Annotated in this window: 103 protein-coding genes, 2 tRNA genes and 1 other annotated feature (1 of these 106 only partly in view); of the genes, 63 read left to right on the top strand and 42 right to left on the bottom strand. The window is 63.0% G+C overall.

Features of this window, described 5'->3' with window-relative positions:
• The 3 genes from dcd to apbC all read right to left on the bottom strand — a co-directional run.
• Positions 1–464, bottom strand: the 5' portion of a protein-coding gene (dcd, locus tag ACVDHI_RS14815) for a dCTP deaminase (RefSeq protein WP_010674732.1). The gene continues 118 nt to the left of window position 1, outside the view; only the first 464 of its 582 coding nucleotides appear in the window; the start codon lies at positions 462–464; the stop codon falls past the left edge of the window.
• A 63-nt stretch (positions 465–527) separates the two neighbouring features.
• Positions 528–1,172 (bottom strand): uridine kinase, encoded by a 645-nt coding sequence (gene udk, locus ACVDHI_RS14810; RefSeq protein ID WP_042017635.1) that lies wholly within the window; start codon positions 1,170–1,172, stop codon positions 528–530.
• A 108-nt stretch (positions 1,173–1,280) separates the two neighbouring features.
• Positions 1,281–2,363, bottom strand: coding sequence for an iron-sulfur cluster carrier protein ApbC (gene apbC / locus ACVDHI_RS14805; protein ID WP_323918898.1), 1,083 nt, complete (start codon positions 2,361–2,363; stop codon positions 1,281–1,283).
• A gap of 185 nt (positions 2,364–2,548) precedes the next feature.
• On the opposite strand from apbC, the gene metG reads away from it, so the two are divergent.
• The gene (gene metG / locus ACVDHI_RS14800) at positions 2,549–4,582 is read left to right on the top strand and encodes a methionine--tRNA ligase (RefSeq protein WP_041215171.1); all 2,034 of its coding nucleotides are present in this window, start codon (positions 2,549–2,551) and stop codon (positions 4,580–4,582) included.
• A gap of 195 nt (positions 4,583–4,777) precedes the next feature.
• Positions 4,778–5,413 carry a glutathione S-transferase family protein gene (locus ACVDHI_RS14795; protein WP_447212215.1) on the top strand — a complete coding sequence of 212 codons (636 nt, stop codon included), beginning with the start codon at positions 4,778–4,780 and terminating at the stop codon, positions 5,411–5,413.
• Between the two features lie 83 nt (positions 5,414–5,496).
• Here ACVDHI_RS14795 and ACVDHI_RS14790 read toward each other — a convergent pair whose 3' ends face one another.
• Positions 5,497–5,769, bottom strand: coding sequence for an acylphosphatase (locus ACVDHI_RS14790; protein WP_042017631.1), 273 nt, complete (start codon positions 5,767–5,769; stop codon positions 5,497–5,499).
• Positions 5,770–5,854: 85 nt separating this feature from the next.
• Between ACVDHI_RS14790 and ACVDHI_RS14785 the strand changes: the two genes are divergently transcribed.
• Both ACVDHI_RS14785 and ACVDHI_RS14780 read left to right on the top strand, forming a co-directional pair.
• Positions 5,855–7,285: a methyl-accepting chemotaxis protein gene (locus ACVDHI_RS14785; RefSeq protein WP_010674726.1), complete on the top strand. Its 1,431-nt coding sequence runs from the start codon at positions 5,855–5,857 to the stop codon at positions 7,283–7,285.
• A gap of 183 nt (positions 7,286–7,468) precedes the next feature.
• The gene (locus ACVDHI_RS14780) at positions 7,469–8,662 is read left to right on the top strand and encodes a class I SAM-dependent methyltransferase (RefSeq protein WP_039039155.1); all 1,194 of its coding nucleotides are present in this window, start codon (positions 7,469–7,471) and stop codon (positions 8,660–8,662) included.
• 469 nt (positions 8,663–9,131) lie between these two features.
• Here ACVDHI_RS14780 and ACVDHI_RS14775 read toward each other — a convergent pair whose 3' ends face one another.
• Positions 9,132–9,776: a glutathione S-transferase family protein gene (locus tag ACVDHI_RS14775; protein WP_447212214.1), complete on the bottom strand. Its 645-nt coding sequence runs from the start codon at positions 9,774–9,776 to the stop codon at positions 9,132–9,134.
• A gap of 259 nt (positions 9,777–10,035) precedes the next feature.
• On the opposite strand from ACVDHI_RS14775, the gene ACVDHI_RS14770 reads away from it, so the two are divergent.
• The 4 genes from ACVDHI_RS14770 to ACVDHI_RS14755 all read left to right on the top strand — a co-directional run bounded on the left by ACVDHI_RS14770 (position 10,036) and on the right by ACVDHI_RS14755 (position 14,371).
• Positions 10,036–11,220: an acyltransferase family protein gene (locus tag ACVDHI_RS14770; protein ID WP_167825596.1), complete on the top strand. Its 1,185-nt coding sequence runs from the start codon at positions 10,036–10,038 to the stop codon at positions 11,218–11,220.
• Between the two features lie 348 nt (positions 11,221–11,568).
• The gene (gene selD / locus ACVDHI_RS14765) at positions 11,569–12,606 is read left to right on the top strand and encodes a selenide, water dikinase SelD (RefSeq protein WP_447212213.1); all 1,038 of its coding nucleotides are present in this window, start codon (positions 11,569–11,571) and stop codon (positions 12,604–12,606) included.
• Positions 12,603–13,733, top strand: a complete 1,131-nt coding sequence (gene mnmH / locus ACVDHI_RS14760; protein WP_041211414.1) for a tRNA 2-selenouridine(34) synthase MnmH — start codon at positions 12,603–12,605, stop codon at positions 13,731–13,733. Before selD ends, mnmH begins: the two co-directional genes overlap by 4 nt.
• Complete coding sequence (locus ACVDHI_RS14755) at positions 13,727–14,371, top strand: MBL fold metallo-hydrolase (protein WP_041215178.1); 645 nt, start codon at positions 13,727–13,729, stop codon at positions 14,369–14,371. Before mnmH ends, ACVDHI_RS14755 begins: the two co-directional genes overlap by 7 nt.
• Here ACVDHI_RS14755 and ACVDHI_RS14750 read toward each other — a convergent pair.
• From ACVDHI_RS14750 to ACVDHI_RS14720, 7 genes are all read right to left on the bottom strand, one after another.
• Positions 14,347–15,363 (bottom strand): response regulator, encoded by a 1,017-nt coding sequence (locus ACVDHI_RS14750; protein WP_041215179.1) that lies wholly within the window; start codon positions 15,361–15,363, stop codon positions 14,347–14,349. The genes ACVDHI_RS14755 and ACVDHI_RS14750 overlap by 25 nt on opposite strands.
• Entirely contained in the window at positions 15,360–18,530 is a 3,171-nt protein-coding gene (locus tag ACVDHI_RS14745) for a response regulator (RefSeq protein ID WP_447212212.1), read from the bottom strand. Before ACVDHI_RS14745 ends, ACVDHI_RS14750 begins: the two co-directional genes overlap by 4 nt.
• 204 nt (positions 18,531–18,734) lie before the next feature.
• The gene (rplY, locus tag ACVDHI_RS14740) at positions 18,735–19,022 is read right to left on the bottom strand and encodes a 50S ribosomal protein L25 (RefSeq protein WP_010674717.1); all 288 of its coding nucleotides are present in this window, start codon (positions 19,020–19,022) and stop codon (positions 18,735–18,737) included.
• Positions 19,023–19,185: 163 nt separating this feature from the next.
• Positions 19,186–20,019, bottom strand: coding sequence for a hypothetical protein (locus tag ACVDHI_RS14735; RefSeq protein WP_226044238.1), 834 nt, complete (start codon positions 20,017–20,019; stop codon positions 19,186–19,188).
• A gap of 71 nt (positions 20,020–20,090) precedes the next feature.
• Positions 20,091–23,990: an ATP-dependent RNA helicase HrpA gene (gene hrpA / locus ACVDHI_RS14730; protein WP_447212211.1), complete on the bottom strand. Its 3,900-nt coding sequence runs from the start codon at positions 23,988–23,990 to the stop codon at positions 20,091–20,093.
• A gap of 189 nt (positions 23,991–24,179) precedes the next feature.
• On the bottom strand, positions 24,180–24,602 hold the full coding sequence (locus ACVDHI_RS14725; protein ID WP_010674714.1) for a CBS domain-containing protein: 423 nt from the start codon (positions 24,600–24,602) through the stop codon (positions 24,180–24,182).
• An 83-nt stretch (positions 24,603–24,685) separates the two neighbouring features.
• A complete protein-coding gene (locus tag ACVDHI_RS14720) occupies positions 24,686–25,756 on the bottom strand; it encodes a helix-turn-helix transcriptional regulator (RefSeq protein ID WP_041215183.1) in 1,071 nt (356 codons plus the stop codon).
• A 406-nt stretch (positions 25,757–26,162) separates the two neighbouring features.
• Between ACVDHI_RS14720 and ACVDHI_RS14715 the strand changes: the two genes are divergently transcribed.
• The gene (locus ACVDHI_RS14715; RefSeq protein ID WP_010674712.1) at positions 26,163–27,485 is read left to right on the top strand and encodes a YjiH family protein; all 1,323 of its coding nucleotides are present in this window, start codon (positions 26,163–26,165) and stop codon (positions 27,483–27,485) included.
• A gap of 57 nt (positions 27,486–27,542) precedes the next feature.
• Here ACVDHI_RS14715 and ACVDHI_RS14710 read toward each other — a convergent pair whose 3' ends face one another.
• Entirely contained in the window at positions 27,543–28,424 is an 882-nt protein-coding gene (locus ACVDHI_RS14710) for a pirin family protein (RefSeq protein WP_134997138.1), read from the bottom strand.
• Positions 28,425–28,542: 118 nt separating this feature from the next.
• On the opposite strand from ACVDHI_RS14710, the gene ACVDHI_RS14705 reads away from it, so the two are divergent.
• On the top strand, positions 28,543–29,469 hold the full coding sequence (locus tag ACVDHI_RS14705; protein ID WP_324061609.1) for a LysR family transcriptional regulator: 927 nt from the start codon (positions 28,543–28,545) through the stop codon (positions 29,467–29,469).
• 111 nt (positions 29,470–29,580) lie between these two features.
• Here the strand turns inward: ACVDHI_RS14705 and ACVDHI_RS14700 are convergent, their stop codons facing one another.
• The 4 genes from ACVDHI_RS14700 to ACVDHI_RS14685 all read right to left on the bottom strand — a co-directional run bounded on the left by ACVDHI_RS14700 (position 29,581) and on the right by ACVDHI_RS14685 (position 33,748).
• On the bottom strand, positions 29,581–29,910 hold the full coding sequence (locus tag ACVDHI_RS14700) for a YbaB/EbfC family nucleoid-associated protein (RefSeq protein WP_005301028.1): 330 nt from the start codon (positions 29,908–29,910) through the stop codon (positions 29,581–29,583).
• A 124-nt stretch (positions 29,911–30,034) separates the two neighbouring features.
• A complete protein-coding gene (dnaX, locus tag ACVDHI_RS14695; RefSeq protein ID WP_447212210.1) occupies positions 30,035–32,515 on the bottom strand; it encodes a DNA polymerase III subunit gamma/tau in 2,481 nt (826 codons plus the stop codon).
• Positions 32,516–32,692: 177 nt separating this feature from the next.
• The gene (gene apt, locus ACVDHI_RS14690; RefSeq protein ID WP_010674707.1) at positions 32,693–33,238 is read right to left on the bottom strand and encodes an adenine phosphoribosyltransferase; all 546 of its coding nucleotides are present in this window, start codon (positions 33,236–33,238) and stop codon (positions 32,693–32,695) included.
• A gap of 132 nt (positions 33,239–33,370) precedes the next feature.
• Complete coding sequence (locus ACVDHI_RS14685) at positions 33,371–33,748, bottom strand: YbaN family protein (protein ID WP_039039141.1); 378 nt, start codon at positions 33,746–33,748, stop codon at positions 33,371–33,373.
• Between the two features lie 177 nt (positions 33,749–33,925).
• On the opposite strand from ACVDHI_RS14685, the gene dusC reads away from it, so the two are divergent.
• The 4 genes from dusC to ACVDHI_RS14665 all read left to right on the top strand — a co-directional run bounded on the left by dusC (position 33,926) and on the right by ACVDHI_RS14665 (position 37,244).
• Positions 33,926–34,870, top strand: a complete 945-nt coding sequence (dusC, locus tag ACVDHI_RS14680) for a tRNA dihydrouridine(16) synthase DusC (RefSeq protein WP_103243143.1) — start codon at positions 33,926–33,928, stop codon at positions 34,868–34,870.
• A gap of 56 nt (positions 34,871–34,926) precedes the next feature.
• A complete protein-coding gene (locus ACVDHI_RS14675; protein ID WP_324061613.1) occupies positions 34,927–35,754 on the top strand; it encodes an AraC family transcriptional regulator in 828 nt (275 codons plus the stop codon).
• A 74-nt stretch (positions 35,755–35,828) separates the two neighbouring features.
• Complete coding sequence (locus ACVDHI_RS14670; RefSeq protein ID WP_324061615.1) at positions 35,829–36,794, top strand: DMT family transporter; 966 nt, start codon at positions 35,829–35,831, stop codon at positions 36,792–36,794.
• Positions 36,795–36,875: 81 nt separating this feature from the next.
• A complete protein-coding gene (locus ACVDHI_RS14665; RefSeq protein ID WP_039039175.1) occupies positions 36,876–37,244 on the top strand; it encodes a TraR/DksA family transcriptional regulator in 369 nt (122 codons plus the stop codon).
• Positions 37,245–37,403: 159 nt separating this feature from the next.
• Here the strand turns inward: ACVDHI_RS14665 and rnd are convergent, their stop codons facing one another.
• The 7 genes from rnd to ACVDHI_RS14630 all read right to left on the bottom strand — a co-directional run bounded on the left by rnd (position 37,404) and on the right by ACVDHI_RS14630 (position 44,940).
• Complete coding sequence (gene rnd / locus ACVDHI_RS14660) at positions 37,404–38,516, bottom strand: ribonuclease D (protein WP_039039174.1); 1,113 nt, start codon at positions 38,514–38,516, stop codon at positions 37,404–37,406.
• Positions 38,517–38,614: 98 nt separating this feature from the next.
• Complete coding sequence (gene fadD, locus ACVDHI_RS14655) at positions 38,615–40,291, bottom strand: long-chain-fatty-acid--CoA ligase FadD (RefSeq protein WP_010674700.1); 1,677 nt, start codon at positions 40,289–40,291, stop codon at positions 38,615–38,617.
• Between the two features lie 196 nt (positions 40,292–40,487).
• On the bottom strand, positions 40,488–41,339 hold the full coding sequence (locus ACVDHI_RS14650) for an alpha/beta fold hydrolase (RefSeq protein WP_042863844.1): 852 nt from the start codon (positions 41,337–41,339) through the stop codon (positions 40,488–40,490).
• A gap of 9 nt (positions 41,340–41,348) precedes the next feature.
• The gene (locus ACVDHI_RS14645; RefSeq protein WP_039039136.1) at positions 41,349–41,864 is read right to left on the bottom strand and encodes a Slp family lipoprotein; all 516 of its coding nucleotides are present in this window, start codon (positions 41,862–41,864) and stop codon (positions 41,349–41,351) included.
• 50 nt (positions 41,865–41,914) lie between these two features.
• The gene (gene tsaB / locus ACVDHI_RS14640; RefSeq protein WP_323881463.1) at positions 41,915–42,616 is read right to left on the bottom strand and encodes a tRNA (adenosine(37)-N6)-threonylcarbamoyltransferase complex dimerization subunit type 1 TsaB; all 702 of its coding nucleotides are present in this window, start codon (positions 42,614–42,616) and stop codon (positions 41,915–41,917) included.
• A gap of 97 nt (positions 42,617–42,713) precedes the next feature.
• Positions 42,714–44,633: an ATP-dependent DNA helicase gene (locus ACVDHI_RS14635; protein ID WP_042017607.1), complete on the bottom strand. Its 1,920-nt coding sequence runs from the start codon at positions 44,631–44,633 to the stop codon at positions 42,714–42,716.
• A 61-nt stretch (positions 44,634–44,694) separates the two neighbouring features.
• Positions 44,695–44,940 carry a hypothetical protein gene (locus ACVDHI_RS14630; RefSeq protein WP_447212209.1) on the bottom strand — a complete coding sequence of 82 codons (246 nt, stop codon included), beginning with the start codon at positions 44,938–44,940 and terminating at the stop codon, positions 44,695–44,697.
• Positions 44,941–45,130: 190 nt separating this feature from the next.
• Positions 45,131–45,259: a sequence feature (His leader region), on the top strand.
• A gap of 24 nt (positions 45,260–45,283) precedes the next feature.
• Here ACVDHI_RS14630 and hisG point away from each other — a divergent pair.
• The 11 genes from hisG (at position 45,284) to hisIE (ending at position 60,067) form a co-directional block, all read left to right on the top strand.
• Positions 45,284–46,180, top strand: a complete 897-nt coding sequence (gene hisG, locus ACVDHI_RS14625; RefSeq protein WP_010674694.1) for an ATP phosphoribosyltransferase — start codon at positions 45,284–45,286, stop codon at positions 46,178–46,180.
• Between the two features lie 30 nt (positions 46,181–46,210).
• A complete protein-coding gene (gene hisD / locus ACVDHI_RS14620; RefSeq protein WP_041211399.1) occupies positions 46,211–47,536 on the top strand; it encodes a histidinol dehydrogenase in 1,326 nt (441 codons plus the stop codon).
• On the top strand, positions 47,533–48,603 hold the full coding sequence (gene hisC / locus ACVDHI_RS14615; RefSeq protein WP_104455914.1) for a histidinol-phosphate transaminase: 1,071 nt from the start codon (positions 47,533–47,535) through the stop codon (positions 48,601–48,603). Before hisD ends, hisC begins: the two co-directional genes overlap by 4 nt.
• Before the next feature lie 19 nt (positions 48,604–48,622).
• Positions 48,623–49,756, top strand: a complete 1,134-nt coding sequence (hisB, locus tag ACVDHI_RS14610; RefSeq protein WP_447212208.1) for a bifunctional histidinol-phosphatase/imidazoleglycerol-phosphate dehydratase HisB — start codon at positions 48,623–48,625, stop codon at positions 49,754–49,756.
• Positions 49,756–50,379 carry an imidazole glycerol phosphate synthase subunit HisH gene (hisH, locus tag ACVDHI_RS14605; RefSeq protein WP_039039129.1) on the top strand — a complete coding sequence of 208 codons (624 nt, stop codon included), beginning with the start codon at positions 49,756–49,758 and terminating at the stop codon, positions 50,377–50,379. The genes hisB and hisH overlap by 1 nt, the downstream gene beginning before the upstream one ends.
• Positions 50,380–50,384: 5 nt before the next feature.
• Complete coding sequence (hisA, locus tag ACVDHI_RS14600; protein ID WP_010674689.1) at positions 50,385–51,131, top strand: 1-(5-phosphoribosyl)-5-[(5-phosphoribosylamino)methylideneamino]imidazole-4-carboxamide isomerase; 747 nt, start codon at positions 50,385–50,387, stop codon at positions 51,129–51,131.
• A gap of 132 nt (positions 51,132–51,263) precedes the next feature.
• Positions 51,264–52,373 carry a response regulator gene (locus tag ACVDHI_RS14595; RefSeq protein ID WP_010674688.1) on the top strand — a complete coding sequence of 370 codons (1,110 nt, stop codon included), beginning with the start codon at positions 51,264–51,266 and terminating at the stop codon, positions 52,371–52,373.
• Entirely contained in the window at positions 52,366–54,519 is a 2,154-nt protein-coding gene (locus ACVDHI_RS14590) for a PAS domain-containing protein (protein WP_447212207.1), read from the top strand. Before ACVDHI_RS14595 ends, ACVDHI_RS14590 begins: the two co-directional genes overlap by 8 nt.
• Positions 54,516–58,487 (top strand): PAS domain S-box protein, encoded by a 3,972-nt coding sequence (locus tag ACVDHI_RS14585; protein WP_447212206.1) that lies wholly within the window; start codon positions 54,516–54,518, stop codon positions 58,485–58,487. The genes ACVDHI_RS14590 and ACVDHI_RS14585 overlap by 4 nt, the downstream gene beginning before the upstream one ends.
• 178 nt (positions 58,488–58,665) lie before the next feature.
• Positions 58,666–59,439: an imidazole glycerol phosphate synthase subunit HisF gene (gene hisF / locus ACVDHI_RS14580; RefSeq protein WP_010674684.1), complete on the top strand. Its 774-nt coding sequence runs from the start codon at positions 58,666–58,668 to the stop codon at positions 59,437–59,439.
• Positions 59,432–60,067, top strand: coding sequence for a bifunctional phosphoribosyl-AMP cyclohydrolase/phosphoribosyl-ATP diphosphatase HisIE (gene hisIE / locus ACVDHI_RS14575; RefSeq protein ID WP_029314506.1), 636 nt, complete (start codon positions 59,432–59,434; stop codon positions 60,065–60,067). Before hisF ends, hisIE begins: the two co-directional genes overlap by 8 nt.
• Positions 60,068–60,159: 92 nt before the next feature.
• Here hisIE and ACVDHI_RS14570 read toward each other — a convergent pair whose 3' ends face one another.
• The 3 genes from ACVDHI_RS14570 to ACVDHI_RS14560 form a co-directional block, all read right to left on the bottom strand.
• Positions 60,160–60,480, bottom strand: a complete 321-nt coding sequence (locus ACVDHI_RS14570; RefSeq protein WP_041215199.1) for a hypothetical protein — start codon at positions 60,478–60,480, stop codon at positions 60,160–60,162.
• A gap of 66 nt (positions 60,481–60,546) precedes the next feature.
• Positions 60,547–61,245, bottom strand: a complete 699-nt coding sequence (locus tag ACVDHI_RS14565) for a helix-turn-helix transcriptional regulator (RefSeq protein ID WP_447212231.1) — start codon at positions 61,243–61,245, stop codon at positions 60,547–60,549.
• A gap of 190 nt (positions 61,246–61,435) precedes the next feature.
• Positions 61,436–63,058, bottom strand: coding sequence for an acyl-CoA synthetase (locus ACVDHI_RS14560; protein ID WP_447212205.1), 1,623 nt, complete (start codon positions 63,056–63,058; stop codon positions 61,436–61,438).
• A gap of 323 nt (positions 63,059–63,381) precedes the next feature.
• Here ACVDHI_RS14560 and ACVDHI_RS14555 point away from each other — a divergent pair, with 323 nt between their 5' ends.
• Positions 63,382–63,921, top strand: a complete 540-nt coding sequence (locus ACVDHI_RS14555; protein WP_010674678.1) for a glycine zipper 2TM domain-containing protein — start codon at positions 63,382–63,384, stop codon at positions 63,919–63,921.
• 156 nt (positions 63,922–64,077) lie between these two features.
• On the opposite strand, the gene ACVDHI_RS14550 is transcribed toward ACVDHI_RS14555, so the two are convergent.
• Positions 64,078–67,296, bottom strand: coding sequence for an ExeM/NucH family extracellular endonuclease (locus tag ACVDHI_RS14550; RefSeq protein WP_235713191.1), 3,219 nt, complete (start codon positions 67,294–67,296; stop codon positions 64,078–64,080).
• A gap of 599 nt (positions 67,297–67,895) precedes the next feature.
• Between ACVDHI_RS14550 and ACVDHI_RS14545 the strand changes: the two genes are divergently transcribed.
• The 4 genes from ACVDHI_RS14545 to ACVDHI_RS14530 all read left to right on the top strand — a co-directional run bounded on the left by ACVDHI_RS14545 (position 67,896) and on the right by ACVDHI_RS14530 (position 72,219).
• On the top strand, positions 67,896–69,017 hold the full coding sequence (locus ACVDHI_RS14545) for an ABC transporter substrate-binding protein (RefSeq protein WP_447212204.1): 1,122 nt from the start codon (positions 67,896–67,898) through the stop codon (positions 69,015–69,017).
• A 101-nt stretch (positions 69,018–69,118) separates the two neighbouring features.
• Positions 69,119–70,171 (top strand): FecCD family ABC transporter permease, encoded by a 1,053-nt coding sequence (locus ACVDHI_RS14540; RefSeq protein ID WP_010674675.1) that lies wholly within the window; start codon positions 69,119–69,121, stop codon positions 70,169–70,171.
• On the top strand, positions 70,164–70,934 hold the full coding sequence (locus tag ACVDHI_RS14535) for an ABC transporter ATP-binding protein (RefSeq protein WP_202014719.1): 771 nt from the start codon (positions 70,164–70,166) through the stop codon (positions 70,932–70,934). Before ACVDHI_RS14540 ends, ACVDHI_RS14535 begins: the two co-directional genes overlap by 8 nt.
• A gap of 55 nt (positions 70,935–70,989) precedes the next feature.
• Positions 70,990–72,219: an MFS transporter gene (locus ACVDHI_RS14530; protein WP_447212203.1), complete on the top strand. Its 1,230-nt coding sequence runs from the start codon at positions 70,990–70,992 to the stop codon at positions 72,217–72,219.
• Between the two features lie 200 nt (positions 72,220–72,419).
• Here the strand turns inward: ACVDHI_RS14530 and ACVDHI_RS14525 are convergent, their stop codons facing one another.
• From ACVDHI_RS14525 to fadI, 5 genes are all read right to left on the bottom strand, one after another.
• Positions 72,420–73,304: an AEC family transporter gene (locus ACVDHI_RS14525; RefSeq protein WP_447212202.1), complete on the bottom strand. Its 885-nt coding sequence runs from the start codon at positions 73,302–73,304 to the stop codon at positions 72,420–72,422.
• Between the two features lie 11 nt (positions 73,305–73,315).
• On the bottom strand, positions 73,316–73,873 hold the full coding sequence (locus ACVDHI_RS14520; protein ID WP_010674671.1) for a YaeQ family protein: 558 nt from the start codon (positions 73,871–73,873) through the stop codon (positions 73,316–73,318).
• 187 nt (positions 73,874–74,060) lie between these two features.
• Entirely contained in the window at positions 74,061–74,201 is a 141-nt protein-coding gene (locus ACVDHI_RS14515) for a TIGR02808 family protein (protein WP_010674670.1), read from the bottom strand.
• 262 nt (positions 74,202–74,463) lie between these two features.
• Entirely contained in the window at positions 74,464–76,611 is a 2,148-nt protein-coding gene (gene fadJ / locus ACVDHI_RS14510; RefSeq protein WP_447212201.1) for a fatty acid oxidation complex subunit alpha FadJ, read from the bottom strand.
• The gene (fadI, locus tag ACVDHI_RS14505) at positions 76,611–77,921 is read right to left on the bottom strand and encodes an acetyl-CoA C-acyltransferase FadI (protein ID WP_039039117.1); all 1,311 of its coding nucleotides are present in this window, start codon (positions 77,919–77,921) and stop codon (positions 76,611–76,613) included. The genes fadJ and fadI overlap by 1 nt, the downstream gene beginning before the upstream one ends.
• A 183-nt stretch (positions 77,922–78,104) precedes the next feature.
• On the opposite strand from fadI, the gene ACVDHI_RS14500 reads away from it, so the two are divergent.
• The 11 genes from ACVDHI_RS14500 to ACVDHI_RS14450 all read left to right on the top strand — a co-directional run bounded on the left by ACVDHI_RS14500 (position 78,105) and on the right by ACVDHI_RS14450 (position 90,402).
• A complete protein-coding gene (locus tag ACVDHI_RS14500) occupies positions 78,105–79,055 on the top strand; it encodes an AAA family ATPase (RefSeq protein ID WP_151027840.1) in 951 nt (316 codons plus the stop codon).
• A 28-nt stretch (positions 79,056–79,083) separates the two neighbouring features.
• The gene (locus ACVDHI_RS14495) at positions 79,084–79,974 is read left to right on the top strand and encodes a DUF58 domain-containing protein (protein ID WP_447212200.1); all 891 of its coding nucleotides are present in this window, start codon (positions 79,084–79,086) and stop codon (positions 79,972–79,974) included.
• Positions 79,959–80,516 carry a DUF4381 family protein gene (locus tag ACVDHI_RS14490; protein WP_447212199.1) on the top strand — a complete coding sequence of 186 codons (558 nt, stop codon included), beginning with the start codon at positions 79,959–79,961 and terminating at the stop codon, positions 80,514–80,516. The genes ACVDHI_RS14495 and ACVDHI_RS14490 overlap by 16 nt, the downstream gene beginning before the upstream one ends.
• On the top strand, positions 80,513–81,475 hold the full coding sequence (locus ACVDHI_RS14485) for a VWA domain-containing protein (protein WP_045524821.1): 963 nt from the start codon (positions 80,513–80,515) through the stop codon (positions 81,473–81,475). The genes ACVDHI_RS14490 and ACVDHI_RS14485 overlap by 4 nt, the downstream gene beginning before the upstream one ends.
• Positions 81,476–81,496: 21 nt before the next feature.
• Positions 81,497–82,957: a vWA domain-containing protein gene (locus tag ACVDHI_RS14480; protein ID WP_447212198.1), complete on the top strand. Its 1,461-nt coding sequence runs from the start codon at positions 81,497–81,499 to the stop codon at positions 82,955–82,957.
• 5 nt (positions 82,958–82,962) lie between these two features.
• On the top strand, positions 82,963–84,498 hold the full coding sequence (locus ACVDHI_RS14475; protein WP_447212230.1) for a hypothetical protein: 1,536 nt from the start codon (positions 82,963–82,965) through the stop codon (positions 84,496–84,498).
• A 30-nt stretch (positions 84,499–84,528) separates the two neighbouring features.
• A complete protein-coding gene (locus ACVDHI_RS14470) occupies positions 84,529–85,119 on the top strand; it encodes a sigma-70 family RNA polymerase sigma factor (RefSeq protein WP_447212197.1) in 591 nt (196 codons plus the stop codon).
• Positions 85,112–85,855 (top strand): DUF3379 domain-containing protein, encoded by a 744-nt coding sequence (locus tag ACVDHI_RS14465; protein ID WP_045524819.1) that lies wholly within the window; start codon positions 85,112–85,114, stop codon positions 85,853–85,855. Before ACVDHI_RS14470 ends, ACVDHI_RS14465 begins: the two co-directional genes overlap by 8 nt.
• A 408-nt stretch (positions 85,856–86,263) precedes the next feature.
• Complete coding sequence (locus ACVDHI_RS14460) at positions 86,264–87,535, top strand: outer membrane protein transport protein (protein ID WP_039039109.1); 1,272 nt, start codon at positions 86,264–86,266, stop codon at positions 87,533–87,535.
• A gap of 252 nt (positions 87,536–87,787) precedes the next feature.
• Positions 87,788–89,044 (top strand): outer membrane protein transport protein, encoded by a 1,257-nt coding sequence (locus ACVDHI_RS14455; RefSeq protein ID WP_447212196.1) that lies wholly within the window; start codon positions 87,788–87,790, stop codon positions 89,042–89,044.
• Positions 89,045–89,160: 116 nt separating this feature from the next.
• A complete protein-coding gene (locus ACVDHI_RS14450; protein ID WP_323881491.1) occupies positions 89,161–90,402 on the top strand; it encodes an EAL and HDOD domain-containing protein in 1,242 nt (413 codons plus the stop codon).
• Between the two features lie 61 nt (positions 90,403–90,463).
• Here ACVDHI_RS14450 and ACVDHI_RS14445 read toward each other — a convergent pair whose 3' ends face one another.
• Entirely contained in the window at positions 90,464–91,627 is a 1,164-nt protein-coding gene (locus ACVDHI_RS14445) for a thiolase family protein (protein ID WP_323881493.1), read from the bottom strand.
• Between the two features lie 132 nt (positions 91,628–91,759).
• Between ACVDHI_RS14445 and ACVDHI_RS14440 the strand changes: the two genes are divergently transcribed.
• Complete coding sequence (locus tag ACVDHI_RS14440; RefSeq protein ID WP_010674655.1) at positions 91,760–92,158, top strand: MerR family transcriptional regulator; 399 nt, start codon at positions 91,760–91,762, stop codon at positions 92,156–92,158.
• Between the two features lie 108 nt (positions 92,159–92,266).
• Here the strand turns inward: ACVDHI_RS14440 and ACVDHI_RS14435 are convergent, their stop codons facing one another.
• Positions 92,267–93,511, bottom strand: coding sequence for a dicarboxylate/amino acid:cation symporter (locus ACVDHI_RS14435; protein ID WP_039039105.1), 1,245 nt, complete (start codon positions 93,509–93,511; stop codon positions 92,267–92,269).
• Between the two features lie 268 nt (positions 93,512–93,779).
• Here ACVDHI_RS14435 and ppnP point away from each other — a divergent pair, with 268 nt between their 5' ends.
• The 3 genes from ppnP (at position 93,780) to ACVDHI_RS14420 (ending at position 97,258) form a co-directional block, all read left to right on the top strand.
• A complete protein-coding gene (gene ppnP, locus ACVDHI_RS14430) occupies positions 93,780–94,064 on the top strand; it encodes a pyrimidine/purine nucleoside phosphorylase (protein WP_010674653.1) in 285 nt (94 codons plus the stop codon).
• Positions 94,065–94,220: 156 nt separating this feature from the next.
• Positions 94,221–95,603: an L-serine ammonia-lyase gene (locus ACVDHI_RS14425; RefSeq protein ID WP_010674652.1), complete on the top strand. Its 1,383-nt coding sequence runs from the start codon at positions 94,221–94,223 to the stop codon at positions 95,601–95,603.
• 284 nt (positions 95,604–95,887) lie between these two features.
• A complete protein-coding gene (locus ACVDHI_RS14420; RefSeq protein WP_039039104.1) occupies positions 95,888–97,258 on the top strand; it encodes an L-serine ammonia-lyase in 1,371 nt (456 codons plus the stop codon).
• A gap of 161 nt (positions 97,259–97,419) precedes the next feature.
• On the opposite strand, the gene ACVDHI_RS14415 is transcribed toward ACVDHI_RS14420, so the two are convergent.
• Together ACVDHI_RS14415 and ACVDHI_RS14410 are read right to left on the bottom strand one after the other, a co-directional pair.
• Positions 97,420–98,382, bottom strand: a complete 963-nt coding sequence (locus ACVDHI_RS14415) for a lytic murein transglycosylase (RefSeq protein ID WP_447212195.1) — start codon at positions 98,380–98,382, stop codon at positions 97,420–97,422.
• Positions 98,379–98,657: a YcgL domain-containing protein gene (locus tag ACVDHI_RS14410; protein ID WP_052816493.1), complete on the bottom strand. Its 279-nt coding sequence runs from the start codon at positions 98,655–98,657 to the stop codon at positions 98,379–98,381. Before ACVDHI_RS14410 ends, ACVDHI_RS14415 begins: the two co-directional genes overlap by 4 nt.
• Positions 98,658–98,763: 106 nt before the next feature.
• On the opposite strand from ACVDHI_RS14410, the gene minC reads away from it, so the two are divergent.
• From minC to ACVDHI_RS14380, 6 genes are all read left to right on the top strand, one after another.
• The gene (gene minC, locus ACVDHI_RS14405; RefSeq protein WP_039039101.1) at positions 98,764–99,489 is read left to right on the top strand and encodes a septum site-determining protein MinC; all 726 of its coding nucleotides are present in this window, start codon (positions 98,764–98,766) and stop codon (positions 99,487–99,489) included.
• A gap of 18 nt (positions 99,490–99,507) precedes the next feature.
• Positions 99,508–100,320 (top strand): septum site-determining protein MinD, encoded by an 813-nt coding sequence (gene minD, locus ACVDHI_RS14400; RefSeq protein WP_010674647.1) that lies wholly within the window; start codon positions 99,508–99,510, stop codon positions 100,318–100,320.
• A gap of 2 nt (positions 100,321–100,322) precedes the next feature.
• Positions 100,323–100,592: a cell division topological specificity factor MinE gene (gene minE, locus ACVDHI_RS14395; RefSeq protein ID WP_010674646.1), complete on the top strand. Its 270-nt coding sequence runs from the start codon at positions 100,323–100,325 to the stop codon at positions 100,590–100,592.
• Positions 100,593–100,771: 179 nt separating this feature from the next.
• The gene (locus ACVDHI_RS14390) at positions 100,772–101,098 is read left to right on the top strand and encodes an HI1450 family dsDNA-mimic protein (RefSeq protein WP_162540643.1); all 327 of its coding nucleotides are present in this window, start codon (positions 100,772–100,774) and stop codon (positions 101,096–101,098) included.
• Positions 101,099–101,151: 53 nt separating this feature from the next.
• Positions 101,152–101,859, top strand: coding sequence for a monofunctional biosynthetic peptidoglycan transglycosylase (mtgA, locus tag ACVDHI_RS14385; RefSeq protein ID WP_080767838.1), 708 nt, complete (start codon positions 101,152–101,154; stop codon positions 101,857–101,859).
• 284 nt (positions 101,860–102,143) lie between these two features.
• On the top strand, positions 102,144–102,467 hold the full coding sequence (locus tag ACVDHI_RS14380; RefSeq protein ID WP_010674643.1) for an HI1450 family dsDNA-mimic protein: 324 nt from the start codon (positions 102,144–102,146) through the stop codon (positions 102,465–102,467).
• A 45-nt stretch (positions 102,468–102,512) separates the two neighbouring features.
• Here ACVDHI_RS14380 and ACVDHI_RS14375 read toward each other — a convergent pair whose 3' ends face one another.
• Positions 102,513–102,824, bottom strand: coding sequence for a DUF1289 domain-containing protein (locus ACVDHI_RS14375; RefSeq protein WP_447212194.1), 312 nt, complete (start codon positions 102,822–102,824; stop codon positions 102,513–102,515).
• A 1-nt stretch (position 102,825) separates the two neighbouring features.
• A complete protein-coding gene (locus tag ACVDHI_RS14370; protein ID WP_010674641.1) occupies positions 102,826–103,695 on the bottom strand; it encodes a CvfB family protein in 870 nt (289 codons plus the stop codon).
• Between the two features lie 271 nt (positions 103,696–103,966).
• On the opposite strand from ACVDHI_RS14370, the gene ACVDHI_RS14365 reads away from it, so the two are divergent.
• The 4 genes from ACVDHI_RS14365 to ACVDHI_RS14350 all read left to right on the top strand — a co-directional run bounded on the left by ACVDHI_RS14365 (position 103,967) and on the right by ACVDHI_RS14350 (position 106,346).
• The gene (locus tag ACVDHI_RS14365; RefSeq protein ID WP_447212193.1) at positions 103,967–105,199 is read left to right on the top strand and encodes a UPF0149 family protein; all 1,233 of its coding nucleotides are present in this window, start codon (positions 103,967–103,969) and stop codon (positions 105,197–105,199) included.
• A gap of 150 nt (positions 105,200–105,349) precedes the next feature.
• A complete protein-coding gene (locus tag ACVDHI_RS14360) occupies positions 105,350–105,820 on the top strand; it encodes a MarR family winged helix-turn-helix transcriptional regulator (protein WP_010674639.1) in 471 nt (156 codons plus the stop codon).
• Positions 105,817–106,005 (top strand): DUF4250 domain-containing protein, encoded by a 189-nt coding sequence (locus ACVDHI_RS14355; RefSeq protein WP_043155974.1) that lies wholly within the window; start codon positions 105,817–105,819, stop codon positions 106,003–106,005. Before ACVDHI_RS14360 ends, ACVDHI_RS14355 begins: the two co-directional genes overlap by 4 nt.
• A 161-nt stretch (positions 106,006–106,166) precedes the next feature.
• Positions 106,167–106,346 (top strand): hypothetical protein, encoded by a 180-nt coding sequence (locus ACVDHI_RS14350; RefSeq protein ID WP_041215220.1) that lies wholly within the window; start codon positions 106,167–106,169, stop codon positions 106,344–106,346.
• A 95-nt stretch (positions 106,347–106,441) separates the two neighbouring features.
• Here ACVDHI_RS14350 and ACVDHI_RS14345 read toward each other — a convergent pair whose 3' ends face one another.
• Entirely contained in the window at positions 106,442–107,029 is a 588-nt protein-coding gene (locus ACVDHI_RS14345; protein WP_039039094.1) for an FMN-dependent NADH-azoreductase, read from the bottom strand.
• Between the two features lie 226 nt (positions 107,030–107,255).
• Here ACVDHI_RS14345 and ACVDHI_RS14340 point away from each other — a divergent pair, with 226 nt between their 5' ends.
• The 4 genes from ACVDHI_RS14340 to ACVDHI_RS14325 all read left to right on the top strand — a co-directional run bounded on the left by ACVDHI_RS14340 (position 107,256) and on the right by ACVDHI_RS14325 (position 110,520).
• Positions 107,256–108,146 (top strand): DMT family transporter, encoded by an 891-nt coding sequence (locus tag ACVDHI_RS14340; protein ID WP_134996752.1) that lies wholly within the window; start codon positions 107,256–107,258, stop codon positions 108,144–108,146.
• A 73-nt stretch (positions 108,147–108,219) separates the two neighbouring features.
• Positions 108,220–109,398 carry a formate-dependent phosphoribosylglycinamide formyltransferase gene (purT, locus tag ACVDHI_RS14335; RefSeq protein ID WP_183148460.1) on the top strand — a complete coding sequence of 393 codons (1,179 nt, stop codon included), beginning with the start codon at positions 108,220–108,222 and terminating at the stop codon, positions 109,396–109,398.
• A 128-nt stretch (positions 109,399–109,526) separates the two neighbouring features.
• Complete coding sequence (hxpB, locus tag ACVDHI_RS14330) at positions 109,527–110,186, top strand: hexitol phosphatase HxpB (RefSeq protein ID WP_010674632.1); 660 nt, start codon at positions 109,527–109,529, stop codon at positions 110,184–110,186.
• A 130-nt stretch (positions 110,187–110,316) separates the two neighbouring features.
• Complete coding sequence (locus ACVDHI_RS14325) at positions 110,317–110,520, top strand: CPXCG motif-containing cysteine-rich protein (protein ID WP_005336871.1); 204 nt, start codon at positions 110,317–110,319, stop codon at positions 110,518–110,520.
• Between the two features lie 78 nt (positions 110,521–110,598).
• Here ACVDHI_RS14325 and ACVDHI_RS14320 read toward each other — a convergent pair whose 3' ends face one another.
• Together ACVDHI_RS14320 and ACVDHI_RS14315 are read right to left on the bottom strand one after the other, a co-directional pair.
• Positions 110,599–110,889: a YciI family protein gene (locus ACVDHI_RS14320; RefSeq protein ID WP_042865290.1), complete on the bottom strand. Its 291-nt coding sequence runs from the start codon at positions 110,887–110,889 to the stop codon at positions 110,599–110,601.
• A gap of 102 nt (positions 110,890–110,991) precedes the next feature.
• Complete coding sequence (locus ACVDHI_RS14315; RefSeq protein WP_134996754.1) at positions 110,992–111,603, bottom strand: riboflavin synthase subunit alpha; 612 nt, start codon at positions 111,601–111,603, stop codon at positions 110,992–110,994.
• A 132-nt stretch (positions 111,604–111,735) separates the two neighbouring features.
• On the opposite strand from ACVDHI_RS14315, the gene ACVDHI_RS14310 reads away from it, so the two are divergent.
• The 4 genes from ACVDHI_RS14310 to ACVDHI_RS14295 all read left to right on the top strand — a co-directional run bounded on the left by ACVDHI_RS14310 (position 111,736) and on the right by ACVDHI_RS14295 (position 113,857).
• Entirely contained in the window at positions 111,736–111,942 is a 207-nt protein-coding gene (locus tag ACVDHI_RS14310) for a YaeP family protein (protein ID WP_010674629.1), read from the top strand.
• A 151-nt stretch (positions 111,943–112,093) separates the two neighbouring features.
• The gene (locus ACVDHI_RS14305) at positions 112,094–113,473 is read left to right on the top strand and encodes an MATE family efflux transporter (RefSeq protein ID WP_201894058.1); all 1,380 of its coding nucleotides are present in this window, start codon (positions 112,094–112,096) and stop codon (positions 113,471–113,473) included.
• Between the two features lie 194 nt (positions 113,474–113,667).
• Positions 113,668–113,744 (top strand) — tRNA-Val (locus ACVDHI_RS14300).
• A gap of 39 nt (positions 113,745–113,783) precedes the next feature.
• A tRNA-Val gene (locus ACVDHI_RS14295) sits at positions 113,784–113,857 on the top strand.
• Positions 113,858–113,859 lie beyond the last annotated feature (2 nt).

Here is a 113,859-nt window from a genome sequence, read left to right as displayed (position 1 = left end):
ATCTTCATCTTGGGACGCAGGGCCAGAGGCAACTTGCCGCCGTTGTAAAACTCCAGCACGATGCGACCGGACCAGCCCGGATCGATGCGGTGGGCGGTGACGTGCACCATGAGGCCCAGGCGCGCCAGGGAGGAGCGACCATCCAGCCAGCCGACGATATCGGCGGGCAAGGTAACCGATTCATAGGTCACCGCCAGCGCCAGCTGACCCGGGTGCAGATAGAAGGCTTCGCCGTCCGGCACGTGGATCTCCTCGCTCATCACCCGCTCGATGGCATCGGCCATCTCGGCACTGGTACCGCCAAGGTCGATATAAGGCGCGGTATGATCGCGAAACACCCGAAACTCGTTGCCCAGCAGCACATCGACGCTGACGCCGCTGATCCGCTCAACACCGGGCCGCGGCTCGATGACGATCTTGCCTTCATCCAGGTGCCGTTCGATATCGGTATCACAAAGACGCATTCTGCGACTCTCCTGACAAAAGATTCATTAAAAAAAGCCGGGCATCACCCGGCTTGTTTTCTCTCAACCAATCAACATATGGCGGATACGCGCCTTGAGCATGTCGATGGCGATGCGGTTCTTGCCGCCACGGGGCACGATCACGTCGGCATACTGCTTGGACGGGTCGATGAACTGCATGAACATGGGACGCACAGTCTTCTGATACTGCTTGAGTACGGAGTCCATGGTACGACCGCGCTCCTGCACATCGCGCACCAGACGGCGCAGCAAACAGATGTCGAGCGGGGTATCCATGAAGATGGAGGCGTCCATCAGTTCGCGCAGGCGGCTGTCGGTCAACAGCAGTATCCCTTCGAGGATGATGACACGGCGCGGTGCAAAGGTGGTGACCTCGCTCATGCGCGTGTGCTCGGTATAGGAGTACTGGGGGATGTTGACCGCCTCCCCTTGCGTCAGCTGGGTCAGATGCTGCACCAGCAGATCGTGATCCAGGGCATTGGGGTGGTCATAGTTGGTCTTGACCCGCTCTTCCATGGTCAGGTGGGTCTGATCACGGTAGTAGCAATCCTCGGTGATCACACCAATCTGACCCGCTCCCAGCTCGGCCACCAGCTCTTCATAGATGGTTTGGGCGATAAGACTCTTGCCGGACGCGGATGCACCAGCAATACCGATGATCACGCAGGAATGTTGAGTATCAGACATTGAAAATACCTAAAGAGAAGAGCACTGGGGATTGTTTAAACCGATCCATTATATGAAAAAGGGGTGGCCATGCCCACCCCAAATCCGTCCCTCTTGGCCGAACGCCGATTATTCGTCCAGCGCCACCGTGTAGAGCGGGGTCGCAATCGGTTTTGCGCTGAAATAGAGCTCGGCCCCTACCCGGCGAGCCAGTTTCAGGTAAGTCTGTGACAGCTCGCCATCCGGCGCACCGAACACGGTGGGGCAGCCGTCATCCATGTGCTGGCGAATGTCGATATGCAGCGGCAACTGACCAAGCAGCGCCACGTGATACTGCTCCGCCATCTTCTGGCCACCGCCGGTACCGAACAACGGCTCGTGATGCCCGCAGGCACTGCAGACGTGGTAACTCATGTTCTCGACGATGCCAAGCACAGGCACATTGACCTTGTTGAACATGGCAATCCCCTTGCGGGCATCTGCCAGCGCCACATCCTGGGGCGTCGTGACGATCACCGCCGCCGTGGTGGGCACCTGCTGGGCCAGCGTCAGCTGGATATCGCCGGTGCCCGGTGGCATGTCCACCACCAGGTAGTCCACCTCGCCCCAGCGGGTCTCGTGCAGGATCTGCCCGAGTGCCTTGCTCGCCATGGGACCGCGCCAGATGGTGGCATCCTGCTCGGCCACCAGATAACCGATGCTGTTGCTCTTGATGCCGCAGGCCATCACCGGCTCCATCAGCTTGCCATCAAAGCTGACAGGGCGCTCCTTGAGGGTCCCCGTCATGGTCGGGATGGAGGGGCCATAGATGTCCGCATCCAGTAGGGCGACCCGCGCCCCCTCTTTTTGCAACGCCAACGCCAGGTTGACCGCGGTAGTGGACTTGCCCACCCCTCCCTTGCCGGAGGCAACCACCAGGATATTGCGGATCCCCTGCACCGCCGCCAGTTGCTGCGCGCGGGGCATGCTGGCCACGTCTATCTCCCCCGTCCAGTCGATGCGGGTCGCACCGGTGACGCTGCGCAGCCGGGAATCGAACTCCTCTTTGATCTGTTCAAACAGGGACTGGCCGGCAAAGGGCAGCACCAGCGTGATAGCCAGGGTCTGTTCGTGCCGCTCGACGGTACGCACAAAACCGGCCGCGACCAGATCCTTGCCCCATCCTGCCGGCTTAAATTCGGCCAGGATCTGTTTTACTGAATCAATCACCATTAACTCCCCATTATGTTGTCGTTATGCTGAGGTGAACGGTTACCGCACATAAATCAGTGGCTTGCCGACGTCATCGTGATGCCGCCAGTCAGGGCACCGGGGGCCACAACCCTAGGCAGGCCGCCCCCAATTCGGGTAACATGCACGGCACTGTATCATCCCAACAGGCACATAAAGAACGTATTATGGCAACTGATCCTCGTAGAATGCTGGTAACCTGCGCCCTCCCCTATGCCAACGGCTCCATCCATCTCGGCCACATGCTGGAACACATCCAGGCCGATATCTGGGTTCGTTATCAGCGAATGCGTGGCCATCAGGTGCATTTCGTCTGTGCCGACGATGCCCACGGTACGCCCATCATGCTCAAGGCACAGCAGATGGGGATCTCGCCGGAAGAGATGATTGCCGCCGTCTCCCAGGAGCACCAGGGGGATTTTGCCGGTTTCAACATCAGCTTCGACAACTACCACTCCACCCACAGCGACGAGAACCGCGAGCTGGCGGGCGTGATCTATGGCCGCCTGAAAGAGTCCGGCAAAATCAAGATCCGTACCATCTCCCAACTGTTCGATCCGGAAAAATCCATGTTCCTGCCGGATCGCTTCGTCAAGGGCACCTGCCCCAAGTGCAAGTCCCCCGATCAGTACGGTGACAACTGCGACGCTTGCGGCGCCACCTACAGCCCGACCGAGCTGATTGATCCGAAATCCGCCGTCTCCGGTGCGACCCCGGTGATGAAGGACTCCGAGCACTACTTCTTCGACCTGCCTCAGTTCGAAGCCTGGCTCGCCGACTGGGTACGCGGCTCCGGCGCCATCCAGGAAGAGATGGCCAACAAGATGCAAGAGTGGTTCGAAAGCGGCCTGCAGCAGTGGGACATCACCCGTGATGCCCCCTACTTCGGCTTCGAAATTCCCGGTGCCCCCGGCAAGTACTTCTATGTCTGGCTGGACGCCCCCATCGGCTACATGGCGTCGTTCAAGAACCTGTGCAACAAGCGCGGCGACATCGACTTCGACAGCTACTGGAAAGCGGACTCCGACGCCGAGCTCTATCACTTCATCGGCAAGGACATCGCCTACTTCCACTGCCTGTTCTGGCCGGCCATGCTGGAAGGCGCGAACTTCCGCAAGCCGACCAAGGTCAACGTACACGGCTATGTGACCGTCAACGGCGCCAAGATGTCCAAGTCCAAGGGCACCTTCATCAAGGCGTCCACCTATCTCAAGCACCTGGATCCGGAGTGCCTGCGTTACTACTACGCCGCCAAGCTCAACAGCCGCATCGACGATCTGGACTTGAACCTCGAAGACTTCGTCTCCCGCGTCAACGCCGACGTGGTCAACAAGCTGGTCAACCTGGCCTCTCGCAACGCCGGCTTTATCGCCAAGCGTTTTGACGGCAAGCTGGCCGCCACCTGCGCCGAGCCCGCACTCTACGCCGAGTTTGCCAACGCCAGCGCCAGCATCGCCGAAGCCTATGAAGCGCGCGAATTCAGCCGCGCCATCCGCGAGATCATGGCCCTGGCCGACAAGGCCAACCGCTATGTGGACGACAAGGCTCCCTGGGTCATCGCCAAGCAGGAAGGGGCGGATGCCGAGCTGCAAGCCGTCTGCTCCGTCGGCATCAACCTGTTCCGCGTGCTGATGGCCTACTTGAAGCCCGTCATGCCGCAACTGGCCGAGCGCGCCGAAGCCTTCCTTGGCGAGACCCTGACCTGGGACGGCATCGCCGCCCCTCTGGTCGACCACGGCGTCGCCCCCTTCAAGGCGCTCTTCTCCCGCATCGAGTCCGCCAAGGTGGATGCCATGGTGGAAGCGTCCAAGGAAGACCTCGCCAAGGAGCAGAGCAAGAAGCCGGCAGGCCCCCTGGTGGACGATCCCATCAGCGAGACCATCACCTACGACGACTTTGCCAAGATTGACCTGCGGGTGGCGCTGATCAAGAAAGCCGAAGCGGTGCCGGAAGCCGAGAAGCTGCTGAAGTTGCAGCTGGACATCGGCGGCGAAACCCGTCAGGTCTTTGCCGGTATCAAGTCCGCCTACAACCCGGAAGATCTGGAAGGCAAGCTGACCGTGATGGTGGCCAACCTGGCCCCGCGCAAGATGCGCTTTGGCATGTCCGAAGGCATGGTGCTGGCGGCAGGTCCGGGTGGCAAGGATCTCTGGATCCTGGAGCCCCAGGAAGGTGCCCAGCCGGGCATGCGCGTGAAGTAAGCGCTGCCGCAGCCGTTAGCAACGAGGGAGGCCTCTGGCCTCCCTTTTATTTTCTCTCTTTCCTCCTCTTCTCCTGCTGATTGCGCCGTTTTGTGCTTTTCATCCCCCCTTGGGCGCTTGTTGCTCTCGATCAATTTACCTAGACTGGCGATTCACTTCGGGCCAATGGCCCCATTCATCAGGCAAGGAGCAAGCATGATCACCTTATACGGCACCCCCATCAGCCGTGCCCTGCGCGTATCCTGGTTACTGGAAGAGCTGAACGTGGCATGGCAGTTCCAGTTTCTCGACTTCGCCAAGGGCGAGAACCGCAGCGACTGGTTCTTGACCCTCAACCCGAGCGGCAAGATGCCGGTGCTCAAGGACGGGGAGTACGTGTTGACCGAGTCCGCCGCCATCATGCAGTACCTGGCCGAGGTGTATGGCCCGAACTGGCTGCCGGCCAGAGGGACCCAGGCCTCGGCGCTGCACGCCCAGTGGATCAGTTTCATCACCTGTGAGCTGGAGCAGCCACTGTGGACCATCGGCAAGCACCGCTTCGCCCTGCCCGAGGCCCAGCGTCTGCCGGCCATCTTCCCCACCGCCAAGTGGGAGTTCGACAAGGCAGCGGCCATCGCCGAATCCTGGGTACCCGAGCAGGGTTACCTGCTGGGTGAGCAGGTCACCATCGCGGATCTGCTGCTGGCTCATACCCTGATGTGGGCCACCCGCTTCGAGCAGAGCATTCCTCCCAAACTCGCCGCCTATCGGGATCGCCTAGCCAAACGCCCAGCCCTGCAAACAGTGCTCGCCAAGACCCAGGCCATCGCCGACGCCGCCCAGGCAGGCTGACCCGCAGACAAGAGATCATCAATGCAAACGGGAGCCCGCAATGCTCCCGTTATTGTGTGCAGGCGATGACCCTTGCCGCCTCCTCAGTTGGTGTGAAAACCGCTCCCCTTGGGCGGTAGCGCCACCTCATATTCCATTCGGGTCACCTCGGCGGTACGCGGGCCGTGCTCAAGCCAGCCCAGCATCATCTGTACCTTCTGTTCGGGACCGGCAATCAGGATCTCCACCGAGCCATCTTCCAGGTTGTAGGCATGCCCCCGAAGCCCCAGTTGCAGCGCCCGCTCCCGGGTGAAGTAGCGAAACCCCACCCCCTGAACCTGACCCCACACCCGCACGACAAACGATTGCTCTCCCATTTATCACACCTTTCCCTTAAGTAATTTTTCCCCGGGGCGATAATGAGCGCGACACTCTCTTCCCCTTGCAGGACGCAATACCATTATGAAAGAAGTAAAGTTTCGGTGGGTTGACCGTTATCTCATTCACCTCACGATCAGCGAGAAATTTCTTATCACCTTCTGGTGCCCCCTGGTGTTCATCGCCTTCCTCACCTGGTATCTGCTGGCCGACGGCCATGATCAGGCGATGCAGCTCAGAGTGGATCAGCTAAAAGGGCGGGTCGAGACCACGGCCCAGCTGGTGAGCCAGCAGCCGACCCTTACCCTGCCCGCGGATCTCGTACTCACGCCTGGCGCCGCCACCGGCCTTAGCCAGCAGGGAGACATCTATCGCTATGGCGCCAGCGCAGGTCAGGCGGGCGTCGTCTCCGGCACCCTGGATACGAGTCACTACGCCCTCTGGGATGGCCAGGGCACTACCCTGACCATCATCGCGGTGCTGGCCGCCCTGCTGGCCCTCATCACCCACTATCTGATGACCTTTGTCTCGGGGGCCCTCTACTCCACCAACAAGGCATTGCAGACGGTGGCGAACGGCGATCTCACCTTCCGGCTCAACTTCTTCCCGGTACGGGATGAGTTCTCCATTCTGGCGGGCAGCATCGACACCTTCACCGACCGCCAGCACAAGATAGTGCAACTGGTGGAAGAGTCCGCCGATGCCCTTACCCTGGCCGCAGACGAATTTCGCGAGCATGCCAGCGACGGCGAGCAGCTTGCCCGCGCCCAGCGACAGCACATGGACTCCCTGGCCGCCGCCATGGAGCAGATGTCCGCCGCCATCCGGGAAGTGGCCCGCAACGCCAATGACACCCTGCTGCAAACCCGCCAGTCCAGCGACGAGGCGACTCACGGGGCACAGCGGGTGGCACGTACCATTACCGCCATCCGCACCCTGGCGGACGAGATTGGCAATGCCTCGGGCGCGGTCGAGCGGCTGACTCACAACGCCAATCGCATCAACGAAGTGGTCAACGTCATCAACGCCATCTCCCAGCAAACCAACCTGCTGGCCCTCAACGCCGCCATCGAGGCGGCCCGGGCTGGTGAACAGGGACGCGGCTTTGCGGTGGTGGCCGACGAGGTGCGCACCCTCGCCAGCCGCACCCAGCAGGCGACCGTGGAGATCCAGCAGATGATCGAGGAGCTCCAGGCCGGTACCGGGGCGCTGAACGACATCATGGAGAAGACGGTGGGGCGCGCGGCCGACAGCCAGCAGCTCATCACCGAAGTGGGCATGGACATCGAGCGGCTCAGCAACCACAGCGATGCGGTGCTGGAGATGAGCACCCAGATCGCCACCTCCAGCGAAGAGCAGAGTTCGGTGGCAGAGGAGATCACCCGCAACCTCGACAAGGTGCGCCACGAGGCAAGCCGGGTGGAGGAGTCCGCCAGCGCGGCGGTCGCCGGCACCACCGGCCTCAAGGGAACCGCCAGCGAACTCGGTCAGGCGCTCACCGGCCTGCGGATCTGACCACTCCGGCAGGCCATCGTCCAGATGGCCTGCCATGTCTGGGCCAGGCGCTGGGGACGCGCGAAACAGCCCGTTCGACCCTGACCGCGTGTGGATGCACGGATCCCGGTAGACGCGGCTTGCGTGCCTACCCTCACAGCCCCTACTATATGCCCCCTTCTTTTCTACCATCGGCAACTACCCATGAGCGCTTCCATCTATCTCGTCAAAGGCCGCGAAAAATCCCTGCTGCGTCGCCACCCCTGGATCTTCTCCAAGGGCATTGAGCGGGTGCAGGGCAACCCCGTTGACGGCGATACCGTCGAGATCTTCACCCATGACGGCAAATGGCTCGCCCGTGGCGCCTGGTCCGGCAGCTCCCAGATCCGTGCCCGGGTCTGGACCTTCGACAAGGATGAGAGCGTCGATCTCGACTTCTTCATCCGTCGCCTCAAATACGCGCAGGAGTCCCGCGACGGGCTCATCAAGCGTCAGGGCCTCACCGGCTATCGCCTGTGCGCCGCCGAATCCGACGGTCTGCCGGGCCTCACCATCGACCGCTACGCCGACTTCCTGGTGTGCCAGATCCTCTCCGCCGGTGCCGAGTTCCAGCGCGAGCTGATCACGCAAGCCCTGCGTACCCTCTACCCCGAGTGCAGCATCTATGAGCGCTCCGACGTGGCCGTGCGCAAGAAGGAAGGGCTGAAGGAGCGCACCGGCGTCATCCATGGCGAGACCCCGACCGACCCCGTGGTGATCGAGGAGAACGGCGGCGTCAAGATCCTGGTAGATATTCGTAACGGTCACAAGACGGGTTTCTATCTGGATCAGCGGGACAACCGCCTTGCCGCAGCGAAATACACTGAAGGCAAGCGGGTGCTCAACTGCTTCTGCTACACCGGCGGTTTCGGGGTCTATGCCCTCCAGGGCGGTGCCAAGGAGGTAGTCAACGTCGATCTCTCCCAGAATGCGCTGGACATCGCCCGCCAGAACGCCGAACTGAACGGTCTCGATACCAGCAACACCCAGTTCGTGCGTCACGACGTCTTCAAGCTCTTGCGCGAATATCGCGAAAAGGGCGAGAAGTTCGATGTCATCGTGCTGGATCCGCCCAAGTTTGCCGAGAGCAAGGCCCAGCTGCTGGGCGCCTGCCGCGGCTACAAGGACATCAACATGCTGGCCTTCCAGCTGCTGGCGCCGGGTGGCGTGCTCTTGACCTACTCCTGCTCCGGCCTGATGGAGCAGAGCCTGTTCCAGAAGATAGTGGCCGATGCAGCCCTCGATGCCGGCCGCGACGCCCAGATCCTGGAGCTCTTGTCCCAAGCATCCGATCACCCCATCGGCACCGCCTATCCGGAAGGCTTCTACCTCAAGGGACTGGTGGTGCGTGCCCGCTAAGCCGAGCAGACCAGCGCAGCCCCCTTGTTCCCGGTGCCAGATCCGGGCCAGGACTGGGTCTGGCAAGCCATCAAAAAGCCCGCGATCAAAGCGGGCTTTTTTTGATGCGGCTGCCAAAGAGACAACCTCCCCCCGACTTTGCCACCAACAGCGATTGCTGCCCCCATCCCTCCTCTTCGACTGACGACAGCCATCCTCAATCAAGAGTTGCCGCATCGTTAACCCGATTCTCATCTCTCTTTCACTACACAACCCACCAACAGAGACATTCCCGGCATTTGCTTTATGCAAAATCATGAAATATTACGCATCAACATTAAAAAATTCTCGGGGAAATATCAGCCATAAACGCATACCCACTCATCCGAATGAATATTGCTGTTTTTTCTCTGCTGTTGATAACGCCATATCCTGTCCGCCTCGTACATTGTCTGGGCGGCAGTGCCCCGCCCACCACAAATCATCCCGCTCAATCACGCGCCGGCGCGCCCAGCGGGAAGTAGTGTCGAAATGGCCTCGCCTCCTCCACCACCCGCACGATGGAGGGATGATTGAGCAGACGGGCGCGATAGGCACGCAGACGGCCATAGCCAGCCGGGATCTCGTGGGCCCAGTCGGCGTAGAAGAGCGAGGGGGCGGCGGCGCAATCGGCCAGGGTGAACGCCTCCCCCGCCGCCCAGGTGCGCCCGGCGAGGTGCTGATCCAGCCAGGGGTAGATCTTGTCCAGCATCTCCCGGGCCTCCGCTACACCATAGCGGTCGCGATCAGCGGCCGGGCGCAGCGCATCCAGCACCACTTTTTGCATCGGCGTCATCACATAGTTGTCGAAGACGCGATCCAGCATATGCACCTCCAGACCCGCATCGCCGGGCGGGATCAGGCTGACGGGACCCGGATGGTGCGCCTGCAGATGGGCGACGATGGTGCTGCTCTCGAGGATGCAGCGACCATCATCCAGCAACACCGGGAAGCGCTTGAGTGGCCAGAGGGCGGCAAGTTCGGCGCTGGCCGCCGGCTCTTCGAGGTTCCGGTACTCGAACAGGGTGGCATTCTCGTAAAGGGCGATCAGCACTTTCTGGCTGTAGGACGAAAAGGGGTGGGCATAGAGTTTCATGGGGATGTTCCTGACGCTCAGAGGGATGACTTCCCTAGTCTAGATCCCCTCTCTATTTTCGATGCGTCCCTATCCCATGCTGGTTTTGGGATGATAAACGCCCATTCATGACGGCAATCACACCCGTATGGCTCTCTTTTAGGTAGGGTGATCCCGCCTGTGGCCGCCAAGCCGGGGCAGCCGACTCATCAGGGTTGATGAGCGGCACCACAACAAAAATTGATGTCAGGCCAAGCTGAACATCATCAAGGATCCCGTCATGAATCAATCATTGCCGCTGTTGACGCCGCTGCGGGGCATCGCTGCCCTGATGGTGGTGCTGTTCCATGCCCGCTTGCTGCTCTTTCCCCAGTGGATGGAGTCGATCGCCGGCCACACCCGACTCATCGAGAACGGCTACCTCTGGGTCGATCTCTTCTTTATCTTGAGCGGGCTGGTGCTGGCCCATGTCTATGGGGAGGCCTTCGCCCGCACGCCCCGCACCATTGGTTATGGCCGCTTCCTCTGGCTGCGGCTGACCCGGGTTTATCCCCTCTACCTGGTGACCCTGCTGCTGCTGGTTGGCTGGGAGCTCTACAAGGCCCACCACGGGATTGGCTTCTACGCCGGCCCCCTGTTCAAGATGTGGGAGTGGGAGGGGATGCCTCCTTTTGGTTCCCCCTTCACCCCCGCCGAGGCACTGCCAAGCGCCTTCCTGCTGCTGCAGGTGGTAACGGATCACGGATTGACCTGGAACTTCGCTGCCTGGTCGCTCAGCGTGGAGTGGATAAGTTATCTGCTGTTTCCATTGCTCATTCCCCTCGCCGTCACCCGCAGCCGCTGGAGCAACCTCGCCCCCTTGCTGGCCTTGACGGTTCTGGCCTATATCGTGCACAGCCGGGGTACCCTGGATGTCACCAGCGGCGCGCTGGCCATCGGGCGCGGGGTGAGTGAATTCGTGCTCGGCCTCTGGCTGCTGCCCAAGGTGAAGGCTGCCCGCCAGTGGCCCATGATGCAGCAAGATCTGCCGCTGCTGCTCGCCTTTCTGCTCCCCTTCGCACTGATGCAGTTCACCATGACGCCGTTGTTGACCCTGCTGCTGATCAGCGCCTACGTCTTGCTGATCTGGATTGCCGCTGCCCAGGGTGATCGCCAGAGCCCGCTGCTGCGCCTCCTGGACAACCGCTTCACCAACTGGCTGGGGGATCTCTCCTACTCCATCTACCTGCTCCACGCCCTGGTGTTGCTCACCGGCTGCGAGCTTGTCCACTCTCTGGCGCCGGGGCTCACCGCGTGGTGGTACGCCCAGACCAACCCCTTGCTGGGGGTGCTGGCCACCCTGTTGATGCTCGCCGTGCTGATCGGGCTCTCGGCGCTGAGCTACACCCTGCTGGAGCGGCCGCTGCAATGGCGACTGCGCCGGCTAGGCAAGGCGCCCCAACCAGTGATGGAGCAAGCTGGCTAGTTTCCGTCGCCACATGCTGCCCCAATGCAAGACCGGCACGCCGTCGGGGCGGCTCAAAGTGGGACTAGCCTGAGCAAGGCGAAGAGTACGGCTCTTTTTGAACCCGACAATCCCCTGCGCTTTGTGTGAATTCCAGTTCGAATCAAGAGGGCCGTCTGTGGCATAATGGCCCGTCCTGTGGTCCTAGGCGGGGCTTCGCCGGCGCATCCTTGCCCTCCTCCCGTCCTGCCAGGCAGCCTGACATCACTGTGTTCACAGGCCGCCAGGGCCACCCTATTTTTGCGCGCACATTTGACGGTGCCACAGCAGTTATTGGCACACGCAAGTCTGCCCACACAAGGGGAAAGCATGTCTTCCATTCGTCTGACCCAATACAGCCACGGCGCTGGCTGCGGTTGCAAAATCTCCCCCAAGGTGCTCGACACCATCTTGAAGAGCCAGATCCCGGGCTTTGACGACCCCACCCTGGTGGTCGGCAACAGCAGCAAAGATGACGCCGCCGTGGTCGACATCGGCAACGGCCAGGGCATCGTCTCCACCACCGACTTCTTCATGCCCATCGTCGACGATCCCTTCACCTTCGGTCGCATCGCCGCCACCAACGCCATCAGCGACATCTACGCCATGGGCGGCAAACCCATCGTCGCCATCGCCATCCTCGGCTGGCCCGTCAACATACTCGCACCTGAAGTGGCCCAGCAGGTGATCGACGGGGGTCGCCAGGTGTGTCACGAGGCGGGCATTTCTCTGGCAGGCGGTCATAGCATCGACGCCCCCGAGCCCATCTTCGGCCTCGCGGTGACCGGTATCGTGCCACTCGACGCCATCAAGCAGAATGACACCGCCCAGGCGGGCGACACCCTCTATCTGACCAAGCCCCTTGGCATCGGCATCCTCACCACAGCCCAGAAGAAGGGCAAGCTCAAGCCCGAGCATGAGCAACTGGCCCCGGATGCCATGTGCACCCTCAACAAGATTGGTCAGCAGTTTGCGGCCCTGCCCGGCGTGCACGCCATGACCGACGTGACCGGTTTTGGGCTGGCAGGCCACCTGCTGGAGATGTGCGAAGGTTCCGGCGTCAGTGCCCGTCTGGACTTCAAGGCGCTGCCGCTGCTGGACGAGGTGGATTACTACCTGAGTGAGGGCTGCGTACCGGGCGGTACCCTGCGCAACTTCGACTCCTATGGTGACAAGCTGGGCGCCATGGATGATCGCACCCGCAACATCCTGTGCGACCCGCAGACCAGCGGCGGCCTGCTGGTAGCCGTCGGTAAAGAAAGTGAAGCCGAGCTCCTTGCCATTGCCGCACAGGCAGGGCTGACCCTCTCTCCCATCGGCCAGTTGCAGGCCCGCACCGGCAACCAGTTCATCGAGGTTGTCCGATGAGTGCCCTGCCACTGGCCACGGATTACGCCCGGATCTTTCTGGATGAGGTTCCACTCATCGATCTGCGTGCCCCCGTCGAGTTCAAGGAAGGGGCCTTTCCCACCGCCGTCAGCCTGCCGCTGATGACTGACGAGGAGCGCGCCCGGGTCGGTACCTGTTACAAGCAGGAGGGACAGGCCGCAGCCATCACCCTGGGCCATCAACTGGTAGGTGGCGCGGTGCGCGCCGCGCGCATGGAAGGCTGGCTGGCCAGGTTGCGCCAGCAACCCGACGCCCTGCTCTACTGTTTTCGCGGCGGCCTGCGCTCGCAAACCGTACAACAGTGGCTGGCCGAGGCCGGCGTCACCCGCCCCCGGGTCGCGGGCGGCTACAAGGCGCTGCGCCACTTTCTCATCGACACCCAGGCGAAGGCCAGTGCAGAGTGCGACTGGACCGTGCTGACCGGCATGACCGGCTCCGGCAAGACCCACATGCTGGCGCACATCACCCAGGCGGTGGATCTGGAAGGGCACGCCCGTCACAGGGGGTCGTCGTTTGGCCAACTGCCGGGTGGGCAACCCGGCAACATCGACTTCGAAAATCGGCTTGCCATCGAGCTGCTTCAGCGTCGCAACCGGGGAGAGTCACAGTTTGTCCTGGAAGACGAGAGCCGTCTCATCGGTCGCTGCGCCCTGCCACTCAACCTCTATGAGGCCATGTGCCGGGCTCCTCTGGTGGTGGTGGAGGTGCCGCAGGAGGCACGGGCCGAGCAGATCCGCACCGATTACGTGCAGGATCTCTGGCTGCGCTATCTGGAGTTCCATGGGCCAGATGCAGGCTGGCCGCTGTTTGCCGGCTACCTCACCGACGCCATGGCCAGGCTCAAGCGCCGACTCGGTGACAAGGATTATCGCGAACTCGATGGGCTGTTGCAGGCCGCCCTCAGGGAACAGGCCCAGAGCGGGGACACCCGCGCCCATCTGGTCTGGATCAGACTGCTGCTGACTCGCTACTATGACCCCATGTACCGCTATCAGCTGGACAACAAGCGCGAGCGGATCCTGTTTCGTGGTGACAAGGAGGCCTGCCTCGCCTTCTTCGCCAAACGCTCCCCCCTTCAGACCCCTCAGGAGAGTCCCACATGTTGAAGTTCGAGGTGATCCCGGTCACCCAGTTCGCCCAGAATTGTTCCCTTATCTGGTGTGACGAGACCCGCCAGGCTGCCCTCGTCGATCCCGGCGGCGAGGCGGACAAGCTGCTGGCCGCCATAGCCAAACGGGGGCTGACCCTGACCCATATTCTGCTAACCCACGGCCATCTGGATCACGTGGGCGCTGCCGCCGAGCTGCGCGAGAGAACCGGTATCGCCATTACCGGCCCCCACAAGGAGGATGCCTTCTGGCTCGATATCCTGCCCCAGCAGAGCCAGATGTTCGGCTTTGCCCATACTCCGGCCTTTACACCGGATAGCTGGCTCGAACAGGGTGACAAGGTACAGGTTGGCAAATGCGAGCTGGAGGTCTATTTCTGCCCGGGCCACACTCCGGGCCACATCGTGCTGCTCTGCCAGGCAGAACGCCTCGCCTGGGTGGGGGATGTGCTCTTTGCCGGCAGCATAGGCCGCACCGATTTCCCGCGCGGGGATCACGGGACGCTGATCAAATCGATCACCGAGACCCTGCTGCCGCTCGGGGATGAGATCGTCTTTATTCCGGGCCATGGCCCGAGCTCCACCTTTGGTCACGAACGGGCCAGCAATCCCTATCTGACCCAGCCCATCTGGTAATCCCCCCGCTCCTCGCGGGCATCCCATTGCGCCTTGAGGCGCAAGATCTCCGGCATGATCTCGAGAAAACGGGAGAGCAGCCGGGGATCGAAGTGCTGGCCGGAGCCATCGCGCATGGTAGCCAGCACCCGGTCCAGGGGCCAGGGCTCCTTGTAGGGACGACGCACGCTCAGGGCGTCAAAGACGTCGGCGATGGCCACTATCCGCGACGCCTCGGGGATCCCCTCACCGGTCTCGCCAGCGGGATAGCCCGAGCCGTCCCATTTCTCGTGGTGGTGCAGGGCAATCTCCGCCGCCATGCGAAAAATGGGGGCATCGGATCGCCTCAGGATCTCGTAACCGATACGCGGGTGACTTCGCATGATGACCCACTCCTCCTCGGTGAGGGGGCCAGGCTTCTTGAGGATGTGATCGGGGATACCAATCTTGCCCATGTCGTGCATGGGGGCCGCCAGCTCCAGCAGATCCGACTGCTCCGGGCTCCAGCCCGCCGCATCAGCCAGGGCCCGGGCGTATGCGGCCATGCGCCAGATATGCACCCCGGTGTCGGTGTCGTTGTAGTGGCCCGCCTCGCTCAGCATGACGATGGCAGTGCGATAGCTGCACTCGAGCTGATCGAGGCGCACCAGGGAGAGATGATTGCGCACCCGGGCACGCACCGTGCTCGGACAGACCGGCTTGTAGATATAATCCACTCCGCCCGCCTCGAACCCCTGGCTCTCGCTGTCTGCGTTGTCGCTCGCGGTGATAAAGAGCACCGGGATCCCGGCATGAGCCGGATCGGCCTTGAGCCGACGGCACACCTCGTAACCATCCATGTCGGGCATGCGCACGTCCAGCAGGATAAGTGCCGGCTCGTGACGCCCCACGGCGGCCAACCCCTCCTCTCCCCCTTTGGCAAAGAAGAGGTTGTACTCCTCCTTGAGGATTTGCCGCAGCAACCCGAGGTTGCTCGGCTCGTCGTCGATGATCAGCACGCGCGGTCGACTCATGGCGCAGGTTCCTCCCGATCCTCCAGATATTCCTCCAGCTTGCGGGTGGCGAACGGGATATCGAACAGCTCCAGGGCTGCGCTTATCTCGCTCACCAGCTCGCAAGGCAAGTGACTCCTTGCCTGGCTCAGTGCCGGCTCAATCAGATCCAGATCCTCGCTCACCAGGGCCTGATGCAGGGCGTGCAGGCAGACCTCCCGCGCCTCCCCCTGGGCCAGCGGGGAGCTGACCGCGCCCGGCTCGCGCCCGGCATAGGTATCGATGGAGTGTTGCGCCCGCTCCAGGGCCTCGAGGAAGGGCGCGATAAGCTGGCTGGTGTCGCCACCCTGCTCGATGGCCTCGTTCAACTCGGCACTGATACGCGCCACATCGGTGAGCGACAGGCTGCCCGCCACCCCCTTGAGCTTGTGGGTCAGGCTCGCGGCCGCATCGGTCTCGTGCTGGGCGATGTAACCCGGCAACACGGTACCGACCGTCATGTAGTCATCGCGAAAACGCCGCAGGTATTTAAGATAGACCGAGGCTTCACCCCAGTTGCGCAGTCCGGTATCGATATCGATGCCGGCCACCGGCTCGTGGGGGAGTAGTTCGTCGTTCACGGTGAGCGGCAGGACAACGTCCGGCAGATAACGCAACAAGGTCGCGATGAGCTGCTCCACATCGAGCGGCTTGGCGATGAAGTCGTTCATGCCAGAGGCCAATGCCGCCTCCCGCTGATCCTTGAATACCCCGGCGGTGAGAGCCAGCACGGGAGTCTCCTCCCGCCCCGGCAGCAGGCGCAGGCGACGGGTCGCCTCGTAGCCATCCATCACCGGCATCTGCACATCCATGAGCACCAGATCGATGCGCCGGGCCGGATCTGCCAGGCAGGCCAGGGCTCGCTCCCCGTCGATGGCGGTGATCACCTCGGCCCCCTCCCGTTGCAGCAAGCGGGTCGCCACCTCAAGGTTGATGTCGCTGTCATCCACCAGCAGTATGTGCACGCCCGGCAGGCGCAGACGGCGCTGGCCACTCTCAAGGGGCTCCACATGCTCGCGCTTCTCGTGGATGAGACGCGCCACCGCATTGTAAAGACTGGAGCCGGTGACCGGTTTGTGCAGTACCAGATCCACCTGATCCGAGCCGGGGCGGTGCATCAGTTCATCCTGGGAATAGGCGGTCGCCATGATGATGATGGGTGAACGCTCCTGCTGCTCGAAGGCGCGGCGAATGGCCAGGCAGGTCTCGAGCCCGTCCATGCCCGGCATGATCCAGTCGAGCAGGATCACGTCGAAACGCTCCCCCTGGCGCAGCAGATGGTGCAGCGCCTGCTCACCGGACTCCACCACCCGCGACTGCCATCCGAGGGAACCCACCGTCATCGACAGGGCGTCGCGGGTCACCTGATTGTCGTCGGCGATGAGCAGCGAGATGTGCTGCAGGCGCTCGTTCAAGGCCTCGGGCCGCTCCACCTGCTCCAGCCGGACGCGGAACCAGAATTCGCTCCCCTTGCCAAGCTCGCTGGTGACGCCGATATCCCCCCCCATCAGATTCACCAGGCGGCGACTGATGGTCAGACCAAGCCCGGTGCCCCCGAAGCGGCGACTGGTGGAGGAGTCTGCCTGGGAGAAGGCATTGAAAATGTTGGCCTGCTGCTCGGGGGGAATGCCGATCCCGGTGTCGCGCACCCGAAACAGCAAGGTGGCCATGCCGTCTTGCTCTGCTTCCAGCAAGACCTTGACCTCCACCTCGCCGCGTTCGGTAAACTTGATGGCATTGCCGGTCAGGTTGAGCAGCACCTGCTCGAGGCGCAGGGCGTCCCCAATCAGATGGGAAACCGGCTCGGGGGCACTGCTCACCACCAGTTCGAGGTGCTTCTGGCCAACGCAGGTGGACATGATGGCCGCCACGTGATCGAGCACCTCTTCGAGACTGAATGGCACCCGCTCAAGCTCGAGCCGACCCGACTCAATCTTGGAGAAATCAAGGATGTCGTTGATGATCCCGAGCAGCGCCTGCCCGGCCTGGTGGATTTTGCGCACCAGGGCATGCTGACCATCGTCGAGCCCTCCCTGTTCGAGCAGGTAGGTCAGCCCCATGATGGCGTTCATGGGGGTGCGGATCTCGTGGCTCATATTGGCGATGAAATCACCTTTGACCTGTGCCAACCTGGCCGCTTCCTGCTGGGCCAGTTGCTCCTTGTGCCTGCTGCGCACCAGTGCAGCCACACCGGCACCAAACAACAGCAGCAGCACGGCGCTGGCGGCCAATATGATCCCCCAGATGTGGGTGCGAATGGCCTGCAGCTCGCTGTGCGGCACCAGGGACGCGGCTTTCCAGATCAGCTGATCATGATTCTGTGCCGGGTACAGGGTGGTCCAGCTCCAGAGCCCGTCGGCAGACTCCATCTGGCCGTTTGATGCGTCCCAGAACGCCTGCCAGGCCTGGGGGGAAGTGTGCTTCAGGGTGAGATCCGGGCGCTCGAGCATGAAGCCCCACTCCCGGGATGGGTCCGGGCTGCGCAGCCAGTATCCGTCCTGGTTGAACAGCATGGTGTGATCGGCTGCCTTGCCGCTGCTGTCGGCAAACTCCTTGAGCATGCGGGCGGCCTGGACGTTGATAAGCAGCAAACCAAGATCACGCCCCCCAAGGCGCAGACGCTTGGCAATGCGGATCATGGGGTTGAAGGGGCGATCGATCACCCCGTGTTCAACGTTGAGATCGAGCGGCGAGACGTAGACCCGCTCCCAGGGCAGCGCCATGGCATCGCGAAAGTAGTAACGCTCCCCCTTGTTCTGCAACTGGTCGTCCGTCACACGCCACAGACGCGGGCCCTGGCGATCGATGCGCACCCGCTCCATGCCATCCGGGGCAAGCCAACGCACCTGGGCATAGTCGGGATTGCGGTTCAGCAGGATGGTGAACTGGACGGCCAGGGTCTCACGGTCATTGCGAGCCGCCGCTTCGAGCAGGATGGGTTCTTCCGACATGCTGCGCACATGGCGCAGCGGCACCGCCAGCTCGCCGTCAAGGCGGCCGCTGGCGAGCGCCAGGAAGGTGTTCTCATCGCTGCGAACGCGATAGAGCTCGCGCTCGATCAGTGCATTGCCCAGCAGATAACCACCCGCCAGGACCAGCAGCAGAATAGGTGAAAACAGCAGGATATATGTCCGTACGATTCCTTTCATAACGGTCAACATCGCCCCGAAAAATGGACTTACCCGAGTACCTTTTGGACATCAGAGCACCACAACACGTGTCCTGCTGTCAATCATGCCTACAAGTAAAGACCAATAGTGCTGTTTGAGTATTTTATTTTCCCGGAAAAAATGCTGTAAAAACAAAGAGGCCACCCGATTGGGTGGCCTCTTCACAGGAAAGTTCGTTGTCGATTAGACGCGAACGAAATCCAGGTGAACCAGCTTGTAGCGAACCGGGTGACGCTGGATAGCCTTCACGTTCACTTTGACTTCTTCACCGTTGATGACCAGGGTCAGCTCGGAGGAGTAGAACTCCGGCTTCTCTTGGGCCAGGATCAGCTTTTTGTGGTCCAGGGTAACGGACACGGCTTCTTTGCCTGCACCGTAAACGATGGCAGGAACCAGGTCAGCATGACGCAGGCGGCGGCTCGCACCTTTCCCCAGGTCAGAACGGACTTCAGCTTGGAATACGAAAGACATAGTGATTATCTCTTTTAAGATGAATGTATGGTGTTGACTGCGACCGGTCAGCACCTCGCAAAACGAGCGCGAATACTAGCACGGGCCCGGAGGGGATACAAGGAAAGAACCCGCGTCACTCCTCTTTGGCCAAGAGGCACTCCACCACGCCTCTCGCCATCCCCTAACGCCCCTGCTCCAGACGGGCAAACTGCTGCTGTCGCTGGGCCGGGCTCAGGGCATCAAATTGCGCCAGGGTCTGCGCTTTGGGGCAATAGAGGCGCTGCCCGGCCTGCACCCGGATCCCTTTGACCATCCTGTCTCGATTTTCCTGCACCAGCGCCAGCAGATAACTGTAAGTATCCGAGCCGCCGGCCTCCTTTGACTGCAGCTGGCTTGCAATACGCCACAGGGTCTCTCCCGCCGCCACCTGGTGACAAACCCGCGATGCCTCCCCTGCCGCCGTGGCGGAAAGAGTCAGGGTCGTCGGCTCAGGGGCAGAATCTGCGGTGGCCATGGGCTGTGCATCTCCCTGTCTTGCCAAGGCCTGGATGGGGACTCCCTGCCCCCCCAGCCGTGCGAGCAAGGGCTCCCCCAGGGGCATCCGCGCCTTCCTCTCCCGGGGCAGGGAGAACTCGGCGACAAAGGCGACAGCGCCCGGGACTTCGAACGAGGGGGCCGAGGAGGCGGCTTGCTGTACTGATTGGTGGGGCGCCATGCCATAGGCCATCTCATCGATGCGCTTTAGCCTGGCCAGGTAAGCCTTGGAGAGCTGGGCCTCCCCTTCGAACAGATCGAAGGGGGGCACCAGCCGGGCAGGAAAGAGGATCTGCCAGCGGCCATTCTTCTTTCTCTGTTCAAGAGGGGGAAACTGATTGCCCCGCCAGGCCGCAAAAATGGGCGGCACGGGGCGCTGCACCGGATAGAACTCCGGGTTGAGCTGCACCCAGGTTTGTTCCGCAATGGGTTGATACCCGCTGATGTTGACCAGTGCCACCCCCAACCAGATCCCCAGCATATGACGGCCTCCCTTCCCTTTGGCGTCCCGTTGCTTTCACACTATGGCTCAGAAAACAGATAGATAGCAGCTTAGCACTGGGCAATGGCGCTCTGCACCCGTTTATCCGAGATGGGGTATGGCGTCCCCAGTTGCTGGGCGAAGAAGGAGACTCGCAGCTCCTCGATCATCCAGCGAATATTGGCCACCTCGGTGGGAATAAGCTGGGATTTGGGGATCTTGGCGAGCAGCGCCTTGTACTCCGACTCCACGCTGTGCACCTTGAGCATGTAGACCCGATCCCGGTTAGGATCGATGGCGAGCTTCTCGAGACGACGCTCGATGGCCCGCAGGTAGCGCAGCAAGTCAGGCAGCCGCTGCCAACCGGTCTCGGTGACAAAGCCCTTGTGGATGAGGTTGCCGAGCTGCTGCTGGATGTCCGACATGGCAAAGGCGGTGTCGAGCTGCATCTTGCCCTTGAGCCGTTTCTTGATCTCATGGGAGAGGGTCAGCACGGCTTCCACCTGTTTGGCCACCTCCACCACGGCGTCGTTGAGCTCGGCGCGGACATACTCCTTGAGCGCCTCGAAGCCGGCCTCGTCCCAGGCCATGCCGCCGTGCTGCTCGATGAGCTTGTCGCAGCCGCAGGCGATGCAGTCGTCAATCAACTCGGCCACCTTGCCAAAGGGGTTGAAATAGAGGCCCAGCTTGGCCTTGTTGGGCAGCTTCTCCTGCAGATACTTGATGGGGGACGGCACGTTGAGCAGCACCAGCCGGCGCTGGCCCGCCCACATCAGCTGCTGTTGCACCACCGGACTCTCCACCAGCTGGATGGCCACCGAATCCTTCTGATCCACCAGGGCCGGATAGGCTTTCACCTCGAAGCCGCCGCGCTTCTGGCTGTACTCCTGGGGCAGCTCGCCAAAGCTCCACAGGGTGAGGCCGGACTGCTCGATGTCGTCGTCCGCCACCTGGGACAGGGTTTCCTGCACCTTGCCACGCAGGGACTCTTTCAATGCCTCCAGGTCCTTGCCTTCCGCCACCTTCTTGTGTTTATCGTCCACCACCCGGAAGGTGAGTTTCAGGTGATCGGGCACCGCAGCCCAGTCCCAGGATTCGCGGGGTACGGTCACGCCGGTCATGCGGCGCAGCTGGCGCTCCATCTCGTCCAAGAGCGGCCCCTGTTCGGGATTGATGCTGGCAAGCAGCGCATCGGCGTAGTTGGGGGCCGGCACGAAGTTCTTGCGCATCGGCTTGGGCATCGACTTGATGAGGGCCACCAAGAGCTCGTGACGCAGCCCCGGGATCAGCCACTCGAACCCTTTCACTTCCACCTGATTCAGGAGCGGCAGCGGGATATGCAGGGTCACGCCGTCCGCCGCCTCCCCCGGCTCGAACTGGTAGGTCAACTTGAGCTTGAGACGCCCCTGCTGCCAGAAGTTGGGGTAGTCGAGATCGCTGATGTGGGCCGCGTCCCCCTTCATCAGCATCTCTTTCTCGAAGTTGAGCAGCTCGAGATCCTGCTTCTGCGCCTCCTTCCACCACTTGTCAAAATGCCGGGCGGAGATGACCTCCTCCGGCAGACGGGCGTCGTAGAAGCGGAACAAGTCCTCGTCATCCACCAGGATGTCGCGGCGCCGCGACTTGTGCTCCAGCGCCTCCACCTCGGCCAGGAGCTTGCGGTTATCGCTGAAGAAACGGTGGCGGGTCTCGAAATCCCCCTCCACCAGGGCGCGGCGGATGAAGAGCTCGCGGCACAGCGCCGGATCGATGCGGCTGAAGTTGATGATGCGCTCGTTGACCAGAGTCAGGCCATAAAGCGTCACCTTCTCCTTGGCCATCACGGCGCCATTTTTCTTCGACCAGTGGGGGTCGCTGTGGTGTAGCTTGATGAGGTGACCTGCCAGCGGCTCCACCCACTCCGGTTCAATCTTGGCGTTGATGCGGGCGTAGAGGCGCGAGGTCTCCACCAATTCTGCGGCCATCACCCACTTGGGGGGCTTCTTGAACAGACCCGAGGCCGGGAAGAGGTGGAAGCGGCCATTGCGGGCCCCGAGGAATTCGGGCTTCTCCAGATCCTTGTTGCCGATATGGCTCAAAAGACCGGTCAAGAGCGCACAGTGCACCGTCTTGAAATCCGCCGGTTCATGGTTGGCTTTAAAACCCAGTTCTTTGACCGTCTGGCGCAGTTGGAAGTGAATGTCCTGCCACTCGCGCACCCGCAGGTAGGAGAGAAACTCCTTCTGGCACATGCGGCGAAACGGGTTGCTGCCAAGGGCATCCTGCTGCTCTTTCAGGTAGTTCCACAGATTGACGAAGGCGAGGAAGTCAGACTCCTTGTCTTCAAAGCGTCTGTGCTGCTCGTCGGCGGCCTGCTTCTTCTCCATGGGCCGCTCGCGGGGATCCTGAATGCTGAGGGCGGCGGTGATCACCATCACCTCGCTCAAACAGCCGGTTTGCGCTGCGCTGATCACCATCTTGGCCAGACGCGGATCAAGGGGGATGCGCGAGAGCTGGCGACCGATCTCGGTCAGTTGCAGTTTGGCTTCGCGATCGCCGGTGGCGGGCAGCTCGCGCACCGCCTCCAGCTCTTTCAAGAGGGTCAGGCCGTCCTTGATATGGCGCGACTCGGGTGGCTCGACGAAGGGGAACGCCTCCATATTGCCAAGGCCGAGCGCCAGCATCTGCAGGATGACCGATGCCAGGTTGGTACGCAGGATCTCGGGGTCGGTAAAGGCCGGACGGCCGTTGAAATCCTCCTCAGAGTAGAGGCGGATACAGATACCGTCCGCCACCCGGCCACAGCGCCCTTTACGCTGGTTGGCGCTGGCCTGGGAGACCGGCTCGATGGGCAGGCGCTGCACCTTGGTGCGCCAGGAGTAGCGGCTGATGCGGGCGGTGCCCGGATCGATGACGTAGCGAATGCCCGGCACCGTCAGCGAGGTCTCCGCCACGTTGGTGGCCAGCACGATGCGCCGCCCGGCATGTTGCTGGAACACCTTGTTCTGCTCGGCGTTGGAGAGGCGGGCGTAGAGCGGCAGTACCTCGGTATCCCGCAGGTTGAGCTTGCGCAGGGCATCGGCGGTATCGCGGATCTCCCGCTCGCCGTTCATGAAGATGAGGATATCCCCCAACCCTTCGCGTGCCAGCTCTTCCACCGCATCGAAGATCCCCTGCAGTTCGTCGCGCTCCTCCAGCCCTTCGCTTTTATCACTGACGAGCGGGCGGTAGCGCACCTCCACCGGGTAGGTGCGGCCAGAGACCTCGATCACCGGCGCCTTGTTGAAATGGCGGGAGAAACGTTGCGGGTCGATGGTGGCCGAGGTGATGATCACCTTCAGATCCGGGCGCTTGGGCAGCAGTTGCTTGAGATAGCCCAGAATGAAGTCGATGTTGAGGCTGCGCTCGTGGGCCTCATCGATGATGATGGTGTCGTACTGGGTGAGCATCCGGTCATTCTGGATCTCCGCCAGCAGGATACCGTCGGTCATCAGCTTGATGTGGGTCTGCTCGCTCACCTGATCGGTAAAGCGCACCTTGTAACCCACGTAGTGGCCAAGCTCGGACTCCATCTCCTCGGCAATACGGGCCGCGACGGTACGGGCCGCCAGACGGCGTGGCTGGGTGTGGCCGATGAAGCCCTTGACCCCACGCCCGAGCGCCAGACAGATCTTGGGGATCTGGGTGGTTTTGCCAGAGCCGGTTTCGCCGGCGATGATCACCACTTGATGCTCTTCAATGGCTTTGGCGATCTCCCCCTGCTTCTGGCTGACTGGCAGATTGTCCGGATAGGTGACCTTGGGCACGCCCGCCAGACGGGACTGGTAGCGCGCCTGTGCCACATCCAGGTCAGCGGCGATGGTCTCGAGCACGGCAGCCTGCTTGGCTTCCGGCAGCTTCTTGACCCCGTGCAGTCGACTGGAGAGACGGCGGGCGTCGAGATTCATGCAGGCGGTAAGACGGCGGCGCAGCGCCTCGATAGAGAGAGACAAGGTACGAATTCCTTAAAAAAGTGCCCATCAAGGGCCATATCGATAGCTGAGGAAGATCCTAAAGAGCGAGGCTGGGCGGTGCAAGCCTTAAAGCGCCGCGCCAGCACATCAAGCCGGTGGCGTCATGACCGCCACGGATGGAAAGAGCAGGCCGGGGCCTGCTCTTTGAAAACAACCAGACAACACCGCTCAGACTCTGGCCTGATGCACGAAACAGGTGCCAAGCTGGGCGTGGATGGCCTGCATCACATTGTGGCGGTTGATGACCCCGAGCAGGCGCCCCTCCTCCACCACAGGATAGATCTTGGGCTTTTGACCCATCATCATCTCCGCCAGATCCAGGATGCTGGTGTCGGGGCCGACTGCCAGCACCTCCTTGCGCATCACATCCCTGACCTGGGCCACCTGTTCACAGTGGTAGGCCTCCTTGAGCATGACGGCGATGCAATCCTGCTCGGAGACCCAGCCAATCAGATGTCCCTGGCTGTCCACTACGGGGCCGCCCAACTGATGACTGTTGAGAAATTTTTCCACCGCCGCCTGTACCATCATCTCTGCGCTGAAGGTGATGGGCTTGGTCTGCATGTAGTCCTTTGCCTTGAGTGATTCCATGACGCTTTCCCCCAACGAGCCTCCCGAGGGGAGGCAAGAGCCGGGCACTATGTCCGGCTCACTCCAAGCATAGTCCGCATGGATCAGGAGATGGATTGCAGCAAGAGCAAGAGCTCGTTCTGGCTGTGGCAGTCGGTCTTCTTGAACACCCCTTTCAGGGTGGAGCGCACGGTTTCCACCTTGACACCGCGCAGCTCCGCAATGTCGTTGCTGCTGTAACCCTTGCTCATCAGCACCAGCAACTCCTTCTCGCCGATGGTGAGGGGATAGAGGCTGGCCAGCGCTTCGATGTCGGGGTTGAAGGCGTGCTCGGGGTCACGCAGCACCACTTCCACATAGCGTTCAAAGCGGCTGAGTCCGCTCATCAGGGTGCATTGGACCAGCAGCGGGCGCAGGTTAGGCTGACGGGGAATGGACATATAGGCGCTGGCGCCGGGCAGCAAATAGGCAAAGCCATTGAGGATCTCCTTGAGCTGGCGTTGCTGCTCCTTATTCTGCAAAGAGAAAATGCCATTGATGGCCCGCAATTCCACATTTTCATCGGCGATACGGTTGAAGGCCACATTGGAATAATGAATATGCCCCTTGTCGTCTATGATGGCGCTGGGCTTATTATGGTTTTTCACCAGCTGTTGCAACTGATAGTTCTGGGTTTCCAGGGCCAGCAAGTTCCAATAATGGTGACTCCAAGCCGCCAGTCCGGAATAGATTTCGGAGAGCGAGGTGAGGTCGCGACTGCTGAAATCATCTTGCGCTGCACCACGGTAACTGCACAGGCTGCTCAGCCCACGCCCTTTGACCTGGCAGACGCCGCCGGCGGCGAATTGGGCGCCGAAACTTGCCAGCAGGCCGACCGAGCTTGAAATGCTGTTGGCGCTGACGATCCCCTTGCACCCTTTATCCAGATAATGGTTGAACCACACATCCTGGCGATGATGTTGCAGGTAAAACTGCTGCTGGGCCTCGGTCAGACCGCTGGAAAAAAGCTTTATTCCGTCGCTCTTGTCATCATCCCGCAATAAAAACAGGGATGAACTACAGGAAACGTCGGCGCGAAATTGGTCCACGACGAGCTTAATGTCAGAATCATTAATACCGCACTCGTATAACTGGCTGATATAGGGCGATATCCTTTCTTTCTCTAATGCCTTCACACCCGAACTCCTAATTCTTATTTTTATTGAAGAGGCATCTTACTCTGCAATGGGATAGCCGAAAAGTAGTCAAATGAACAAAGGGTTTATGATTTATTCATAAATAGTCATGAATATAGGCCCATGAATGAATATGACCAGAAAGGGTAAATAGCCGCTCATGTTTTTCCTGGCGCTGGTCGCTTTCCTCCCTGTTTTGCCTCTTGATGCCTCACCACCCACTCGCCATCCCGGCCCCTCTTCCCCCCAAGATCACGCTTTTCAACCTTGGGGTCATCTGCATCCACACCGATTCACATGTTGCATTTTGGTGACTTTGGTGTTTCCATTTTGAGCTTTGGACGATATTGTATATACAAATCATCCCCTCAACGGAATTGAACCATGCGGATCACAAGGAGAGAAAATGGAACCTGAACACACGCTCACTGCACCGGCAGGATCAGGGGCCGGCATCAAGCTGCTGCTGGCCAGTCTGCTTGGCATCGCCATCTTTTTTGTTCCCTTCGAGCTTGGCGGGCGCAGCACCATAGTGGTGGATCACCTGGCCGGCTTCCTGATTGCCCAGCGTCCCCTTGCCCTGACCCTCATTCTCTTGCTCATCGCCTATGGCGCCATCACCCCCTTGCTGGATGGCCGCTGGCGCGCCCGTCCCATCGACAGGGTACTGAGCCTGTTCAAGCTGCTCGGGCTGGCCCTGGCCATTTTGTATGTCACAGACTGGGGCCCTGCCTGGTTGATGACCCCGGATCGCCTCCCCTTCCTGTTCGACAAACTGGCCATGTCTGTGGGCCTCATCGTGCCTATCGGCGCCATGGCCCTGACCTTCCTGCTCGGTTTCGGCCTGCTGGAATTCATCGGGGTGCTGATGCAACCCGTGATGCGCCCCCTGTGGCGCACGCCGGGTCACTCCGCCATCGATGCGGTCGCCTCTTTCGTCGGCAGCTACTCGGTGGGCCTGCTCATCACCAACCGGGTCTTCCTCGCGGGCAAGTACACGGTGCGAGAAGCCGTCATCATCGCCACCGGCTTCTCCACCGTCTCGGCCGCTTTCATGATCATCGTGGCCAAGACCCTCAACCTGATGGGACACTGGAACTTCTACTTCTGGTCCACCCTGGTGATCACTTTCGTCATCACCGCCATCCTGGCGCGTGTTCCTCCCATCAGTCGCCTGGCTCACCATGGGGAGACCGACGAGCCGCTACCGGCTGGCATGAGCCGCTGGCAGGCGGCCCTAACCTGCGGCCTGACCCAGTCCCACCAGGCCGATCCCCTGTTGCGGCAATTGAAGGACAACCTCAGGGACGGTCTTCACATGGCCGCTGCCGTGGTGCCCACCATACTGTCCGTCGGTCTGCTGGGCCTGCTGCTGGCAAAGCACACTCCCCTGTTCGATCTGCTGGGCTGGCTGCTCTGGCCACTGACCTGGCTGCTGGATCTCGGCGAGCCGCTCGCCACCGCCAAGGCCCTCTCGGCCGGTCTGGCCGAGATGTTCCTGCCCGCCATCCTGCTCAAGGATGCCGACCTGCTGGTGCGCTATGTCGCGGCCGTGGTTTCGGTCAGCTCGGTGCTCTTCTTCTCTGCCTCCATCCCCTGCATCCTGGCCACCCGGATCCCGGTGAGCGTGGGACAGCTGGTGGTGATCTGGCTGCTGCGCACCCTGCTTGGCATCCTGCTGGCCGCCTTGTGCGGCAGGCTGGCGCTGGCCCTAGGCTGGCTCGGTTGACCAGGGCTCACAAAAAAACAAAGCGCCGTCAGGCGCTTTGTTTTTATCGGGATTGTCTCAGGGGGCGATGACGGCGAACCGGCCGCTGTTGAAATCATCTATCGCCTGATGGATCTCTGCCTCGCTGTTCATGACAAAGGGACCATAACCCACGATGGGTTCATCGATGGGTTCGCCACTCAGCAGCAACAAGCTGGCCTCGCCCTCCGCCTCCAGCATGAACTCCTCCCCGTTGGGATCGAGCAGCACCAGTTGTGCTTCGCCCGCGCGCTCCTGACCGTTGATCAAGAGAGAGCCCTTGAGCACCACCAAGGCGCTGTTCCATCCCGCTACCGCCGGCAGCACCACGCTGGCCCCGCCCTTGAGCCGCAGATCCCAGATGTTCATGGGCGAGAAGGTGCGGGCGGGCCCCGCTACCTCGCCTTGTTGCAACCCGGCATCGTTCCCGGCGATGATGCGCACCCGCACATCGCCCTCCTTGAGGCTCAGTTGCGGGATGGTGTCGCTAGTGATGCCCTGATAACCGGGCGTCGACATCTTGTGTTTGGCGGGCAGGTTGACCCAGAGCTGCACCATGTCGAGGGTACCACCACGACGGGTGAACCCCTGGGAGTGGAACTCGTCGTGCATGATGCCGGCGGCGGCCGTCATCCACTGCACGTCTCCCGGACCGATGATCCCCCCCTGGCCGGTCGAGTCGCGATGGGCGACCTCCCCTTCATAGACGATGGTGACCGTCTCAAAACCACGGTGCGGGTGTTCCCCCACGCCCCTGGCATGATCGGCGGGCTCGAAATGTGCCGGGCCAGCCCTGTCCAGCATCAGGAAAGGGCTCAAGGCGCGGCCATGGGTCTGATACGAGAACAGCGAGCGAACCGGGAATCCGTCGCCGACCCAGTGTTGTCGAGGGGCGCTGTAAATACCGATGACTCTTTTCATGATGCTCTCCTGGGTGATCGTCACGGGATGTGTCGTTGCTCGCATTGTGAGTCTGGAACGCTGCGTCCGGTAGACGTAAAATTTGCCATCAGCGTCCTATTTTGTGAACGATAACCCCATGCAACAGGATCTCAACGACCTCTATTTCTATGTCCAAGTGGTGGATCACGGGGGCTTTGCCCAGGCCGGCAGGGCCCTCGGCATGCCCAAATCCAGGCTCAGCCGCCGCATCGCCATGCTGGAGGAGCGACTCGGGGTGCGTCTTATCCAGCGTTCCACCCGCAGCTTCACCGTCACCGAACTCGGGCAGGCTTATTACACCCGTTGCCGGGCCATGCTGGTGGAAGCCGATGCGGCGCAGGATCTCATCGCCGCGACCCAGAGCGAGCCTTGCGGTCTGGTGCGCATCGCCTGCCCCATCGATCTGCTGCACGCCCACGTAGGGAGGATGCTGGTCTCTTTCGCCCTGGCCCATCCCAGCGTCAAGGTGCAGCTCGTCGGGGTCAACCGGGCGGTGGATCTGGTCGCGGAGGGGTTGGACATGGCGCTCAGGGTGCGACCACTGCCCCTGGAGGACAGCGATCTCGCCATGCGGGTGCTGGGTTATGCGACCCAGTGTCTGGTGGCAAGCCCGGCCCTTGTCGCGTCACTCGGCATGCCCCGGGCCCCCGCAGATCTGCTGTCATGGCCGAGCCTCGGTCATGGCGCCAGCCTGGAAGGCCATCACTGGACCCTGCTGGGCCCCGATGGGGCCCGAGTCAAACAGCACCACAGCCCCCGCTTTGCCACCACCGACATGCAGACATTGCGTCAGGGGGCGATCGACGGGCTCGGGGTCGTGCAACTGCCCACCATGATGATGAATGAGCCCCTGGCGGATGGCCGGCTGGTGCGTCTGCTCCCCAACTGGGCACCGCGCCAGGAGGTGATCCACGCGGTCTTCCCCTCACGCCGCGGTCTGCTGCCTGCCATCCGCGCCCTCATCGATCATCTGGTCGAGGGCTTCTCCCCCCTGGGGCAGGCAAGTGCGCCGCCCCCGCCATGATCTGTGCATGGCCATTCCCGGGGGAGCCGACATGCAAAAGGCCAGAGCTTGGCTCTGGCCTTTTCATTTTTCCCCTTCCCAGAGGAGGGGAAACGGATACGGGCAGTATCCTCAGAAAGGCATCTTGAAGCCCGGGGGCAGTTGCATGCCGCCGGTCAGCTCGCCCATCTTGGCCTTGTTCTGCTCTTCCACGCGGCGCACGGCGTCATTGACGGCGGCGGCGACCAGATCTTCCAGCATCTCCTTGTCATCTTCCATCAGGCTAGGATCGATCTCGATACGACGCACGCTGTGGCTGCCGGCCATGGTCACCTTGACCATGCCTGCGCCCGCCTCGCCGACCACTTCCATCTGGGCCAGCTGCTCTTGCATCTTCTGCATGCGCTCTTGCATCTGTTGGGCCTGTTTCATCAGGTTACCCATTCCACCTTTACCAAACATAGATCGTCTCTCGTCTTGAAATCCGGCATCCAGCGCCGGGCTGTGGGTTCATCTGCCCTAAGTGGGGGCAGCCAAAGGTCTTTTCAACCGGGGGCAAGCCCCGGCACGGTTTTTTCAGCGCAACTCAGCGACTCAGGGGTTCGATGCTCTCGGGATGGAGCACGGCGCCGAAACGCTGCTGCAAGAATTGTACGTTGGGATCCGCCGCCAGATCCCGGCTCACCTGTTCACGCACCCCGAGATAGAGACGATGCTCTATCTCGAGCGGCGTCTCCCGCGCGGGATCCGAGCCCAGGGTCACATCGATGTGAACCGGGCCGCCCAGCTCGGGACCGATGATCTCGGCCAGATCGGCGCGGGCCTTGTCGCTCACCAGATGGCGCTGCTCGGGTTTGAGCAGCAGGGTGACCCGATTGCCTTCCCGGGTCATCACCGCGTTGATGGCCAGTTGACGCAGCCGCCCCCCCACCCCGGTGCGGGCGATGAGCTCGGCCCAGGCGTCCCCGCAATTGACCAACAAGGACGAGGGGATCAGACGGGCGACCTCCCCCTCCTCCTCGGGTTGTTCGTCGCTTTCCAGCGCATCCCAGTCGATGGTCTCCATCAACGCAATGGCGGGCTGAGGCTCGCTGGCGACCACTGGAGGCGCGGCAGGCACCATAGCGACAATCGCAGGTGCCGCCGCATCCGCGCTGCCGGCGTCAGCGCTCAGATCCCAGGGCGGCAGATCTTCCTGCGAAGGAGGAGCCATGGTGGCGGGAGCTGGCTGGGCGGAAGTCACTGCCCGCGTGGGCAACGGGGCACTGGCAAACCCCTCGTCAAACCCCTGATTCAGATACTCTTCGTAGTCACTGGCCCCCTCTTCATAGGCATCCAGAGGGGGCAGGTCGTCATACCCCGTTTGCATGGCAGACCCCTGCCCCGGCATCTCGGACCGCGCCGCTGGTTGCACCTCGGCTTGGGGCGAAGTCGCGACGGCAGGCATCGCAGGGGCCGGTTTGGTCGCGGCCACCGGTTTGACGGGAGTGACCCGGGCGGGCGCGGCGTTTGCACTCTGCTCGCCACGCAGGCGGCTTCGCAGCAGATTTCGCTTGCCAAGCAGGCTCTGCATGCTGGAGGTCGAAGAGATGGCGACGTCTTCCCCTTGGACCTCAACCTGCTGCGTCTGCCCGGCGTCATCAGCCGCCAACGGCGCAGAGGCAGGCTCTGCAGGCGGACTGGCAGGCACCACGGCCTCGTAGCCCATCCGTTCGGCCTCGCGCAGCAGCTCATCCTGCTCGGCAAAGAGCGGATCCAGCACTGCGCCCTCCTCCGCCTTGGGTGCGGGGGCGACGTGCTCGGCCTCAAGGACCGATGCTGGCGCGGCGGGAGCCTGTGGTGCTGCGCTGGCAGCCGGGGCCGGCTCAGCCCCCTGGGGCTTTCCCGGCAGGAGCGGCGCGCTTTCCCTCGCTGCCGCCATCACGCCGGAGTGCCCTGTCATGAGAGGTTGGACCGCCAGGTTGGCGGGATGGACCACCTCGCGCCGGGGAGAGAAGGCCAGCATCCGCAGACAGGTCATCTCCAGTGCGGTGCGCCCGTCAGGGGCCCAGGGCAGATCCTTGCGCCCCCCCAGCACGATTTGATAGCAGAGCTGCACCTCTTCCGGGCTCATGGCTCCGGCGAGCTGCAGCAAGGCATCGGCATCCGCCCCCTGCTCCTGCACGCTCGCAGGCAGCAGTTGCGCCATGGCCACCCGATGGAGCAAGGCTTCCAGCTCGGCGTGAAGCTGGTCGAAATCCGGCCCCAGGGTAGCAATCTCGGTGATCTTGGCCATGGTGGCCGGGGCATCCTGGCGCAGCACCGCCTCCAACAACTGGTGCAGGTGGTGATGATCGAGGGTCCCCAGCATAGTGAGCACGCTCTCCAGGCGCACGCTACCGTTGCCGTGGGCCAGCGCCTGATCGGTGAGGCTCAGGGCATCGCGCATGCTGCCATCGGCCGCCTTGGCCAGGGCCAGCAGGGCGCGAGGCTCGAAGGGTTGCCCCTCCTGGTCCAGTACCCATTCGAGCTGCCTGGCGATCTGGGTCTGATCCAGGCTCTTCAGATGAAACTGCAGGCAGCGCGACAGTATGGTGATGGGGAGCTTCTGCGGATCCGTGGTGGCCAGCAGGAATTTCACATAGGGGGGCGGCTCTTCCAGGGTTTTGAGCAGCGCATTGAAGCTGTGGCGCGACAGCATGTGCACTTCATCGATGAGGTACACCTTGAAACGACCACGGGCCGGACGGTACTGCACGTTGTCGAGCAGCTCTCGGGTGTCTTCCACCTTGGTGCGGGACGCCGCATCGATTTCCAGCAGATCGACGAAATTGCCCTGATCGATCTCGCGGCAGGTATCGCACACACCGCACGGATGGCTGCTGATCCCCTGCTCGCAGTTGAGGCTCTTGGCCAGAATGCGGGCGATGGTGGTCTTGCCCACCCCGCGGGTCCCGCTCAGCAGGTAGGCATGATGAAGCCGTCCCTGATCCAGGGCATTGGTCAGGGCCGTCAGCACATGTTGCTGGCCGACCACTTGTTCAAACGTATGGGGGCGCCATTTGCGCGCCAAAACCTGATAGCTCATAGATCTCGATGCTGGGAAACGAGGCATTGAGGCTGGATGCTAACACAAATGGAGGGCTGGCTGTATGGGGGATGCGCCGCCTTGGGAGGGATCGCTTGAATTTCAAACCGGTGCCCGTTCAGGCACCGGTTTGCGGCAGAAAGCAGGGTGACGAGGCCTGCCGCGCGAAGGGGCGATTTACGCCCCCGCGAGTTCCACCAGAGAGACCACCTTGACGCCAGCGGCGGTCAGGCGGGCATCACCGCCCAGGGACGGCAGGGAGATGATGAAGGCAGCATCTGCTACCTCACCGCCGGCGCGGCGGATGAGCTTGACGGTGGCATCGACGGTGCCGCCGGTGGCCAGCAGATCGTCCACCACCAGCACCTTGTCACCGGGCACGATGGCATCGGTGTGCAGTTGCAGGGTGTCGGTGCCGTACTCCAGGGCGTAGGACTCCTCGATGACGGCGCGGGGCAGCTTGCCCGGCTTGCGCACCGGCACGAACCCCAGCCCCATGGCGTAGGCAACCGGGGCGCCGAAGATGAAGCCACGGGCCTCGGTGCCGACAATCTTGGTGATGCCTTGATCACGGTAATGATCGGCCAGCAGATCGATGGTGGCCTTGAAGGCCTCGGCATTCTCGATCAGGCTGGTGATGTCGCGAAACAGAATGCCCGGCTTCGGATAGTCGGGAATGGTCTTGATGCTCGCTTCGATAAACTTCAGGGTTTCCGGATTCATTATTTGACCGCTTATTTTTTGAGCCCTGCCATGGCGGCGCACGGGGTCTCCGCCTGGGGGCAATAAAAAGGCCCGTCACGCAAAAATGACGAGCCGACTCCATAGCATTATTGCCGCGATAGCTTAGGGATTTCACTTCTTCATTGCAACCGGCTCCAGCACCGGCAGACGCATCAACCAGGTGAGCAGGATCACCATTATGACAACCAGCAGCCACCTCACCCAGGGCAACGGCACCACCAGCAGCGATACCGAGAACGAGATCAGGATGAAGATGATGGCGCGGCGTCTCGCGTGACGGCGAATGCCGCGATACTGCTGCCAGTCGAGGATGGGGGGGCCAAACCAGGGATGCGCCAGCAACCAGCCATGAAAGCGGGGGGAGGAGCGCGCAAACAGCGCCGCCGCCAGCAACATGAAGGGGGTGGTCGGCAGCAGGGGCAGGACTATCCCGACTATCCCGGTGGCGAAGGCAAGCCAGCCCAGGGCCATCAGACACCAGCGTTTCATGGGTACTCCTCTGCATGTATCTCTGCCTTTAGCCTAACAGAGTTGGCCCGGAAGCTGACAGCCTGGCCCAGTCGGCGGCCGTCGATGGGGGTCATCGAGTGGGCAGACGGCTGACAATCCCGGCCATTGCCACTACAATCTGCGCTCTTTTTTCTCCCCTTGTCTTCGGAAGCAGCTATGCGCGTTATTTTGGCCCCCATGCAGGGGGTGCTGGATCACCTGATGCGGGAGGTCCTCACCTCCGTCAATGATTACGACCTCTGCGTCAGTGAATTCATCCGGGTGGTCGATCAACTGCTGCCGGCCAAGGTCTTCCATCGCCTCTGCCCCGAGCTGAAACAGGATGGCAAGACCCGTGCGGGGACCCCGGTACGGGTGCAACTGCTGGGACAGCATCCGGAGTGGCTGGCAGAAAATGCCATCCGCGCCATCGAGCTCGGCTCTCCCGGGGTCGATCTCAACTTCGGCTGCCCTGCCCCCACGGTCAACAAGAGCAAGGGGGGCGCCGTGCTGCTCAAGGAACCCGAGACCGTCTATCGCATCGTCAAGGCGGTGCGGGAGGCCGTGCCTGCCCACCTGCCGGTGAGCGCCAAGATCCGCCTGGGATACGATGACAAGGATCTCTATCTGGACAACGCCCAGGCCGTCTATCAGGGGGGCGCCAACGAGCTGGCGGTGCATGCCCGCACCAAGCGCGAAGGCTACAAGGCGCCGGCCCACTGGGAGTACGTGGACGCCATCCGCCGCGCCCTGCCCATCCCCGTCACCGCCAACGGCGAGATCTGGAACCATGCCGATGCCCTGACCTGTGCCCGGGTGTCCGGTTGCGATGCCCTCATGGTGGGCCGGGGCGCAATTTCCCTCCCCAACCTCGCCAACGTGATGAAGACGGGGTGTGCCCACATGAGCTGGGCCGAGGTACTGCAACTGATGGTGACCTACACCGAGCAGGATCTGGCGAGCGACAAGGCCGACTACTACCCGAGTCGCATCAAGCAGTGGTTCTCCTACATAGTGCGGGAATACCCCCAGGCCGACGAGCTGTTTCGCCGCATCCGCACCATCAAGACCGCAGAGGAGATCCGCACCGCCCTCGAGCGCGAGTGCGCCTCACAGGCCTAGACTTGGCCGCCGCCCCGCGGCGCCCTATGATGAAGGCTCATTGACAGGAGGTCAGGATGCAGGGAGTGCCGGTCAACTTTACCCATCAGCACGACAGGGCCGATTTTCGCGCCCTGCCGGGGCAGCCTGCGACCGAGCTCTATCGCGCCCACATCCAGCACCACATCTTCGATCCCCATAGTCACGAGGGGTTTGGCCTCGGTGTCATCGAGTGCGGTGCCGAGCGCTTTCGCTATCGCGGCAGCCAGCTCCTGGCCGGTCCCGGCAGCCTGGTGCTGATGAACCCCGATGAGCTGCACACGGGCGAGTCAGCCTGCGAGCAAGGGTGGCGCTATCGCATGCTCTACCTGCCCGCCGATCGGCTCGAGGCCATCAGCGGCGAGCGCGACTGGTATTTCACCGATGCCGTGCGAAGCGATCCGCGCACTGCCCCCGTCCTGCAGGCGACCCTGGATGCCCTCTGGCACTGTGACAGCGAGCTCGCCGCCGACGGCCTGCTGCTAAGGGTGTGCGAGACCCTGCGCCCCCATGCCCGGGCCCTGGCGGCCCCGCGCGAAGCGGCCCACCCTCTGGGCCGCGCTATCGACTATATGCAGGCCTGTTTCGCCCGCCCCATTACCCTGGCCGAGCTGGCCGGTTCGGTGAACCTCAGCCCCTACCACTTCCAGCGCAGCTTCAAGGCCCGCTTTCACGTCACCCCCCAGCAGATGTTGATGGCAATCCGCCTGCAGCGCGCCAAGGGGTGGCTGGCCGCCGGCCTGCCCGCAGCCGAGGTGGCCGCCGCCTGTGGTCTGGCCGATCAGTCCCACCTCAACCGTGCCTTCCTGCGCCGCTATGGCACCACCCCGGTCCGCTACCAGAAACAGGTGCAGGCTGGCCGCTAAAGCGCAATCTGGTTCAATACGCCCCCCTTCCCCCCTGCTAGGCTGGCCTCCTTCTTCTTTACCGGATATGAAACATGTTGATCGGAGTCCTGTTTGCCCTGCTGGCCGGCCTGATGTGGGGGCTCATCTTCGTCGCCCCCCTCTTGGTGGACGGCTATCCCCCCGCCCTGCTCGCGAGCGGCCGCTACCTCGCCTTCGGCCTCATCGTGCTGCCGCTCGCCTGGCAGGCCCGCAAGCACCTGGCGGCCCTCTCAGCCAGCGACTGGCGAGAGGCCCTCGCCCTCACTCTGGTGGGGAACCTCCTCTACTACTTCTGCCTGTCGGGGGCCATCTTGCGCATCGGCTCGCCCCTGGCAGCCATGTTTATCGGCACCCTGCCGGTGGTGACGGCCCTGGCCGCCAACCGCCTCTATGGCGCACGGGACGGTCGCCTCTCCCGCACCCGGCTCTACCCGTCCCTGGTGCTGATGGGGGCCGGTCTCTATCTGGTCAACAGCACCGAGCTCACCTGGCACACCGAGGCGCGCACCGAACAACTGCTTGGGCTCGCCCTGGCGGTGGGCGCCGTGCTGTGCTGGACCTGGTATCCCCTGCGCAACGCCCGTTGGCTGCGCGAGCACCCGGGCCGCAGTCCGGCCGTCTGGGCCACCGCCCAGGGGCTGGTGACCCTGCCGGTGGCGCTCATTGCCTATCTCGGCAGCCTCGGCCATCTTGCCCTGAGTGCACCGGACTTTCCCCTGCCCTTCGGGCCGACGCCCCTGCGCTTCGTGTTGCTGATGGGGGCAGTGGGGCTCCTCTGCTCCTGGCTCGGCACCCTGTGCTGGAACGAGGCGAGCCAGCGCCTGCCGACCGTGCTGGTCGGGCCGCTCATCGTGTTCGAGACTCTGGCGGGGCTCTTGTACGCCTTTATGCTGCGCGGGATCATGCCCCCCATGAGTACCCTGGTGGGTGTCGTCTGTCTGGTGGCGGGAGTGCTCTACGTCATCACCGGCAAGCCGCAGCACCTGCCGGAAAAACCCGTCAAAGCACGGTTAACTTGACTCATGTCATCTTGATAAACCGCGGGTTTCCCTATACTGGTCGAGTTTTATCACTCGTTTTTGGGGGCTGCTGTGTGTGAAGTGACGCAAGCCCGGTTGGCCGAATGGCATCAGCGCCTTCTGACCGACTGGGCGCAAACAAGAGAGGAGCTGATCCGTCAGCTCAAGGCCTGTCGACAAGATGACTGGGCACAGAAGGTGGAGCGCTGCGAGCGAGATCAACTGGTTGATCTGACCAGCCGTCTCGATCTGCCCGGGGTGGAACACAGCGTGGCACGCCTCAAGCGGCTCGACGCGGCGCTCTGCCAGATGGATCTGGGGCTCTATGGCTTCTGCTCCGATTGTGAGGAGCCGCTGCTCCCTGAACAGCTGGAACAGGATCCGACCCTGCAACGCTGCCCGCGCTGCGAGGCCCGCTACCGCAAGGGATTCCACGCTCACGAACTCTGATGGGGGGCACCCTTTGTGCCCGCCATTTTCCTCCTCCACCCCTTCTCACTTCCCATCATGACCAACCCCCTGGCGCGACGATCCCGGCAACCCCCGGGGGCAGCCGCACAGGCATGAAAAAGGGGAGTCATGGACTCCCCTTCTCGTACTGCGTACTCGTCACTGGGCCAGCAGGTGGCCTACCAGCTCATGACGCCACCCTTGCAGCAGCATGGGCTTGTCCGCCCTGGCCCGCTCCTCGGCACTCATGCGCCAGCTCCAGGTGAAGTACTGGTGGATGATCTTCTTGCTCGCCACCAGCTCCGGCGGAATGTTGCTGGCCTTGGCCTTCTCCTCCACCATGGCCTTGATGCGCTTGAGCTCGGCCTTGTACTGGGGGAAGTCCACCAGACGGCGGATGGGATCGGGCCAGCTAGCAGGGTCGCTCTGCTGGGCGGCGGCGACGATGTCCAGCATCCGCTTGCCGTGGATCTTGATCTCGATGGGCGAGAGGCCCAGCTCGTTGAGATCCCGAAGGGAAGCGGGACGACGCTCCGCCACCTTGAACAGGTGCAGCTCTTTCACAACGAAGTTGAGGGCGAGATCCCGGCGTACCGCTTCCTGCTGGCGCCAGGCGGCCAGCTCGCGCAGGATGGCCAGCTCGCGGCGACCCAGTTGCCAGGCGTTGACTATCTCGAGGTAGGCCTGACGGGGATCGCTGCCCTGGGTCTTGCGGGCGGAGTGGTTCTGGCACTCCTGTTCGAACCAGGGGAACTTGCCGCTCTCGCGCAGTCTGGCCATCACCTTCTCGTAGAGGGGCATGAGGTAGAAGACATCCGCCGCGGCATATTCCAGCTGACGAGGGGTAAGGGGGCGCGCCAGCCAGTCGGTACGGGCCTGATCCTTCTCAAGCTCGACCCCGAGGAATTCGTTGACCAGGGCGCCAAACCCCACCGACACGCCATGACCCAGGAAGGCTGCCGCCAGCTGGGTATCGTGCATCTGGTTGGGCAGGTGACCCGCCTGATGCTGGATGAGTTCCAGATCCTCACCGGAGGCGTGCAGGATGGCAATCTGTCCGGCCCGACCGAGGCGTTGCCACAAACCGGAGAGATCCAGGGTCAGGGGATCGAGCAGGGCAAGCTGCTTGCCATCGTAGATCTGGAACAGACCGAGCTGGGGATAGTAGGTACGGGTGCGAACGAATTCGGTATCGATGGCCAGGGGAACGTCGGCCAGAGAAGCGAGATACTGATCCAGTTCGGCTTGCTGTGAAATGAGTTGATATTGCATCGTTGCCTGCACGTTGGTCGGATCCAGAAAGAAAAAACCGTGGATGTCCCACGGTTTTGCATAACGACAGCGCTGGACTGCAAAGCAGTGCATGCCGGTTACTGCTTGGCAATCTCCTCGTCGCGCAGCACGCGGCGCAGGATCTTGCCCACGTTGGTCTTGGGAAGTTCGTCGCGAAATTCTACCAGTTTCGGCACCTTATAGGCAGTCAGATGTTTGCGGCAGTGGGCAATTATCTCCTCTTCCGCCAGCTTTGCATCTTTCTTGACCACGAAGATCTTCACCTGCTCGCCGGACACCGGGTTGGGTACGCCGACGGCGGCTACCTCCAGCACCTTGGGATGCAGGGCCACCACGTCTTCTATCTCGTTCGGGTAGACGTTGAAGCCGGAGACCAGGATCATGTCCTTCTTGCGATCGACAATCTTGAAGAAACCCTGCTCGTCGCATACCGCGATGTCGCCGGTGCAGAGCCAGCCATCCTGCATCACCTCGGCGGTCGCCTCCGGGCGCTGCCAGTAGCCGGTCATCACCTGAGGACCGCGCACCTGCATCTCGCCGGGGGCACCCCGTTCGGTGACCTGGTTACCCTCGTCATCCACCAGACGGATCTCGGTGGAGCAGACCGGCAGACCGATGGAGCCGTTGTAATCCACCAGATCATAGGGGCAGACGCTCACCAGGGGCGAGCACTCGGTCAGGCCATAGCCCTCCAGCAGCGGGGTGCCGGTCAGCCCCTTCCACTGCTCGGCCACCGCCCGTTGCACCGCCATGCCGCCACCGATGGTGAGCTTGAGCTTGGCAAAATCCATGCCCTTGAACTCGTCGTTGTTGACCAGGGCGTTGAACAGGGTGTTCACCCCTGTGATGCAGGTGAAAGGATACTTCTTGATCTCTTTGACAAAACCCGGGATGTCGCGAGGGTTGCTGATGAGCAGGTTGTAGCCCCCCAGACGCATGAACAGCAGGCAGTTCACCGTCAGGGCGAAGACGTGATAGAGCGGCAGCGCCGTGACCACAAACTCCTTGCCGCGCTCCAGCACGGGGCCATAGACACCGAGGCACTGCTCGACGTTGGCGATCATGTTGCGATGAGTCAGCATGGCCCCCTTGGAGAGGCCGGTGGTCCCGCCGGTGTATTGCAGGAAGGCGATGTCCTGGTTGCTGATCTCGGGTTTGATGTACTGCAGGTAGCGCCCCTTGGCGAGGGCCTGGCGCATGGTGCTGGCATGGGGCAGGTTGTACTTGGGCACCAGCTTCTTGACGTATTTGACCACGAAGTTGACCAGGGTCCCCTTGGCCAGCCCCAGGTTGTCCCCCATCCGGGTCAGGATCACGTGCTTGACCGGGGTGTCATACACGACTTTTTCCAGGGTGTGGGCGAAGTTGGAAACGATGACGATGGCCTTGGCGCCAGAGTCTTTCAACTGATGCTCCAGCTCGCGCGGGGTATAGAGGGGGTTGACGTTCACCACCGTCATGCCGGCCCGCAGGATGCCGAATACCGCGATGGGGTATTGCAGCAGGTTAGGCATCATCACGGCCACCCTGTCCCCCTTGCCGAGCTTGAGCTCGTTTTGCAGGTAGGCGGCGAAGGCTCGGGACTGCTCCTCCAGCCGGCGGTAGGTAATGGTCTGCCCCATGTTGACGAAGGCGGGCTGATCGGCGAACTGGTTCACCGACTCTTCAAACATCTCGACCAGAGAGCCGTATTGGTCTGGATTGATCTCGGCGGGCACCCCTTCTGGATAACGCTTCAGCCAGACTCTTTCCACGAACTTCTCCTGCATAACTCGCACCTGTGCGCTCACTGTGTTGCCTCCGTCCCTGTCACATCCATTTCAATCAATTGTTTTAAGTTCATGCTCTAATGCCGCACATATTTACATAAGGCAACATCAATTAACAGTGAATTAACAACGGGAAATGTGAGGGAGAAAGCAAACCTGACATGATTCAAAGCCGCCGATCCTACCGGATTTGAGCGAAGTTTTCGATATAAACGGCGGTTTCTGATGAATTTTCCATATGAAAATGATGGCCTCCTGCCACTGTCACCCGTTCAATGTGGCCAAAGGCCGCCTCCCGCAACTGCCACTGTGCCAGGAGCCCGGGGAAGCCCTGCTCTCCCCGGATAAAGAGCACCGGACAGACGATGGCCCGGATCAGGGCCTGGGCCTGCCCCTCGCTCATGCGCAGGGGCGAGAGATCGCGAAGACGGGGATCACTGCGCCAATACCAGCGCCCTGTCCGCGCCTCCAGTTGTCGCTCGCAGATAAGGCGTGCCGCACTCGGGGGGATGTCCGCCACCTTGCAGCGGGCAGCCACCGCCTCCTCGAGGGTGGCAAATCCACTGGTTGCACGCTCACGGGTACGAGTGCGGTTGAGGATGGCGCGGCGCAGCTGCCCCGGTACCTCCTCGTCGGGCTGGCTCAAGGGGCCGAGCCCCTCCAGCAGAATGAGCCGCTCGATTTGTTCGGGAAAAACGCCGGCATAGGCAGAGGCAATCAGCGCCCCCAGGGAGTGACCAAGCAGGATGAAACGCTGCCAGCCCGCGGCCTGGGTGATCTGGTAGAGATCATCCAGCCAGTCCACGAAGACATAGGGAGTCGACTTGTGATCGGAGTGACCATGGCCCGGCAGATCGACGCAGACCAGATGAAACGCTCCCAGCCAGGGGGCCAGAGGCAAAAAGCTGGCACCGTTGTCGAGCCAGCCATGGAGGGCCACCAGCAGCGGTCTGCCCTCCTGACCATTGTCCAGCAGGGCGATGTGCCGCCCGTCCGCCAGGCGCAGCCTGCGCTCCTGCAATGTCGCCGTCATCCGGGCTCCTCAGCGGCGCAGGGGCCGTCTGGGCCAGAAGGGATCATAGAAAGGATCGTAAAAGTAGGGATCCATGTAGCGGATCTCCACCTCCTTCACCGGTGGCCACAGCTTGCTCCCCGTCACCTTGAGTACCGAGAAGCGATACTTGTGCTCGCCAATCTGGCTGTCCACCGGCTTGTCGAGGGTGCCGAGCACCGTCAGGCTGCGACCCTTGGCATAGAGGGTCGGGTCGACAAACCCCTGCATGATGGCGAGAAAACGACCGGGGCTCTGCTCGGTCTGCTCCGGCACCCCATTGGACTTGAGGGGCAGATAGACCACCTCGATGACACTCTGATCCGCCTTGTTGTGGACCGCCGAGATGACACCGCTCCAGCGGGCCGGCTTGCCTTCCATCCCCTGCAGAGCGGGTTGATAGGCCACCAGCTGATCCGCAGGCTCATAGGCAAGCTCTTTGGGCACCGTGCTGCAACCGCCCAGCAGCAGCCCCACCAATCCCAGCATGATCACGGATTTTCTCATTCGTCTCTCCTTCATCGTCCGACAAAGCAGCCCGGGGCAGCCGCTGCCGTTTATTCGCGACCCGGCAGTTTCTTCCAGGTCACCTTGTCACGCAGATAGACAGGGGTGGCTTGCTCAACCGGCACCGCCTCACCCGCAAACCAGGCCTGGCGTGCCAGAGGCAGCATGTCGGCGGCCGCCGGGAAACGCACCTGGCTTGGCATCAGCACATCTGCCAGGCCGCCCAGAGTCTCGCCATAGGTTTCAAAACCGGTGCCAACGCAGCTCACCGCGCCAGTCAGCTTGTCACGGGCCTGCACCAGTGCGGCTGGCTCGCTCACCACCTCCTCGCCCACCAGCGTCATCACTCCGTCCACCAGGGCGTAGTGGCCGAAATAGACCTCGTCCATGCGCGCATCGATGGCGGCAAGCACCTGCTCGGCCCCTTCCAGCTTATGGGCCCCCTGGGCCATGGCCGCCAGGGTGGAGACACCGATCATCGGCACGCCGACACCAAAGGCGAGCCCCTGAGCCACGCTGATCCCGATCCGTACCCCGGTGAAGGAGCCAGGCCCACGACCGAAGGCGATGGCGTCGAGCTCATCCAACGATAGACCGGCTTCATCCAACAGAGCCTGAACCATGGGCAGGATCTTGCGGGTATGGTCACGGGGCGCCTCTTCCCAGCGGGAGTAGAGGGTATCGCCCACCAAGAGGGCTGCGGAGCAGGCTTCGGTGGCGGTATCCACGGCCAGGATCTTCAACTCATCCATTCTTTTTATTCTCTTCACATCAGTCAGTTAAATCGTCAGCATGGCCAAGGCCTGCCGTCATGCATGGCCGGGGGCAATCAGCCCCGGCGCGGCGGACTCACTCCCGTGGTCCGAAAAATTCTCCCAGGGTCGCCAGCTCCCGGGTCCGTGGAATGGCAGGCAGGCTCTTGATGAAGGTGGCGCCATAGGGCTTGTTGACCACCCGGGGATCACAAATAACCAGTACGCCGTGATCACTGCGATCACGGATGAGCCGCCCCACCCCCTGCTTGAGGGCAATCACCGCCTTGGGCAACTGCAGCTCGGCAAAGGGATCCCCCCCCTTGAGCTTGCAATCCTCCACCCGTGCCTTGAGCTGGGGATCGTCCGGGCTCGCAAAGGGCAGCTTGTCGATGATAACACAGGACAATGCCGCCCCCCGCACGTCTATCCCCTCCCAGAAACTGCTGGTGGCCACCAGCACGGCCCGACCGTTTTCCACGAAGGTCTTGAGCAGCCGCTGCTTGTTGTCTTCCCCTTGCAGCAGGACGGTGCGGCCGATTTCCCGGCGCAGCACCTCAGCCACCTGGCGCATCACCTGATGGCTGGTGCAGAGGAAGAAGCACCCCCCTGGCGTCTTGTTGATGAGGGGGATCATCAGGGTCGCCAGCTGCTCCCCGCGCCCGAAGGCATTGGGCTCTGGCAAGAAACGGGGTACGCACAGGCGCGCCTGCTCGGCGTAATCGAACGGACTGTCGAGAATGAGTTCGGCGCTGCCGGCCAGCCCCATCTCGGCGACGAAGTGGGCGAAGCGATTGTCCACCGTCAAGGTGGCCGAGGTGAAGACCCAGGCCACCTCGGGGCGCTGCACCTCGGCACCGAAGCGCTCGGCGACCGACAGCGGCGTCAGATTGAGGGTAAAGTGCAGACGCGAACAGTCATACCAGTAGGAGAAACCGGTCTGGTTGACCGCCAGCACCTCCCCAAGGCGGGTGCGCAGCTCGCTGATGCGCTCGAAACAGTGATCCAGCTGCTCCCCTCGCCCGAGCGCCAGTTTCAGCACTTCATAACAGAGCCCGATGGCATCGTTGAGGCGGGCCAGCGCCTGTGCCCAGAGGGATTGTCTCAGCAGATCCCGGGTGTTGCCGCGCCCCCCCTCCACGCCGAAGGCAAGGCGCAGATCCTGACTGGCAATGGCGAGCCTGTCCGCCGCCTTGCCAAGCTGGGCCATGTCATGAGCCTCTGCCCGGTAGGCGAGCTGGATATCCTGCGCCAAATCCTGGATGGTGCGGCTGCCCACGGACTTGCCGAAGTAGTGGCTGGCGATCTCGGGCAGCTGGTGCGCCTCGTCGAATACATAGACCTGCGCCTCGGGCACCAGCTCGCCAAAGCCGGTGTCTTTGACCGCCATGTCGGCGAAAAAGAGGTGGTGGTTGATCACCACCACCTGGGCGTCCATGGCACGGCGCCGGGCGATGACCAAGTGACAATCATCGTAATAGGGGCAGTCGCGACCCAGGCAGTTGTCGTTGGTGCTGGTGACGTGGGCAAGGATCTCGGCGTTCTCCTGTAGCCCCGGGATATCCCCCACATCGCCGTTGTCGGTGGCGGTCGACCAGGATTTGACCTTCACGAGATCGCTCAGGATCTCGGGCTTTTGCAGATGGGATTCACTCAACAGCCGGTTCATCCGCTCGATGCAGAGGTAATTGCTGCGCCCCTTGAGCAGTGCCACCGGCGGGGTGTAGTGAAGCGCCCCCGTGATGGTGGGCAGATCCCGATAGAAGAGCTGCTCTTGCAGATTCTTGGACCCGGTGCTGATCACCACCCGCTTGCCGGATTCCAGCGCAGGCACCAGATAGGCATAGGTTTTGCCAGTGCCCGTTCCAGCCTCCACCAGCAAGCGGCCACCTTGCTTGATGGCGCGCGACACCGCCTCGGCCATCTCCAGTTGCGGGGCACGGGCCTTGAAGCCGTCGATATGGCGGGCCAGGGGGCCGTCTGGCTTGAACAGGGTCTGGATGATGGTCAAAGGCATGTCCCGCTGCAAAAGCGGGCATTATGCCAAAAGCGCGGAAAAAGCGGGACTGATAATGCGTTCAGACGAACAGATCAATCCGGTGGTCCGGATCCGGTTTGTGATTATCATCCTGCACCGCTGGTTGATCAGGCCTTGGCGGCTGCTCCCTCTGCTGGTGATGCTGGCCACCGCCGTCATTGTCGGTGCCTATCTTGCGCAGCTGATGTTTCTGGCTGATCTGAGTCACCTCCCGCTTGATGTCATCCGGGCTCGGTGTCGAGGGTGCGCGGGGCAGGATGGGAAATAACAGGTCCTGGCTGGGCATGATGTCGCCTCCTTTGGCATCTCATTGTCTAGTTATCGACCAGAAAACCGTTTTCTCAACTTTAATCGTCCGGATCACATTTTTCGGTTGCATTTTCTGTCAAGGCAGGTAGTTTAAATCGGGCGTCAACAACGGCATCTGATTTGTAAAGGATTGATTACATCATGAAGTTCACCACCCTGAAGACTCATCATCACCATCATCATCCCGAATAGTCTTTCAGGAGGTTGACTGCTGGAAGACACTTAACTGGTGACTTCCAAAAGGACCGCAAGATTCATGAACCCTCGGAAGCACATACTTCCGAGGGTTTTTTCGTTTTTGACTAAAAGGAAATCGAGCAATGGAAACACAACGTCTGCGCATCGCCATGCAAAAATCCGGTCGTCTGAGCCAGGATTCCCAGGCCCTCTTCAAGAGCTGCGGCCTCAAGATCAACCTGCGGGAACAGCGCCTCATCGCCCATGTCGAGAACATGCCCATCGACATTCTGCGGGTGCGTGATGACGACATCCCGGGTCTGGTGATGGAAGGGGTGGTCGATCTTGGCATCATCGGCGAGAACGTTCTCGAAGAGGTGCAGCTCATCCGCGCAGCCCAGGGGCAGCCCTTTGCGGTGAAGACCCTCAAGCAGCTCGACTTCGGCGGCTGCCGCCTCTCTCTGGCGGTGCCGGACGATGTCAACTACACAGGACCCGAGAGCCTTGCCGGCAAACGCATCGCCACCTCCTACCCAGGTCTGCTCAAGCGCTTCTTCGACGAGAAGGGCCTGGGCTTCAAGAGCGTGATGCTGGGCGGCTCGGTGGAAGTGGCCCCCCGCGCGGGTCTGGCCGATGCCATCTGCGATCTGGTCTCCACCGGCGCAACCCTGGAAGCCAACGGCCTGAAAGAGGTCGAGGTAATCTACCGCTCCAAGGCAGTACTGGTGCAGGCCCCCAACCCCCTGAACGATGCCAAGCAGAAACTCATCGACAAGCTGCTGCCCCGCATCCAGGGGATGCAGCAGGCGCGCGAAAGCAAATACATCATGCTGCACGCCCCCAAAGACAAGCTCGATGCCATCACCGATCTGCTGCCGGGGGCGGAGCGTCCCACCATCATGCAGCTCGCCGGTGACACCAACCAGGTGGCCCTGCACGTCGTCTCCAGCGAAACCCTCTTCTGGGAGACCATGGAACAGCTCAAGGCCCTGGGTGCCAGCTCCATCCTGGTGCTGCCCATTGAAAAGATGATGGAATAAGCCGAGATGATGGAATAAGGAAGACACATCATGCAGACCCTGATCTGGAAGACCCTCTCCCCCGCCCGGCAAGCCGAGGTCCTGACCCGGCCCGCCCTTGGCGACGAAGCCGACATCGGTACCGTGGTGCGAGACATCATTGCCGCGGTACGCAGCCGGGGCGATGAGGCCCTGCGCGAGCTGAGCCAGCGTTTCGAACGCGCGCCCCGGGAACAGCTTCGGGTGAGCGACGCGGAAGTGGATGCCGCCTGCGCTCGACTCGGTGATGACATCAAGGGTGCCATCGAGGCCGCCATCGCCAATATCCGTACCTTCCACGCCGCCCAGGTGCAGCCCGTCGTCCGAGTCGAGACCCAGCCCGGGGTGCTGTGCGAGCTGCGCACCCAACCCATCAGCCGGGTCGGTCTCTATGTCCCGGGAGGCAGCGCGCCGCTCCCCTCCACCGTGATGATGCTGGCCATTCCGGCAAGTCTGGCCGGTTGTCGCGAGGTGGTGCTCTGCACCCCGTCTCCGGCGAGCGACGAGATCCTGTTTGCCGCCCGCGCCTGTGGCGTTCGCCAGGTGTTCGCTATCGGCGGCGCCCAGGCCATCGCGGCCATGGCCTATGGCACGCAGACCATCCCCAAGGTGGACAAGATCTTCGGCCCGGGCAACGCCTATGTGACCGAAGCCAAGGGGCAGGTTTCCCGTGACTGGCGGGGCGCCGCCATCGACATGCCCGCCGGCCCCTCCGAGGTGCTGGTGATCGCAGACGAGAGCGCCAACCCGGCCTTCGTGGCATCGGATCTGCTCTCCCAGGCCGAGCACGGCCCCGACAGCCAGGTGGTGCTGGTGACCACCTCCGCTTCCCTGGCCGATGCCATCGGCAGCGAGATCCAGGCGCAACTCGCCGACCTCAGCCGCCGCGACATCGCCGAGCAAGCCCTGAAGGCAAGCCTGGTGATCCTCTGCGACAACCTGGAGGAGGCCTGCGCCATCTCCAACGCCTATGCACCGGAACACCTCATCGTGCAGACCCGGGCACCCCGGGATCTGCTGGACAAGCTCGAGAACGCGGGCTCCATCTTCCTCGGGGCATGGACACCGGAGTCGGTCGGTGATTACGCCAGCGGCACCAACCACACCCTGCCCACCTACGGCTATGCCCGCACCTGCTCGAGCCTGGGGCTTGCCGACTATCAGCGCCGCTACACGGTTCAAGAGCTCACTGCAGACGGCATTCGCGGCCTTGGCCCCATCGTCCAGCGCATCGCCCAGGCCGAGGGACTCGATGCCCACAAGCATGCCGTCACCCTCAGGTTGAACGCCCTGGCCGCCGAGCCCCAACAAACAGCACAGCAGAAGGATTTGTCATGAGCATCGTCAATCTGGCCCGTCGCGTCGTGCGGGCTCTCACTCCCTACCAGTCCGCGCGCCGCATCGGCGGCCAGGGCCACGTCTGGCTCAACGCCAACGAGGCCCCCCTGGCCTATCCCTTCACCGTCGAGGGGAGCCGCCTCAACCGCTATCCCGAGTGCCAGCCGGCCGAGGTGGTGAATGGCTATGCCGCCTACGCCGGGGTCAATCCGGATCAGGTGCTGGTAAGCCGCGGTGCCGACGAGGCCATCGAGCTGCTGATCCGCACCTTCTGTGAGGCGGGGGAAGATCAGATCCTCATCTGCCCCCCCACCTACGGCATGTACGCCATCAGCGCCGAGACCTGTGGCGTGGGGATTGTCGAGCAGCCATTGACCGCCAGCCGTCAGCCGGACTGGCCCGCCATCGCCGATCGCCTCTCTGACGTGAAGCTGGTGTTCCTCTGCTCCCCCAACAATCCCACCGGGGATCTGGTGGGCCGCAAGGGACTCGTCGCCCTGCTGGAGAAGGCCCGGGACCGTGCCATCATCGTCGTGGACGAGGCCTACATCGAATTCTGCCCGGAGGCCTCCGTGGTGGACCTGCTCGCCCAATACCCGAACCTGGTGGTGACCCGCACCCTCTCCAAGGCCTTCGCGCTGGCAGGGATCCGTTGCGGCTTTACCCTGGGGGATCCCGAGGTGATTGCCATGCTGGCCAAGGTGATCGCGCCTTACCCCATTCCCGACCCCATCGCCCAGATTGCCGCCCAGGCGCTCTCTCCCATGGGGCTGGAATTGATGCAGGAGCGGGTGCTGGAACTCAACAAGCAAAAGGCGCTCATCAAGGCGGAGCTGCTTCGTCTGTCCTGCGTCAAGGAAGTGTTCGAGGACAAGGGCAACTTCGTGCTGGTGCGCTTCAAAGATGGCGCCGCCGTGTTCGCCGCCATGAAGGCCGCCGGCATCATCTTGCGTGATTTCTCCAGCAAGCCTGGCCTTGACAACAGCATCCGCATCACCATCGGCTATCAGGGCGAAATGGACGCCGTGCTCGCCGTGCTGCGTGACCTGCCCCCACCCTCTCTGTAAGACAAGCAAGGATGTAGCGATGAAAACCCCGTTTTTGTTTATCGACCGTGACGGCACCCTGATCGAGGAGCCGGTCATCGACAAGCAGGTGGACAGCCTTGCGAAGCTGCGCTTCGAGCCCATGGTGATACCTGTGCTGCGTGAGCTCCAGGCCGCCGGCTACGTGCTGGTGATGGTGACCAACCAGGATGGGCTCGGCACCGCCAGCCTGCCCCTTGAACACTTCCAGCCGCCCCACGACCTGATGATGCACCTCTTCGAATCCCAGGGCGTCACTTGGGAGCAAGTGCTGATCTGTCCCCACTTCCCCACCGACGGTTGCAGCTGCCGCAAGCCTCACCTTGGGCTGGTGAAGGAGTATCTCGCCTCGGGCCGCATCGACTTTGCCAACTCCTTCGTGATTGGCGACAGACAGACCGACATCCAGCTTGCCGAGAACATGGGCATCCGCGGCATACGCTACCACCCGCAAGATCACGGCTGGACTGCCATTCGTGATCAGCTGATCTCCAAGGGGCGCGTGGCCGAGGTGGAGCGCTACACCAAGGAGACCCGCATCCAGGTGGCGGTGGATCTCGACAAGAGCGGTGGCAACCAGATCGCCACCGGCATCGGCTTCTTCGATCACATGCTGGATCAGATAGCGACCCACGCGGGCTTTCGCCTCAAGCTCAAAGTGAGCGGCGATCTGCACATCGACGATCACCACACGGTGGAAGATGTGGGATTGGCGCTGGGTCAAGCCCTGCGCCAGGCCCTTGGCAACAAGCGCGGCATCGGCCGCTTCGGCTTCGTGCTGGCGATGGACGAGGTGCAGGCGGTGATCGACGGGCGTCCCCGCCAGGAGGCTGACAACACCTCGCTGACCGAGCTGGACGTGGCCACGGCGCTGGATCTGAGCGGCCGTCCCTACTTCGTGTTCGACTGCCCGAGCGGCTTTGGTCGCGACAGCGTGGGAGAGATGGCCACCGAGATGGTGCCCCACTTCTTCCGCTCCCTCTCTGACGCCATGGCCATCACCTTGCAGATGAAGGTGGGCAGCGGCAACACCCACCACCAGGTGGAGGCGCTGTTCAAAGGCTTTGGCCGCGCCCTGCGCCAGGCCATTCGCGTGGAAGGGAGCGAGCTTCCCTCCAGCAAGGGGGTGCTGTGATGGGGAAACAGAACCTGGTCATCATCGACACCGGCTGCGCGAACCTCGCCTCGGTGCGCATGGCGTTCGAGCGCCTCGGCGTGCAGCCCAGGGTGAGCTGCAAGGCCGCCGACATCGAGCAGGCGGACAAGCTGATCCTGCCCGGCGTCGGCACCGCCATCGCCGCCATGAAGAACCTCAATGAGCGGGAACTGGTGCCCCTCATTCGCGCCGCCAAGCAGCCGCTGCTCGGTTTTTGCCTCGGCATGCAGATGCTGGCACAGGCCTCGGAAGAGAACATGAGCGCCGATGGCAGCGAAGGAGCGCTCATCGACTGCCTCGGCATCGTGCCTGGCAGGATCCGCCTGATGGAGGTGGGCAACCTGCGCCTGCCCCACATGGGCTGGAACCAGATTGAGCACGACGAGACCCACCCGCTACTCAAAGGCATCCCCAGCGGCAGCTACTTCTACTTTGTCCACTCCTATGCGCTGGAGGTGACCGACGCGACCCTGGCGACCTGCGACTACGGCCTGCCCTTTACCGCCATCGTCGGGCGGGACAACTTCTTTGGCGCCCAATTCCACCCGGAGCGATCCGGCCCGGCCGGTGCCCGCCTACTGCAAAACTTTCTGGAGCTATGACAGGCATGATTATTCCCGCAATCGACCTCATCAACGGTCAGGTCGTGCGCCTCTACCAGGGCGACTACGGCCAGAAAACCGCCTACAGCGACAACCCGCAGGCCCGATTCGATGACTATGTCAGCCAGGGGGCGGCGCAGCTGCACCTGGTGGATCTGGACGGTGCCAAGGATGCCAAGGCCCGCCAGTTGGCCCTCATCGCCCAGCTGCTGTCCGCCACCGAGGCACCGGTGCAGGTCGGCGGCGGCGTGCGCAGCGAACAGGACGTGGCCGACTTGCTGGCGGCCGGCGCCAGTCGGGTGGTGATCGGCTCCACCGCCGTCAAATCCCCGGATCTGGTGGCCAGCTGGATGGAGAAATATGGCCCCGAGCGCATCGTGCTGGCGCTGGATGTCAACATCGATGAACAGGGCAACCGCCACATCGCAGTGGCTGGCTGGCAGGAGAACAGCGGCATCTCCATCGAGGCGCTGATCGAGCGCTTCCTCCCCGCCGGACTCAGACACGTGCTCTGCACCGACATCAGCCGGGACGGTACCCTGGCGGGCACCAACGTCGAACTCTACCGGGATCTCTGTGCCCGCTACCCGAGCGTCGGCTTCCAGGCCTCCGGCGGTATCGGCGGTCTGGCGGATATCGAGGCGCTCAAGGGAACCGGCGTCAAGGGGATCATCCTCGGCCGTGCCCTGCTGGAGGGCAAGTTTGACGTGGCAGAAGCCATTCGCTGCTGGGGTGACGGCCGCGCTGCGTGACGCGCCCCTTTCCGGCATCAGACAGCCTGCCCATCCGGGCAGGCCTCTTTCTCCCCGATGGGGGCGAACCTTATGATTTGGCAGCAATTGGCTCTATACTCGACCTCACAGGGATAGCGTCATGGAAGACATATGTTGACACCTCACAACGCCACCATCCTGATCGTCGACGACTCACCCGAAAATCTGATGGTACTGACCGAATTGCTTTCGCCTCATTACCGCGTGCTGGCTGCGCAGAGCGGGGAAAAATGCCTGCGCATCGTCAGCGCGGATCCAAAGCCTGACCTCATCCTGCTGGATGTGATGATGCCCGGCATGGATGGTTATGAAGTGCTCAGGCAATTGCGTCAGTCCCCGATCAGCAGCCGTATTCCCGTCGTTCTGCTCACCGCCCTCGCCGACCCCCAGAGCGAGGAGTTCGGCCTCTCCCTCGGCGCCGCCGATTACATCACCAAGCCCATCAAGCCGGTGGTCGTTCAGGCCCGGGTGCGTACCCAGCTGGAGGCCAAGCAGGCCCGTGACGGTCTGCAAAACCAGAATGCGGCGCTGGAAGCCGAGGTCGCGCGGCGAATGGCGGAAAACGACCTGATCCAGCAGGTCTCCATCCGCGCCCTCGCCCACCTGGCGGAGATCCGCGACCCCGAAACCGGCAACCATATCTTGCGCACCCAGGGCTATGTGCGTCTGCTGGCGAGCGCCCTGGCTGATCACCCCCGTTTCGCCGATACCCTGACCCCGGGTTACATCGACCTGCTGAGCCGCTCCGCACCGCTTCATGATATCGGCAAGGTGGGCATTCCCGACCACATCCTGCTCAAGCCGGGCAAGCTGACCCCGGAGGAGTGGCAGATCATGCGCACCCACGCCAAGCTCGGCAGCGATGCCATCGAGGAGGCCGAACAGGACATGGAGCAGCCCCTGGCCTTCCTCACCCTGGCCAAGGAGATCGCCCACTGGCACCACGAGAAGTGGGATGGCAGCGGCTACCCGGACGGCTTGCAAGGGGACGCCATCCCCCTCTCGGCTCGCCTGATGGCGCTGGCAGACGTGTTTGACGCGCTCATCTGCGCCAGGGTCTACAAGCCGGCCATGAGCTACGACGAGGCGCGCGCCCTCATCCTCTCCGGCAGCGGCCACCATTTCGATCCCGATGTCGTGACCGCCTTCGATCGCCATTTCGACGCGTTCGTCACCATTGCCGAACGCTACCAGGATGGCAGCGAGGCCGTGGATGGCTGAGGCTCCCCTGACCCGGGCACATGTGCTCAACGTCGTGCTCACCTATGCCGCCGTGGCAAGCCTGTGGATCCTGCTCTCCGACAAGGCGGTGGAGTGGCTGTTCAGCACCCCTGCCCAGTTCGCCATGGCAAGCACCATCAAGGGCTGGCTCTTCATCCTCATCACGGCCCTCTTGCTTTATGCCATGCTGCGTCGTCGCATTGACACCACCGGCAGCACACCTGTCTTTACGAGGCGTCAATGGATCCCCTTCCTGTTGCTCAACGGGCTCATTTTGGCCCTGACCGCCATGGCCATCGCCCGCAACATCGAACTGGCACGCAACAAGGAGGTGGCTCGTCTCGAAGCCATCGCGGATCTCAAGAGCCAGCGCGTCACCGAGTGGCTCGGAACCCACGAGCAGGATATTCACCAGCTCATAAAGGGTCTGGGCAGTACTGATTTCTATCGTCCCGGACAAGCACCATCCTCACCCGAAGCGATCACGCCACCACTGGCAAGGCTGCTCGAATTCATCTCGGTACGCGGATTTCACGGTGCGGCCGTGTTCAATCCTGCCGGACAGCCCCTGTGGCATACCCCGGGTGGCGACACCATGAATGCCACGTTGCGTGACGCCCTGCCACGGCTCGAGCAGGGCAACGTCATGCGTCTTGGTCCCTATCTCGATGATCGCGGTCACGCCAGGCTGGATTTTCTGGTCAATCTGGAGGTCGCTGCAGGACCTGCCCCCGTGCTGGTGATGCAGATAAGCGCAAATCGCTGGCTCGATCAGATCCTGGGGGCCTGGCCCGTCCCAGACAGCAGCGGAGAAGCCATTCTGTTTCGCCAGCAGGGGGATCAGGTCCACTATCTGAGTAGCCTGCGCTATCGCCCGGAACCGGCTCTCACCCTGCACTATCCCGTCACCCACCCCACCCTGCTGGCAGCCCAGTATTTGCGGCTCACCGAACGCGGTACGCCCCAGGTACTCTATGGCCGGGACTATCGGGACAGCGAGGTCTTCGGGGTTGTCTATCCGGTCATGAACACGGATTGGTACCTGCTGGCCAAGATCGACAAGGCGGAACTCTATCAGGCGACCTTCAAGGAGAGCGTCTGGATCGGTCTCATCGGCCTGCTGGTGCTCTTTGTCACCAACGCCGGCATCATCCTGCTGCGCCAGCACACCCGGCTGCAGATGGCCGAGCAGCTCCAGCACTCCCAGTCCCAGCGGCTGGAGGCGTTGCAACTGCTCTCCGCCATTGCCGACAGCTCGGAAGACGCCATCTTCGCCAAGAACAAGGAGGGCAGATACATCCTCTTCAACCGGGCCGCCAGCCAGTTTGTCGGCAAGCCGGTTGACGAGGTGCTGGGCCAGGATGATCTGACGCTCTTCCCGCCGCAGCAGGCGCAGATGCTGATGGCATCCGGGCGCCAGGTCATAGAGCGCAACCGGGTGCAGACCGAGGAGGAGTACCTGACCCTGCCCGATGGCGAGCATGTGTTTCTCGCAACCAAAGGACCCTTGCAAGACAGCGAGGGGCAGGTGATCGGGATCTTCGGCATCTCTCGGGACATCACGGACTTCAAACGGGCCGAGGCCGACTTGCGAGAGCGGGAGGGGCTGTTCCGTGCCCTGGTGGAGCAATCCCTTGCCGGGATCTACATCATCCAGCAGGGTCGGCTCTGCTACATCAACCCCTGTTTTGCCCGACTGTTTGGCTATGACACCCCGGGGGCGCTGATCGCCGTTGGCCAGTTGCACGCCCTTGCCGCTCCCAAGGACAGCACCAGGGTCGCCGAGCTGGTGCGCGCGTGCGAGCAGGACGCGCGCGATATCCACACCCGCTTCAGTGCCCTGCATCAGCACGGGGAATCCCTGGAGGTCGAGCTGTACGGGCGGCGCGTCGACTACCTCGGCCAGCCCGCCATCATCGGCATTCTGCTCGATGTCACCGAACGGGAGCAGGTTGAACAGGCCCTGACCCGCCAGGCCAGCGAGCTGCGCCAGCAGAACCATGAGCTGGAGCGGTTCAACAAGGTGATGGTGGACAGGGAACTCGCCATGCTGGCCCTCAAGCACCAGATCAACGGGCTCTCCCGTCAGCTCGGAGTGCCGCCCCCCTATCCCCAGGCCCCCATGCCACCGGAGGATCTCCCATGATGAGCTGGTCACCCCTGTGGCATGTGCGCCCCTCCACCCAGCGCTGGGGGATCTCCCTGCTGGCCGTGCTGCTGCCCGTTCTGATGTTGCAAATCCGTGTCCAGCTGCCCATCGCCTTTGGTGAGCGACCGCTGCTGGTTCTCTTCATGCTGCCCATCATCGTTTGCGCCCTGTTGGGGGGCTTGTTGCCAGGTCTGCTCTGCACCCTGATCACCGCCCTGGTCACCAGCTATTTCATGCTCCCCCCCATTTATTCACTGAGTGTCGAGGCTGGCCAGGATCTGGTGCAATGGTGCCTGCTCATCGCCAACGGTCTGCTCATCAGCGTGCTCAGTGCCGCCTTTCATCGCGCCCGGACCAGAGAGGTCCTGCGCTGGCAGGAGCTGATGAACACCCAGAACCAGTTGCAGCAGAGCGAGAACCGCTTCCAGGTCACCTTCGAACAGGCAGCGGTCGGCATCGCCCTGGTCTCCCCCGATGGACACTGGCTGCGTGTCAATCAGCGGCTGTGCCACATCCTGGGCTACCGGGCCGACGAGCTCACCGGGATGACGTTCCAGCAGTTGACCCACCCGGACGATCTCTACCTCGATGAGGCCCATGTGGCCCGGGTGCTGGCGGGGACCATCCCCCACTACACCCTGGAGAAGCGCTACCTGCACAAGGGGGGCGAGATCATCTGGACCACCCTGACGGTGGCCCTGGTGCGCGACGCCGAAGGCAATCCCGACTACTTCATTTCCATCATCGAGGACAACCGGCAGAACAAGGAGACCGAGGAGGCGCTGCGCCGCAACGAAGCCATACTGCGCGAGTCCCAGCGTCTCGCCAAGATAGGGAACTGGCGCTGGCGCGTGGCCGATGACAGCCACTTCTGGTCACCGGAGATCTATCGCATCTATGGCCGGGATCCGGCCCTCCCCCCCGCCGTCTATCCCGAGGTCAGAAAATACTTCACCCAGGAGGGGTGGCACACGGTGGCCCAGGCCGTCGAGCGCTGCAGGATGGACGGGCAGCCCTACGAGTGCGATGCCGAAGTGATCACGGAGCAGGGGGAGACCGCCTGGGTCATTGCCCGCGGGGCGGCGCTCAGGGACAGGGATGGCACCATACTCGAGCTCTACGGCACCGTGCAGGACATCACGGAGCGCAAGCTCGCGGAGCAGCGCCTGCAACACAATCAGCAGATGGCGCTCGATACCCAGCGTCGTGCTCGCCTCGCAGCCCTGAACCTGATGGACGACGCTATCAGTGCACGGGTGCGCGCCGAAACCGTCAGCAACGCCCTGCGCGAGAGCGAACAGCGCCTGCTGATGGCCCAGGAAGGAGCCCATGTCGGCATCTGGGAATGGGACATGGTCAGCAACCGCCTCTTCTTCTCACCGGAATGCGCCCGCCTCTATGGCCGCAGTGCCGAGGCGCTCGGCGAGCTGGCCGCCTGGCTGGCCTGCCTGCATCCGGATGACAGGCCCCGCATCGAGCAGTTGCTGGCGGAACGGGCAGTCAGCGGCGCCCCCGTCGAGTTGGAGTTCAGGATCCTGCTGCCAGATGGCGGCATCCGCTGGCTGGTGAGCAAAGGGAGCGTCTACCGAGACGCCCAGCAGCGGCCCGTGCGCCTCCTTGGCATCCATCTGGACATCACCCAGAGCAAGCTGGCCGAGCAGCAGTTGCGCCAGTTGTCCCTGGCCCTCGAACAGAGCCCTGACGGCGTCTTCATCACCGACACCCGGGCGCGCATCGAGTACGTCAACCCCGCTTTCCTCGCCGCCAGCGGTTACCAGCAGCACGAAGTGATAGGCCGGACCCCGTCCCTGCTGCGCTCTGGCCTCACCCCGGATGCCAGCTATGTCGCCCTGTGGGATGCCATCAACCACGGCCAGCGCTGGCATGGCGAATTCATCAACCAGCGCAAGGATGGCTCCCACTACCAGGTACTGGCCACGGTGTCGCCGATCCGCCAGGAGAGCGGCGAAATCACCCACTACGTCACGGTCCAGGCCGACATCACCGAGAAGAAGCAGCTCGGCGAGGAGCTGGACCAGTATCGCTATCACCTGGAGGAGATGGTCAATGAGCGCACCCGGCAGCTGGCCCAGGCCCACCAGCGGGCCGAAAGCGCCAACCACGCCAAGAGCGCCTTCCTTGCCAACATGAGCCACGAGATCCGCACCCCCATGAACGCCATCCTGGGGCTCACCTATCTGCTCAAGCGCGACACCCGGGATCCCACCGACCTCGAACGGCTGACCAAGATAGACACTGCCGCCCAGCACCTGCTCAGCATCCTCAACGACATCCTGGATCTCTCCAAGATCGATGCGGGCAAGATGACGCTGGATCTGACCGATTTCTCCCTCACCGCCATGCTGGACAACGTCCGCACCCTGATGAGCGACCAGGCCAGGGCCAAGGGGCTCACCATAGTGACGGACATCGGCGATACCCCCGCCTGGGTGCACGGTGACATCACCCGCCTGCGCCAGGCCCTGCTCAACTATGCGACCAACGCCATCAAGTTCACCGAGCAGGGAACCGTCACCCTGCGCGTCAGGCTGGCCCGCCCCCTCACCACCGGCTACCTGCTGCGCTTCGAGGTGGAAGACACCGGCATCGGCATCACCCCTGCGCAGCGCGAGAAGCTGTTCCAGGCGTTCGAACAGGCGGATGTCTCCACCACACGCAGATATGGCGGCACTGGCCTTGGCCTTGCAATCACCAGCCGGATCGCCGCCCTGATGGGGGGTGAGGTCGGAGTCACCAGCGAGCCAGGCCAGGGAAGCTGCTTCTGGTTTACCGCCAGGCTGTTCAAGGCAAAGGAGGACGCCTCTTCCCGGACCCCGTCCGAGCAGGGGAACCAACAGGCCTTCAGCTTCCCTCGCCACGCCCGAGTCCTGCTGGTGGAAGACAACGCCATCAACCGGGAAGTGGTGCTCGAGCTCCTGTGCCACAGCGGCCTCGTCATCGAGACGGCCGTCAACGGCCAGGAGGCCCTGGCCCGCGTCAGCCAGCACCCCTTCGACCTCATCCTGATGGACATCCAGATGCCGGTGATGGATGGCTACAGCGCCACCCGCGCCATCCGGGCCCTGCCCAGCATGGACAGGCTGCCCATCCTGGCGCTCACCGCCAGCGCCTTCGAGGAGGACAGAAAGGCGAGCGCATCGGCCGGCATGAACGATTTCATTGCCAAGCCCGTCACCCCCGCCAAGCTCTTTGACGCCCTGCAGCGCTGGTTGCCCCAGAGCAAGGTCCCCGAGCTTGCCCCGGACGACAGCACTCGCCATCCCGTGACAGGCCCCCTTGCCCGCCTGCAGGCACACCCGGGCCTGGATCTCGACCAGGGGCTGGCGACCCTCAACGGCAATCAGGAGAAATACCTGGCCCTGCTTCGCTACTTCATCCATGAGCATGGCCAGGACATGGCCCGGCTGCACCACCACTTGCAGGCCGGGGAGCACAGCGATGCAACCCGCATGGCCCACAGCCTGCGCGGCGTGGCGAGCACCCTGGGGGCGCGTGAGCTGTCGCGCCACTGCCTGGCCCTGGAGCAGGCCATCGCGGGCGGCGACACTGAGCCCACCGGACTCATGTCATCCATCGATGAAGAGATCACCGCCCTTTGCGCTCTGCTCGGGGACGATCTCGCCGCCCCGACCACCGATCTGGTGCCCCTGGGAGATCAGTGGCGCCAGCAACTGCTGGCCCAGATGGAAGCCCTGCTGGTGCAAAGCGACACCGCCGTGATCCCCCTCTACGAGCAGTATGCCGGTCCCCTTCGCCTCATGCTGGGGTCTCGCAGCGACACCCTGACCAGGCAGCTGAAGGCGTTTGATTTTGATGCCGCCCTGCTCACCCTGCGCCAGCATATGGCAACGGACGAGACCCACCCGGACGATCGGGCCCGCCTCCCCGAGGCGCCAGCCTGCCATCCGGGACAGGTGAAGGGCGACAAAGGGTTGAATCACTGAATAAAGTCATGCATATAGTGGGGTGCCCAGAGGCGACGAGACGGCCTGCCGGGCCTGTCGTTTCCCCCGTCAGGGGCCCCCGTTCAAGGCATGCCAACCCTGTTCCCGTCCGCCGCCCGGGCCAACGCCGGCGGCAGAACGACGTTTCTTTAACCGTGCTTTACATGGAGCAATGAGCATGTTGTCAAAGCGTATTATCCCCTGCCTCGACGTCAAAGATGGCGTGGTGGTCAAGGGCGTGCAGTTTCGCAACCACGAGGTGATGGGCGGCATTGTCGACCTCGCCCGCCGCTACGCCGCCGAGGGCGCCGATGAGCTGGTCTTCTATGACATCACCGCCTCGAGCGACGAACGGGTAGTAGACAAGAGCTGGGTAAGCCGGGTGGCGGAAGTCATCGACATCCCCTTCTGCGTCGCCGGTGGCATCAAGAGCGTGGAGGATGCCCGCCAGATCCTGGAATTCGGGGCCGACAAGGTCTCCATCAACTCCCCCGCCCTGGCCGATCCCACCCTGATCACCCGGCTCGCCGAGCGCTTCGGCGTGCAGTGCGTGGTGGTGGGTATCGACTCCTACTTCGATGCCGCCCTCGGTCAATATCAGGTCAAACAGTTTACCGGCGACGAGAGCCGCACCCGCACCACCACCTGGACCACCCTGGAGTGGGTACAGGAAGTGCAGCGCCGGGGCGCGGGGGAGATAGTGCTCAACGTGATGAACCAGGACGGCATGCGTCAGGGGTACGACCTTGAGCAGCTCAAGCTGGTGCGCGCCGTGTGCAAGGTGCCCCTCATCGCCTCCGGCGGCGCCGGGGCCATGGCGCACTTTCGCGATGCCTTTACCCTGGCCGACGTGGACGGGGCGCTGGCCGCCTCCGTGTTCCACAAGGGCCTCATTCCCATTCCCGAATTGAAACGCTGGCTGAAAAACGAAGGAGTCGCCATCCGTGAATAATCAAGCAGTAGACAATGCATTGCCGCTGGCCGAACGCCTGGACTGGGCCAAGTGTGAGGGCATGATCCCCGCCATCGTCCAGCATTCCCTCAGCGGCGAAGTGCTGATGCAGGGCTTCATGACCCGCGAGGCGCTGGAAAAGACCCAGACCACCGGCCAGGTCACCTTCTTCAGCCGCAGCAAGCAGCGCCTGTGGACCAAGGGCGAGAGCTCGGGCCATGTGCTCAAGCTCGTCGCCATCACCACCGACTGTGATCAGGACTCCCTGCTCATTGCCGCCGACCCGGTCGGCCCCACCTGCCATCTGGGCAACCCCTCCTGCTTCGACGGCCACCCCGTGCCGCCGCTCGGCTTCCTGGCCGAGCTCGAACAGATCCTGGCATCACGCAAAGGGGCAGATCCCGCCACCAGCTACACCGCCAGCCTCTATGGCAAAGGCACCAAGCGAATCGCCCAGAAGGTGGGTGAAGAGGGGGTGGAAGTGGCTCTGGCCGCCATGGCGAAAGACAGGGAAGAGCTCATCAACGAATCCGCCGACCTGCTCTACCACCTGACCGTCTTGCTGCAAAACGAAGGCTTGGGTTTGAAGGATGTGGTGCAGCGCCTGCATGAGCGCCACACCAAGTAATTATTGAATTCTGTTCAACAAAACGGGCCCTATGGGCCCGTTTCATTTCATGATTGCCCCCTCGCCGGGGGATGGCAGGCCCCGCGCCGCCCTCAGCCGATACGGGTCCAGAAGCTCATGTTGACCGAGTCATGGTCAAGCAGGGTCAGGTACTCCCCTGCCACGTCGTTGTGCAGCCACTGCTGGCAGTAGGCTTCCACCAGCGACTGGTTGGGGGCCATCACCACGTCCGCATAGAGGCCGTCGGCGCCGCGCAGCAGGCAGTGCATGATGAGCCCGGATTGCTGGACAAGAAACTCGGACTCGACCCGCCGTGACAGGGCGAGCAAATCCGCCTCCGTCACCCCTTCCCTGAGCCTGAAGGTGGCAAATTCGACGCCCCCTGCCTGTTGCATGTCACCCTTGATGATCATCTCGTTTTCTCCGTTGTGGATGGTCTGGAGAACCCAGCATAACGAAGAGCTACTGACAGCCTTGTGTCAGTCCTGAATGACCTTTTCGGCGCCACTGCCCCCAGGGGGAAACGCGTCCGACTGGCGCAGGGCAAGGTAATCGGCCAGGGTCGCGCCTAGTGGTGCCCCTTCTCCCGGTCGGCACGGCGCCAGGGTGTCGATGCGGTCCACCCTGAAATCCCGGTAGGCCCGGCGCAGCGCACACCAGGCGCCGAGCGTCCAGCATCCGCCCCAGTAGAAGAGCCCGAGGGGAAAGAGCTGGCGTTCCGTCCTGCTGGCGCTGGCATCCCGGTAGCCAATGTGCAGCCAGTGACCGGCCGTGATGGCGTCGTGCAACCTGTCCCAGCGAGCGTATGCAGGCTGCGCCGTGGGATAGTCCGGTACCCGCACCACGGGGACGCGAGGTGCCCGAGCCTCCTTGGCGGGCAGGGCCGCCTCAATCTTGGCGAGCAGGGCGCGGGCCGGATCGGCCATCCCCTTGCCCGTCAGCACCGCCACCAGGTTCACCCCGGTGATGAGGGCCTCCAGCTCGGCCGCACTCAGTTGCAACGGGGCCATCTCGAACCCCTCGCTCAGCCGATAGCCCAGCCCGGCTTCCCCGTAAACGGGAATGCCCGCCAAAGAGAGATCGTCGATATAGCGGTAGATGGTGCGCTCCGACACGCACAGGCGCGTCGCCAGATCCCGGGCGGTCAGGGGTTGATGCGCCCGCAGCAGGTTGGTCAGTTGAAACAGTCGGTCCGATTTTCTCACAGGCATCCTCAAGCTGGCGGGACATGGCGGCCATGGTAAGCCGGGACGGGCTCGAAAGGCACGTCTTGTTGGCTGGCGACCGCTACCGGCGAGGCCCTGCGTCTTTGCATCGCGCAACACAAAACGGGCCCGCAGGCCCGTTGATGGCGCGGCGCCTTTGTCGTCACGCCAACTGCTTGCGCAGCATGAATTTTTGCACCTTGCCGGTGGAGGTCTTGGGCAGCGGGGTGAAGATGATGCGCTTGGGGGCCTTGAAGTGGGCCATCTGCTCGCGGCAGAACCCGATGAGCTCGGCCTGGGTGAGCTCGCGCCCCTCCTTGAGCTTGACGAAGGCGCAGGGCACCTCCCCCCAGGTCTCGTCCGGCATGGCGATCACCGCAGCTTCTTCCACATCGGGGTGGCGATAGAGCACGTCCTCCACCTCCAGGCTGGAGATGTTCTCCCCGCCGGAGATGATGATGTCCTTGGATCTGTCCTTGATCTCCACATAGCCGTCCGGGTGCCAGACCGCGAGATCCCCGCTTCGAAACCATCCCTGTGCCATCGCCTCCTCGCTCGCCGCCGGGTTCTTGAGGTAGCCCTTCATGACGATGTTGCCCCGCAGCACTATCTCTCCCAGGGTCTTGCCATCCATGGGGACCGGTTCGCCGCTGACGGGGTTGATGACCCGCATCTCCCCTTGCAGGGGGGAGGCCACCCCCTGGCGCGCCTTGAGACGGGAGAGGGTGGTGGCATCCTGCCCCTGCCAGTGTCTTTGCGGCTCGCACACCACGCAGGGGCCATAGGTTTCGGTGAGGCCATAGACATGGGTCACGGCGATCCCCATGGCCTCCATGCCGGCGATCACGGTGGCGGGTGGCGCTGCCCCCGCCGTCATCGCCTTGACGGGGTGGTCGAGTCCCTGCTTGAGGGCCGGATCGGCATTGTTGAGCATATTGAGCACTATGGGGGCGGCGCAGAAATGGCTCACCTTGTGTTCGCGCAGCGCCCCGTAGATGGCCGCCGCCTGCACGTGGCGCAGACAGACGCTCACCCCGGCGGTGGCCGCCAGGGTCCAGGGGAAGCACCAGCCGTTGCAGTGAAACATCGGCAGGGTCCAGAGGTAGACGGGGTGCTTGGGCAGCTCCCAGGAGAGGGCATTGTTGACCGCATTGAGGTGGGCGCCGCGATGGTGATAGACCACCCCCTTGGGGTTCCCCGTGGTGCCGGAGGTGTAGTTGAGGGAAATGGCCTGCCACTCGTCCGCCGGCAGCCAGCCGGGTTCGTCCCCGTCCCCCAGGGCGATGAACCCCTCGTAGTCGAGCTCGCCGACCAGCTCCCCTTCCCGGTAGAGGGGATCGTCGATGGCGATCACCAGGGGTTGGCTGTCAATGAGAGAGAGCGCCTTTCGCACCACGGCGCCGAACTCCCGGTCCACCAGCACCACCTTGCTCTGGGCGTGCTGGAAGATGAAGGCCATGGCGTCCGCATCGAGCCGGGTGTTGATGGTGTTGAGCACGGCGCCGCTCATGGGTACCCCGAAGTGCGCCTCGAACATGGCCGGCACATTGGGGGCGACGATGGAGACGGTGTCCCCCTCGCCAATGCCGCGACGGCGCAGGGCCGAGGCGAGCTGGCGGCAGCGCCGCTCGGTCTGGGCCCAGCTCTGGCGCAGGGGCCCGTGGATCAGCGCCGGATAGTCGGGATAGACCCGGGCGGCCCGCCCCAGAAAGCTCAAGGGGGTCAGCGCCTCGAAATTGGCGGGCGTCTTGCCAAGGCCGGCGTCGTACATGTTCTGCTCTGTCATCGGATCCTTCCTCACAGGGACACAAAACGGGGTGGCTCTCGCGGTTCACCACGACCGGCATTGCGCCCTGATGCGGGGCCAGGATGCCGGCTGGAACCGGATGAAAGGGTATCAAGGGGGCCAGATCCCAGGTATTAGCGAAACGTCTTAGGGGCCCTCGGCCCTGCTCCCCCTGTCGCCAATCGCCGACGCTATTTTTGTGCGGTCACTTTTTGCGCAGTCAGCCCCTGTCGCGATCCCGTGGCCCTTGCCTTGAGCCTGCGGCGCAAAATGCCAAGAATGATCCCAAGCCCTCAACGGGTATGAGTACGAGGAGAAGAGTGATGAACAAATCCATGTTGGCAGGTGTCGGGATCGGTGTGGCCTCTGCGCTGGCATTGTCGGCGGTCGCCAGCGGATCCCTGTTTTCATCAGAGCCCCAGTTTGCCGAGGTGCTGGCCAGCAAGCCGGTGACCGAGACCATCAAGACGCCACGTCAGGAGTGCCGCAACGTCACCCTGACCCACCGCAAGCCGGTGCAGGACGAGCACAAGATCCTGGGTACCGTGGTTGGCGCAGCCCTGGGCGGCGTGGTCGGCCACCAGTTTGGCGGTGGCAGCGGCAAGAAGGTGGCCACCGCCGCCGGTGCCGTGGCAGGGGGTTATGCCGGGAATCAGGTGCAGGGCAACATGCAGGCGGGTGATACCTACACCACCACGGAGCAGCGCTGCAAGACGGTGCAGGAGAGCAGCACCCGCACCATCGGCTATGACGTCACCTACCGCCTCGCCGGCCAGGAAGGGGTGGTACGCATGGAGAAGCAACCCGGCCCCACCATTCCGGTCAAGGATGGCAAGCTGGTACTGAGCAACGCGCAGGGTTGATACTCCGTTAGGAGCGCCCTGCCATGAGGAAGGCCCACCATGACGGTGGGCCTTTTTCATCTTCGCAACCCAACCTGTCTGCAACAGGTCTTCCCAACAAACGTCTTCCCAACTAAGAAAGGGGCCCGCAGGCCCCTTCTTGTTGCTCAATCATCCTCAGTGGCGACCGAAGGGCCACCAGGACTTGTCGTTGTCCAGAATGTCGACCCGGGTCTGCTGCAAGGCGCCGGGCTGGCCCCCTTCCACCCGATCGAGGCTCACCCTGAACTGCTCGGTGGGCTCGACGAACCAGTCATCGATGATCAGCACCTTGACCGACTTGCTGCCCCCCTCGCCCGCGGCCCAGCTCACCGACTGACCGAACCAGGGCAGGAAATCCAGCCCCCAGCGCGCCGTGACCCCGTCAAGGGCCACCCGGGCACGGGCCGGCTTGCTCAGATCGCCGCTGCGCACCAGGGGGATCTCGGCAAACCACTGCCCCTCGTTCACCGTGATACTGGCCTGAGCCAGCGAGATGGTGGACGGCGCCAGCTTGTCCTTGATGGTCACCAGGGTCTGGTGCTGATCCCCCAGGGTCGCGCCGCTCGCATCAAACAGCTCCAGGGTAAAGGTCTCGTCCCCCTCGTGCAGGGTGTCGCTCTTCACCGGAATGCTGATGGTCTGGGGCTCGCTCTGCCCGTCCGCCCAGTGCAGGGTGCCGGTGAGGGGCGCCACGTCGCTTGTGTCCGCGCTGCCATGGACGATGCGATAACTCACGCTCGCCTCCCCATGGCTGCCATCGCGGCGCGCCACGCTCAAGACCAGGGTGTTGCCCTCCTCCACGCTCGCAGCGGCGCTCTCGAGGCTCAATACCCCGGCGGGCGGCAGCGGATACTGGATGGCCACCAGCACGGGATCGTGATCCGAGGCGCTGAAAGGCCCTTCGGATTTCGCCAGCTGGCCGCTGTACTTGCTGCCGTACTCGAAGAAGTTGCTCTCGGCGGAGTTGATGTGCCAATCCTCGATGCCGATCACCTTGGCCGCGAGACTCGGGTTTGCCAGGGCGTGATCCAGGTTGCCGAGCTCCCCTTCATAGCTGTAGGAGTAGGTGTCGGTGCCGTGGAAGCGGGTGTTGAGGTTCACAAACCCATACCCCTTGCCCAGGGCGCTGCCGCTCTCCTCGAAGGGCTGACCCGCCAGAGTGGTGAAGGAGGCGCTCATGATCTGGCGCGATTGGGCGGCCGGATCATAGTCGGTCAGTACCCGGATGGGATCCTCCATGCCATAGGCGTTCATGTCGCCGATAAGCAGCAGATCCCCGGCCAGATCCTTGAGCTGTTCCCCCAGCACCTTGGCGGCAGAGACCCGCAGCGCGTTGCAGTGGCCCTGGCCATCCAGCGGATCGGCAGTGGCGTAGTCGGGGTAATCCTCGAAGCAGGCGGAGCCCTTGGACTTGAGGTGGTTGACCACCAGGGTCAGCGGCGCATCCCCCTTGGGCGAGCTGAAACGCTGCACCAGCGACTCGCGCATCCCCTGATTGATGGTCACCGGCTTGCCGCTGGCGTCCACCGCCTCGGCCTGCTGCACCGGCAGCACGATAAGGCTGGCGGCCCCTTGCGGGCTGACGCTGGCGGGTCGGTAGATGAGACCCACCGTGATGGCGTCGGTGCCAATCGGCTTGCCATCCGGCGAGGCAATCCAGCGGTAGTGATCCGCCTCGTCCGGCTGGGCAGCGTTCAAGGCCGCCACCAGGTTGGCAATGGTGGAGTTGTCGCCGTAGCCGTTGTTCTCTATCTCCATCAGCCCCACCACGTCGGCATTGAGGCGGGTGATGGCGCTGACTATCTTGGTGCGCTGCAGCTCGAATTCCGCCACCGTCATGGCGCCCCGGTTGCTGCCGGTGGGGTTGGCATCGCCCCCCACGACTGTGGTGAAGAAGTTGAGCACGTTGAAGCTCGCGACCCGCAGATCCCCCGCCTCGGCAAGTTCGGGGGTTTCCACCCGATCCCAGCCGCTGTGATCTATCTGGCTCGCGTCGATGCGGTTGCTGGCCACCAGCCTGAACAGGTTGTAGGAGTAACCAAGGGCCCCCTCCAGCCCGTTGAGCTTGTCGCCGATGCGAAGGTAACCGTCCTCGGCGTTGAAGCCGGGGAACCAGGGCAGCACACCGTCCGGCGCCTTGGCGTCGGTCTCCACCACCAGCTGGTTCTGCTGGTTGCGAAGGGCCCAGTCGCTCGCCTCCTGGCTCATGGCGGCAAATTTCTGGGTCGACTTGATGAGCGGCGCGCCATAAGAGAGCACCAGGTTGTTGCGCTTGCCGTCGTAATCGAAGCTGAAGTTGCGGGTCACCACCAGGCTGGAGCCGGGCACCAGCCGTACCTGCATCCCCTCGTGACGCTCCAGCAGCTGGCTCAGGCTCTCGCCCGCCACCGGCAGCAGATCCACTGCCGCCGGCACTGCCCCAGCGGGCCGAGTCACCACCAGATCGTCTGCGTTGATCTGGGTCTGGTTGAAATACTCCTTCACCTTGCCCGAGACGCACACCTCGGCCCCCGGCACGATGGCAGCATTGGCCTTGGTGCTGTAGACGAAGAGGCCGTCGGAGGTAGCCGGATCCCCGTCCCCCTGCTCGTCCTGAATGAAGAAGCCCTTGTAGAGGCCGCTCACCACCTGAGTTACCACGCCGCGAGTGGCATAAGCCTGTTCCGATTCAAACTTGCCGGCCGGCACCAGGGGGCTGCTGGTACCGGGGCCCTGAATGGCGGGCACCGGCACCAACTGATCCACCGGGCAGACGAAGGCGGGCGGCTGGGTACCATCGCAGGGGCCATCGCCACTGCACCCCAGGCCGCTGGCGTCATCTTTCGGGGCGGCCACATATTCGAGCGCCGGATCGAAGGGGGCGGTTGCATCAGTTCGGCCGATGGTGACGGTGGCCTTGCGGCGCAGGGTCATGTCCAGGGTCGAGACGTTGCCCGACACCCAGGCCGTGCCCGGATCCACCCCTACCTGGCCGACGCTGTCGATTATCTCGCTGCCGCGATAGAGCACCAGGGCGTCGTCACCGTTGAACACCAGGTTGCCGCTGGTCTGGGTCGTCTTGGCCAGGATCTCGGCATTTGCTGAGGGGTTGGCCAGCACCAGGGTGGCGCCCGGGGCGAGGGTGCCTTGCAGCGCCAGGCTGTTGGTGGGGGATTCGCTGATGGGTTTGCCGTTGGCGTAGAGGGCCAGCCGGTATTGGGAGAGATCGACGGGGTCAGAGCCGAGGTTGCTCAGCTCCACCGCCTTGTTGTTGCCGGACCCTTCCAGGTATTCGGTGATGAGCAGTTGTGCCTGTGCCGGTCCCGCCAGCGCCAGCCCGACGGCCAGCGCCACCAGAGAGTGTCTTCCTGACATGGTCAGTTTCCTTTTTTATTTGCAGATCATGTTATTGGCGCCCCGCACAAGGCGGGCCGCAGCACCTTGGATGCAGCCATCAGCGGGAGGCATGTCAGCCCCCGGCCGAAACTGCGTGCCCACTCTGCCCCGTCGACGCCGGGGCTGCTGCGAGCTGGCTAACAATGACAACAAAATGTTGCGCCAAGGTGACGGGCAATACCCGAATGGGCAGTGTCTGCCATCGCTGCGCAGGAAACTGTCGCCCCCCCAGCCCCTGCTGGCGGCCTCCGTCAGGGAGCGACATCGACTCTGGAGGCAAGGCAGGGGGAGCAAAACGGCGGCCCTCTGCCCGGTACCATTTCGTGAGCAACCCCACTCACAGACACTGGATCATGGGCAAATCCATGGGCGCCATACCGGGCGCCACTCCCTTCGTGGCCCGAGAAGGCAGAAAACCGGGGGTGGAACGCTCTCCTGGTGCTCTTGTGGAACCGGTTCCATTAATGACAGAAATAACAAGAGAGGAGATGACACAAACGTTTGTTGCTTTTGCGCTCACGAATGGCAATAGTTCTCACTTTCTTTTTTGACCGTCTCTATTCTCGAGGTGCTACAAGATGTTTCGTCACCCCCTGGCAAAGTTGCTGCTGCTCGGCCAGCTCGTCCTGGTGAGCTGGATGGCGCAGGCCGCCCCCCCCGTTGAAGTGGAAGATGTGATGGGCCGCAAGGTCTCCCTCAGCCTTCCGGCAAGCCGCATCGTGCTCGGTTTCTATCCCGAAGATTACCTGGCGGTGGCCGGTGAAGGCGGGGCCGAACGCCTGGTAGGCATGTCCCTGGGCTGGTTCATGAAGTCCCGTCCCGCCATCTGGTCGCTCTACGTGGCCAGCCAGCCACAACTGGCCAAGGTCCCCGACCTTGGCAACGTGCAGGATCAGAGTTTCTCCATCGAGAAGACCCTGGCGGTAAAGCCCGACCTGGTGATCCTGGCGAAGTGGCAATATGAGGCCCTGGCCGCTGACCTGCCACGCCTTGAGCAGGCGGGGATCCCGGTGGTGGTCATCGACTACAACGCCCAGACCCTGACACAGCACATGGCGAGCACCCTGCTGCTTGGCAAGCTGACCGGCCAGGAGGCCCGCGCCCGGAAGATGGCCGACGAGTACAAGGCCAAGATTGACACCATCACCTCCCGCATTGCCGCCGCGAAGCGCACGCCGCCCCGGGTCTACATCGAGCTGGGTGACAAGGGTCCGGCCGAGTACAGCTACACCTATGGCAAGGACATGTGGGGCGCCATGGCCCTGCTGGCCGGTGGCAACAACGTGGCCGCCCCCTTCGTCGATCGTTGGGGCCCCATCCACCCGGAACAACTGCTGGCGAGCAAGCCCGAGGTGATCCTGATGGCGGGCTACGAAAGTGTGAGCAGTGCCGTCGCCATGCAGGTGGGCCAGGATGTGTCGGCAGAGACCGTGCGCCAGCGTCTGCAAGGCTTTGCCGCCCGTCCGGGCTGGAGCGAGCTGCCTGCGGTGAAGGAGGGTCGCCTCTACGCGGTCTATCACGGCGCCACCCGCAGCATCATGGATGCCGCCCTCATCGAGTTCATGGCCAAGGCCCTCTATCCGGATCTCTTCCAGGATCTCGATCCCCTGGCCACCTATCAGGCGTTCTATCAGCACTACCTGCCCATCCGTCCCCAGGGCACCTTCATGCTGGGCATCAAGCAGGATGACGCAAGCTAACCCCGGCAATTCGGGTGTGGCCCACCTCGGCCACGCCCTCTTCAGCAACCCTCTTGGATTGTGTGGGCGCCTCTTGCGGCGCCCGTTTCAGGATTGACATCATGAATGATTTGGCTGCCCTGCAGCAGACCCTCGCCCGGCAGCGGCAACGGGAGCGCCGTCGCTGGCACTGGCTCCTGCTGCTCGCCCTGGTCCTGTGCATTACCCTGGTGCTCGACATCGCCACCGGCCCCTCCCTGCTGGCCCTGCACGACGTGATCGATGCCCTGGTTTCCCCCGCCCAGGCCGATCCCATGACCCGCACCATCGTCCACGACATGCGCCTGCCCATCGCCCTCATGGCCCTGGTGGTCGGCGCCTCCCTCGGCCTTGGCGGCGTGCAGATGCAGACCCTGCTGGACAACCCCCTCGCCAGCCCCTACACCCTCGGGCTCGCGGCGGCGGCGGGCCTGGGCGCGGCGCTGGCCCTCTACACCGGCGGCCTCGGGCTTCCTCCCCTGGTGGCCATCCCGGCCGGTGCCTTCATTGTGTGCATGTTTGCCGCCTGCCTGCTGTTTGGTCTGGCCATGATGCGCCATGTCAGCAGCCAGACCCTGATCCTGGCGGGCATCGCCCTGCTGTTCCTGTTCCAGTCCCTGCTCTCCCTGCTGCAGTTCCTCTCCTCCCCCGAGCTCAACCAGCAGATCCTGTTCTGGCTGTTTGGCAGCCTGATGCGCACCACCTGGGACTCCCTGATCATCACCGCCGTCGTCACCCTGATCTGCACCCTGCTCATCTACCGGGATGCCTGGGCCCTCACCAGCCTGCGCCTCGGGGAAGCCCGCGCCCGCAGCCTCGGGGTCAACGTCGACAGACTGCGCATGAAGACCCTGGTGCTGGTCGCCCTGCTCACCGCCACCGCCACCAGCTTCGTCGGCGTGATCGGCTTCGTCGGCCTGGTGGCCCCCCATATCGCCCGCATGCTGGTGGGGGAAGATCAGCGCTTTTTGATCCCCCTCTCCGCCCTGTGCGGCGCCTGCATGCTCTCGGCGGCCTCGGTGCTCTCCAAGTCCATCATTCCGGGGGCCCTCTTCCCCATCGGCATCGTCACTGCGCTCATTGGCGTGCCCTTCTTCATCTGGTTGATCCTCGGCAGGGGGCGTAAACGTGCTTGAAATATCCCGACTCTCCCTCTCCCTCGGCCAGCAGACCTTGCTGCGGGATCTCAGCCTCACTCTGCATCCGGGTCAGGTCCATGTGATCATCGGCCCGAACGGGACCGGCAAGACCTCCTTGATGCGCACCCTCTTTGGTGAACTGACCCCGGACAGTGGCGACATTCGCCTCGGGGACCAAAGTGCCCGCCAGATGACACAAGCCAGGTGGCGCCAGCAGTTTGGCTACATGCCCCAGAACATCCAGCTGGAGCTGGACCTCAGCGTCATCGAAGTGGTGGTGCTGGGGCGCCTCGACAGCCTCTCCATGCGCCTCGCGGACGAGGACATCCTGGCTGCCGGCCGCGCCCTGCAGGCGCTCGGCATCGCCCATCTGGCGGATCGCCCCCTCTACTCCCTGAGCGGCGGCCAGCGGCAGATGGTGCTCTTCGCCCAGGTGCTGCTGCGCGACCCCCGCATCATGATGCTGGACGAGCCGGTCAGCGCCCTGGACCTGCACCACCAGATGCAGCTGATGGAGCACCTGTGCCAGCAGACCCGGGAGCAGCAGTGGATCACCCTGGTGGTGCTGCACGACCTCAACCTGGCCGCCCAGTTTGCCGATCAGCTGATCGTGCTGGCAGGGGGAGATCTGCAGGCCTTCGGCCCCCCCGCCCAAGTGCTCGACGCGGCCCTCATCGAGCGCCTCTACCAGGTGCCGGTGGAGATAAGCCACGATCAGCACGGCATTCCCTTCCTCAGAACCCTGCGAAAGACATCATGACACAGTGCTGCGCCACCCCGGCGACCACCTCCCCACGCACTGGCGGGAGGCGACCATGAACGGCGCCTCCTACTGGCGGGACTGGCAGGGCATGAGCCCGGCCGCCCGCCTGCTCATCACCAATGGGCTCGCCTTCAACCTCGGCTTCTACATGATGATGCCCTTCCTCGCCCAGCACATGGGCAGCGGGCTCGGCCTGGCCGGCTGGGCCTGCGGCCTCGTCATGGGGATGCGGGTCTTCAGCCAGCAGGGGCTCTTCCTGTTGGGCGGTACCCTTGGAGATCGCATCGGCTACCATCCCGCCATCGTCTGGGGCTGCCTGGTACGATCTTTAGGCTTCGTGCTGCTGGGCTGGGCCGAGTCCCTGCCCATCCTGCTGCTGGCCGCCGCCCTCACCGGCTTTGCGGGGGCCCTGTTTACCCCCTGCGCCCAGGCCTACCTTGCCAGCGAATGCCACAACCCGAGCCAGCGTCAGCGCGCCTTCGCCCTGCACAATCTGGCCAGCGAGGCGGGCATGCTGCTCGGCCCCCTGGTCGGCCTCACCTTGACCCAGCAGAGCTATACCCTGACGGGGATCCTGGCGGCGAGCCTCTTCGCTCTGCTCGGAGTGCTGCAATACCGGGTGCTGCCCAAACGCCCGGTGAGCAACCAGAGCCCCCGTGGCGCCATCTTGCGCCAATGGGGAGAGATAGTGCGCCAGCGCCCCTTCATGGGGTTCACCCTGCTGGCAGGCAGCTACCAGATCCTGTTCCACCAGCTCTATCTCGCCCTCCCCGCCCATATCCAGAGCCTGCCGGACGCCACCCACCTGCTCGGCGGCGTCTTCACCCTCTCGGCGGTGATCGGTGTCGTGCTCCAGCTCCCGGCCTCCCGCCTGGTGGAGCGCCGCCTGGGGGTGCCGCTCGCCATGGGACTGGGGATAGGCATGATGGGCTTGAGCTATCTCGCCCTGCCCCTGCTGGCCCCCTGGCCGACGGCAGGCGTGTTGACGCAGGTGGCCCTGCTCTCCCTGGGCTCCATCCTCTGCTTCCCGCTCTTCGCCGCCCAACTGCCCCGCTACGCCCCCCCTGAGCAGCTCGGCAGCTACTACGGCTTCTATGCCAGCGCCGGGGGCTGCATGGCGCTCTTTGGCAACCTGCTCATCGGCTTTATGCTGGGGGATGCAGGCAGCCGCCCCGCCACCGCCATCTGGTACCTGCTTGCCCTCGCCGGCCTGCTGGCCGGGTTTGGTCTCTATACACAACTGCGCAAGGATGGCCAGGTTCAACCTGCTCCCCATCACTAAACAGGGCGGCCAAGGCCGCCCGGTTTTATTCCCTTTCTCCCCCTTCCACTCTCTGCCTTATCCGGCTAAACCGGCTTCAAAACCTTGTCAGATACGCGAGCAAGCTCGGCTGTACTCGATGAGCAAAACAACATCGGACATGCACGATAGCAATAAAAAGGACGCCATCGGGCGTCCTTGAAGAGGAAGACAGAGCAGGGTCAACTCCCCAGATGCAGCGCCAACCAGACCGCAAGCGGGATCACCACCACCGAGAGCGCATTGCCGCCGAGCACGATACTGGCCACCTTGTCGGGCTGGCACTGATACTGCTCGCACAGCATGTAGTTGAGCACCGCCGGGGGCAGCGCCACCGACAGCATCAGGAGTGGTATCCAGTCAGGTTCGAGGGGCAGCAGCCAGACGGCGAGCCCCAGGGAGAGGCCCCCCGCCAGCAGATAGAGCAGATTGCACTTGATGGCCAGTCCCAGATGATCCAGCTCCCCTTCCATCAGCCTCACTCCCAAGGCAAACAGCATCAGGGGCACCGCTATCTGGCCGAGCAGGGTGGCGCTGGTCACCAGGTATTCCGGCAGCGGGATATGCAGGTTGGCCACCAGCAGCCCGGCGAAGGCGGCCCAGAGCACGGGGCTTCTCAGCCAGAGCCAGCGGGAGCTGCTGGCCGAGAGGATGAACATGCCCACCGAGAAGTGGAGCAGGTTGGAGAGCACAAAGAGGATGACGATGGCGCCGAGCTGCTGCTCGCCAAAGGCGAGCACCATCAGCGGAATGCCGAGGTTGCCGGTGTTGCGAAACATGGCGGGCAGGATCAGCGCCGCCCGCTCTATCTCCTTGAGTTTGAGCAGGGAGAGCAGCAGGCCCGGCAGCAGGATCACCAGGGCACCGGCCCCCACAAGGGGCAGGTGCGCCGCGAGATCCAGGGGGTATTTCACCAGGGCCGAGAAGACCAGCGCCGGGGTAAAGAGCTCGATATTGGCCCGGTTGACATAACCCAGGGCCCCGCCCGGCCGCAGCCGTCCATAGAGAGCGCCAAGGCCCACCACCGCAAACACGGGAATGACGATATTGAGCAGGGCGCTGAACATGGGTATCCCGTTTACAGTTCGCGGGCCGGGCGTCCCATCAGCACCACGGGGTCCAGCGTCACCTCCTGGCTGCCGTTGCTGACCCAGAGCTGGCCGTCGGAGATGGTACAGGTGAGCTGCATGGTGCGCTCCACCATGGCCGCCAGGGGCAGGGTCTGGCTGTCGGAGAGTTCGATGACGCTCAGGTTGTCGTGCAGACCGAGCTTGCCCTGGTTCTGCTTCCACCAGACGCTGGTGCCACGACCGCCATAGAGGTAGAGCACCACCTGGCGAGAGCGGTTGCATGCCTTCTTGAGACGGCGCTCGTCCGGCTGACCCAGCTCAATCCAGAGTTCAATCTCGTCGGAGTAGTTCTTGCACCAGAGCTCGGGCTCGTCGTCGGCTGAGAGCCCCTTGGTGAACTCCAGCCGCTCGGCTGCATGCCAGGCGAAGGCCGCGAGGCGGATCATCATGCGCTCGTCGGTCTCGGAGGGGTGACGGGCCAGGGTGAGGGAGAAGTCCTGATAGAGATTGCGATCCATGTCAGACAAGCTGATCTGGGCCTTGAAGATGGTTGCCTTGAGCGCCATAGAAGTCGTGAATACCTGATAAAAGAGAAGGGGGCGGACATGCCGGGCGTCAGTGTAATCAAAATGGCCGCCGGGTTCGACCGTCTTGCGCTCCCTTTACCCCATCAGGGGTGGGCAAGTGCTTCAGAAGACAAAAAAACAAATGCCAGTCGTGAGACTGGCATTTGGCGGCATGAACGAGAGTGACTCACTTCTCGGCGGACTTGACCCCGAAGGCATTGAGCAGCAGGCAGCAGGTCACTGCCACTGCCACGAACCCGCTCAGGAAGATAAAGGGCATGGCCCCATACCCCAATACAGTCCAGATGGTGTGTTCAAGCAGACTCATAGTGTGTCCTTCATCCAGTGAAATGGGTGTCCCTTTCGTGACGGGGTCGCCCCCGCTCCTGATGAGACTATTTGACCTCAACCCGCGCCTGAGTCCTATGCCACCAAAGTAATAAATGGGGCACCAGTTTGCGCCAGATCAAGGTTTTACCCCTCCCCGCCCCGTTTTTCTTCGCGCCCTCGCCCCAAACCGGAAAGGTACGCCCAACAAAAAGCGAGGCGACCTTGGGGTCGCCTCGCTAGATGCATGCCGTCGAGAGCCATCAGTAGAAGGTCTGCTGCTCCGCCGCCATCGCTTTCAGCCGCGCACAGGGGGCGAAGCGGTCGCCAAAGCGCTTCTGATGGTGCTCAAGACGCCCCACCAGATAGTCGATGCCGAGGCTGTCCATGTAGCGGAACGGACCGCCCAGGAAGGGAGGGAAGCCGATACCGAAGATGGCGCCGATGTCGCCGTCCCGGGCCGAGGCCACCACGCCGCCATCCAGGGCCATGGCCGCTTCGTTGAGCATCAGCAGCACGCAGCGCTCGGCGATCTCCTGCCTGGCCAGCTTGGCCTGGGGCTTGACGCCCAGCACGTCGTAGACGCTCGCGTCCACCGTCTTCTTGCCCTCCTTGCCGGTGAGCTTGTTGCGCGGGGCCGCCTTGCCATAGAGATAGAAGCCCTTGCCGTTCTTGCGCCCCTTGCGATCGTCCTCCAGCAGCTTGTCAAAGGCCTTGGGCGCCTGGAACTGCTCGCCACCCAGCTCTTTTTCGAGGATGGGGGAGATCTTGGCCCCCACGTCGATCCCCACCTCGTCCAGCAGGGTGATGGGGCCGACCGGGAAACCGAAGTCGAGCAGAGCGCCGTCCAGTACCTCCACCGGCTCCCCTTCCAGCACCAGGCGCGCCGCCTCGTTCATGTAGGGCGCCAGGATACGGTTGACGTAGAAGCCGGCCTCGTCCTTCACCACGATGGGGGTCTTGCCCTGGGCCCGGGCGAAGGCCAGGGTGGTGGCCACCGTCTCGGCGCTGGTACCCGCGTGGGGAATGATCTCGGCCAGCGGCATCTTGTCCACCGGGCTGAAGTAGTGCAGCCCCACCACCCGCTCCGGATGCGTCGCCGCCGAGGCGATCTGGTGGATGGGCAGGGAGGAGGTGTTGGAGGCAAACACGGTGTGCTCGCCGCACTCGCGCTCCACGTCCTGCACCATCTGGTGCTTGAGGTTGATGTCCTCGAACACCGCTTCCACCACCATGTCCACCCGGTGGAAACCGGAATAGTCCAGGGTGCCGGTGAGCAGGCTCATCTGTTTCTCCAGCTCGCTGCGCAGCAGTTGGCGACGCTTGAGTTTCCTGGCGAGGAGGTCGTAGCTGTAACGCATGGCATTGCCGATGCCGGCGCTCGCCACATCCTTGATCCGCACCGGTACCCCCGCCTTGGTGGCGGTGACGAAGGCAATACCCCCCCCCATCAGGCCGCCCCCCAGCACGGCGGCATGACCCACCTTGCGCGGCTCGGCCCCCTGATAGCTCACCTCTTTCTTCATCTCCGTGGTGGCGAAGAAGAGGGAGCGCAGGGCGGCGGATTCCGGCGTCATCACCAGCTCGCCGAAGTGGCGGGCCTCGGCCAGCAGGCCAGCCTGCATCCCCTCCTCCACGCCGATGCGCACCACCTCGATGATACGCTCCGGCGCCGGGTAGTTGCCCCGGGTCTTGGCCTTGACCCCCTTGCGGGCCTGATCGAACAGCACCTTGCGACCAAATTTGTTGGTCTCCAGCACCTTGCCCTGCAGATCCCGTTTCAGTTGGTGGCGCGGCTTGCCCTTCTTGGCAAGCTTGATGGCGGCTTCCAGCAAAATGGACGGGGGCACCATGTCATCCACCAGCCCGAGCTTCCTGGCCTGTTTGGCCCGCACCTGCTTGCCGGTCAGCATCAGATCCAGTGACTTGGCCACCCCGATGAGGCGCGGCAGGCGCTGGGTACCGCCGGAGCCCGGCAGCAGGCCGAGCTGCACTTCCGGCAGGCCCAGCACGGTTTTACCGTGATCAGTCACCACCCGGCCATGACAGGCGAGCGCCAGCTCCAGCCCGCCGCCAAGGCAGGGGCCGTGAATGGCGGCGATCACCGGGATCCCCAGGGCTTCGATCTCGGCGAACACGTCCTGTCCGGCCCGGGACAGCGCTTCGGCATCCTGAGCGCTGGTGCAGGCCGCCAGCATGGCGATGTCGGCCCCGGCAACGAAGGAGTCCTTCTTGCCGGAGACGATCACCAGGCCGATCAGATCCCCGTTCCCCTTTACCTCGGCCAGCAGAGTGCGGATCTCGTCCGCAAAGGAGGCCTTCAGGGTGTTCATGCTCTCACCGGGCACATCCATGGTGAGGATGCCGATGCCGTCTTTGCGAATATCCAGAGAAAAAGTCTTGGCACTCATCATTCCACCTCCAGCACCATGGCCACACCCAGCCCACCCGCCGCACAGGCGGTGTTGAGCCCCAATCCCCCACCCCGGCGCCGCAGTTCATGCAGGGTCTGGGTGATCATGCGCGCCCCGGTGGCGGCAAAGGGGTGACCAAAGGCCAAAGAGCCGCCGAGCACGTTGAACTTCTCCATGTCCACCTCGCCGATGGCCTGATCCCGGCCCAGCTTGTCACGGGCAAATTCGGCGCTTGCAAACATCTTGAGATTGGCCAGCGTCTGGGCGGCAAAGGCTTCGTGCATGTCGATGAGGGTCAGATCCCCAAGGGTGATGCCGGCACGGTCCAGCGCCAGCGGCGTGGCATAGGAGGGGCCCATCAGCATGTCCTGCCAGACATCGATGGCGGAAAACGCGAAGCTGCGGATGTAACCCAGCGGCTCCAGACCCAGCTCACGGGCCCGCCCTTCACGCATCATCAGCACGGCGGCGGCGCCGTCGGTAAGCGGAGTGGCGTTGGCGGCCGTCACCGAACCGTGGGCCCGGTCAAAGACCGGTTTGAGCTTGGCGTAACTCGCCAGATCCGAGCTTTCACGGATGTTGTTGTCCCGCTCCAGCGGCGACTTGTAGGGGGGCACGTGGGCGGTGAACACCTCGCCATTCAATTTGCCCTGGGCCCAGGCTTCGGCCGCCAGGGTGTGGGAGCGGTGGGCCAGCGCATCTTGCGCCTCGCGGCTGATCTGGTGGGTCTTGGCCATCTGCTCGGCGGTCTGCCCCATGGAGAGACCGGTGGAATACTCGGCCACGGCCGGGGGCACCGGCAGCAGGTCCTTCAGACGCAGACGGCGCAGAATATTGAAACGCTGCTGGAGGTTGCGCGCCTTGTTGAGATCCACCAGGGCGCGGGCCAGAGACTTGCTGACTCCGATGGGCAGCACGGAAGAGGAGTCGGCACCGCCGGCGATGGCGATGTCCACCGTGCCGGCCATGATGGATTCGGTGACATTGGCCACCGCCTGGAAACTGGTGGCGCAGGCGCGCGACACGCTATAGGCATCGGTGCTGACGCTCATGCCAGTGCCAAGCACGATCTCCCGGGCGATGTTTGGCGCTTCCGGCATCTGCACCACCTGGCCGAACACCAGCTGGTCGATGAGCTTGGGGTCGAGATCGGTGCGGGCGAGCATCTCGCTCACCACCAGTTTGCCCAGATCCACCGCAGGCACGCCGTGAAAAGCGGTGGCCTGCTTGGCAAAGGGGGTGCGCAGACCCGCCACGACGGCTATCCGTTCGCCCTGGCGAGTCGTCAGTTTCAATGGCTGTTTCATCCTGGCTCCTTGGGTTAAAAAGGCAGAGGTCTGACCTCATTGCGCCACATCTTAACAATCCAATCACAACTTTCATACGGCTGATTGAAACTAAATTGTCCCCATCTTGCCACCCTCCCTCGCCCTTGTGAGCCAACTGGGGTATAAAAAGATCAACTTCCATAAAAACAACGGGTTTATCGCATGGCAGCGGCCGAGTTCAGAGCACTTGGAGACTATCTGGGCAGCCAGATCCTGGGACAGGGCCCCCTCATCGAGGGGTTGCTGATCGCCCTGTTATGTGAAGGACATGTGCTGATCGAGGGGGCCCCCGGTCTTGCCAAGACCCGGGCGGTCAAGGCGCTGGCCGGTGCCGTGGAGGGGCGCTTTGCCCGTATCCAGTTCACCCCGGATCTGCTCCCTGCCGATCTCACCGGCAGCGAGGTCTTCCATCCCCAGGATGCGAGCTTCGTGTTTCAACCCGGCCCCCTGTTCAACCACCTGGTGCTGGCGGACGAGATCAACCGGGCGCCGGCCAAGGTGCAGTCCGCCTTGCTGGAGGCAATGGCCGAGCACCAGATCACCGTGGGCAAGAAGAGCTGGCGCCTGCCCTCCCTCTTCATGGTCGCCGCCACCCAGAACCCCATCGAGCAGGAAGGGACCTATCCCCTGCCGGAGGCCCAGCTCGATCGCTTCTTGCTCAAACTGCTGGTGGATTACCCCAGCCCCGCCATGGAACTGGCCATCCTCCAGCTCAACGCTCGCGGCGACGCCCTGCCGACGCCGCCGGTCACCCTGAGCCAGTCCGACCTGCTGGAAGCCCGCACCGCCGTTCAAGGGGTACAGATGCAGGGGCGCCTCGAGCACTATCTGGTGCAACTGGTGTGCGCCACCCGTCCCGGCAGCGGCCTGTGCCCCGAGTTAGACCCCCTGGTCGCGGTGGGAGCCAGCCCCAGGGCCAGCATCGGCCTCGCAAGAGCCGCACGGGCCCGGGCCTGGCTCGCCGGGCGCGACTTCGTATTGCCCGAAGACATCCAGCAACTGGCGCCTGCCGTGCTGCGCCACCGCCTCATCCCGAGTTATCAGGCGCTGGCGGACAACCTCGATAGCGAGGCGCTCATCGCCCTGCTGCTGGATGCCATTCCATGCCCCTGAGCCGACCCCCACAGGCAGCCCTATCGCCATGACCCCCGTCGCCGAGCCCCGGGATCACCCCGACATCGCCCTCACCCTCGAGCGGCTGCTGGCGGTGCGCCTCTGGACGCGCCAGGGCGAGCGTGCCCGTATTCATCAGGCGGCCCAGGGGCGTATCGGGCGCCAGCCCGGGCTGCATTTCAGGGAGCTTCGCCTCTATCAGGCCGGTGACGAGGTGCGTCACATCGACTGGCGGGTCACCGCCCGCCTCCGCCGCCCCCACACCCGCCTCTACGGGGAAGAGCAGGATCAGGCCCACTGGTTGCTGCTGGATCTCTCACCTGCCATGTACTTTGGCTCCCGCGCCCAGCTCAAGGCCCGCCTTGGCTGCGAGCTGGCCGCAGCCCTGTTCTGGCAGGGGGAGAAACAGGCCAATACCTTGATCTGCCAGGGCGCAGTCCCCCACACAGAGCACCAGCGCGGCTCTCTCATGCCTCTGCTGGAAGCGCTCTGCCGCCATTACGAGGCAGGGCTGGATCGCGCCCCCCCGCCTAGGACGCTGGCCCAGACCCTGGCACGACTCACCCTGCCCCACGGGGCCAGATTGACCCTGATAAGCCATCACCAGGTACCGGACCAGGCACTCTGCCAGCAGTTGCAACGCCTTCGCCTGCGCCACGATATCCACTACTGGCAGATCCGCGATCCCCTGGAAGCCGCTCTGCCCGAGCAGGGGCTGCTGGCAGTGCAGGCAGGCAGACACAGCGGTTGGCTCGCGGGAGAAGACCCCCGCTTTCGCGCCCGCTACCAGAGGGCGGCCGACGAACAGGCCGAGGCCTGTCGCCAGCAGTTGCTGCCCCTGGTGACGCGCCTCTATCGCCTCGACAACGGCGCCACCCTGCAACGCCAGTGGCAGGAGGGCGGATGCCGTCTGTTTTGAGGGGGGAGCAGGGCGTGCCCGCACCGGATGCATATCGCCAGCCCTCGTCCAGCGAGGCCTTGCAAGCCATTCGTGCCGAGCTGCGCGACATCCACCAAGGCCCCGCTCTCGAGCCTGCACAGGATCCTCGCCTGATGGCCCTCGGTGGGCTGCTGATCGCGGCGATCGCCGCTTGCCTGATCGCCATGACGGCCCTCACCCTCTTGCGCCAGCGCCACTGGGCACTCCGGATAGACTGGCAGGCAGACGATCTCGTCCCCAGGCTGCAGGATGCCCTGCGAGAAGCGGCCATGGCCCGCTGGCCCGAGGCGGCCCCCCTGCAAGGGAAGGCCTGGCTCGCCTGGCTGGACAGCAAGGGGGGGAGCGATTTTTCCCGGTTTGCCGCCCAGTGGCCACTCTGGCTCTATGGGGGCAGAGTGCCCGATGAGGCGCAGCGCAAAAGATTGCGCCTCGCCTATCTCGCCTGGGGGCGACGCTGCGTCAGTGCGCCGCGATTCCCGGCAAGCAAGCGAGGGGCACCTCCCCCGGAGGGTACGCGATGATCCTCGCCTGGCCCTGGTTTTCCCTCGCCCTCGCCCTGCCGCTGCTGGTGCGCTTCGGCCTGCCTCCCATGAAGGGGCGCAAGGGAGGAAACCGGCTCGTTCACGGAGGTTTTCCCCTGCTCCAGCCCCAGGCGGGGCAGCCCTTGTGGCGCATGATGCTCTGCTGGTGCGCCCTGGTACTGGCCCTGTGCCGCCCCCAGTGGCAGGAGCCCCCGATCATTCACTACCAGAGCAGCCGTGACCTCATCCTGGCGGTGGATCTCTCCGACAGCATGCGCACCCAGGACATGCTGGATGACGGAGAGCAAACGGACAGGCTTGCCGCGGTGCGCCAGCAGATAAGCAACCTTGTCGCCTCCCGCCCGGGGGATCGCATCGCCCTCGTCGTCTTTGCCGATCACGCCTATCTGCTCTCCCCCCTCACCCAGGAGACCGGGGCCCTGCTCACCCTGGCCAGGGAGCTCGATTTCGATCTGGTGGGGCGCACCACGGCCCTGGGGGAAGCCATCCTGCTGGCACGCCAGCACGCCGACCCCACCCGCCCCACCGCCCTGCTGCTGGTGACGGACGGGCGCAATACCTCGGGCAATGCGGATCCCCTGACCGAGGCCAGGCTCGCCGCCAAAGCCGGCATCCGTCTCTATACCCTGGGGGTGGGCGCCGACCCCGACACCTTCGCCGGGCCCGCAGGGGACGCCGATCCCAGTGCCGAGCTGGATGAAGCCCTGTTGCAGCAGCTGGCGACGCTGGGAGGAGGCCGCTATTTTCGCGCCCGCAACCGGGGCGATCTCGCCGCCATCAACCAGGCCATCGACACCCTGGAGCCCCTCGCCCGGCCCCAGACCCTCTCTCGGCCCCACCAGGAGCTCTACCCCTGGCCACTGGCCCTGGCCTGGCTGCTGCTCTGCTGGCCAGCCCGCTGGCACATCCCCCTGTCACACAGGCCATCCCATGAGTAGGCAGGTCATGACGGTGGCACCATGGAGCTGATCTTGCTGCGCCCCCTCTGGTTGCTGGCCCTGCTCCCCTGGCTGTGGCAGGGGTGGCGCCGCCGCCGCGATCCCGGCTTGCTCTCCCCGGCCATGCAGACCTATCTGCTGCCGAGCCGCCATCGGGCCATCCCCTGGCGCTGGCTTGCCTGTCTGCCGGTGATCCTGGCGCTCTCGGGCCCCGCCCTGCGCCAGCAGAGTCTCCCCATGCCGAGCCCGGCCCTCGATATCTGGTTGCTGGATCTCTCCGACTCCATGCTGGCACAGGATCTGGCGCCGGACCGGGCAACCCGGGTGAGGCTGGGATTGCAGGAGATGCTGGCCGACATAGCGCGGCAGGATGCGCCCCATCCCATCGCCCTCATCCTGTTTGCCGGGGATGCCTACCTCGCCATGCCTCCCACCCGGGATCATCAGGCCATCGCCCTGCTGCTGCCGGACCTGCGCCCGGCCATCATGCCTGTCCAGGGCAGCGCCCCCGAGCGCGCCGTGGCCCTGGCCCTCACCCTGATCCCGCCGGGCCAGTCCGCCCGTCTGCTGCTCGTGACTGACGGCCTCTCCGGGACAGCGCGCGATCGCATCGCCGCCCTCTGGCCCTGCCTCAACGACCTGTTCTGCAAGGCAGGCTCGGCCCCGCGGCTCGACATCCTGCTGGCCAGCAGGGGCAAGGAGACCTGGCTGCCCGGCGTGGCTGCCGAGCGCTGGCAGCTCGGCAGCCCGATCGGCCACACCTTGCCTGCGCCCGACGAGGAGGCCATGACCGCCCTTGCCGCCAGCACTGGAGGCAGGCTGGCCTGGCTTGATTCCGGCCTGCCCCGCTTTGCCCCCCTGCCCATGGGCCAGGCCCTGACGCAGGGGCAATCCCGGGATCTCGGCCCCTGGCTGCTTATCCCCTTGCTCCCCCTGGCGCTGCTGGCGCGGATCGGCGCCCACTGGCTGCTGGTGATCCTCGTCATTGGCTTCGCGCCCCCTTCCCTGCAGGCGGCCTCCCGACAAGATGAAGCAGGCTGGCAGGCTTATCGCCAGGGACACTATCGGGAAGCGGCCAACACCTTCCAGGATCCGGTCTGGCAAGGCAACGCCTGGTATAGAGCCGGGGATTACGCCAGGGCCGTCGCCGCCTATGGCAGGGCAAACAGCGCCACCGCCCACTACAACAGGGGCAATGCCCTGGTCTGGCTCGGGGATCTTGCCGCCGCGGAGCAGGCCTATCTGAGCGCCCTTCGCCTTGAACCTAGGCACAGGGATGCCTTGCACAACCTGGCCCTGCTGCGGGCCAACCCGCCGCAGTCGGCGCCCTCGGCAAATGCCCCGGAGCAGGCCGACACTCCCGACCCCGCCCGCGCCTCAGAGGCTCCCCGCCCCCCGGCGCCCCCCGTGCTGCTGCTGGAGCAGCGTCTTCGCAAGGAGGCCCTGCGCCGCCCCCTGATCAAGGTGGAGGAGCCCTGGTGATCCTCGTGCTGCGCTTGCTCTCCCCCCGGATCGGCTGGTGGCTGCTGCTCGCCCTGTGCGCCATGCGGGTGCAGGCCGCTCCTGCCGAGGCCGAGCTGTTGCCGGGGGCGAGCGAGCGCGACTGGCTGCTCATCATCGAGGCCGACGGGATGTACCGCGATGAGGATCTCAACCTGCAACCGCTGCTGCGCCAGTTTGCGGTCGGGCGGGTCAGCATCCAGCGGGTCAGTGCCCAGAGCCGCAGCCTGACCCGCTGGCAGATCCCCCTGCACCTGCTCGATACCAGCCCGCGCCAGGTGCCCTCCCTGCCCCTTGGCGCCGATCTCACCCCCTCCCTGGTGGTGCCGACACGTTCCCTGGACGGCACCCTGATGCCGACACAAGACCCGGTATTCTCTCCGGTCGAGCTGCAGGCCCGGGTGCTCCATGAGGGGAATCTCTACCCCGGCCAGCCCTTCATCTATGAGCTGACCCTCTGGCTGCCTGCCAACCTGGAGGCCCCCAACCTCGGCGAGCCCATCACCCCGGCCTTTACCATTCGCCGCCTTGGCGAGGATCGCTGGGATTCTCCCGCCAGCCCCGGCCTGCCCGGGCGTCTCACGCGAAAATGGCTGCTGCAGGCCAAAGGGCCCGGGCTCCATCCCGTCGAATCCCCCCGCTTTCAGGGGCGGTTGCCGCACCAGGACCAGGCCGGTGCGACCGCGCCAGGCAACGCGGGGGATCTGCTGTCCGCCAGGGCGGCGACCCTCTTCATCAAGGTGGACAAGGCCCCCCTGGAGCCGGTGGCGAGCAGCCTGGTGTTGCGCCAGCAGTTCAGCCCGGCGCAGGCCAGGGTGGGTGAGCCGGTGATCCGCACCCTCACCCTGGTGATGGAAGGGGGGGATGGCAACCGCCTGCCCCCCTTGCCGGCCCCGCCCCTGCCCGCCGGCCTCTCCATGAAGCCGGACGGCGAGCAGCAGCAGGAGCGATTCGTGGCCGAGGGGGCGCTTCGCTTCGAGCGCCAGTGGCGCCAGGCCCTGACCGCCGACGAGGCGGGGCGCTATGTGCTGCCCCCCCAGACCCTGCGCTGGTTCAACACCCAAAGCGGTCGCATCGAGGAGGCGCACCTGCCCGCACATCCTCTGGTGTTCACGGCAAGGGAGAGCGCTACTCCCGCCTCCCCCACACCGGGGACCCAGTATCTCTATTGGGTGCTCGTGGCCATCCTGCTGCGGGCATTCATGCGCCGCTGGCCGCGCTGGCACGCCTTCTATCGCCTGCAACGGGCCCTCGCCACGGGCTCTCCTGACGAGGCCAGGGAAACCCTGCTGACCTGGGCCGTCCTGCGCTGGGACGCCCCCTGTCTGCATCTGACCAGGCTGCCCTGTCACCGCGACCCCGCCATGGGAGCACTGCTGGACAGCCTGGATCGGGCCTGTTTTGCCCCCGTACTCGCCCCTGGCGAACACCTGCCCAGACTGGCGCTCGCCAGGGCGCTGTGCACCTGGGAGAGCTTTACGATAGCCTATGGTCTTCGAATACTGGCGTGGATGCGTGCATGATGCGCCCCTCATGAAACAGGACACCCCTTTATGGCGTTAGGTTTTTTCAGAAGAAAAAGGGCCTACACGGGAAAGGATCCCTCCGCTTCTCCGGTCTATGGAGAGATGGCAGACAAACAAACCAAGTACGAAGCCCTGGTGCACGCCCTGCACGGGGACATCTACCGCTACGCCTACTGGTTGTGCCGGGATCCGCAAATCGCCGAGGATCTGGTGCAGGAGACTTTCCTGCGCGCCTGGAAGGCGATAGATACCCTGCTGGACGACAAGGCTGCCAAGGCGTGGCTCATCACCATATTGCGGCGGGAGAATGCCCGCCGCTTTGAGCGAAAGCAGTTCGATCTTGTCGACCTCGACGAGCACCCCCTGCGGGATCAGGGTGTCCTGCCAAGCGAGCAGGAGATGGAGCACGAATGGCTCAGGCGCCACATCGCCCGCCTGCCTGCCGAGTATCAGGAGCCGCTGCTGCTGCAGGTACTGGGGGGATTCAGCGGGGAGGAGATCGCCGAGCAACTCGGCCTGAACAAGAACACCGTCATGACAAGGCTGTTTCGCGCCCGCAACCAGATAAAAGAGGCCATAGAGTCTGCGAAACAACAGAGAGGACACACCAATGGATGAGCTTGAATTTCGCCGCCGGGCCATCACTCACCCCTCGGACAGGGATCCCGCCTTCCTGAAAGCCGCCGAGGCGTCACCGGCCAATCGCAAGCATCTGGACGAGATGCAGCAGCTCGAGCGCCAGGTGCGCAGCACTCTGGAAGTGGACGTACCGGCCGGTCTTGCGGAGCGGATCCTGCTCAGGCAGGCGATGGCAGCCGAAGAGGAGCAGGTGGTCTCGCTGCCCGTCACTCCTGCACGCACGCAGTGGCGCGCTCTGGCCATCGCGGCCTCGGTCGCCTTCCTGCTCGGCATGAGCACCCGCTGGATCAGCTGGCCTGTGGCACCGGACACCCTGTCGCTGGCTCAGGTCGCCATGTCCCACGTTTATGGGGAAGAGCCCTTCATTCATGCGGTGGATGAGCGGGTCAGCCTGCACACCATCAACGCGAAAATGGAGAAATATGGCGCCACCCTGAGCGAGATGCCGGGCATGAAGGTAACCTATGTCAACCACTGCGCCTTCTATCAGGGACCGGCCCTGCACATGGTGCTGCAGGGCAAGATGGGACCGGTCACCCTGTTCCTCGTCCCCAAGCATCTGCCACTGACGATCCAGTCCGATTTTGCAGACGGGACCCTCAAGGGGGAGATACTGCCGCTCAAGGGGGCCAACATGGTGCTCATCGGAGACATGCAGGAGCCCCTCGCCCCGGTTGCCCGCCAGCTTGAGTCACGCCTGCACTGGTCCATTTAACAGACCTTGACCCAGGCTGACTCGTCCTCCGCCTCAGCCACATCACAGGCAGACATCCTCATTGTCTGCCTGTTCATCCCCATATCCCCGCATGTTCCCGCCCATTGCCCGCGCGAAGTCACATTTCTACCATTTATTTTAAATGACGCAAACGGCACCATTTGTGCTTTATTTATCCAATAATAGATAAATCAGCCTAATAAAACGGCAAGTTAAAACAAATGATTAACACAATGGAAACTTTTATGTATTCTGCTGTCACTGGTCTGATTTCTTACCTCCTACCAGATCCATAGAATCACGCCAGCAATGAATGGGAAGAAGCTGACATAACAACAGATCATGTCGTCAATAGCCGCCAAAGAGCCGCGATGTCGACAGAAAATCTGCTTACAAAGAGAGAACACTATGACAACTGCCTTTTTCAAGAAAAGCCTGATCGCTGCGGCCGTGACCCTGGCCAGCACCCAGACCTTCGCCGCCGCGTTCCAGCTGAACGAGCACTCGGCCTCCGGTCTGGGTCGCGCCTACGCAGGTGAAGCAGCCATCGCCGACAACGCGGCCGTGCTGTCCCGCAACCCGGCGGCCATGACCACCTTCGACAAGATGGCACTGTCTGTATCCGGCACCTATATCAAGCCCGACGTGGATGTGGCTGGCGACATCTATGCCGGCCCCACCAAGCTGGCTCCGTCCAGCGAGAGCGACATCGCCCCCGATGCCTTCGTGCCGGCCACCTACTTCATCCAGCCCCTGAATGATCAGTGGGCCTGGGGGATCGGCCTCTTCTCCAACTACGGCCTCTCCACCGAATATTCCAAGACCTTCGCGGCCGGTGCCGGCGCCGGTGACACCGAGCTCCTGACCTTCAACATCAACCCCAACATCGCCTATCGCATCAACTCCAGCTTCAGCGTCGGTGCCGGCATCAATGCCGTCTACGCCGCCGCCGAGCTGAACCGTTATGCCGGTGCGCTTTCCGCCGCCATTCCGGGCGCCAACTCCGATACCCGTCTGGCTCACCTGAAGGGCGACACCTGGGGCTTTGGCTGGAACGTCGGCACCCTGTACGAGATCAACGAAAACAACCGTCTCGCCCTGACCTACCGCTCCCAGGTGGACTTGAGCTTTGACGGCGACTTCCAGGGCGCCACCTCCGGCAATCGCGTCGTCGATGGCAACCTGAAGCTGGATCTGCCGGCCCAGGCCGAGTTCGCAGGCTACCACCGCCTGAACCAGCAATTCGCTGTCCACTACTCCGTGAACTGGACCGACTGGAGCGCCTTCCAGGAGCTCAAGGCCACCAGCAGCAACTGCGCCGGCGGTGTGTGCCTGCAAAAAGACGAGAAGTTCAAGGACTCTGCCCGTTACGCCCTGGGCGGTACCTGGTACGTCAACCCGTCCTGGGAAGCCCGTATCGGCTTCGCCTACGACAACAGCCCCATCGAGCCGGAATACCGCAGCCTGAGCATTCCTGACTCCGACCGTATCTGGTACAGCGCCGGTGCCACCTACCACATCAATCCGGACATGAGCCTCGACTTCGGCATGGCCTATCTGGACGGCAAGGAAGTAGACGTGAACGAAGGCCTGCGCAACCACAGCGATGCGCTGCGCTGGAAGGGCACCTCTCACGGCAACGCCCTGCTGGCTTCCGCCCAGTTCAACATGAAATTCTGATTTTCACGTCATCATCGAGAGCGCCCCAGGGCGCTCTTTTTTTATCCAATTTCGCCAATTGAGCGCACAGCTGTAGTAAACAACTGTACTCTTTTCTTTTTTTTATCAAGCTGTTATGGGTATTTCTTTCAGCATTTAATCCCGTTTTGCCCCACGTTCCCCTCTCCCCGTTGCCTTGCTGGTCATACCATATAAAATCCCGGCCCCAACCGAATAACAGAATGAACACCCAGTTCATCCCGAGGAAAGACCATGCATCCGACGTTCAAACCCTCCCTTATAGCCCTCTTGCTGCTGTCGAGCCAGGTGCAGGCTGCCGGCTTCCAGCTCGCGGAGCAATCCGCCACCGGCATGGGGCGTGCCTTCGCGGGTGAGGCCGCCATCGCCGACAATGCCAGCGTGCTCTCCCGCAATGCCGCCGCCATGACCCGGTTCGATACCCTGGCCTTCTCCGGCGGCGTTATCCACGTGCACCCCGACGTCAACATAGAGGGCACCACCCGGGTGCCTACCACTCAGGGGCCGGTCAGTCTGGATGCCGGAGCCCACGACATTGCGGGTGACGCCTGGGTGCCCAACGCCTATCTCATCGTGCCCCTCAGCGAGCAATGGCGCCTCGGGCTTGCCGCCACCTCCTATTACGGACTCGGGGTCAAGATGCCGGACAACTACAACGCCGGTCACTTCGGCAACGTCTCCGACATCAAGACAGTGGATCTGGGGGCCTCCCTGGCCTATCGCATCAACCGCGTCTGGTCCGTCGGGGCCGGTCTCTCCGCCATTCAGGGGGAAGGGGAAGTGGGTGGCACCTTCCCCTCCAACAACCAGATAGCCAAGCACCTGAAAGGGGATGGCTGGGCCATGGGCTGGAACCTGGGCACCCTGCTTGAGTTGTCGCAGGCAACCCGCATCGGTCTCTCCTATCGCCACGACGTAACCCTGACCCTCTCCGGTGACGCCATCGGCATCGATCAAAGGGGCCAGCCCTTCATCGATACTGGCAGCCTGGATCTGCCCTTGCCCGCCACCGCCGAGCTGGCTCTGTTCCATCAACTCACCCCGGCCCTGGCGCTGCATTCGAGCATCAACTGGACCAACTGGAGCAAATTCGTGCAGCTCGAATCCGAGCTCGACCACCACGGCACCATGCACATCAAGGAGGAGCACTGGGAAGACAGTTGGCGCTATGCCCTGGGGATGACTTACCAGCTGGCCCCCCAGTGGCAACTGCGCTCCGGTATCGCCTACGACCGCAGCCCGGTCCCGGCGGATCGCCGCACCATCTCCATCCCCGACTCGGATCGGGTCTGGTACAGCGCTGGCGTGGGCTACCAGATTGACCGCCACCTCTCGCTGGATCTGGGGCTGACCCTGATCGACGGCAAGAAGGTGGACGTGAGCGAAACCATGCAACTCAGGCCCGGCATCCCGCAGACCACCTCCACCTTCAATGGCACCTCGGAAGGGGATGCCTGGCTCGCCGGCCTGCAGCTCAACTACCTGTTCTGACACCCCGGGTTTCCTGACAAATAGTATGCCAGTTGTTGACCTTCCCGACCGGTCGGCACTGGCATAGTGATCCGCTTCACCATAGAATCAAGCCTGTAACCATGCTGGAGAGATGCATGTATTCCTATGTAGCAAGGCAGCCCATTCTGGATCGGGAGTTGAACACCCAAGCCTATGAGCTGCTGTTTCGCGACAGCCTGGACAATGTATTTCCCTCCGTCTCCGCACAGCAGGCCACTTCCAGGCTGGTTGCCGAGCAGTTCTTGCAGCAGAACATCGATCAGCTCATCGGGGATCACCCCTGCTACATCAATTTCCCCCACTCCCTGTTGCTGGACGGATTGGCCGAGTGCCTACCACGGGACAAGGTGGTGATCGAGATCCTGGAGGATGCCGAGCCCGACGATGCGCTGCTGGAGAAAGTGATCCAGCTCTATGGGCTGGGCTATCGGTTGGCGCTGGATGACTTCACCATGGTCTCAGACTGGGACAGGTTCCTCCCCTACATCCATATCATCAAGTTCGACCTGCGCAGCACGCCGCAACCCTGCATCGAACACTTCATGGCGAATCATCGCCACTTGCCCCTCACCTATCTGGCCGAGAAAGTCGAGGATCAGGCCGAGTTCGAGCGGATGAAGCAGCTCGGCGTTACCCTGTTCCAGGGATTTTTCTTCAGCCGCCCCCAGATGGTGCAACAACCCACCATACCGCCGGCCCAGCTGGTGGTGATGCAGCTGCTCGAGGTGGTCAATCAGACCGAACCGGATCTGGACAGGATTGAGCAGCTGCTCAATCAGGATCTCACCCTCTCCCTCAAGCTGTTGCGCTACATCAACCACCTCAAGCGCTTCCCCCAGCCCATCGCCTCGTTTCGCCAGGCCGCAAGTTCCCTGGGGCACGCCCAGCTCAAGCGCTTCGTCGCCCTGATCGCCGCCACTAGTGCGGGGAGTGAAAAGAGTGCCGAACTCCACCAGATGTCCCTCATCAGAGCCCGGTTCTGCGAACTGCTGGCCCAGACCCATGCGCCCGCAGAGCAGGCACAGCAAGCCTTTGTCACCGGCCTCTTCTCCCTACTGGACGTGCTCATGGGCGAACCGCTGGATCAACTGCTCGGCTCCATTCCCCTGACCGACGACATTCGTGCCGCCCTGCTCACCCGCAAGGGCAAGCTCGGGTTCTACCTCGCGTTCTGTGAAGATTTAGAGAAAGCCGACTGGCAGCGGGTCGCCGCCAACACCGTCCGGCTCGGCCTCAACGAAGAGAAGGTCAGCCACCTCTATCTGAGCGCCACCGCCTGGGTCAACCAGCAGCTTCATGCCATGGAAGAGCAACCGGTCCACTCCCGCCAGACATGACAACGTCCCTCTTGAAGGGACGTTGTCATGTCATCAACCCGCAGCACTCTCACCCACGCATTCAGCCTGCCTCGATGGCGATGGCCGTTGCCTCCCCTCCCCCGATGCACAGGCTCGCCACCCCTCGTCTGAGGCCGCGGGCACGCAGGGCATGGATCAGGGTCACCAGGATGCGGGCGCCACTGGCGCCAAGAGGGTGCCCCAGCGCACAGGCACCGCCGTTCACGTTCAACTTGTGATGGGGAATGCCGCACCCGGCCATGGCCAGCATGCTCACCATGGCGAATGCCTCGTTGACCTCAAACAGGTCCACCTCCTCCACCGACCAGCCCACCCGTGCCAGCAACTTGTCGATGGCGCCGACGGGGGCACTGGTAAACTCCGCCGGCAAGGCGGCGTGACTCTGGTAACCCACTACCCTGGCCAGCACCGGCAATCCGAGCCGGGCAGCGCTCTCGCCCCGCATCAGCACCAGAGCTGCCGCCCCGTCCGAGATGGAACTTGCATTGGCCGCCGTGATGGTGCCCGTCTTGCTGAAGGCCGGTTTCAGGGTCGGTATCTTGTCGGGCCTGGCCTTCCCCGGTTGCTCGTCGTCCGCCAGCAGCAGGGTGTCCCCGGCCATCACGGGCGCCAGCTCGGCCCCGAAGGCGCCGTTTTGCTGCGCCGTCAGCGCCCGCTCCAGGGAGGCGATGGCAAAGGCATCCATGTCGGCCCGGGTCAGTCCGCTGCGATCGGCACTCAACTGGGCGTAATGCCCCATCAGATGGCCTTCGTAGGCATCCTGCAAACCGTCCAGGAACATGTGATCGAGCACGCTCTGGTGCCCCATGCGAAAACCGCTGCGCGCCTTGTCCAGCAGATAGGGTGCGCGGCTCATGCTCTCCATGCCCCCCGCCACCACGACTTCTGCCTCCCCCAGGCGCAGGCTGTCCGCCGCCAGCATCACCGCCTTCATGCCGGAGCCGCACACCTTGTTGATGGTGGTGCAGGGCACGCTGTCCGGCAGCCCCCCCTTGAGCGCCGCCTGGCGGGCTGGCGCCTGGCCGACCCCTGCGCTCAGCACGTTGCCCATATAGACCTCATTCACCTGCTCCCCCGTCATCCCGGCCTGCGCCAGCGCGGCGCGGATGGCGCAGGCGCCAAGCTCGGGGACACCGAGCCCGCTCAGGGCCCCCTGGAAGGCCCCCATGGGGGTACGTTTGGCCGCCACAATCACGATATCCATCGATAGCACTCTCCTTGTTACATCGGGATAACATATGCCGCGACCGCGACAGGAACAAGACTTGCGGGGAAGTTGACGTTTGGGTAAGGTGCCAGCCTGCATTGACAACCAGATGGCAGCCAAGACAGCCCCATGACCAAATCCAGGGACGACACCCGCACCTTCAGCATCAGCGAACTGGCTCGCGAGTTCGATGTGACCACCCGCAGCATCCGCTTCTACGAGGATCAGGGCCTGCTCAACCCGACCCGCCAGGGACAGCACAGGATCTACAGCCGTCAGGACAGGGTGCGGCTCAAGCTGACCCTGCGTGGCAAGCGTCTGGGCTTCAGCCTCGCAGAGATCCGGGAGCTGTTCGATCTCTACGATGCGGACAAGAGCAGCCGCTCCCAGTTGCAGACCATGCTGGGGCTGGTGGCCGACAAGCGGGAAACCCTGCAGCAACAGCTGGAAGATATCCAGATGGTCCTGCTGGAGCTGGAGGCGGCCGAACAGCGCTGCCGCCAGGCCCTGGCACACCTCTCTCCCTGAGGCACGCAGACGGGCGAGGCGAGCGGGGAACACCGCCAGCAAATAGACACAAATGAAAGAGGGAGGCTTGAAGCCTCCCTCTTGTCATGCACGGTTGATGACCCGATATCAGGCCTCCTTGCTCCAGCGGTTCGGATCGTAATCCGGGCTGTAGCGATCGACGATGATGGCGCAGGCCGCATCACCGGTGATGTTCAGCGCGGTCCGGATCATGTCGAACAGACGATCCAGCGCGAACAGCAGCGGCAGACCCTCGATGGGGATCCCGGCCGCCAGCAGCACGGCAACCACCAGGAAGCTCGGGCCCGGCACACCGGCCTGACCGATGGCACCCAGGGTGGAGGTGACGATGATCGCCGCCCAGGCACCCATGGAGAGATCGATGTTATAGACCTGGGCGAAGAAGATGGCGACCAGGCCGTAATAAATGGCGTTGCCGCTCATGTTGATGGTGGCGCCCAGCGGCAGCACGAAGGACGCGGTGGCGTTGGTCACCTTCAGATCGCGCTCGCAGGTCTCCATGTTGACCGGCAGGGTCGCCATGGAAGAGGCGGTGGAGAAGGCCACGATCTGCGGTTTCTTCATCGCGGAGAAGTACTTGCGTACCGGCGTGTTGGAGAAGAACGCGATCAGCAGCGGATAGACCACGAAGCCGAAGATGAGGATGGCGGCGACATAGACGACGAACAGCTTGAGCACCAGGGTCAGCACGTCGAAGCCGTAGGTGCCGATGGCGTCGGCCATCAGGCCGAAGACGCCGATGGGGGCGATCAGCATCACCTTGTTGATCATCCAGACGAAGGCGTCCACCAGGGTGTTGAGCCCATCCACCAGCGGCTTGGCGCGCTCGCGGGGCTGCTTGGCCAGGGCGATGCCGAGGAACATGCAGAACACCAGGATCTGCAGGATGTTGGCCTCGTTCAAGGCGCTGAACACGTTGGTCGGGATCATGCCGAGCAGGGTGGCCACTGCATCGGGCAGTGCCCCCTTGTCGGCGTAGTCGCCGGAGAACATGGCCGCGGTGGCGCCAAAGTCAACACCCACACCGGGTTTGAACACCTGACCCATCACCAACGCCAGGAACACCGCCAGTGCGGAGGTGACGAGGAAGAAGGCGAGCGTGGTGACGCCAATCTTGCCAGCAGCGGGGCTGGCCCCCAGGTTGGCGGCCCCGGACAGGATGGCCACCGCTACCAGCGGGATCACCAGCATCTTGATCAGCTGGATAAACAGGGTGCCGAGCGGCGCAAACACCGTGGCTTGCTCTCCCATGAGCGCCCCGACCAGCGCGCCCAGCACCATGGCCACCACTACCTGGAAGCCGATGTTTTTGATTAATCCTTTTGTTAACACAGAATGTTCCTTTATTTAGCAATTACTCACACTTTTACAGCGTAAATGACCACCCAGAGCGTCAAATCCTCTCCATTGCTCTGGCGGTGCGTTTTATCTCATATTTGCGCCCCGTTTTACATCAGAATCCGTTAACGAAATGCATTGATAACTTTATGAGAAAGTGAAGCCTCAAAAGAGACACGGCTGTTTTTGCTCCTTTTACCATGACAACATCCAAAACAGTGTGCTACGTTGGCTCTGCAAACGTGCATACAGGGAAGAAAAGATGCTGAAAGTTAACGAGTATTTTGACGGAAATGTTAAATCCATCGGTTTCGAGCAAAAAGGCGAGAAAGCTACCGTGGGTGTGATGGAAGCGGGCGAGTACCTGTTCAATACCGCCGCCCCGGAGCGCATGACGGTGATCAAGGGCGCCCTCACCATCCAGCTGGCCGACGAAGATGAGTGGCACACCTACCAGCAGGGGGAATCCTTCGACGTGGCCGGTCACTCCTCCTTCAAGCTGGAAGTGAAGATCGCCTCCGCCTATCTGTGCGAGTTCCTCGACTGATGTATCACGGGCGCCATGGGATGCCGAGCGGCCCCCCCATGGCGCGCCTCTCCCACGCCCATTTCCCTACCGCCATCACACCCCGCTATCTCCCCCCTTTTCAACGACTACAAAAAATTTACAATGTTTAGACGAAATCCATAATTGGAGTACGTCATGATCAGTGTCTTCGACATGTTTTCCATCGGGATAGGCCCCTCCTCCTCCCATACCGTGGGACCGATGCGGGCCGCCTGCGCCTTCATCCAGACCCTCAAAGCGAACGCACTCCTCTCCCGTACCGGACGCGTCGTCGTCGAGTGCTACGGCTCACTGGGCCAGACCGGCAAGGGGCACGGCACCGGCAAGGCCATCATCCTGGGATTGGCCGGATTTGAACCCGAATCCGTGGACATTGAGGCCATTCCCGCCTTCCTCGCCCAGGTAGAGCAGACCCAGACCCTCTGCCTGGGCGGCGAGCAACCCAGCGAATTTCCCCGCATCGGCGCCATCCTCTTCAATCGACGCAAGACCCTTCCCGCCCACTCCAACGGCATGACACTGCGCGCCTATGAGGGTGACACCCTTGTGTTCGAGCAGACCTACTACTCCATCGGGGGCGGTTTCATCATCGAGGAGAGTCACTTCGCCAACGCCCGGGAAGAGGCGGCCCGCTTCGATGCCGCCCACCCCATCCCCTATCCCTTCGAGAGCGGCGCCGAACTGCTGGCCCAGTGCCAGGAGAGCGGCCTCTCCATCTCGGGGCTGATGCTGGCCAACGAGAAGGTGTTTCGCTCGGAAGCGGAGATCAAGGCCGGGCTTCGCAAGATCTGGCAGGCGATGCAAGGATGTGTGGAGCGTGGCTGCAAGAGCGAGGGGGTGCTGCCAGGCGGTCTCAAGGTCAAGCGCCGGGCTCCCGCCCTCTATCGCCAGCTCTGTGGCGAGACCAATTTCAACAAGGATCCGCTGATGGTGATGGAGTGGGTGGACCTCTTTGCGCTGGCCGTCAACGAGGAGAACGCCGCCGGAGGCCGGGTGGTGACGGCGCCGACCAACGGCGCAGCGGGCATCATCCCCGCGGTGTTGCACTATTACGATCGCTTCGTGCGCAAGGTGGATGACGAGCTGCTGATGCAGTACTTCCTCACTGCCGCCGCCATCGGCATCCTCTACAAGAAGAATGCCTCCCTCTCGGGGGCCGAGGTGGGCTGTCAGGGCGAGGTCGGCGTGGCCTGCTCCATGGCCGCTGGTGCCCTGGCCGAGCTGCTGGGCGCCAGCCCCGCCATCGTCGAGAACGCCGCCGAGATCGGCATGGAGCACAATCTCGGGCTGACCTGCGATCCCGTCGGTGGTCTGGTGCAGGTGCCCTGCATCGAGCGCAACGCCATGGGCGCAGTCAAGGCGATCAATGCCGCCCGCCTCGCCCTGCGCGGCACCGGCGAGCACAAGGTGTCGCTGGACAAGGTGATCAGAACCATGTGGGAAACCGGCAACGACATGAAGACCAAGTACAAGGAGACCGCACGGGGCGGCCTTGCCGTCAACATCACCGAGTGTTAAGCCTCTGTGATAAAGCCGCATATGGCACTCGAATACCCGGCATCGCCGGGTATTTTTTTGCAAAACGTTTGTCTGGCGCTTAACAAAATGGATAACCATCAAAATAAATTTTATACTCGCGCCACGAATTCAACAAAAATAGATCTGTTTCAACTTTTTTTAGGCATTGAACCGTTACACTGTGGTTATCCGGTTCCCTGGCCTTTGTGACGACAGACCCGTCCCATGGATCCCTTTTCTGCGAGTGGGCATGGCGCCCCCTTCTACCCTGAGGTAATTGTTACATGATCAGCGTTTTTGATATCTTCAAAATCGGTGTTGGCCCCTCCTCTTCCCACACTGTCGGCCCCATGAAGGCAGCCAAACAGTTCGTGGATGAACTGCGTGCTGGCGGCAAGATCCGTGACATCACCCGGATCCAGGTCGATGTCTATGGCTCACTCTCCTGGACCGGCAAAGGCCACCACACGGATACCGCCATCATCATGGGTCTGGCGGGCAACCTGCCGGAGAACGTCGACATCGACGCCATCCCCGAATTCATCTCCCGCGTGGAGCAGACCGGTCGTCTGCCCATCGGCCTGCACTGCCACACCGTCAGCTTCCCCAAGGGCGCCATGATCTTCCATGACGAGGCCCTGCCCCTGCACGAAAACGGCATGAGGCTGACCGCCTTCATCGAAGATGACGCCGTCTACAGCAAGACCTACTACTCCATCGGCGGTGGCTTCATCGTCGACGAAGAGAACTTTGGCAAGGGTGACAGCGGCGACATGTCCGTCAGCTATCCCTTCAAGAGTGCCGCCGAGCTCATCGCCCACTGCAGCCAGAGCGGTCTCTCCATCTCCGCCCTGATGATGGAAAACGAGAAGTGCTTCAACACCCCGGAAGAGATCTACAAGAAGCTCGGCAAGATCTGGACCACCATGCGGGAAGGGATCGAGCGCGGCTGCCGCACCGAGGGCGTCCTCTCCGGCCCGCTGCGCGTACCGCGCCGCGCCGCGCCGCTCTACCGCCAGCTGACCACCAACGAGAACCTCTCCAACGATCCCATGAACATCGTGGACTGGGTCAACATGTTCGCCCTGGCGGTGAGTGAAGAGAACGCCGCCGGTGGCCGCGTCGTCACCGCGCCGACCAACGGCGCCGCCGGCATCATCCCCGCCGTGCTGGCCTACTACGACAAGTTCATCCAGCCGGTGGGCCGCGACGAGTACACCCGCTTCTATCTGGCCGCTGCCGCCGTCGGCATGCTCTACAAGATGAACGCGTCCATCTCCGGGGCCGAAGTGGGCTGCCAGGGTGAAGTGGGCGTCTCCTGCTCCATGGCCGCCGCCGGCCTGACCGAGCTGATGGGCGGCAGCCCCGAGCACGTCTGTGAAGCCGCCGAGATCGGCATGGAACACAACCTGGGTCTGACCTGCGACCCGGTGGCCGGCCAGGTACAGGTACCCTGCATCGAGCGCAATGCCATCGCCGCCATGAAGGCGGTCAACGCCTCCCGCATGGCCCTGCGTCGCACCTCCAAGCCGCGTGTGTCGCTGGACAAGGTGATCGAGACCATGTACATCACCGGCAAGGACATGGACTCCAAGTACCGCGAGACCTCCCGCGGTGGCCTGGCCATCAAGGTGATGCAGGTTGCCTGCGACTAACGCCGAGTCGCGATGACATGAAAAAAGCGGGATATATTCCCGCTTTTTTTTGGTCGCGATTTAAAGGGCAGCGTTCGTGGATAAAGGGAGGCCGACAAGGGATAAAAAGAGACGGGCATATCACCTCCACCCGTTCGCCGTGACAGGAGAACGGGGGAGAGCTATTTCACGATGCGATCGGCCAGGGTACCGACGGCCACCACGAAATAGGGGGAGCGATTCCAGTGACGCAGTACCCGGTAATTGTCATAGGCAAGGTAGCTTCGCCCGTGAATATCGTCGGGGCGGATGAGGGAAGCCTGCATGTCGACCGCAGGCAGAGGTGAGCCGTCCTGCTGGCGAACCCCGAGGGCCTGCCAGGTCGCCAGGGACTTGCGGGCCTCAAGCCCCAGCAGCGCCGGATCGAGCGCCTCGGGCACCCTCACCCGCCGTCCCCAGGTCTGGTCTTCGCGCCAGCCGTTCTGGCTCAGATAATTGGCAGCCGATCCAAATACATCCGCCAGATTGCCCCAGAGATCCTTCTTGCCGTCCCCGTCCTGATCCACCGCGTATCGCAGGAATGACGAGGGCATGAACTGCACCTGCCCCATGGCCCCCGCCCAGGATCCCTTGAAGTTGGCGGGGTTCACATGTCCCTGCTCCAGAATGCGCAGGGCATCGAACAACTCGCCTTTGAAGAAGGCTTCACGGCGACCGTCCCAGGCCAGGGTCGAGAGAGAAGAGATAAGGGGATAATGGCCGGTTATTTTGCCGAAATTGGTTTCAATTCCCCACAAGGCAACAATAAAGCAGGGCTGTACCCCATATTCCCGGCCTATTTTTGTGAGCAGCGGCAAATGCTGGCGATATAAGGTTTGGGCTTGCTTGACTTTCCATTCCGGCACCGCCCGGGGAATATATGTGTCCAGGGTCAGTTTGAATTCCGGCTGATTTTTGTCGTGCCTGATGGCGGCATCCACAAGGTGGACATCCGCAAAGGCCGCACTCACCGTCTCGGGCAACATCCCCGCCGCCAGCGCCTGCTCTTTGAGGCTCGCCACGTACTGGTCAAAATCGGGGCCGGCCTGCACCGGCGATCCCGACAGGGCGCCTGACAACAGCAGTGCCAGCCGCCCCGCCCTCATCGTGCGCCCTTTAATTGCGCCTTGTGCTGCTCCAGCAGGTTTTCCGGTGGCGGTGGCACCTGCAGATAAAAGCCCTGGCTCTTCAGGGCGGACATCACCCGCTCCGTGGAGGCCAGCCCCAGGGGCTTGGCCGGGTCCAGCTTGGTCATCAGGACCAGTTCGGGACGCCCGAAGGTACTCATCAGCACCTCGGGAACGCGGGAAAAGTCCTCTCTTCGTTCAATAAAGAGATAGGTCTCGGCTTTTTTGCGACTTTTATAGACTGCACACAACATGGAAATTGATATAATCCGACGGGTTTATTGCCTCTGGTGGTGGCAAACTATAACATCAGGAATTGAATAACAATAACGTATTACCGTCTCGGTTCGGGGAAGATTCATGGTTGAACGCGATAACGAATTGAAAGGGACCACCTTCACTATTTCTGTGTTGCATCTCAGCGATGGCAATCCGGCCCGGATCCGACAACTGCTGGAGGCCAAGGTCGCGCAGGCCCCCCAGTTTTTTAATTGTGCCCCCCTCGTCCTCAATGTGGAACGCCTTGAGGCGATCCCCGATTTCGAACAGCTCAGGGAGCTGGTCGAGTCGGAAGACTTCGTGCTGGTCGGGATCACGGGGGCGCGGGACGAGGCGATGAAGACGGCCGCCAAGGCGGCAGGCCTCGCCGTCATGGTGTCAGGCAAGAGCCGCAAGGCAGAACCTGAGCCGACGCCGCCAGTGCCTGAGCCCAAGCCAGTGGAGGCCGCACCGGTTCCCCCGGTGCCAGCGCCCGTGGAGGCAAGCAAGGTCCACGTGGGCCCGGTGCGCTCCGGTCAGCAGATCTATGCAGCCGGCACCTCGCTGGTGGTGCTGGGCTCGGTGAGCCCTGGCGCCGAAGTCATCGCCGATGACAGCATCCATGTTTATGGTGCCCTACGTGGCCGAGCCATCGCAGGGGCCAAGGGCAATCCCAAGGCCCGCATTTATTGCCAGCAATTGCAGGCCGAGCTGCTCTCCATCGCGGGCACCTTCCAGCTCAGCGATGCATTGCCTGCAGGCGTGATACAAGAGCCGGTCCATATCCGGCTCGACAATGAACAACTTCGTATAGACCGAATCAAATAGAGTTACAAGGAAGCGAGAATGGCGCGAATCATAGTCGTTACATCGGGCAAGGGTGGCGTTGGCAAGACGACAACCAGCGCGGCACTGAGCACCGGTCTGGCCCAGCGTGGCCACAAGACCGTGGTCATCGATTTTGACATTGGTCTGAGAAACCTGGACCTCATCATGGGTTGCGAGCGGCGCGTGGTCTATGACTTCGTCAACGTCATCAACGGGGAAGCCAACCTCAACCAGGCCCTCATCAAGGACAAGCGTTGCGAAAACCTGTTCATCCTGCCCGCCTCCCAGACCCGGGACAAGGATGCCCTGACCCGTGAAGGGGTGGAGAAGATCCTGGATCAGCTGGCGGAGATGCAGTTTGACTACATCGTCTGCGACTCCCCCGCCGGTATCGAATCCGGCGCCCTGATGGCGCTCTATTTCGCCGACGAGGCCATCGTCACCACCAACCCGGAAGTCTCTTCCGTGCGTGACTCGGATCGCATCCTCGGTATCCTGGCCTCCAAGTCCCGCCGTGCCGAGCGCGGTGAGGATCCCATCAAGGAGCACCTGCTGCTGACCCGCTACTGCCCGACCCGCGTCAACCGCGGCGACATGCTGAGCGTGCAGGACGTGCAGGAGATCCTGGCCATCAAACTGCTCGGGGTGATCCCGGAGTCCCAGGCGGTGCTGCGCGCCTCCAACTCCGGCGAGCCGGTCATACTGGACAAGGAGTCCGATGCCGGTCAGGCCTACGAGGACGCCGTCGCCCGCCTCTTGGGTGACACCAAGGATTTCCGTTTTCTGGAAGAAGAGAAGAAGGGCTTCTTTAGCCGACTGTTCGGGAGTTAAGCATGTCATTATTGGATTATTTTCGTTCCAACAAGAAACAGAACACCGCACAACTGGCCAAAGAGCGGTTGCAGATCATCGTGGCTCACGAGCGTTCATCCAGAGGGGGGCCGGATTACCTGCCCCAGCTCAAGCAGGACATCCTCGACGTGATCCGCAAATACGTGCAGATCGACCCGGACAAGATCACCGTCCAGCTTGATCAGAAGAGTGACGAGTTGTCGGTGCTGGAGCTCAACATCACCTTCGCCGACGACCAGAAGAAGGGATGAGCTGACGCACCATGCGCGACCCCTTCCCCCAATGAAGACCGGATCCTTTCCCAGGATCCGGTTTTTTAATGCCTGGCGTCCCGGCATCTCGCCAAGGGCATCAGGGCCAGCTAGAATACCGCGCACCCCGAGGCGCTGCCGACGGGCTTTCCCTCCCCCTTATCTGGAACACGGCTCTTATGTCTTTGAATGACGAAATGCACAGCGTCGAGGAACTGCTCGACACCGCCCTCGAACTCTTCATGGAGCTGGCCTCCGACAACCTGCCCGAGCAGGAGATCGTCCGCTTCAATCAGGAGTTCAACGACCGCGGCCTGCTGGCGGAGACCGATCCCGCCGACGACTGGGCGGCCGACGTGGGGTTTGAGGTGAGCGACGCCGACTATGCCGAGATCTGGGTCGGTCTTTGCAACGAACAAGAAGAGTACGAGCACCTGTTTGCCCGCATGCTGCTCTCCCGCCGCGTCGACGAGAAGTTCTGCCACATCGAATGGCTGCCCCAATAATTCCGGATCCCGATGATCCTGGCCACTATGACTGGGACGGCGGGCCCGAGCCCGTGAGGCCTTCGCGCAGACGGCGACTGCTGGGCTGGCTCGGCAAGCTGCTGCTGGCCGCCTTTGCGAGCACCATCGTCTCGGTCGCGCTGCTGCGCTTCATCGACCCTCCCATGTGGACCTGGCGCCTCGAACGCGCCCTGTTTCCCCCTGCCAAGGTGGCCGAGGTGAAGCACGACTGGGTGCCGCTTGAGCAGATTTCCCGGGAGCTGCAACTGGCGGTGATCGCCGCCGAGGATCAGCGCTTTGCCGAACATCACGGCTTTGACATGGACGCCATCAGCTCGGCCCTCAGGCACAACCAGCAAAGCGGGCGGGTGCGCGGTGCCAGCACCCTCAGCCAGCAGACCGCCAAGAACCTCTTCATGTGGAGCGATCGCAGCTTCCTGCGCAAGGGGATAGAGGCCTGGTTCACCCTGCTGATGGAGCTGGGCTGGGACAAGTCCCGCATTCTCGAGGTGTATCTCAACATCGTGGAGTTCGGACCCGGCATCTATGGCGCCGAGGCAGCCGCCAGGCACTACTTCGGCAAACCGGCGATACGCCTCACCCGCTACGAGGCCTCCCTGCTCGCCGCCGCCCTGCCCAACCCCTGGCGTTATCGGGTCAAGCCCCCCTCACCCTATGTGCAGCAGCGCTCGGCCTGGATCCGTCGTCAGATGGGTCAACTCGGGCAAGTCACCCTGAACCGGGTCCACGGCACAGAGTAACGCCATCCTGCGGATCAGAGGCGGGCCCCAGATGGCCACCGACGGTTTCCCGATGAAGGGGCAGATAGTGCCACCACCAGGTTTCGCGCCGCCGCTTGATCTGCCTTCTGTACTGTCGTCGCTTCATCTTGCCAGGCCGCCCCGTCACGCCGCCCCTGCTGGCGGCTCTGTTAACCTTATCCCCTGATCCCGCCATTTGACAGCACGGCGTCACCGCCCCCGGGCTGGCTGCCCATCCCAATACTTGTTAAAGTGGCGAACCTGGACGTATCTGGAGTGATTTCATGGAACAACGTAGCCCGGATCAGCTGGTCGAGTGGGCCTATGATCAGTTTCTGGAGCAGGCCGCCGACATGCTGGCCCCCGAACAAATCGTCGACATCACCCTCGAGTTCGAGCAACGTGGCGCGGTGGAGGCAACCCTGCCCAATGCCGACTGGTCGACCGAACTCGGCGAGCCGGTGGACATGGCACGTTGGGCCGAGGTCTGGGTCGGCTTGCTGGATCACCAGGACGAGTTCGAGGTGATCTACGCCACCTTCCTGCTCCCCCGGGATCAGAGCGAGCACGACGTGCATATCCGCTGGCACCGCCAGCAACAGGCATAAGAAAAGGCGCCCCAGGCGCCTTTTTCGTTTTTTGCGATGCCCGAGTCAGGGGCGTGCCGCGATGGCCTTGGCCAGACAGCGGCGACACCAGCAGGCGCTGGCATAGCTCATGGGCAACGCGGGAAGCTGGTTGCACCAGCAGCGCTCGATGGGTTCCCCCGCCGACACGGCGCAGAACGCCGGCTCGCCGCAGCCCGGGCAGGCATGAGTGCTCTTCGAGCCATCGAGCTCGGCCATGCGGGCCAGCTGGGCCTCGCTGTCCATGGTGGACCACTGGCCTATCTCGGTCAGGGTGCGGCCACAACCGAGGCAGAGCCCCTCTTTGGCCCGGCAGTCACCGATGCAGGGACTCGGCAACTTATTCGTCCCCTGCCGGCGTGTCGGAGCCCACGAGGCGGATGCTGTGCTCCTCGATGACGATCTTGCCCTGCTTGTAGAGGCCGCCGATCGCTTTCTTGAAGGTGCCCTTGCTCATGCTGAACATCTTGTAGATGACGTCAGGTTCGCTCTTGTCTCCCACAGCAAGGCTGCCCCCCTGCTTTTGCAGGCGCAGCAGGATGCGCGCACCGGCGTCATCCATCCGGGCCAGTCCCGGCTTTTGCAGGGTCAGGTCCAGCTTGCCATCTTCGCGCACCTGCTTGACCCAGGCGGTCAGCGGTCGGCCCGTCATCACGCGGCCGAACACCTCGTTCTTGAACAGCATGCCGGCGTACTGGCCATTGACCACGGCCTTGATGCCAAGGGGGGTGTGTTCCCCCGGCAGCACCGTCACCTCGTCACCGCTCTTGAAAGGAGGGTCGATGCGCAGGAAGCGCTCCAGACGGCTGGTGCCGACCATGCGCCCTTCGTTGTCCAGCATCAGATGCACCAGATAGACATGGCCCACCTGCATCGGCTTGTTCTGCTCGCGGCTTGGTACGAAGAGATCCTTTTTCATGCCCCAGTCGAGGAAGGCACCAATCTTGTTGGCGTTGACCACCTTGAGACCGACGATGTCCCCCACCATGGCGAAGGGCTTGTCGGTGGTGATCACCGGCTCGCAATCCGCATCCAGATAGAGGAAGACGGACACCTCGCTCTCCTCGGCGACGCCTTCCGGCAACTGGCGCCTGGGCAGCAGCAGCTCGCCGTATTCCCCCGCCGCCAGCCAGGCGCCGCGCTCCTCGATCTCGACGACGGTCAGGGTGTTCATCTTGCCAATCTGTAACATGGTGATCTCTTCTTTCAATATCCGGATGGGCCCATCTCATGGAAGACCCGTCATATAGAGGTGCATCGCCGCCGTCGGATGAGAGAGGACGGGGCCGATTTATGTCATGCAGGCGCGCATGTTACCCCAGAGCGGCAGCAGGACCTAGCCCCTCCCCCCTGTGTCTGACCTCTTTTCCCGCTCCCGGGTGGCCAGATTGACGATATTAGCAGCATTCAGTTTCCCCTTTGCTGCAAATAACCCCACTTTTAGGTAGACTTCGCGGCCGTCAAATCCAGAGGAAGCGTCGATGAACCCAGCCACTCGTACCCGTCATCTCAATCAATGGATCCAGACCCACAGCCAGCAGGAGATGAGTTACCCCGCCCTGCACGGCTTCCTGTGCGCCCGTCTGACGGGGCCCATTGCCCCCGACTGGCAAGATCCGCTGGCCGGCCTGCTGCCTCATGATGCAGCGCTGGACGGGAAGAGTGCCGAGGCGCTGCATCACCTGATCGCCGAGCTGGAAGCCCAGGCCGACGACGCACAGCTGGCCCTGCCGAGCCAGTGTCGCCTCTCTACCGACAACCCGGAGCAGGTGTTTGACAAGCGCCATCCTCTGGGCCAATGGAGCTATGGCTTCAGTCAGGGGGTGGCCTGCTGGCCTGCGCCGACCGACCTGAACGATCCGGCGACCCGCCATCGCTTCAGCCTCGTGGCCGAGCTCTGCCTGTTTCGCGACAAGCCCATGGCCATGATGCTGCACCAGGCTGCGGCCAGCGAGCTCCCCTTCCTCGATTTTTGCAAGCGTCAACGCCAGCAGATGAAGACGGCCCTCAACCTCCTGCTCGGCCAGGATCACTACGAGGCCGAGCCTGAAGAGAGCCCGTCCCTGGACAACGAGCAGACTCGCCAGTGGCAGCAGTGGTTCGAGCTGGCGGCAGAGAGCCGCGATCCCCTCCCTCGCCTTGGCTGGTTCGAGCGCATCATTGCCGATGCCAACCTCCTGTTCGATGAGGCATTCTGGCAAGCCCACGCGGGCCATGGCTGGCAGGTCCCCGAGGCACGCCCTCTGATCGCGGCCAGGGCCGGTCGAGCCGATTGCTTGCTGCGACTTGGGCAGCTTGGGCAGGCTCTGGATGAGTACCTTGCCCTGCTCGCCCTCTGCCGCGCCGACGAGCCCGCTTGCCGCCACCCCCTCTCCACCCTCTATGCCTGGCAAGGGGAATGGGATGCCCTGCAACAACTGCTGGTGCGCTTTGATGAAGCCTCCTGCTGGCTGCTCTACAACAAGGCCTTGATGAGCTTTGTCTGCGAAGGGGAAGCGGCGGCGCGCCCTCATCTGGCGGCGGCAATGGGGGTCAATCCTCATGTGCCCGCCACTTTGCTGGGCCAGCGCCGCTTGCCCAAGCAGGAGCCTCGCCGCTGGCAGGGAGGCAGCCGTGACGAGGCGGCGCTCTACGCCTTGCAGAGTCGCGAGGCCTGGCTGACCCACAACGCCTTGATATGGCTGCGAAAGAGTGCGGGCAAGCAGGCCAGTTGAGACCCCAATTGCCGATTCGATGACAGAACACGTGCGCAAACGCACATTTTTCTGGTGACTGGTCAGACAAATGCCCCTGTGTTACGTATCATCAAGGCCAAAGTATCAAGAGAAACTGCACCCGATGCAGCCGCCACAGCAGGATGTCATATGTCGAAGATCATTGAGCTGCTCGCGCACTACCCTCCTTATCAGCTGGTTCACGCCGCTGAGATGGTGCGCGATACCTTTGAACAGTTTTATCAGCAGCGGTACCAACTCACCGTGCCCCAGTGGCGCCTGATGATGGTGCTCGGCCCCCACTACCCCATCAGCCAGAAGGAGCTGGTGGAGGCGAGCGGCATGGACAAGGTACGGATCTCCCGCGAGATCCATCGTCTGGTGGAGAAAGGCATCCTGTTCACCGAGAACAGCGTGCAGGACAAGCGCATCAGCCTGGTCTCCTTCACCCCGGCGGGGCTCACCTTGTTCCAGCAGCTCAAGACGGAGGCGGGAAGCTGGCAGCACACCCTCACCGACTATCTGCCGGCCGAGGCGCGCCAGAGCATTCGCCTGCACCTGCAGAGCGTCAGCGATGCCATCGAACAACTTCACCTGCTGGACAACGAGCAACCCTCATGAAGCTGAACAACTTTGCCACCATGGATGTCAACATGCTGCTGAGCCTGGTCAACATGCAGCTGCGTGATCACTACGAGGATCTCGATGATCTCTGCCGGGCGCAGGATCTCGATAAAGAGGCCCTGGTTGCCAGGCTGGCCAGTGGCGATTTTCACTATCAGGAAGATCAGAAGCAGTTCAGATAGGGATCCGGATCACAACCCGACCCATGCCGCTGGCTCCGTCGGCAAAAGCTGCTAAGGTGGTGGCTACCCGGTCCGTTGATGTTCGCAAGAGGTATGGATACATCTTGTTGTCACAGACCGCGGTTAGCCTCTCGTTCACCACCCGCAGCCAAGGATGACCCATGATGCGCCTCATTCGACCAACCAGCCTGATCACCCTCTGCACATTGCTGGTGATCAGCCTCTTCCTCCCCCAGGTCCCCAGCAGCGCCGAGCAGTGGCTCACCACCCTGCTGCTGGCCTCCCTGGTGGCGGTCTTTCTGATGGTCGGCAGCGGCTGTCGCCACTTCCTGCGCGAATAACGACGCCAGAGCGTGATGCCTGCGCAAAAACAACAACGCAGCCCGAGGGCTGCGTTGTTGTTTCAGGATACTGGGGGCCAAGGCCCCGAGTCGCATCAGTAAGCCAGGGTTTCCAGCTGCTCCTTGGCCTGCTCGATCCCCTTGGCTTGCGCCTCCGGCCCCATGCCCATGCCTTCGGCATAGATGAAGTCCACTTCGTTGATACCGATGAAGCCCAGCACGGTACGCATGTAGGGGGTCACCAGGTCGGTGGCATTGCCCACGTGCATGCCGCCACGGGGGCTGACCACCAGGGCGCGGGTGTTCTCCACCAGGCCGACCGGACCGGTCTCGGTGTAACGGAAGGTCACGCCGGCACGGGCCACCAGATCGATCCAGTTTTTCAGCTGGGTCGGGATGTTGAAGTTGTACATGGGGGCCGCGATGATCACCAGATCGCTCGCCTTGAGCTCGGCGACCAGCTCGTCGGACTGGGCCAGCACCGCTTGCTGACGCTCGTTCAGGTTCTCGCCACCACGCAGGCCCATGGCCAGCTCGCCGTCCAGCACCGGCAGGTTCAGGGTCGCCAGATCGCGTACCTGGATGGTGTCACCCTGGCGCTCGGCCAGGTAGCCGTCGATCAGGGCGTTGGATTGGGAATACTGGCCCAGGATGCTGGACTTCAGAACGAGGATATTGGCCATGGTGAAACTCCATTTGATTGTCAATTGAACAGCCAGGCTGTCGATGGAGGTCACTATAAAGACTGGCATTAAAGCCTGATAGCGAAAATAGATGCTCAAGTCATTCAAAAAATTTGATGTCTGTGCATTTCCTCGACAGAGAGGGGCTCATCAAACTCCGCACCCTTGGCATGACAAACGATTGCCGTTATGATCCGCCGCACTTTTTGTACGTGATCCGGATCTCATGACCTCCTCCCGCAGGCACTCCCCCTTTGCCGGCGCCGTCTGGATGATGGTGGCAGGCCTCTGCTTCGCCGCCGTCAACAGCCTGAGCCAGTATGTCAGCTTCACGCTCGGCCTCCCCTCGACCCAGGTCGCCTTTCACCAATATCTGATCGCCCTGGTCTGCCTGCTGCCCTGGCTGGTGCGCCACGGTCTGCGCCAGTCCCTGATGACGAACCAGCTGCGCCTGCACCTGCTGCGGGTCGCCCTTGCGGTGACCGGCATCCAGTTCTGGCTCTGGGCACTGGCGGTCCCCGTCCCCATCTGGCAGGGGATCGCGCTCTTGATGACCTCCCCCCTGTTTGCCACCCTGGGATCAGCCCTCTTTCTCAAAGAGCAGGTGAGCCGGGCCCGCATTCTCGCGACCCTGGCGGGGTTTGTGGGCGCCATGCTGATCCTGGCACCCTGGACCGACGACTTCACCTTGGCCTCCCTGCTGCCGGTGGCGGCCGCCCTCTTCTGGGCAGGCTACTCCTTGCTGGTGCGCTATCAGGCAGCCAGCGAATCGTCCCACACCATCGTCGTCTACCTGCTCGTCTTCAGCACCCCGTTCAACGCCATGCTGGCGATCCCTGAATGGCAGTGGCCGAGCGAAACCCAGTGGCTGCTGGTGGCCGCCTCGGGCGTACTGTCGGCACTGGCCCAGATGTCCATCGCCCGCGCCTACAGCGTGGCGGAGGCCTCCTTCGTGCAACCTTTTGATTTTGCCAAGCTGCCCATGAACGTGCTGGCCGGCTGGCTGGTATTTGGCTGGGCGCCCCCCGGTCGCTTGTGGCTGGGGGCGGCCATCATCATCGGCGCCATCACCCTGCTCACCCATCTGGAGCAGCGCGCCCACCCATCCACTTCCTGAGGTACGCCATGCGTGCCTCTTTTTTTGCTCACCCGGATCAGCCCTGCTGACCACCGACCTCAGGAGAGATCAGATGTTTGGAACCGCCACCCGCCCCACTGCGACCCGCGCCCTGCTGCTGGGATCAGGCGAACTCGGCAAGGAGGTCGCCATCGAGCTGCAGCGGCTCGGTATCGAGGTGATCGCCGCCGACCGCTATGCCAACGCCCCCGCCATGCAGGTGGCCCACCAGGCCCGCGTGCTGGACATGCTGGATGGTGCCGCCCTGCGCGCCCTGGTGGCCGAGGTCAAGCCCGACCTCATCATCCCCGAGATTGAAGCCATCGCCACCGACACCCTGGCCGCCCTCGAGCAGGAAGGGGTCAAGGTGGTGCCCAATGCCCGCGCCACCCAGCTCACCATGAACCGGGAGGGGATCCGTCGCCTCGCCGCCGAAACCCTGGGGCTGCCCACCTCTGCCTACCGCTTTGCCCAGAGCAAGGAGGAGTTTGTGGCCGCCGTCGAGGCCATCGGCCTCCCCTGCGTGGTCAAACCGGTGATGAGCTCCTCCGGCAAGGGGCAGAGCCTGCTGCGCGATCTCGCCAGGCTGGATGAAAGCTGGACCTATGCCCAGGAGGGGGGCCGTGCCGGTCGTGGCAAGGTGATTGTCGAAGGCTTCGTTCCTTTCGAGTACGAGATCACCCTGCTCACGGTACGCGCCGTCGATGGCATCCACTTCTGCGAGCCTATCGGCCATCGTCAGGAGGATGGCGACTACCGCGAATCCTGGCAGCCCCAGGCCATGAGCGAGCTGGCCCTGGCCCGCTCCAAGGAGGTGGCGGCCAAGGTGGTCGAAGCCCTTGGCGGCTACGGTCTGTTCGGGGTCGAGCTCTTCATCAGGGGTGACGAGGTGTGGTTCAGCGAAGTCTCCCCCCGCCCCCACGACACCGGCATGGTGACCCTGATTTCCCAGGATCTCTCCGAGTTCGCCCTGCACGTGCGCGCCATCCTGGGGCTGCCCGTCGGCATCATCACCCAGTACGGCCCGAGCGCCTCTGCCGTGGTGCTGCGGGAAGGCCACAGCCAGGATATCCGCTATCAGGGGATTGGCGAGGCACTGGCCCTGGTGCCCGGTGCCCAGTTGCGTCTCTTTGGCAAGCCGGAGATTGCCGGTCGTCGTCGCCTCGGGGTGGCGCTCGCCCGTGGGCAGGATTGCCAGGAAGCCGTGGAGCAGGCCAAGACGGTGGCAGCCCGGGTAGAAGTACTGTTCTAGGCAATCCGCTTTACCACGCAAAAACAAACGTTTATCTGCGTGATCCGGCGCAAGGGGCAGGTGACTGCCCCTTTCCCATTGAAGCACCGGGCTTATAATCCCCCCTTCACCTATGTCAGGAGTACAAGATGTTAACTGCCGTGATCTTCGATATGGATGGTGTTCTGATCGACTCGGAACCCTTCTGGCAACGGGCACAGATGGCCGTCTTCGCCGAACTGGGCCACTTCCACACCGAGGAGGACTGCAACTCCACCATAGGGGTGCGCATCGATCAGCTGGTGGCCCACTGGTACCGGATCCGCCCCTGGAGCAGCCCCAGCCAGGAAGAGGTAGTACAGCGCATCCTGGATCAGGTGATCGCGCTCATCCTGCAAGAGGGGCAGCCCAAGGCCGGGGTGCTGGAAGCCCTCGACCTCATCGAGGCCCAAGGGCTCAAGATCGGGCTCGCCACCTCCTCCCCGTTTGCCATGGTCGAGGCGGTGCTCGGCAAACTCGGTATCCAGGACCGTTTCATGGCGGTCCACTCCGCCGAGGTGGAGCGCTTTGGCAAACCCCACCCGGATGTCTATATCCACGCCGCCGAGAAGCTCGGCGTCGAGCCTGTGCACTGTCTCGCCATCGAGGACAGCTTCACCGGCCTGCTGGCGGCCAAGGCAGCCTCCATGACGGCGCTGATCGTGCCAGACCCGGCGCTGGTCGGCGATCCCCGTCTGGCTATCGCCAACCACGAGCTGCGCTCTCTTGCCGAGCTGAACGCAGAGATGCTGGCCGGCTGGGTCAAGTAGGCAACACGGACTGACCTCCTGCCTCCCTTGAGCCCGCTCATAAACGTGCGCTTGCTCGCGGTTGCGCCGCCTTGTGGCGACTAGAATCAGCAGGAGCACAGAGACGGCCCACGGGCCCGAGGAGGTCACCATGATCGAATACACCAGCAAGCGTATCGTCTGCCCCCACTGCGGCCACCACACCCGGGTCGAGCTGGATGCCAGCCAGGGGGATCAGGAGTTCTACGAAGATTGCATGGCCTGCTGCAACCCCATCCATCTGCGGCTGCACCGGGATGAAGCCCGCGACTGCCTGCAACTCTTCGTGGATGCCGACGACGAGCAGCTGTTCTGAATCCCCCTGTCCAGACACAGACAAAAACAAACGGGACCCTGTGGGTCCCGTTTGTTCTGGTGCCATCGTCAGGCTGGGTCACGCCTCCCTCAAGCACGCCGCCTTCGCCGACGTCATGGTCGGAACAAACTCCACCACCTGATAATCGGCCGCCTCTGTCTGCTTGAAGGGATCCTCTGCCAGCATCGCCTCCAGGGCGTCTCGGCTCACTCCCTGCGCCAGTATGACGCCCCCGACTCGGGGTACCCGACGCCCGGATGCCAGAAAATGGCCTGCGGCATACTGCCGCTCCAGCCATGCAATGTGGGCCGGGATCAGGGCATCGATCTCCGCCAGCGGTTTCACATAAGTCAATGTCACGACAAACATAGAGAAGTCTCCAAGGCCCTGGGGCGGCGCCTCTTCCACAAGAGGGCGCCTTTCCCGTGATGCCGCCCTCCTCTTCGAACCCTGGGGGCAGCGCTCAGGTGGTTACTGGCGCGCCGCCAGCACCCGCTCCACCGTGTCGACGATGGCCTGGGTCTGGGGGTCAATCTCGATGTTGGTCTGCCAGCCGGCCTTGACCCAGCCCAGGTTGGTGCGGGCCAGGGTCTCGGGGATCAGGTTGACGCAGAACTCGCTGGCGCGTACCTCGCCCACGGTGAGGCTGATGCCGTCGATGCCGATGTAGCCCTTGGTCAGCACGTACTTCATGAGCGCAGGATCGAGGCGATACCACACCTGGCGGTTGTTGGGGGTGTCGATGACCGAGGTCACCTCGGCCGTCCCCATGATGTGGCCGGACATGGCATGGCCGCCAATCTCGTCCCCAAAGCGGGCGGCCCGCTCCACGTTGACCTTGTCACCCACCACCAGTTGCCCAAGGTTGGTGAGGCGCAGAGTCTCCTGCATCAGATCGAAGCTGACCAGATCCCCCTCCACCCGGGTGACGGTCAGGCAGCAGCCGTTGTGGGCTACCGAGGCCCCCGGGGCCAGCCCCTCGCCCCAGGCCGGGCTCGGCATGCGGATCACGTGGGTGCGAAAATTGGGCAGTGAATCGATGGCCACCAGTTCGGCGGTCCCTTGTACGATGCCGGTGAACATGAGTCTCTCCAGGCTGTGAAAATTGTCGGCAGGTTACCCCCGGCCACCTTGCAAGACAAGGGTGCCGGCTGACAAGGAGAAGCGCGATCGCTATAGTGACCCCAATCAATCCAGACTGAACGAGGAAAAAAAATGCAGGTATATCAATGCTGTGAAGCCATTCGCATCGCCTACAACCAGATTGGCTCCGGTGAACAGGGTTATGTGCCCCAGGCCATCGCCGCCAGCATACGGGCGCTCAACGCCGTAGCCTCCGACGAGCGGGTACCGGCGGATCTGCGCGAGCAGGCGGCCTATGCCGCGGCCAACCTGCTGATCAGCGATCACGAAGACGCCTGATCCCGGCTACAAATCTGCCGCCGACCTTCCCCGTTGGCGGTTTTTCAGGCTAGAATGACACCCCCGCATTTTGTCTCCTCAGGACGAGGAGGCAAAAGCCCATCTCTCTTGCCCGCTCTTTCTCTTTTATCTGATCCACTCGGAGGTGTCAGTGCAACGTTATTGGTCCGAGGCGAAGCAGCTCGTTCGTCTAGCCAGCCCCATTCTGGTCGCCCAGGTGGCCCAGATCGCCATGAACTTCGTCGATACCGTGATGGCGGGACAGGTGAGCGCCGTGGATCTTGCCGCCGTGTCGGTGGCGTCCAGCTTCTGGTTGCCGATCATCTTGCTGGTGCAGGGCATCATCATGGCCCTCACCCCCATCGTTTCCCAGCTCAACGGCGCTCGCAAGCAGGACGAGGTGCGCCCCGCCGTGCACCAGGGCTTCTGGCTCGCCCTCATCGTCACGCCCATCGCCATGGTGGCACTCTACTTCAGCCCCCTGGCACTGCAATTCATGGACGTGGATCCCGTCATGGCGGCAAAGACTGCCGGCTACCTGCACGCCATCCTGTGGGGCCTGCCCGCCTTCGTGATGTTCCAGGTGCTGCGCAACTTCAGTGAGGGGCTCTCCCACACCATGCCGACCATGGTGATCGGTTTCGTGGGGCTCGCGGTCAACATCCCCGCCAACTACATCTTCATTCACGGCCACTTCGGCATGCCGAAACTCGGCGGCGTCGGCTGCGGCGTGGCCACTGCCATCGTGCTCTGGGCCATGCTGCTGGCGATGATCGTCTATGTGAAGTGCTCTGCCCACTTCAAGCGCATCAACCTGTTCGCCCAGCTGGCACGCCCCAACGGCAGCCGGATCTGGCGCCTGTTCCGCCTGGGGTTTCCCATCGCCATGGCCATCTTCTGCGAGGTGACCCTGTTTACCGTGGTGGCCCTGATGCTGGCCCCCTTCGGCGCGGAGACGGTGGCGAGTCACCAGATTGCGCTCAACTTCTCCAGCCTGGTCTTCATGCTGCCCCTGTCCATCGGTGTCGGCGTGACCATCCGGGTCGGTCACAACATAGGGGAAGGTCAACCGGATCAGGCCAGGGTCGCCGCCCGCACCGGCCTGATGCTGGGCATGGGAGTCGCCGCCGCGACCGCCGCCCTCACCGTGCTGCTGCGCGACCCCATCGCGGGGATCTACACCGACGACCTGCAGGTGATCGGCCTCGCCGCCACCCTGCTCTTCTTCGCCGCCATCTACCAGATCTCCGATTCTGTACAGGTGGTGGCCGCGGCGGCCCTGCGCGGTTACAAGGATACCCAGGCCATCTTCTACGTCACCATCGTCGCCTATTGGGGCATGGGGCTCCCCACCGGCATGATCCTGGGGCTGACCGACTGGGTGGTACCGCGCATGGGCCCGCAGGGATTCTGGATAGGCTTCATCGTCGGTCTCACCTCCGCCGCCCTGATGCTGGGCGCACGGCTGCGCGTCATCTACGGCCGCTTCGCCAGCCCCGCGGCCTGCACCGCCCTCTCCCGGGCGCAATAGGGCGCGGCCAGGGGCACGGGGAGCCGCACTTTTGGGACGGCTCGCCTGTAAAATCAACAGGCTGCACAAGAACTGGGCAAACAGTCTCCTTTGTGCATGTCCCTTGTTGACAGCCTTGGGGGCCATGGGTAGTATGCCGACCACGCCAGCAGTGCTGGCGGGATAAAACGGGTTTTCAGCCCGGTTTATGAAGTGGGTTTATAGCTCAGTTGGTTAGAGCACTACCTTGACATGGTAGGGGTCGTTGGTTCGAATCCAATTAAACCCACCACTCCCCTGCAATGACACACAAAGTCGCCTTGCGCACCCTGCGTCCTTAGCTCAGCTGGTTAGAGCATCACCTTGACATGGTGGGGGTCGGTGGTTCGAATCCACTAGGACGCACC

It is taken from the genome of Aeromonas sp. 25-248 (genome assembly GCF_053005425.1).
The sequence above is the reverse complement of the archived record's forward strand: the minus strand, read 5'-3'. Positions and strand labels throughout refer to the sequence as shown.

Bases quoted from the DNA above. Each gene is read 5' to 3' on its own strand.
- udk (WP_042017635.1), bottom strand. From the start codon at position 1,172: ATGTCTGATACTCAACATTCCTGCGTGATCATCGGTATTGCTGGTGCA.
- apbC (WP_323918898.1), bottom strand. From the start codon at position 2,363: ATGGTGATTGATTCAGTAAAACAGATCCTGGCCGAATTTAAGCCGGCA.
- metG (WP_041215171.1), top strand. From the start codon at position 2,549: ATGGCAACTGATCCTCGTAGAATGCTGGTAACCTGCGCCCTCCCCTAT.
- ACVDHI_RS14795 (WP_447212215.1), top strand. From the start codon at position 4,778: ATGATCACCTTATACGGCACCCCCATCAGCCGTGCCCTGCGCGTATCC.
- ACVDHI_RS14790 (WP_042017631.1), bottom strand. From the start codon at position 5,769: ATGGGAGAGCAATCGTTTGTCGTGCGGGTGTGGGGTCAGGTTCAGGGG.
- ACVDHI_RS14785 (WP_010674726.1), top strand. From the start codon at position 5,855: ATGAAAGAAGTAAAGTTTCGGTGGGTTGACCGTTATCTCATTCACCTC.
- ACVDHI_RS14780 (WP_039039155.1), top strand. From the start codon at position 7,469: ATGAGCGCTTCCATCTATCTCGTCAAAGGCCGCGAAAAATCCCTGCTG.
- ACVDHI_RS14775 (WP_447212214.1), bottom strand. From the start codon at position 9,776: ATGAAACTCTATGCCCACCCCTTTTCGTCCTACAGCCAGAAAGTGCTG.
- ACVDHI_RS14770 (WP_167825596.1), top strand. From the start codon at position 10,036: ATGAATCAATCATTGCCGCTGTTGACGCCGCTGCGGGGCATCGCTGCC.
- selD (WP_447212213.1), top strand. From the start codon at position 11,569: ATGTCTTCCATTCGTCTGACCCAATACAGCCACGGCGCTGGCTGCGGT.
- mnmH (WP_041211414.1), top strand. From the start codon at position 12,603: ATGAGTGCCCTGCCACTGGCCACGGATTACGCCCGGATCTTTCTGGAT.
- ACVDHI_RS14755 (WP_041215178.1), top strand. From the start codon at position 13,727: ATGTTGAAGTTCGAGGTGATCCCGGTCACCCAGTTCGCCCAGAATTGT.
- ACVDHI_RS14750 (WP_041215179.1), bottom strand. From the start codon at position 15,363: ATGAGTCGACCGCGCGTGCTGATCATCGACGACGAGCCGAGCAACCTC.
- ACVDHI_RS14745 (WP_447212212.1), bottom strand. From the start codon at position 18,530: ATGAAAGGAATCGTACGGACATATATCCTGCTGTTTTCACCTATTCTG.
- rplY (WP_010674717.1), bottom strand. From the start codon at position 19,022: ATGTCTTTCGTATTCCAAGCTGAAGTCCGTTCTGACCTGGGGAAAGGT.
- ACVDHI_RS14735 (WP_226044238.1), bottom strand. From the start codon at position 20,019: ATGCTGGGGATCTGGTTGGGGGTGGCACTGGTCAACATCAGCGGGTAT.
- ACVDHI_RS14725 (WP_010674714.1), bottom strand. From the start codon at position 24,602: ATGGAATCACTCAAGGCAAAGGACTACATGCAGACCAAGCCCATCACC.
- ACVDHI_RS14715 (WP_010674712.1), top strand. From the start codon at position 26,163: ATGGAACCTGAACACACGCTCACTGCACCGGCAGGATCAGGGGCCGGC.
- ACVDHI_RS14710 (WP_134997138.1), bottom strand. From the start codon at position 28,424: ATGAAAAGAGTCATCGGTATTTACAGCGCCCCTCGACAACACTGGGTC.
- ACVDHI_RS14705 (WP_324061609.1), top strand. From the start codon at position 28,543: ATGCAACAGGATCTCAACGACCTCTATTTCTATGTCCAAGTGGTGGAT.
- ACVDHI_RS14700 (WP_005301028.1), bottom strand. From the start codon at position 29,910: ATGTTTGGTAAAGGTGGAATGGGTAACCTGATGAAACAGGCCCAACAG.
- dnaX (WP_447212210.1), bottom strand. From the start codon at position 32,515: ATGAGCTATCAGGTTTTGGCGCGCAAATGGCGCCCCCATACGTTTGAA.
- apt (WP_010674707.1), bottom strand. From the start codon at position 33,238: ATGAATCCGGAAACCCTGAAGTTTATCGAAGCGAGCATCAAGACCATT.
- ACVDHI_RS14685 (WP_039039141.1), bottom strand. From the start codon at position 33,748: ATGAAACGCTGGTGTCTGATGGCCCTGGGCTGGCTTGCCTTCGCCACC.
- dusC (WP_103243143.1), top strand. From the start codon at position 33,926: ATGCGCGTTATTTTGGCCCCCATGCAGGGGGTGCTGGATCACCTGATG.
- ACVDHI_RS14675 (WP_324061613.1), top strand. From the start codon at position 34,927: ATGCAGGGAGTGCCGGTCAACTTTACCCATCAGCACGACAGGGCCGAT.
- ACVDHI_RS14670 (WP_324061615.1), top strand. From the start codon at position 35,829: ATGTTGATCGGAGTCCTGTTTGCCCTGCTGGCCGGCCTGATGTGGGGG.
- rnd (WP_039039174.1), bottom strand. From the start codon at position 38,516: ATGCAATATCAACTCATTTCACAGCAAGCCGAACTGGATCAGTATCTC.
- ACVDHI_RS14650 (WP_042863844.1), bottom strand. From the start codon at position 41,339: ATGACGGCGACATTGCAGGAGCGCAGGCTGCGCCTGGCGGACGGGCGG.
- ACVDHI_RS14645 (WP_039039136.1), bottom strand. From the start codon at position 41,864: ATGAGAAAATCCGTGATCATGCTGGGATTGGTGGGGCTGCTGCTGGGC.
- tsaB (WP_323881463.1), bottom strand. From the start codon at position 42,616: ATGGATGAGTTGAAGATCCTGGCCGTGGATACCGCCACCGAAGCCTGC.
- ACVDHI_RS14635 (WP_042017607.1), bottom strand. From the start codon at position 44,633: ATGCCTTTGACCATCATCCAGACCCTGTTCAAGCCAGACGGCCCCCTG.
- ACVDHI_RS14630 (WP_447212209.1), bottom strand. From the start codon at position 44,940: ATGCCCAGCCAGGACCTGTTATTTCCCATCCTGCCCCGCGCACCCTCG.
- hisG (WP_010674694.1), top strand. From the start codon at position 45,284: ATGGAAACACAACGTCTGCGCATCGCCATGCAAAAATCCGGTCGTCTG.
- hisD (WP_041211399.1), top strand. From the start codon at position 46,211: ATGCAGACCCTGATCTGGAAGACCCTCTCCCCCGCCCGGCAAGCCGAG.
- hisC (WP_104455914.1), top strand. From the start codon at position 47,533: ATGAGCATCGTCAATCTGGCCCGTCGCGTCGTGCGGGCTCTCACTCCC.
- hisB (WP_447212208.1), top strand. From the start codon at position 48,623: ATGAAAACCCCGTTTTTGTTTATCGACCGTGACGGCACCCTGATCGAG.
- hisH (WP_039039129.1), top strand. From the start codon at position 49,756: ATGGGGAAACAGAACCTGGTCATCATCGACACCGGCTGCGCGAACCTC.
- hisA (WP_010674689.1), top strand. From the start codon at position 50,385: ATGATTATTCCCGCAATCGACCTCATCAACGGTCAGGTCGTGCGCCTC.
- ACVDHI_RS14595 (WP_010674688.1), top strand. From the start codon at position 51,264: ATGTTGACACCTCACAACGCCACCATCCTGATCGTCGACGACTCACCC.
- ACVDHI_RS14590 (WP_447212207.1), top strand. From the start codon at position 52,366: ATGGCTGAGGCTCCCCTGACCCGGGCACATGTGCTCAACGTCGTGCTC.
- ACVDHI_RS14585 (WP_447212206.1), top strand. From the start codon at position 54,516: ATGATGAGCTGGTCACCCCTGTGGCATGTGCGCCCCTCCACCCAGCGC.
- hisF (WP_010674684.1), top strand. From the start codon at position 58,666: ATGTTGTCAAAGCGTATTATCCCCTGCCTCGACGTCAAAGATGGCGTG.
- ACVDHI_RS14570 (WP_041215199.1), bottom strand. From the start codon at position 60,480: ATGATCATCAAGGGTGACATGCAACAGGCAGGGGGCGTCGAATTTGCC.
- ACVDHI_RS14560 (WP_447212205.1), bottom strand. From the start codon at position 63,058: ATGACAGAGCAGAACATGTACGACGCCGGCCTTGGCAAGACGCCCGCC.
- ACVDHI_RS14555 (WP_010674678.1), top strand. From the start codon at position 63,382: ATGAACAAATCCATGTTGGCAGGTGTCGGGATCGGTGTGGCCTCTGCG.
- ACVDHI_RS14550 (WP_235713191.1), bottom strand. From the start codon at position 67,296: ATGTCAGGAAGACACTCTCTGGTGGCGCTGGCCGTCGGGCTGGCGCTG.
- ACVDHI_RS14545 (WP_447212204.1), top strand. From the start codon at position 67,896: ATGTTTCGTCACCCCCTGGCAAAGTTGCTGCTGCTCGGCCAGCTCGTC.
- ACVDHI_RS14540 (WP_010674675.1), top strand. From the start codon at position 69,119: ATGAATGATTTGGCTGCCCTGCAGCAGACCCTCGCCCGGCAGCGGCAA.
- ACVDHI_RS14530 (WP_447212203.1), top strand. From the start codon at position 70,990: ATGAACGGCGCCTCCTACTGGCGGGACTGGCAGGGCATGAGCCCGGCC.
- ACVDHI_RS14525 (WP_447212202.1), bottom strand. From the start codon at position 73,304: ATGTTCAGCGCCCTGCTCAATATCGTCATTCCCGTGTTTGCGGTGGTG.
- ACVDHI_RS14520 (WP_010674671.1), bottom strand. From the start codon at position 73,873: ATGGCGCTCAAGGCAACCATCTTCAAGGCCCAGATCAGCTTGTCTGAC.
- ACVDHI_RS14515 (WP_010674670.1), bottom strand. From the start codon at position 74,201: ATGAGTCTGCTTGAACACACCATCTGGACTGTATTGGGGTATGGGGCC.
- fadJ (WP_447212201.1), bottom strand. From the start codon at position 76,611: ATGAGTGCCAAGACTTTTTCTCTGGATATTCGCAAAGACGGCATCGGC.
- fadI (WP_039039117.1), bottom strand. From the start codon at position 77,921: ATGAAACAGCCATTGAAACTGACGACTCGCCAGGGCGAACGGATAGCC.
- ACVDHI_RS14500 (WP_151027840.1), top strand. From the start codon at position 78,105: ATGGCAGCGGCCGAGTTCAGAGCACTTGGAGACTATCTGGGCAGCCAG.
- ACVDHI_RS14495 (WP_447212200.1), top strand. From the start codon at position 79,084: ATGACCCCCGTCGCCGAGCCCCGGGATCACCCCGACATCGCCCTCACC.
- ACVDHI_RS14490 (WP_447212199.1), top strand. From the start codon at position 79,959: ATGCCGTCTGTTTTGAGGGGGGAGCAGGGCGTGCCCGCACCGGATGCA.
- ACVDHI_RS14485 (WP_045524821.1), top strand. From the start codon at position 80,513: ATGATCCTCGCCTGGCCCTGGTTTTCCCTCGCCCTCGCCCTGCCGCTG.
- ACVDHI_RS14480 (WP_447212198.1), top strand. From the start codon at position 81,497: ATGGAGCTGATCTTGCTGCGCCCCCTCTGGTTGCTGGCCCTGCTCCCC.
- ACVDHI_RS14470 (WP_447212197.1), top strand. From the start codon at position 84,529: ATGGCGTTAGGTTTTTTCAGAAGAAAAAGGGCCTACACGGGAAAGGAT.
- ACVDHI_RS14465 (WP_045524819.1), top strand. From the start codon at position 85,112: ATGGATGAGCTTGAATTTCGCCGCCGGGCCATCACTCACCCCTCGGAC.
- ACVDHI_RS14460 (WP_039039109.1), top strand. From the start codon at position 86,264: ATGACAACTGCCTTTTTCAAGAAAAGCCTGATCGCTGCGGCCGTGACC.
- ACVDHI_RS14455 (WP_447212196.1), top strand. From the start codon at position 87,788: ATGCATCCGACGTTCAAACCCTCCCTTATAGCCCTCTTGCTGCTGTCG.
- ACVDHI_RS14450 (WP_323881491.1), top strand. From the start codon at position 89,161: ATGTATTCCTATGTAGCAAGGCAGCCCATTCTGGATCGGGAGTTGAAC.
- ACVDHI_RS14445 (WP_323881493.1), bottom strand. From the start codon at position 91,627: ATGGATATCGTGATTGTGGCGGCCAAACGTACCCCCATGGGGGCCTTC.
- ACVDHI_RS14440 (WP_010674655.1), top strand. From the start codon at position 91,760: ATGACCAAATCCAGGGACGACACCCGCACCTTCAGCATCAGCGAACTG.
- ppnP (WP_010674653.1), top strand. From the start codon at position 93,780: ATGCTGAAAGTTAACGAGTATTTTGACGGAAATGTTAAATCCATCGGT.
- ACVDHI_RS14425 (WP_010674652.1), top strand. From the start codon at position 94,221: ATGATCAGTGTCTTCGACATGTTTTCCATCGGGATAGGCCCCTCCTCC.
- ACVDHI_RS14420 (WP_039039104.1), top strand. From the start codon at position 95,888: ATGATCAGCGTTTTTGATATCTTCAAAATCGGTGTTGGCCCCTCCTCT.
- ACVDHI_RS14415 (WP_447212195.1), bottom strand. From the start codon at position 98,382: ATGAGGGCGGGGCGGCTGGCACTGCTGTTGTCAGGCGCCCTGTCGGGA.
- ACVDHI_RS14410 (WP_052816493.1), bottom strand. From the start codon at position 98,657: ATGTTGTGTGCAGTCTATAAAAGTCGCAAAAAAGCCGAGACCTATCTC.
- minC (WP_039039101.1), top strand. From the start codon at position 98,764: ATGGTTGAACGCGATAACGAATTGAAAGGGACCACCTTCACTATTTCT.
- minD (WP_010674647.1), top strand. From the start codon at position 99,508: ATGGCGCGAATCATAGTCGTTACATCGGGCAAGGGTGGCGTTGGCAAG.
- minE (WP_010674646.1), top strand. From the start codon at position 100,323: ATGTCATTATTGGATTATTTTCGTTCCAACAAGAAACAGAACACCGCA.
- ACVDHI_RS14390 (WP_162540643.1), top strand. From the start codon at position 100,772: ATGTCTTTGAATGACGAAATGCACAGCGTCGAGGAACTGCTCGACACC.
- ACVDHI_RS14380 (WP_010674643.1), top strand. From the start codon at position 102,144: ATGGAACAACGTAGCCCGGATCAGCTGGTCGAGTGGGCCTATGATCAG.
- ACVDHI_RS14365 (WP_447212193.1), top strand. From the start codon at position 103,967: ATGAACCCAGCCACTCGTACCCGTCATCTCAATCAATGGATCCAGACC.
- ACVDHI_RS14360 (WP_010674639.1), top strand. From the start codon at position 105,350: ATGTCGAAGATCATTGAGCTGCTCGCGCACTACCCTCCTTATCAGCTG.
- ACVDHI_RS14355 (WP_043155974.1), top strand. From the start codon at position 105,817: ATGAAGCTGAACAACTTTGCCACCATGGATGTCAACATGCTGCTGAGC.
- ACVDHI_RS14350 (WP_041215220.1), top strand. From the start codon at position 106,167: ATGATGCGCCTCATTCGACCAACCAGCCTGATCACCCTCTGCACATTG.
- ACVDHI_RS14345 (WP_039039094.1), bottom strand. From the start codon at position 107,029: ATGGCCAATATCCTCGTTCTGAAGTCCAGCATCCTGGGCCAGTATTCC.
- ACVDHI_RS14340 (WP_134996752.1), top strand. From the start codon at position 107,256: ATGACCTCCTCCCGCAGGCACTCCCCCTTTGCCGGCGCCGTCTGGATG.
- purT (WP_183148460.1), top strand. From the start codon at position 108,220: ATGTTTGGAACCGCCACCCGCCCCACTGCGACCCGCGCCCTGCTGCTG.
- hxpB (WP_010674632.1), top strand. From the start codon at position 109,527: ATGTTAACTGCCGTGATCTTCGATATGGATGGTGTTCTGATCGACTCG.
- ACVDHI_RS14325 (WP_005336871.1), top strand. From the start codon at position 110,317: ATGATCGAATACACCAGCAAGCGTATCGTCTGCCCCCACTGCGGCCAC.
- ACVDHI_RS14320 (WP_042865290.1), bottom strand. From the start codon at position 110,889: ATGTTTGTCGTGACATTGACTTATGTGAAACCGCTGGCGGAGATCGAT.
- ACVDHI_RS14315 (WP_134996754.1), bottom strand. From the start codon at position 111,603: ATGTTCACCGGCATCGTACAAGGGACCGCCGAACTGGTGGCCATCGAT.
- ACVDHI_RS14310 (WP_010674629.1), top strand. From the start codon at position 111,736: ATGCAGGTATATCAATGCTGTGAAGCCATTCGCATCGCCTACAACCAG.